We start from the raw sequence: 115,343 nt of genomic DNA, 5'->3' as shown, positions 1-115,343 counted from the left end.
CATTCACTTTGCTTGTACTTCAGAAGACATCAACAACACATCTCACGCGCTAATGCTCAAAGAAGCGCGCGATACCGTGCTTCTTCCTGAAATGCGCAACATTATTGATGCGATTCGTCACTTAGCAGAAGAGTATCGCGATATTCCGTTATTGTCTCGTACCCACGGACAGCCAGCATCACCAAGTACTATGGGTAAAGAGATGGCTAACGTAGCGTACCGTATGGAACGCCAATATAAGCAGATTGCCAATATCGAGATTCTCGCAAAAGTAAACGGCGCAGTAGGTAACTACAACGCTCACCTTTCAGCCTATCCAGAACTCGACTGGCATACCTTTAGCGAAGAGTTTATCACTGAATCGCTAGGTGTGGCGTGGAACCCTTATACCACACAAATTGAGCCACATGATTACATCGCAGAGCTATTTGATGCCGTTGCCCGCTTCAATACTATTCTGATCGACTTCGATCGTGACATTTGGGGCTATATCGCTTTGGGCCACTTCAGACAAAGAACCATTGCGGGTGAAATTGGTTCATCGACAATGCCACATAAAGTCAACCCGATCGATTTTGAAAACTCAGAAGGCAACCTAGGCCTTGCTAATGCCGTGTTCAATCACCTAGCACAAAAGCTGCCTATCTCTCGCTGGCAACGTGACTTAACAGATTCAACCGTGCTGCGTAACCTTGGTGTGGGTGTTGGTTATGCGATCATCGCCTACACTTCAACGCTAAAAGGGATCAGTAAACTGGAAGTGAACCGTGATGCGCTGCTTGCTGAGCTCGATAAAAACTGGGAAGTCCTTGCTGAACCAGTGCAAACGGTTATGCGCCGCTACGGCATCGAAAAACCGTACGAAAAATTGAAAGAACTCACGCGCGGCAAGCGAGTCGATGGTGAAGCAATGCGCCACTTTATTGATAGTCTTGCGCTACCTGAAGCTGAAAAAGCACGCTTGAAAGAGATGACACCAGCCAACTACATTGGCCAAGCAATTGAGTTAACCGACAAATTGTAATGCTCTTCAATCTAGCCGATTAATGACAAAGCCCACTTAGTGGGCTTTGTTTTTTAAGGTCGTATTTTATGTTATATCGTTTTTGATACCATAAAAAACGTTAGGCGTACTGCTGTTCAAACTCTTGCATAAAATCAACTAAGGCTTGAACGCCTTCCAGTGTCATCGCATTGTAAATCGAGGCTCGCATACCACCCGCGACTCGGTGACCTTGTAGCGAGACTAAACCACGCGCTTCAGCCAACTCTAAAAACGTACTATCCAACTCTGGTTTCACTAATTGGAAAGGCACATTCATCAGTGAACGGTTGTCTGGGTGAATGCTATTGCGATAGAAAGGTGACTCATCAATTGCGTTATAAAGCAGCGCTGCTTTCTCGCGGTTGATTTTCTCAATCGCCGCGACACCACCCTGCCCTTTTAGCCACTTGAACACGAGACCCGACAAATACCACGCAAACGTAGGTGGCGTGTTGAACATAGAATCTTGTTCAGCTTGCACTTTATAATTCAAGATAGTCGGCAGCACATCACTGGCTAAATCAAGCAAATCATCACGAACAATCGCAATACAGATCCCCGCTGGCCCAATGTTTTTCTGTGCTCCCGCATAAATGACTCCGTACTTTGAGACGTCTATTTGGCGCGACAAAATCGTAGATGACATATCAGCTACAATCGGTTTGTCTGTATCTGGCAAATCATTAATCTCAATACCATCTATCGTTTCATTCGGACAAAAATGCACGTAAGCTGACTCAGGATCGATTTTCCATTCGCTGGCTGGTAATACCGCTGTTTTGCCCTCTTTGGTCACTTTGGCGTTGAAAACATCGATTTCACAATATTTCTTCGCTTCTTTGACCGCACTTTCAGCCCAGTAACCCGCATCAATATAGGTCGCTTTAGTCGCATCGCCTAATAAGTTTAAAGGCACCGCCGCAAACTGAGCGCGCGCTCCACCCTGACAAAATAATACTTTGTAATTACTCGGGATATTAAGCAAATCTCGCAGATCTTGCTCCGCTTCTTGAGCAACGCGAATAAAAGGTTTACTGCGATGACTAATTTCCATAACGGACGTGCCAAGCTCGTTCCAGTTAATAAACTCGGCTTGCGCTTTTTCCATCACGGCTTTAGGTAAGGCTGCTGGGCCTGCGCTGAAATTATAGACTGGGCCCGCTTGATTTGATTCCATGAGTTCCTTGCTCCTGCTATCGACAATTAATGTGATTAATACCACTTTTTGATGTGGATAAAAAGCGAGAAAAGAGCTTCTATCGGCTCTTTTCTCTTACTGATTGCTAAAACTCGCGAAATCGTTTGCTTGAGCGCCGTTCGCTATCGCATCAATGCCGGAAGTAATAGTGTCAATAGCGGCATTTGATTGCCATTTTCAAATTCCAAGTTGCCCTGTTTCAGTTCAGCTTGGAGTCGATATCCTTGATCGGTTTGCTGCATAATTTCCATCACAACAAGCTCATCAATACCCTGCTGGATAAAAGGAAAATCTTCAACCAGCTGGTTAGAAATGAAGGTATCAATGTGGCCGGTTAAGGCTGGTAAAATGGTACTCGGATCTTGCACCACATTATTTGTCCCTTCAGGAACCGCTATCTTCCAGTTTGATTCAAACTCACCTTGGCCAACTTTTAGCGCCATTTTATTCATCGATAGATAAAAACCTTTCTCGAATAATGATTGCACATAAGGTAGTGCTTGCTGAATGTCCTCATCAGAAAGTTCTGGGCTGTTTTGGTAAAGCGTTGAGAGCTTCTCAAAAGCGTCACCATCTAAATCACCCAAGGTAAAATCAAGATTGAGGTCCTTCACCTCGCCTTCGCTATAAGTTAATTTATCCATCTCAATCAAGTGATTACTATCAAAACGAGAAGGCTCTCCTTTTAATACCGAATCAAAGGAATAACGCATGTTGTCCATACTCAGCGTATTTTCACCTAGGCCATCGACAAGATTAATTTTTGCTAACGCCAATGACTGTTGTCCTAGCCAGAAGCCTTTATCTTGTTTACCTATACCTTGACCAGTTAGCTGTGAAAGCATCATTTTTTCACCACTGGTAAAATCCAACTCAACAGAAGGAACATTGAGTTGATAAGTGATTTCACCTAGCACCGAAATATCACCTTTCAATGTGGCGGGCGTTGTCGAAAACGTCATCTCGCCATCTTCACTTTGGTAGTGCCAACTGTCTAGCGCCACAGTGTATTGAGTATTGCCATTCAACTGCGTGATACTGGTCATCGTCAATGGTAGATTTTCTTGATCAGCTATAACGGATGTTGCTGTTAAACTCAACAGGCCATGCTTAACCTCGCTATTGACTAAAACTTGGGTCGGTAAACCATCGGCAACAAACTGTTGTTTGAGCGTTTTATCTGCAATCTGATAGCGGGTTTGCACGGTTGATGAAAGGTAACCGCGCTTATAACTGACAATGTCCGCCTCGATTGAACCTGAAGAGATATTTGCAATACCGTTAGTGATCACCTTTTCACCGATTTGCCCGACAGCCAACGGCCAGCATGCCGCTAAGACGATAGCACCACCAACCGCACCAATAATTTTTAACTGTTTCATAGTGTTCCATTCCTGAAGATTTTATCCAGTCTACCGTAAACAATTGAAAACCAAAACATGGAGTTAGGTCAGAGTATTGCTAAGATGTGATGAGAAATTCTAAAACCTAGCTCTCAAACCCACTGCGTAATACTTGCTACAGTAGTCAAAACAGCGATGACAGTAGAGGCTTGTGTGAACCATTACGCACTACTTTGTTTAGACAATAACCCAATCAGCACAGAACAGTTGCGAGCTGAGTTAGCTCCGTTCGCCGCTAAATTTGATCTTCATACAGCGGACACCATAGATGAAGCTGAGCAAGCCCTAGAATATTTGCACGAACAGCAACAAACGATTGCATTGGTCATTGCCAGTCACCATGAGCAGTTTGATGGTGCGGATTTTTTGACTCAACTCGATAAATCAATCCACACGCGTTCAGCGCGGAAAGTGCTGATAAGCTGCGGACAAGATATTCAAGCCATTCTCACCGCCGTCAATGAGGGCCGATTAGATCACTGCCTCACTAAGCCACTACAAAATAACGTGCTCTATAAAACCGTCCAAAAAGAGCTCACCACCTACATCTTAGATCACGATAAAGACAACATTCTCAACTACAGCACCGTACTTGATCAACAGCGCATCTTACGCGCGCACATCGATAATAAAATGCGCAGTTATCGAGATGGTTTTATCTCCGATTACCACAAGCTTTCTGATACAGAACTGGCTGAACAAGTAATTGGTGCTTTACACCAATTTTTTGAAAATGAAGATGAAACTCGCGCCTGCCGTACATACTCCACTAATCACTTTCTTACCAAAGAGGGAGAAGAGAACCGCTTTCTTTGGTTCATCACTGAAGGTGAAGTGGCCCTGTATAAAAAAGATGATTTAGGGCAACAAAGAGAAGTGGTTCGCCACAAAAAAGGCAACATTGTCGGTGGTATGTCTTTTGTGACTGGTGAGAAATCTTTTTCTACTGCCGTCACCCTGACTAAAACCGATGTGATTAAACTAGACCGAGATGTGTTTGCAAAAGTCATGCATTCGGATACTCGGCTATTACCCCTATTTACTAACTTGCTGCTCCGCCATTTTAACCGCCGCTTACAACGCAGTATTAACACTAAATTGCAACTACAAAAAACGCTCGAATCACTTGAGTCAGCTCATCAGCAATTAATCGAGCGGGAAAAAATGGCCATGCTCGGTCAGCTTGTTGCAGGCGTCGCTCATGAACTAAACAATCCTGTCGCCGCAATTTTACGTGGAACCGAAACATTGTCAGACAAGATTGAGCACTTAGTCCAAGAGACTGAACATAAAAATCTGCAACATAAAGGCAGCCAACTATTAAGGAATGCACTTTCAGCCAAACCTACTTCTACATCAGAAGAGCGGGCACGCGCTAAAGCCATAGAAAATGAAATTCATCATCGTTTGATCGCAAAAAAATTGGTCAAACTCAATCTAGATGATGATCTTGCGCTCCGACAATCGGCTAAGCACGATCCCGAAAAAACGTTAGAAACACTGGAACAATTAGAAAACTATTTCCTAACTGGTAGTACACTTCGTTCTATCAATGTTTGTGCACAACGCATCGCCGATATGGTACGAAGCCTTAAAGGGTATGCTCGCCCTGATGATGAAGCGCTGCACAAGGTCAATATTCATGAAGGTATTGAAGACACTCTGGTTATTTTCGAAAATCGTCTTAAGCGCCACAAAGTCGAGAAAGAGTATGCCGACTTACCTTTGATTACCTGTCAGCCGATTGCATTACAACAAGTATGGACAAACCTCATTTCCAACGCTATTGATGCCTTCCCAGCCAATGGCGTACTGCACATTGCAACCACATTAGCAAAACAGGGTAATCAATCTTTTGTGACCATCAGTTTCACGGATAATGGTTGTGGGATCCCGTACGAGCAGAAAGAGCGTATCTTCACATTAAATTACACGACGAAAAAAGAAGGTAACTTTGGACTCGGTATTGGGCTTTCTGTCTGCCAACAAATAGTCCACCAGCATCAAGGTTGGATCGATGTTCAATCTGAACAGGATAAATACACGACAATGACGGTATGGCTGCCAGTTAGTCGATAACTTGTCGTGCTGATGATTAAGGAGAATATCATGAACAAATTTTTGATCTTATGCGTGGACGATGAACGTGAAGTATTGGACAGCGTCATACAAGACCTCGACGAATTTGAAGAGTTTTTTATCTTAGAAGCCGCAGAATCTGTTGCAGAGGCAAAAGAAGTGATTGCCGATCACCAAGCTCAAAATATCAAGCTGGCTTTAATTTTGTGCGATCACATTATGCCCGAACAAACAGGCATTAGTTTCTTAATTGAATTAAGCCACAATGAAGAGACGCAACATACACGCAAAGTACTACTAACAGGCCAAGCAGGGCTAGAAGACACCGTAGAAGCGGTGAATCATGCCAGCCTACATTTTTATGTAGCCAAACCTTGGGATGGGAACAAACTTCGCGATGTTATCAAAGATCAATTAACACAATATATGATTGAAAACGAATCAGATTTAATGCCTTGGGCTAGAGTCTTGGATGCCGAGAAAATCTTCAATGCGATCGCACAAAACCGCATCAGTTTTGGTGAATAAAATATCCTAACGAAGAAATGGCACTGTCTTTGCTTATTTTTTGCGAAGACAACAAAAGAATGACACTTTTTAATGGCGACAATGTCAATCTATGCACTATGATGTCTAAATTCTTTAATGTCACCGCGGGCATTCCGCGACTGACCATGGAAATAAACTAAAAATATAGGTTTATAGTGACTATGCGTAAAACAATCATTGCAGCCGCTTTGCTGCTAGCCTCAGGCCAAACACTGGCAGAAATAGACCGAAATAGCCCATCCGTCATGAGCAATTTTAGTTACGACTATATCGAAGCTCGTATTGGAGCAAGTCCAGTCACCTTTGGTGCTGCGATGAGCAAATCAATTCACCCAAATGCACATGTTATTGGTCGTATAGACTCTGAGTTTGAAGGTGATTTTGACGCAGCCGCAGGTTTTGGCTTTCATGCTCCTATTAACAACTGGGCTGACTTCACGGGTGAAATGCTATTACGCCTCGTAGATACCCGCGATAATAAAAGCGCCGATACAGGAATGGAATTAAACCTTGGCGTACGTCAATGGCTTGGACCACAGTTGGAAGTTGGTGGCAAAGGTGGCTTTGTTTCTATCGATGACAATGATGACTGGATTGCGTCTGTTTATGCCCGTTTTCATTCTACAGAACTTTTCTCTCTCGGTGCCGAGGCTCGCATCAATGATGCTTACGGCGATCAACTGATGTTTACGACTCGTTTTAAGTTCTAGATGTAAGCTAAATACAATAAAAAGCCGAGACGTAAGACTCGGCTTTTTATTTGATAACTATCTTTATTTATTTGATAACAGTGCTACAAAACTGTTAGCGTAATGAGCAGCTTTCTAATAATTGACGCTTGCGAGGCTCTTGCAGCAATTTCCAATGAATACCTTCGATCGCACCAGCAAACTTCCACAGTAGTTTTACATCGACGTCACTACCGTACGTTTTTCTCACTTTAGAAAATATCGTAGGAGCACCTAAGCGCATGAACGTTTCCACATCATTGATGCCCGCTTTTTTAACCATACGCTCTAACGTTAACTGCATGTTTGGTAAATCACGTAGTCGACGGCTTGCAGAGGATTTTTGAAAGCTACGTTGCTCAACAGAATAGCGAATGGAACGTTCAATGATCGAATCTAGGCTCTCATGATTGCTCACAAAAAGCTCAGTAATATCATAATAATTAACGGTTGCTGTGGTCTGCTTTTTAACGTGTTTGTATTTTTCGCAGCCTAATTTTGTAAGTGCATCATCGAGCTCTTCACCTCCACGAATAAAAACAGACTCTTCACTAATCAGTGAATACATCGCTTCTTTTTGGAAAAGCCCAACACCGCCAAACATTGAACGCTTTTGAAATGCGCCAAATTTAATAACGTAATTGAAAAATGCATGCTCAATCATATCCATTGATCCTTAATCAAGTTCCCCGATTAATAGTGATCACCAGATAGCAGCGTATTTTTGCGAATAAAAAGAGTAAGTTAGTAACAAGCTTGTAGTAGTTTAGTATTAGCTTGCTTAATATGGGTACTATCATAGTTAACGATACAAAATAAGTCTGGGCATACATCACATCAATAGACATATCTCAGCAGAGTTATGAGATAGAAATCACATCATTGTGTTTATGAATAAATTTTTTTGACACATACGCTTTCCATTAACGTATTAAGATTAATGCATCAAGAAAACAAATTAATGCGATTGATGGTGAATTGATTGCTTATTTGGGTTAGCAGACGGTAAAATGCCTTCAGTACAGATTGAGCACAAATTTATGAATCATCTATCTTTTTACTGGCTTCCAGATCATCATCAAATGCTCATCCAAGGGTTAGAAAGTGAATTTTCTCAATTGGTTGAACACTCACTCAGCACAGGAAAAATTTCACTTCCTCCTATTCCGGATGTTGTTCTAAAAATACAGCGCTTATGCACATTAGAATCTACTGAAATTTCAGATGTCGCCGATTGTCTACTTGAAGATCCCGGACTGACTGCAATTGTAGTACGCGTAGCAAACTCTGTTGTCTTTAATCGTCGAAATATTACCTGTACGGATTTAGTCACGGCTGTATCACGCTTAGGCATACTACGAGTACGCGACATTGTAACAGCTCAAGCGATTGAGCAGTTAAAGCACTCTGTAAACTTAAGCAAAGAATGCAATAAAATATTGGTTAATAGCGCCGCCATATCGCGAGAGCTTGGCGCAACCATGGTGATGGTAACTCACGCATTTAAACAGCTAGAACCAAGCCGATATCAACATTTAGAGCAAGAAAAAGCCTTACTTGTCGGTCTACTTGCGGATATTGGCTTGTTTTGTCTTGTACACGAATATCATTTATATCTTGAGAAAGGCAACTATCTCGATCAAGACATCGCCCTACAGATTTTTCAGTCGCGATGTTCAAAAACCAGTCAGCTTGTGTTAAGAAGTTGGGGGTTCGACTCAGATTTCCTTGAAGTAGCAGGAAATCAATCTTTAGTCGCATCTTCTCACGAAGTCAGTTACCTTGATGTGGCACGTATTGCTCACCATCTTTTACTGTTTCGTCGTCAAGATGAAGAGATTGAAGAGCATGACGTCGAAATTAATGCGACCGGAGCTGAGGTGCTATACAACTTAAGTAACCTTAGTGAGCTTGAATTCAAATCAAAACTCAATGATGTGATCAACGCAAGCGGCTTCTAAACCCAAAATAATCAGAGGATGAGATGTACTCAGGGATGTTATTTATTTTTGCCCCACTAATAGTGGGGTATCTATTTTCTATTGCCAATCAACAGTGGCTAGCAGCATTAAATAAAGCCACGTCTTGGTTAGTTTACGTCATTCTGTTTCTGATGGGTTTAAGCTTGGCAGCCCTCGATAACTTGGGCAGTAACCTACAGTTGATACTCAAATTTACCACCGTATTTTTCTTGATGATTGGTGCTTGCAACTTATTGGTCTTGCCTTTTATTGACAAATTTCTACCCATAAAAACCGATGCGAACCATTCAAAACTGCCACTATCTAGCATGGCGTTAGAATCCGTAAAGCTGATTGTGGTTGTCGGTGGAGGATTGGCGCTTGGGGTTGTATTAGGATTCGATTTAAGTTGGGTGAGCACCGCCAGTGAATGGATCTTGTTCGTATTACTTTTCTTTATTGGTATTCAGTTGAGAAATAGTGGTTTAACTCTACGACAAATTTTGCTCAATAAATACGGAATGGTCATCGCATTAGTCATTATATTGACCTCTTGGATTGGGGGGATCATTGCGGCCATGATTCTTGATATCCCAATTTATCGAGGACTAGCCATGGCTTCCGGTTTTGGATGGTATTCACTTGCCGGGATTTTAATGGGTGATGCTTTCGGCCCAGTCTATGGTGGTGCCTCTTTCATGATAGAGCTACTTAGAGAACTGGTTGCTTTAGTGATGATCCCCATGCTAATCCGAACCAAACCTTGCTCTGCCATCGGCTATGCTGGGGCAACCGCGATGGATTTCACCTTGCCCGTGATCCAGACAACTGGCGGGGTTCGTTGCGTACCGATCGCGATTGTCAGTGGGTTTATTCTCAGCCTACTGGTGCCTATTCTTATGCTGTTCTTTGTATCACTTGCAGGCTAGATCTCAGGAATCACTTTAGCCTTCATTTAAACTAACAATAGGGAGTAGAAAACTCCCACACAATAACAAAGCCCAAAGGAAGATTTATGAAACGTGTTATCGTTGCCCTACTGCTCTCAACTTCAGCGAATGTTGCTCTCGCTGCTAATAACCAATGCTTATCCGAAAAATATGACGCTTATGTCGACGCGTCTCTCCATTGGTATAGTGATCTCGCAGACTTAACGACCGCGCAATATCCTGAACTTACTGAAGTTAGCCAATGGTTTCTGCAAGGACGCCAGCATCACTTTGAATTAAGCCGTGCGGCAGTCCATTATTACCTAAGCAACGATCCTTCGAAAGTCGCCACCTCGCAACCTGTAGAAGCTTGGTTAAAACTAGAACAGCACGACATTAAAGTATTGGCCTCACGCAGTGATGATCTCGGCCACATTGCTAAAATCACCTATGAAGATCGCCAAGCAAAGCCTAACGAAAAAAACTATGAATTACGTTCAGCTTTAGCCGAATTGCTCAGTCATCCGAAGCAGATCGAAGCTGCGTTGAATAAATATAACGATGCCATCGCCTTGATCGAAAAGAAAGTCTGTAACTAGTCGCCGCCTCTACTCTAGCCGAATTAAGACGGGACAACTGTCCCGTTTTCGTTTAGATTGTGCCGCTCGCATTCCATAAAATCAAAATAACGAAGCTGTATGGTATCAGAACAAAAAACTGCAAATGTGAGTTTCGAGAGCTTGTTACGGATCTTCACTGTGCCCGAAGGCCCCGACTCAACACTGACAAAAATAGACCAAGAGCTATCGCGCAATTTGAACCTCTTCTTGCGTGAACATATTGTCGCTGAAGAAAAACCACTCAAAGAGATCGAAAAAGATTTCTCTAATCCGCAAATTCCAGAGTCACCGGAGTTCGTTTCAGAACATACTCAGCATTTGTTGGATAATTTAGTCGCTCATTCAGTGCATACCTCGGCTCCTAGCTTTATTGGTCATATGACATCTGCACTGCCATATTTCTTGATGCCGTTATCAAAGATCATGATTGCGCTGAATCAAAACTTAGTCAAAATTGAAACGTCAAAAGCGTTTACACCGCTAGAACGGCAGGTTTTGGGTATGTTGCATCGTTTGATCTATCAAAAAAACGACGCTTTTTACAGCCAATGGATGCATAGCGCTAATCATTCGCTCGGTGCATTTTGCTCTGGCGGAACAATTGCCAATATCACGGCATTGTGGGTGGCTCGTAATAATGCTTTGAAAGCCGATGGTGATTTCCAAGGCGTCGAAAAAGAGGGGCTGTTTAAAGCCATGCGTCATTATGGTTACCACGGGTTAGCCATTTTAGTGTCTGATCGTGGCCATTACTCTTTAAAGAAAGCCGCTGACATATTGGGTATCGGCCAAGAAGGCTTGGTTTGTGTAAAAACCGACCACAACAACCGCTTATGCCCACAAGATTTGAAAGCCCAAATGGCACACCTAAAAAGCCAGAAAATTAAACCTTTTGCGGTTGTTGGCGTCGCCGGAACGACAGAAACGGGCAATATTGATCCCTTAAGAGATATCGCCAATATTTGCCAGCAAGAAGGTTGTCATTTTCACGTAGACGCCGCTTGGGGCGGTGCAACATTAATGTCGAATAATCACCGACACTTACTCAATGGTATTGAGTTGGCTGACTCCGTCACGATTGATGCACATAAACAGCTCTACATCCCTATGGGTGCAGGCATGGTACTATTCAAAAAGCCTGATGCTATGCATTCAATTGAGCACCATGCGCAGTATATTTTGCGGAAAGGTTCAAAAGATCTAGGCAGCCATACGTTAGAAGGTTCTCGTTCAGGTATGGCCATGTTGGTGTACGCTAGCATGCACATTATTAGTCGCCCTGGCTACGAATTATTGATTGACCAAAGCCTAGCTAAAGCTCGCTATTTCGCCGATCTAATTAAAGAACAAGACGATTTTGAGCTGATTTCTGAACCCGAACTGTGTCTTTTAACCTATCGTTATATTCCTGCTTTTGTTCGCCAAGCACTGCAACAAGCCTTGCCCAATCAAAAAGCAGAACTGAACGCGTTGCTAAATGAAATCACCCAGTTTGTGCAGAAAAAACAAAGGGAAACGGGGCGTTCATTTGTCTCTCGAACCCGTTTAAACCCAGAACGCTGGGACAAGCTTGATACCATCGTATTTCGCGTGGTACTAGCCAACCCGCTAACAACACATGCTATCTTGCACTCGATCTTAGATGAGCAGCGACATATTGCCACGCTAGCGCCTAATTTGATGGCCAAAATTGAGCTGCTTGCTCAAAGAATCATCAGCTAGAATCCCTATAAGTTACAGCGAATTGAAAATTTATTTCTTTTTGCTGTAACTAATACATCATTAATGAGCTAGAAATTTCCATTAATCATCGATTTAAATCTAAATGCTGTAGTTTTCATGAAATTTTGTTTGAGGCTTGTCATGTTCTCATCAATTGTTAACTTGAATTGTTACGGAAATCTACATCCTAGGTTTATACTCATTGCATGGCGTTGGTTTAACTTACCTTTTTGGAAATGTGTTATTTCCAATCCCCCCAAAGGGCGACCGGGTAAAACCAACGAGTTGTTCTCTTCGCCCGCGTGAACACTATGAATACATTAGAAAAAATTCAAAAAAATCTGGAAAACTTTAGCAAGTCGGAACGTAAAGTCGCCGAAGTAATTATGGCTTCGCCCCAAACCGCGATTCACTCAAGTATTGCGACACTCGCCAAAATGGCCGATGTCAGTGAACCAACGGTAAACCGCTTTTGTCGACGACTCGACACCAAAGGCTTTCCCGACTTTAAGCTTCATTTAGCGCAAAGCCTTGCTAACGGAACTCCGTATGTAAACCGAAATGTTGAAGAAGATGATGGCCCAGACGCCTACACCCATAAGATTTTCGAATCGACTATGGCGTGTTTGGATGTGGCTAAAAACAGCTTGGATCCAATGCAAATTAACCGTGCCGTTGACTTACTCACACAAGCAAAACGGATCTCTTTCTTCGGTTTAGGAGCCTCTTCTGCTGTAGCAAAAGATGCCCAAAACAAATTTATTCGCTTTAACATTCCGATCACTTGCTTTGAAGATATCGTGATGCAACGCATGAGTTGTATCAACTGTACCGACAATGACGTAATTGTTTTGATTTCGCATACAGGTCGTACTAAAAGCCAAGTGGAAATCGCCAATCTTGCGCGCGAAAATGGTGCGACTGTCATTGCGATTACGGCAAAAGATTCACCGCTGGACAAAGCAAGCTCGTTGTCGATCTCTCTTGACGTACCTGAAGATACTGACGTCTATATGCCCATGGCAAGCCGTGTGGTGCAAATGACGGTAATTGATGTACTGGCTACTGGTTTCACCCTGCGCCGTGGCTCTGGTTTTCGTGAAAATCTTAAACGCGTCAAGGATGTACTAAAAGACTCGCGCTACGATAAGCTGTCACAGTTCTAAGATAATCGCGATCCTAAAATAATCGTTAGAACGGAGCTCAATTGCTCCGTTTTTTTATCAACTTTGCTTGCTACTTTCAGGCGCGACTGGATCATGCCTAACTTCTACCTGATTGGATGAATTCGGTTGCCACTCCTCACACTCACCTTGGCACTCGCAAACTTGATTTAATATATGGATTAACCTTTCTTGTGTTAAAGGCAAAGGGTTACCTTTAATCGCGACCGACTTTAAAGCATCTAACGCCACGCGCTCAAACGACGTATTGCACACACCAAACTGGTTGAGTTTAGGCAGTTGCAACTTATCTAACATCATTTTCACCCACAGCACGCCATCTTCAACGTGAACATTTGTTCTGCCAGTCACAATTTGAGCGATTTTTTTTATAACGTGTAAGTACATCATTTCGCCCTGCTTTTTGCGCTGCTCGAATGTTTTCTCGCATAACATGAGGGGCCAAACGCGCCGTGATCACGCTGTGTGGAGCATCAAGTTTCCCTCCCAATGCCGATGCCAAGCCATGTGCCGCGCCAAGTTTTGCATTGGTAATTGCCATTCCTCCAAGCATTGCTGCAAAAGAGAGATCCGCTCGCGCTTTATGATCATCTTTTCGACACGCTGGCAATATAGAACGACTGAGTTTGCGCAACCCCTCTTCACACACCATATCGGTGAGTGGATTGGGTTCACCACACACATAGGCTTCCATTAAATGCGTAAAAGCATCCATTGCGCCTCTGCCAGAGGTGTAACTGTCGGTACCATAGGTCAACGTGGGGTCAACAATCGCAACATCTGCCAGCATATCTGGGCTGCGCAAGCTTACTTTTACTTTGTCTTGTCCCGATTTCAACACAGCATTACGCGTGACTTCGGATCCCGTACTGGCGGTGGTTGGAATAGCAATAAATGGCAACGGTTTTGTCTTTAACGGCACATTTCGGCCAACCACTTCCACATAATCATAAACGTTACCTTGGTTAGGAATGATTGCCGCGAGTGCCTTGCCCATATCAATCACACTACCGCCACCAATAGCAACGACCATGTCCGGTTGAAAACGTCGGCCTAAAATGGCCGTTTCCTCCACCATGGTAATATTAGGTTCACCAACAATAGCTACATGCTGATAGCGCATATTCTGCATTTTCAGGTATTGAACAATAGGGGAAGCTCGTTGTTGTTCTTTTCCCGAAACCAGCAGTACGCTATAGCCATATTGGTTGAGAACAGAAAGTGAATTCAATAACGCTCCTTCTCCAAAAATGATCCGCGTCGCCGTCATAAATTGGAACATGAATAACTCCCTTTTCTCTCATCTAGATTAGCTCTGTTTAGAGTGCACCTATCGTTAAAAAAATTTTTTGATGCAGTGCAATGTGGAGCAAATAACCACATAAAAAACACAAGTTTATGCGGCATGTCACAGCCAAGCCATTATTGATCTATTCCCAACACCATCGAGAGGTAAGCTTGCTTTGATTAAGGAATAAGCAATAGCTTTTACCTATTGAAGTAACTGGTGAATGCCACTTTATTTCCGACCTTGAATCGGGCATAGTTGCATGCAACAAGAATGAAGGAGAAAGCTATGTTCGTTGTTATTTTTGGCCGCCCTGGTTGCCCCTACTGTGTTCGCGCAAAAGAACACGCCGAAACATTGAAATTAAAACGCGATGATTTTAACTACCGTTATGTCGATATTCACGCGGAAGGCATCAGCAAAGCTGATTTAGAAAAGACAGTGGGTAAACCCGTTGAGACTGTGCCACAAATCTTTATTGATCAAGAACACATCGGTGGCTGTACTGATTTCGAAGCTTATGCGAAAGAGCATTTAGGCTTATTCGACGAATAAAACCAAGAAACATAAAAACCCGCTGATTTTTAGCGGGTTTTTGCTATTTATAAATAAATGGCTCTTTCTCTCAAATTAGGTCAATGAAATGTCAATTGTCACAAATTTCACTTATCTTTTTGCAATATTCAGATACAATTCCCACACTTTACCTACCCCACTTGGCACACATAACGAGTTGAGCCGTGAATATCGACGTCGTACTTTTGCTTGATCAGAACCCTATTCTTCTTATTTTTGTTGTCTTAGCGATTGGCCTTGGTTTTGGCAAAATTCGTTTTGGTAGCTTACAACTGGGCAACTCTATTGGGGTGTTAATTACATCTCTCATCATGGGGCACCTTGGTTTTTCCTTCAATGCTGAAGCCTTAACCATCGGTTTCATGCTGTTCATCTATTGTGTCGGCATTGAAGCTGGCCCTAACTTTTTTGGCATATTTTTCCGTGACGGAAAACATTATCTCATCTTAAGTTTAGTGGTGCTCATTACCGCCACTTGGATTACCTATTTTGGCAGTTATTATCTCGGCCTCGATTTTGGCTTAGCTGCTGGTATGATGGCAGGTGCATTAACCTCCACCCCCGTATTAGTAGGCGCACAAGATGCGTTAAACTCCGGGCTAGCCACCATTCCAAGAAATATGGATTTATCCCTTATTTTAGATAATGTTTCGGTGGGTTATGCGATGGCTTATCTAATTGGCCTTATCAGTATGATCATGTTTGCCAAGTTACTGCCTAAGTTGCAAAAACAAAACCTCTCTGATTCTGCTCAACAGATTGCTCAAGAGCGTGGTTTGGGTGGCAGCGGTCAACGCAAAGTCTATTTACCCATCATCCGTGCCTATCGCGTTGGTCAAGAGTTGATCAACTGGATTGATGGGCGCAATTTACGTGAGCTTGGTATTTATCGTCAAACGGGTTGTTATATTGAACGCATCCGACGTAATGGCATTCTTGCCCATCCTGACGGTGACGCCATCTTGCAAGAAGGGGATGAAATTGCACTGGTTGGCTTCCCTGACAGCCATGCAAGGCTAGACCCTAGCTTTCGAAATGGCAAAGAGGTGTTTGATCGCAACCTACTTGATTTGCGCATCTCTGAAGAGGAAATTGTCGTAAAAAGTGACAGTATTGCCGGTAAACGCCTATCGGATCTGAATTTATCCGAATATGGCTGTTTCCTGAACCGAGTGATACGCGCACAAATTGAAATGCCAATGGACTTAGACATTGTGCTTGCCAAAGGTGATGTGCTGCAAGTCAGTGGTGAAAAAAGCCGTGTTCAAGGCTTGGCCGATAAAATCGGTTTCATCTCTATCCATAGTCAAATGGCCGATTTACTCGCCTTTTGTAGCTTCTTTATTCTCGGCATTTTGTTTGGTTTGATCACCATGACCTTTGGACAAGTCTCCTTCGGTTTAGGCAACGCGGTTGGGCTACTGCTTTCTGGCATTATGCTTGGTTTTTTACGAGCCAACCACCCCACTTTCGGCTATGTACCGCAAGGGGCATTAAATATGGTCAAAGACCTAGGTTTGATGTTCTTTATGGTAGGCATTGGCTTAAGTGCTGGCGGGAAAATGTTCCAGCACCTCTCAGAAGTGGGGGTACAAGTGATCGGCCTTGCATTTTTAGTCAGTGTGGTGCCAGTCGTCTTTGCCTATTTGGTCGGTGCGTACATTTTGAAAATGAACCGCGCGCTTCTATTTGGTGCGATTATCGGGGCACGAACTTGCGCACCAGCGATGGATATCGTTAACGACTACGCAAAATCGACCATTCCCGCATTGGGTTATGCTGGCACCTATGCTATCGCCAATATACTGATGACACTGACAGGAACTATTTTAATTTTACTCAGTTAAACCTAATAATCCTCAGTGCGACTCGCCAAAGTCACATATGTGGCTTTTGGCGAGCTATCGCCCCTCTATTTACTTCGCTTTTATCTCAATGTTTGCCGCTTTATCGGCTCAGAACTGCATCTTTTCTCCTGAATTCAACTCACCACTGCTTAATTTTTCAAACAAAAGGCAATCGTTTGCTTTTTATCTGGCAGCAGAAAATAGTTCTGGTATGATGCGCACAGTTTATCGATATCCTTATTAGTGTTGAGCTAAGCGATATCTTCTCTGTATGACGTTTGAAAAAGATAGGAATGTCTAAATGAGCCTTGCTGATCAAATCCTTGCCGTCAATGACGACCTCCCAATTCGCACTCACCAACCTGTTCATAGCGGCAAAGTTCGCTCTGTTTATTGGCTAACTCCAGAAGATAGCCAGCGTTTGATCAAAGAAAAAGGTTACAACGTTGCTCCTGATGCACCTTTAGCCATTATGGTAATCAGTGACCGTATTTCTGCTTTTGATTGTATCTGGCATGCCGAAGGTGGCATCAAAGGTGTACCGGGTAAGGGCGCGGCATTGAACGCGATTTCAAACCACTGGTTTAAGCTATTTCAAGAGAACGGGTTAGCCGATAGCCATATTTTAGATATTCCCCATCCTTTTGTATGGATTGTGCAAAAAGCCAAGCCAATCAAAATTGAAGCGATTTGTCGCCAGTATATTACCGGTTCAATGTGGCGTGCTTACGAAAAAGGTGAACGAGATTTTTGTGGTATTCAATTACCAGAAAGCTTGCAGAAAGATAAAAAACTGCCAGAACTGCTCATTACACCATCAACCAAAGGCATCTTAAAAGGCATTCCCGGTGTTCCAGAAGCCGATGATGTCAATATCTCACGTCATAATATTGAAGAGAATTTTGCCGCTTTTAACTTCAGTCGTGTCGAAGATATTGCCTTGTATGAAAAGCTATTAAAAGAAGGCTTTGGCGTCATTAGCCATGCACTCTGCCAAGTAGAGCAAATTTTCGTCGATACCAAGTTTGAGTTTGGTTATGTCACCGATGCCAACGGCGTTGAGAAACTCATTTATATGGATGAAGTAGGTACGCCGGACTCTTCTCGCATCTGGGACAGCGCTTCCTATCAGCAAGGACGTATTGTGGAAAATTCGAAAGAGGGTTTTCGTCAATTCTTGCTCAACTACTTCCCTGACCCAGATATTTTACTCAACAAAGAACGGATGGCTGAGCGAGAAGCGCTTGCACGTGATAATGCGCTGCCTTTGGCTGCATTAATGGATATTTCCAACACCTATCTTGCGATTGCAGAGAAAATTGTTGGCCAACCGATCGTATTAAGCCAAAATCCAAAGCAAGAGATCATTACGATCCTGCGTTCTCAATATGGCTTGATTGACTAGTACTCAACAATAACGGGGCATTAAATATGCCCCGTTATCTGTTTATACCCTTACAGGGTGATAAGAAATTCATCTGGTTTTGTATTTTTTATCAAAGATTGGCTTTTATTTTGAATCAATTGGATCTGTTCAGAATCCAACGCATACGGCATTACTAATTTTAGCTCTTCAATCCCCTCTAATTTCGCCAATCTCACCAGTGAAATTAAATTCGCTTCATCACTACGGCGTGTTGATAACGACTTCAACGCCATTTCCCATAGGCGATCCTCTGGGCTTGATAATTCTTTAATGCTGTCTTTCCATACCGTACCAAAAATCGGTGCAAATGACGTCATGGCTTCGAGGAATGTCCATTTCTTATTACATGACGCACCAAGAAATGTAGTGTAATCAAACACCACCCGTCTCCTTTCTTGTGTATTCATTTTGTCCCCCGACAAATTGGCAGCACACTGTACTCAATATCATCCATGATTGTTCATATAGCAATAGGATATAAAAAAACAGTCTTTTATGCCTTAAAACCGAATGGATTGGCTATATCAAAACCAGATTTGTAACAAGGCATAAACAGACTTACTGACATATGTGTCTGATTGATTAATATTTCAAACCGTGAACAAAAAGTGGCTTTATCACTTAAAGTGATCATCGCTCAACACTACTTTTGAAATCTCTGCTTAAGGAGACCAATAGACAAAAATGTATACATTGGTGCCCTCAGCAATTAACACGGAGAATTCTACCGTTTTTATCGGCATTCTTCAGTATTCTGTGCCATGTGTCGCCGCTCGTCTATTTACAATCTCATGAGTAAACCGTTATCATTTTTGAGTTCCCTTCTACCCTAAAATAGGCCGACAATGAATAATGATAAACGCCCTCTTTATATTCCCTATGCGGGCCCCGCTCTACTCAGCACGCCTTTGCTCAATAAAGGCAGTGCATTTTGTGCTGAAGAGCGCAGTTCCTTCAACTTAGAAGGCCTGCTTCCTGAAACGACGGAAACGATACAAGAACAAGTTGTTCGCGCATACCAACAATACTGCAGCTTTGAAAGTGATATGGATAAGCATATCTATCTGCGTAATATTCAAGATACCAACGAAACCTTATTCTATCGTTTAGTACAAAACCACATCACTGAGATGATGCCCATCATCTACACACCAACGGTGGGTGCCGCGTGTGAAAACTTTTCAAATATTTATCGTCGCGGCCGCGGTCTGTTCATTTCCTTTCCGAATCGAGATCGCATCGATGACTTACTCAATAATGCAGCGAACCATAACGTAAAAGTTATCGTAGTGACCGATGGTGAACGCATTCTCGGCTTGGGCGACCAAGGAATTGGTGGCATGGGTATTCCTATCGGCAAACTGGCACTTTATACCGCATGTGGTGGTATTAGCCCTGCTTATACTTTACCGGTCGTGCTCGATGTTGGAACCAATAACCCACAGCGCTTGGCTGACCCGATGTACATGGGCTGGCGTCACCCTCGGATTACTGGGGCTGAATATGATGCATTTGTAGAAGAGTTCATCCAAGCGGTGCAACGTCGCTGGCCTGATGCACTAATCCAATTTGAAGATTTTGCACAAAAGAACGCAATGCCACTATTAGAGCGTTATAAAAACCGTATTTGTTGTTTTAACGATGACATTCAAGGCACTGCGGCGGTAACTGTAGGTTCGCTATTGGCCGCATGCAAAGCCGCGGGCAGTCAACTCTCCGAGCAACGTATCGCTTTTCTTGGTGCGGGCTCTGCAGGCTGTGGTATTGCCGAAGCAATCATCGCGCAAATGGTGTCAGAAGGTATTTCAGATGCTCAAGCTCGTTCTCAAGTCTATATGGTTGACCGCTGGGGTCTGCTGCAAGAAGGAATGCCTAACCTACTTGATTTCCAACAGCGCCTCGTGCAAAAAAACAAAGACACGCATAATTGGAATACAGAAGGTAATGGTTTCTCATTATTGGAAGTAATGAAAAATGGCAAGCCAACGGTGTTGGTCGGTGTTTCTGGGGCTCCGGGATTATTCAGTGAAGAGATTATCACAGAGATGCATAAACACTGCCCACGCCCGATTATTTTCCCACTATCGAACCCAACCAGCCGTGTTGAAGCGACGCCCAATGACATTATCCGTTGGACCAACGGTGAAGCACTCGTCGCCACAGGCAGCCCGTTTGCTCCCGTGTTGCATAACGGTAAAACCTACCCAATTGCACAATGCAACAATAGCTATATTTTCCCTGGTATCGGCTTAGGCGTACTGGCGGTCAATGCTCGTCGAGTTACTGATGAGATGCTGATGGAATCAAGCCGCGCACTCGCCAACTGTTCACCTCTGGCGCTTAATGGGCATGGTGCGTTACTTCCACCACTGGAAGCCATTCACTCCGTTTCCAAGAAAATTGCGTTTGCGGTAGCGAAAAAAGCAATTGAGCAAGGCGTTGCACTGGAGATCCCAGATGATGTGTTAGAAACCGCCATTGAGCAGCATTTTTGGCAGCCAGTATACCGCCGCTACAAACGCACTGCTTTCTAAGCTCCTACTCTGCTGCCCCTAAGCTTCGGCTGATGTTTAGGGGCTTTTTCTGTGAGTCAATATGATGAACTTTTTAGCGCCCGCAGGGCATTACTTATCACCGTATTTAACGGAGATATCAACCGCATTGATCGCTTGTTTGCTCGTAATGCTCGGTGGGGAGATTAACGCCGCGATGCGCAAGCTAATGCGCAACCAACACTTTGTCGTTCGCACATTTACGTTTATATTGATTAACGCTTTCGGCTACGGTTTGGTGATCATCAAAGCGAGCCCTTACCTTGCTCGGACACTTTCGCAGTTAGAATCAGGCATGATGTTTAGCATTATTATGCTCTGCTTTATTGCCATCGGGATCTGGGCACAAAGGAACCGTCAAATTTAGTGTTAAAATTTTCATCTTCAAATCACTCTCGCCCTGTTTGGAAAAAGCGGGTTAACACGCTGCTTCGCCACGTGTTTGTACTGTTGTTCATTTCAAGCCTTTTTGTGCTTGGCATTGATCGCTGGGTCAGTTGGCAAGCCGAAAAACAAATCGTCACCGAGCAAAATCAAGTCGGTCAATTCCAAGTCGCTGTTGTACTTGGAACCAGTAAGTACTTGGGTAAAACGCTCAATGACTACTACACCCACCGAATTGAAGCCGCGATCGCTTTGTATGAGCAAGGCAAGGTAAAAGGGTTTTTACTCAGTGGTGATAATGCTCACCGTTCGTACAATGAACCGTGGACGATGAAACGCGATCTGCTGCGCGCAGGGATCCCGAGTGAACATATTTACTTAGATTATGCAGGGTTTCGTACTTTGGACTCCATTGTTCGCGCAAAACGTATTTTCGAAACCGACAATTTTTTGATCATCTCTCAACAATTTCATTGTGAGCGAGCACTCTTTATTGCCAACTACCATAACATTAATGCTCAGTGTTTAGCGGTTGCAGGGCCAACAACTCGTTCTGGTTTTAAAGTGAGGCTGCGTGAGGTCTTTGCTCGTACGAAAGCATTCTTAGATCTCTATATCACGAATACTCAACCTAAATTTTTAGGTCCCAAAGAGCCAATTGTGATCGAAGAGTTACCCTTAGAGCCAACCGAAGATGAAAGCTAAAAAAGGCACTGTGCTCCAGAAATCTTTCTTTCGACAGATTTCCGGGCCACTTTGGTTACGCTAGTGTGGATAAGACATCAAACAAAGCGTCAATTTCACTGCGCGTGTTGTAGTGCATAAAACCGATACGGACAACTCCACCGCTGTTTTCAAGATCTAACTGACGCACTAAACCAAGCGCATAGAAATGCCCATTCCACACACAAATATTATGCTCGCCCAATGTTTTGGCCACAAATTCTGGATGGTGATTAGCTAAGCGAATGGCAAAGGTCGGTGTACGTAGCTCACTGTTAGCCTTGGTCAGGCCATAGAGCTTAGCCGAACTCAATCCTTTAAGTTTATACAGAAAATACTCACTCAATTGGCGTTCATGCTGGTTGTATTGAATGAAACTATCGATCAAACGCTCTCTTAACGAGCCACTCTCGTCTCCCCATTGCGCCAAATATTCCACTGCAGCAATCACGCCTGCCAAACCTTCAAAACTCTGCGTACCCGTTTCAAAACGTCCCGGACCAATATTGGTTGCAGGTTCAACTTTGTAGGGTTTAAGTGCATGTAACCACTGCGAAGCGATATAAGCGATACCAACGTGTGGACCAAAAAACTTATATGCCGAACAGGTTAAAAAATCACAGCCTAATTCTTGTACATCAATCAAATGGTGCGGAGCATAGTGAACGGCATCCACATACACCATCGCGCCGACTTGATGCGCCGCATCCACAATGCGTTTAACATCGACAATAGATCCTGTGGTATTCGAAGCATAAGTGACCGCGACCAGCTTTGTTTTAGGGTTGAGCAATGACAGTAAGTGCTCAACATCCAAAGTACAATCTTGTTGGTTCACCTTTACCTGGTGCACTGTAACGTGCTTATCCTGCGCCGCTTGCTGCCAACTGGAGACATTGGAGTAATGGTCAAGCGCAGTAACAATCACTTCATCGCCCGCTTGCCAATCTCGGCTAATGGCTCGACTTAGCTGAAAAGTCAACGAGGTCATATTCGCGCCAAATACAATATTTCCTGATGACTCAGCGTTCAGAAGCGCTTGCACCGACTCACGAGCCTGCTGCATTAAATCAGTGGTGATTTGGCTTGAAAAATAGTGTCCGCCCAAATTAGAGTTAAAATGGCCCAGATATTCACTCATTTTTTCTATTACCGACTTAGGTACTTGCGAGCCACCTGGACCATCTAAGAAACTCACTGACTTACCATGATATTTTTGCGACAAAGCACTAAACTGCGTACGCACTTTTTCAGGAGTGAAGATCATTTCGGCCATCCTTAGCGGTTAACACAAAAACATCCATATGACCTTCTTGCCCATGCTCAATTGAGCGAATAGGACAAGCGTTATGCCATAACTTACTGTCCGCGAGCATCGCAATCTCACCATTTTCTAACACTTTCCGAAAGAAAGGGGCTTCATGGCAGTCTTGATACAGCATAATTTCACCGCCGACGATGTTGTGGCGATTCACCCCCACCAACGCAATATGATCAAAACCGTCTTGATGGACACCTTCTGGCGCGACTTGCGTCTCATCAAACACAGCAGCAATTCGGATCTGATGGATTTCAATCTCTTGCCCATTAGGCAGACCATTCGTACTCACAAACACCTCGCACACTTCTCTCATCCCTTCACTTTGTAACGTAGAGGGTAAAATAGGATCGAAATGACGCTTAATGTTGCCTTGAAAATGATTGATTTGATCGGTTTGCATAAAGTCATGCTTGTCCAACGCCTCGACTTTCCCTTTGCTAAATTGAACCACAGAGTAGCGCCGTAAACGATACTGACCATCAGCATGCTCCGTATGTGGTAATTGCGCAAAGGAGGGAGCAAGTTGTTGAATCGCTTTTTTACTTAATTGCGTAATCTGTAAAGTGTTTTCGTGTACAGCTAACATCACCAGCTCCTTAATTAAATGACTGGATACATTAAATTAACAATTAATTTACATTAAGGATACGCACTAATAGTGCACATTCAAGTAAAAATGAATGTTATATCTGTATGTGACTAGCAATACAAAATTTAATACTTAAATAATAACAAAAATGAGAATTAACATCCAATAGCGAGCATGACACATAGCGATTTTTAGACAAGCTCACTACTTCAAGGTTAATAAGCTTTTAAAAACAATGAATTACCAACATTAGGATGATGTGGGAATGGTATGTAGACCATGGGCGGGTTTAAAGGAAATATCAGTAACTAATTTATCAGCTCGATTCGACTAAATTTAGCATGTATTAATCCATGAGCCATATAGCATCTCATTAACTCGAAATTAGCACCATTTAAGTAGTAAGCCATGCCAAAAATTAGACTAAAGTTAATACTAGATCATCAAACTAATTGATATATTTGACTATTAAGACTTAGTTGAAACATCGCTCAACTGATAAGGAGATCCTCAACTCGTGAACTCTAGTATTAAAGTCACACTGTGGACTTTCATCGCATTAGGTTTCAGTGTAATCAATGCCTATGCGGCTATGGATCCTAAAGATAAATTTCTCCAAGCATTGGAGGGCATTGAGCAGATCACCTATTCACTACCGATCAAGGCAAAAGCACAAATTAGTGAACTAGAAGAAGACTACATCATATTGTCACAGCCTTCCGCTCTCGTTGTTCGTTACTATTTGGCCAAAGTCACTGTATATGGGCTACTAGAGGAATATGATAGGAGCTTAGAAGCGGCACAATTAGGATTAAAGCGAACAGAACACACCAACGTTGAAACGCTCACTCTCAAACTAAGAGAGATTCAAGCTTTACGGCACCAAAAAGTCGACGTGTTGCCGAAACTTGACGCACTGTTAGTTGAAGCAGGAAACGATCACAATGCACAAATCGAATCAGAAGTATTACTAGCTAAAAGCCTCTATTACCAAGAGCAAGGCGAGTTTAAAAAATCGTACGCCGCAATAATGACCTCAATTGATACAGCAAAATCCATTGATAACAAAGAGTTAATGGAGAGAATATCTCACGGTCTAGGTCAAATACTGGTTCAGCTACAAGATTTTGATCGTTCACAACTGTTACTTGAAAATTCCTACAGTTACTTCAAGCAGCGTAAAATGTCTTATAGCCAATTGGTTAGCTTACTCGACATCTCTAAGTTGCAAGAGTCACGTAATCAAATCACGGCGGCGATCGAAACCTATAAAACCGCACTCAAGCTAGCACAAATACTGGGTGACGGGCGACATCGCTTTCGTATTAACATCGAACTTGCACGGCTTTATCGAGATACCAACAACCGAGATCAAATGCGCTTTTTCTTGAAAAAAGCAGAGGAACTGCAGTACCGAGAAAGCCAACCAGGCTACCTTGCCACTTTTCAGCTATTACAAACACAAGATCTATTGGAACAAAAACGCTACGGTGAAGTGATTGAATTTGTAGAACCACTCATTGTGCATATCAAGCAAAGATCAAATCTACTTATTCAACAGATAGAGTTGTTAAAAGTGGCAGCACAGGCTTATGCTGGGCAAAATAACTACAAACAAGCCTATGAAACTTATGATTTTTATCATTTACGATCGCTCACACTTCGCAATGTTGAACAGATAGAGAACTTACAGAGACAACAAATGTTGTTTGATCTTGAGCGTCTACAATATGAAAATCAGGATCTAAACTGGAACAACGTACTTCAAAAGCTAGAGATTGAAAACCATCAGAAAACGTTTCATCTATTAGGTGAAATCGTCTTTTTCCTTGCTCTTGCATTAATCGGATTATTGGTCATATTTATCTGGGCCAACCGCTCTCGCATCAAAATGGGCATGCTTGCCAAAACGGACACCTTGACTGGCTTGTATAATCGACGCTACATGGAAGAACGATTTGCAAAACATCAATCCAAATCTTACCAAAATAGTAGCGAAGCGCTTATTAAACTCGCACAACGGATTTTGATGTGGCAACAGACTTGGTTCAAAGGTCAATCTTCACCTAAAAAAAACGCCGAACCATTCGACTCAGCGCAATTAGACGAACAGATCCAACATAATGAAGATGCAAAACCGATTAGCCTTATTTTGACCGATATTGATTATTTTAAAGTCATTAATGATACCTACGGCCACCCCTTTGGCGATCAAGTATTAGTGGAAATTGCGGCTATCTTTAAGTCATCGGTACGCTCTTCCGATGTTGTCGCTCGCTACGGTGGGGAAGAGTTTCTCATCTTACTACCCGACACTGACTTAAGCGTCGCTAGCGAAATTGCCGAAACCTTGCGCCGAAAAATTGAAGATCACCATTTTGTAACCGAATCACGAGAATCGGTATCCGTCACTTCGAGTTTTGGCGTGTTGACCGCAACGAATACGGATTTAGATCTCCAAGCATTGTGTGAAGAAGTCGACCAACTGCTTTATGCGGCTAAAGCCAGCGGCCGAAATTGCTTAAAAACACGTTGGCTGACTTATTAGCCAAGTCCCATCATTGCTTAGTTTGGCTATATAACGATTATTTCTAAGCTAGCCCATGTAATCGCTTTAATTGACTCGAGATATTCCCTACAATCGTGTTAAATTTTCGAGCATTTTCGATACTGGAGTCCCCATGAGCAACGTGAAACATTGCAAACTTCTTATTCTTGGTTCAGGCCCGGCTGGTTATACGGCAGCCGTTTACGCAGCTCGCGCTAACCTTAATCCAGTTCTCGTTACCGGTATGCAGCAAGGTGGTCAGTTAACGACCACTACAGAAGTAGAAAACTGGCCAGGAGACGCCGAAGGCCTCACGGGCCCTGCTTTAATGGAGCGAATGAAAGAGCATGCCGAGCGCTTCGAAACTGAGATTGTGTTTGATCATATTAATGAAGTTGATTTTTCACAGCGGCCATTCCGCCTTAAAGGCGATAGTGCAGAATATAGCTGCGATGCTCTGATCATTTCAACAGGTGCATCCGCACGTTACCTAGGTTTAGATTCAGAAGAAACCTTTAAAGGACGAGGAGTTTCCGCTTGTGCTACTTGCGATGGTTTTTTCTATCGTAACCAAAAAGTAGCCGTTGTAGGTGGCGGCAATACCGCTGTGGAAGAAGCGCTTTATCTATCTAATATTGCGGCACAAGTTCACCTCATCCACCGCCGTGATTCGTTCCGCGCAGAAAAAATTCTGATTAACCGTCTGATGGATAAAGTCGCAAGCGGCAATATAGTGCTGCACACTGACCGTACCTTAGAGGAAGTCTTAGGTGATGAGACTGGCGTGACGGGTGTTCGTATGAAACACACCCAATCAGAAACGACAGAAGATCTGGACGTGATGGGCGTCTTTATCGCGATTGGTCACAAACCGAATACCGACATGTTTGCTGGTAAGCTAGAGATGAAAGAGGGCTATATCGTGGTCAGATCTGGCCTTGATGGTAATGCAACTCAAACTAGTATTGAAGGTGTGTTTGCTGCTGGTGATGTGATGGATCACAACTATCGCCAAGCGATCACTTCGGCAGGAACGGGTTGTATGGCCGCCTTAGATGCGGAACGTTACCTAGATAGCTTGAACGATAAGTAGGCATGAACGACAAGTAAGCAAAAGGTTATTTTCCAGTTTTATAACAAAACCCTACAGCCCGGTGGTATATCCATCGGGCTTTATTTTGTATACTACCGCCCTTCCGTTTACATAATAATTCTCATTAAGCCTTCGAAATGGATAAGAAAAAGCAACGTAGCTTGAATAATTGGCTCAAACAGCAAAGTAAACTGGCAAAACGCTGGTTAATGATTGCTGTTGGCCTTGGCGTATTATCAAGTGTGTTTTTGCTGGCTCAGGCCGCACTCCTCGCCTCCATTCTGCATCAACTGATTATTGAACAAGTTGATAAAGCAGAGCTCATTCCCTATTTTCTTGGTTTGGTGGTGACGATTGCCGCACGTGCCGCGTGCGCATGGGGGCGTGAAATTGCGGGTTTTCGCTGCGGAGAGCAGATCCGCATTTATATCCGTCAGTTAATACTGGATAAAGTTCGCGAGTTGGGCCCTGCTTACATTAAAGGTAAGCCTGCCGGTGCATGGGCAACATTACTGCTTGAACAAGTCGAAAACATGCAGGACTTTTTTGCGCGCTATTTACCGCAGATGTCATTATCTGTGTTGATCCCGTTTATGATTTTGATTGTGGTCTTTCCCGTCAACTGGGCGGCGGGTTTGATTTTCTTAATCACCGCCCCCTTAGTGCCACTGTTTATGGCCTTAGTCGGCATGAAAGCGGCCGATGCTAATCGTAAAAATTTCAAAGCTCTGCAGCGGTTATCTGGTCACTTTTATGATCGCCTGCAGTCGATGACTACAATACGCCTATTCAACCGCACACAAGCCGAAGCCGATCAGCTTAAAGGCGCTTCTGAAGTCTTTCGCACTCGCACAATGGATGTATTGAAAATCGCCTTTCTATCATCAGCAGTGTTAGAATTTTTCACCTCGATATCGATCGCCATCACCGCCGTTTACTTTGGTTTTAGCTTTATTGGCGAGTTGAATTTCGGCTACTACGGTACAGCCGTAACTCTATTTTCCGGCCTATTTATCTTGATCCTTGCGCCTGAGTTTTATCAACCATTACGTGATTTGGGCACCTTTTATCACGCCAAACAACAAGCTGTCGGCGCGGCTGAAAGCATTGTCGAGTTTTTGGAAACAGACATCAGCAAAGTGAAATCAGGATCTATCTCGCTCGACGGTGCACAGCAGATTGACATTGTAGCGCAAGATCTCGAAGTGTTTAGCCCAGAAGGAAAACGCTTGGTCGGTCCAATTTCATTTACGTTAGATAACCATTCAACCACTGCGCTTGTCGGGCCAAGCGGCGCAGGTAAAACCAGCTTAGTAAACGCCATTTTAGGCTTCATGCCTTACCAAGGCAGTTTGAAAATTAATGGTATTGAACTGAGCGATCTTGAGCATACCAGCTGGCGTAAGCAGATCAGTTGGGTTGGGCAAAACCCACTATTGGTGCACGGAACCATCGTTGAGAATATCAGCCTCGGCAAGCATGACATGAGTGACGAAGCGCTTCATTCGGCTTTAGACAATGCCTATGCAGCTGAATTTGTCGACAAACATGGTTTGGATTACGCCATCACCGATCGATCCGGTGGATTATCTGTCGGACAAGCTCAGCGAATTGCACTTGCTCGCGCACTGCTACAAAACGGCAATTTTTGGCTACTTGATGAACCAACCGCCAGCTTAGATGCACGCAGCGAACAGTTAGTGATGCAAGGTTTGAACCGCCAAATTCAACACCACACCGCTTTAATCGTGACGCACCAATTAGCACCATTAAAATCGGTGCAACAGATTTTGGTGATGCAAAATGGGGCGATAGTTCAAACAGGCGATTACAACACACTCAGCCAGCAAAAGGGTCTGTTTTCCGATATGTTACAAGCTAATCAAGCGCTTGATGAAGCCAATAAGGGGAACCTTGATGCGTGATCTCATCCCTTACCTTAAATTGTATAAAAAGCACTGGTTTGGTTTATCTCTCGGTATGCTGCTGGCCTTTTTAACCCTGTTTGCCTCGATTGGTCTACTGACCTTATCCGGCTGGTTTTTATCCGCAGCGGCCATTGCTGGCTTAACCATTGCTCGTGAAACATTCAACTACATGCTACCGGGCGCGTTTGTACGTGGGTTTGCCATGGGACGCACTGCAGGACGTTGGGGTGAGCGTGTTGTCAGCCATAATGCTACATTCAAGCTGCTGACGGATCTGCGTATTTTCTTCTTCCAAAAACTCGCGCCACTGATCCCAGGACGTGTGTCAAACCTCAGAGACGCTGATTTACTCAACCGTCTAGTGGCAGATATCGATGCTATGGATCACGTCTATTTACGCTTAATCAGCCCAGTAACCGTGGGTGTACTGGGCATTAGTGCGTTAACGGCATTCTTATGTTGGTTCGACCCTGCCATTGGCTTAACCCTTGGTGCAATTCTTCTGACGCTACTGCTCGTGTGGCCTGTCCTCTTTTATAAACTGGGTCAGCGTAATGGTGCCGAGCTCACCCAGCACAAGGCGGATTTGCGTATTGCAACGCTTGACTGGTTGCAAGGCTACAGTGAACTGACCCTGTTTGGTGCAGAAAACCGTTACCGTGAAGCGATTCTTAGCGCGCAGCAAAAATTGCTGGTCAATCAATTGGCTAACGCTCATTTTTCTGGCCTTGCACAAGCACTGCTCATGCTCGCTAATGGCTGGACGCTTGTGTTAGTGATCTGGCTTACCGCCGATGGTGTGGCAGGTAATCAACCCGACCCGATGATTGCACTGGTGGCTTTTGCAACTATGGCAAGTTTTGAACTGCTGATGCCGATTGCTGGTGCATTTCAACATTTAGGACAAACACTCACTTCTGCTCGCCGCCTCAACGATATTATTCTGGCTGAGCCTGAAGTCCAATTTCCTACCGCTTCAACTCAGCACTCAGGTCAATTCGATATTGAATTTTCAGACGTAACCTTTCACTATCCTGACAGCAGCCAAGATGTGCTACGCAGTGTCAACCTCCATATTCCCGCAGGGCATCGCGTTGCGATAGTGGGGCAAACAGGCTCTGGCAAATCGACCTTAATGCAACTGCTGTCACGCTATTGGGATCCACAGCAAGGTAGCGTCTCCATTGCAGGTACCCACTTAACAGCATGGAATGAGAGCGAACTTCGCCAAACCATCAGTGTGGTTAGCCAACGTGTAGATGTACTCAATGGCACGCTGCGAGACAACCTCGCGATGGCCAGTCCAAGCGCAAACGATCAACAGTTAGCTCACGCCTTAACGCAAGTCGGTTTACATACTCTATTGGACGATCTAGGTTTGGACGCATGGCTGGGTGATGGCGGCCGTCAGCTCTCTGGTGGAGAGAAACGCCGCATCGGTATCGCGCGCGCACTGCTCCACAACGGTTCAATTTTATTACTCGATGAACCCACGGAAGGCTTGGATAAACAAACAGAGCAGCAAATTCTGGCTCTATTTCAACAGCATTTTGCGCATAAAACGGTCCTCTTTATTACTCACCGCTTGGTCGAGTTAGAAACAATGGATGCTATTTGCCTGATTGAACAAGGTGAAATCGTGGAATACGGTAGCCACCAAGCGTTATTGGCCAAACAAGGCCGCTATTTCCAACTACAACAAACCTTGTAGCCATAGTTTGTCATTTGCTCGTTATGAGACTTATCTTTTTTAGGAACACTATGCTGAATTAGGTAACTGAAGCTTGGTATGAAAAATCTTCGCCCTCTTGCTTTGAGAGTCAGTGCATGAGGGTGAAGAAGCTGCCTTGCAAAGAAGCGGCAGTCAACCAAACTCGCTAAATATGTACCTCATCAGCTTAATAAATACTGAGCGTACTACTCATTTTATAGGTGAGATTTTTAATTAATATTCAAGGACAAATGGTTAATGAGATCTTCCGCTGGCATTGGGTGCCCTAGGTAGTAGCCCTGCACTTGTTGACAGCCCATTGCCTGCAAAATTTTCAATTGGTTGGCCTTCTCTACGCCTTCTGCCACAATGTCGATGTCAAAACTTTGCGCCATAGCAATAATGGCATTCACTATCGTTCTTGAACGATCATCATTTTCTACTTCAGAGACGAAACTGCGGTCAATTTTGATTTCATCCACAGTAAGATCTTTGAGCATGGCAAGTGACGTATAACCAGTGCCAAAATCATCGATGGAAAAAGTAATCCCGTTAGATTGCAGATTAGAAATAATTTCAACACTCTTTTTCATATCGGTAAGCGTTGCTGTTTCCGTAATTTCAATGCGTATGTATGAGTTCAAATTCTCATGCTGCTGAATAGCGTTCTTTTGTTTCTTTGCAACATTAAGAAAGAGCCTCAGTCGCGGAAACCATCAGCTCTCTGGCGCTGATACCATCGGCTGGGTAAATGGCAACACCTATGCAGCAAGTTGTTTCAATATTGTGTTGCTTGGCCCGATGGGTATACAGACGTTGGACGCTCCGAACATGAGAATCCATATCTACAGCGTCACTCAACTTTACAAAACTGGCAAACTGATCGGCATGTAAGCGCGATACTAATGAGCTGGGCAAAGTCATTTCGTTAATATCGTGAGCTAAATCCTGCAAAAATGCATCTGCACGCTCAAACCCCAGAGTTTCGTTGATACTTTTAAAATCGTCGACATCAAGGTAACAAAGAATAAATCGCTCATTAGACTTTAATTTTTTGATCGTTATATTGAGAGTACGCACAAACATACTAAGGCTGTGCAGCCCAGTGAGGCTGTCCATATCATTGGCTTTTTCTAGTAAGCGATTCCCTCTAAGCACCAACATGAGCAAAAGTAAGGCGGTAATACTGACAAACATCAACCCCTTATAGGTTTGAGCGAGAGCGCGCAACTGGGCGTTATCTAGCAATAATTCGACTGTCATATCCGAGAATAATATCCAGAGCACGGCAAATGTTGCGTAGATAAGTGCCACTTTAACGGCTGAGATGCCTGCTCTATCCATGTTTAACTAACTCCAAATCTACCCGCCTGTGATCGTAACATTGTAGCATCACTAAAATTTAGTCAACCATACCATACATGCCACATGTAGCCTGCTTCTTCACTCTACTCACTTAATACCAGAAAATATGAACATAGGGATGTCAATCCATGCACAAGTGCTCAATACCAACTCTATTGTTTTAATTTTTATTTTATTATCAATGTCTTAAACGAAAAAATCCCGAGCTTAGCTCGGGATTTTAATATCAACTAACAGGCAACGAGAAAGTTTCGCTTATCGACGTGGCGCTTTCGCTTTACCAGTTTGAGGCCGACCAGTGCCGCGGCTACCATCGGCACCACTGTTACGGGTACTTGAAGCAGGCTTGCGACGGCCAGTAGTTGTGCCATTGGTTGTCGTACCGTTAGTTTTTTTTCCATTCGTCGTTGTACCATTGGTCGTACGACTTTTAGGCTTGCTAGTCGTCGTTACACGCTCTTCATGGCGCTTAACGGCACGGCGAATTTTTTGGCTACGCGCACGCTCACGAGTACGTGAAGTGTTGTCTTTGCTCAAATCTAGCATCGTCTCTTTTTCAGGACGCAGTTCAACCAATTCACGTAAATAGTTTACATCTTTAAGATCCAGTTCCATCCAACCGCCGCGTGGCAGTTTTTTGTCCAAATAGATCTCGCCATAACGAACGCGTTTCAAACGGCTCACTGTGGTATCTTGAGATTCCCAAAGACGACGAACTTCACGATTACGGCCTTCGTTAATCGCGACGTAGAAAGTATGGTTCATACCTTCACCACCAGCGTAAACGATATCTTCAAAGCGTGCCAAGCCATCTTCTAGCTCAACCCCTTTAACGAGGTTACGCACTTTCTGCTCGTTCACTTCGCCAAAAACACGCACTAAATATTCGCGTTCTACTTGACGGCTTGGGTGCATAAGGCGATTAGCCAATTCACCATCGGTAGTAAAGAGAAGTAAGCCTGAGGTGTTGGCATCTAAGCGGCCAACTGAAATCCAACGCGAACCACGAATTTTAGGTAGACGATCAAATACCGTCCGACGACCTTCTGGATCATGACGGGTACAAAGCTCACCTTCCGGTTTGTAGTAAGCAAGCACTCGACAAATAACCTCTTCTGGCGCTTTAACGGAAACAGCATGTCCATCAATACGCACAACTGCGTTATCATCTTCTAGACGCTCGCCCAACATAGCTACCTTGCCATTAACACTGACACGTCCTGCTCTAATCAAAGCTTCTAACTCACGACGAGAACCATGACCAGCTCGTGCTAAAACTTTTTGTAACTTTTCGCTCATTTATCTACCTATGTGTCGTCTTCACAGACGTCGAATGAAAAAATGCGACCCCAAAATCGCGGCCGCATAGTATCTCAAATTCTACGCCAAAAAGCACTCGTTTTGATGGCCTACTCAAAAGCTATTCAAAAGGTGTTGGATCACCCGCTCCCACGCGAGCAACCACCATCTCATCTTCACTGAAATCAATCACTGTCGTCGGCTGTTCACCTAAATAACCCCCGTTTAAAATGACATCCACGGCGTGTTCAAGGCGATCCCGAATCTCTTCTGGATCCGATTCTGTATGGGTGTTGCCGGGCAAAATAAGTGAGGTGGACATTAGCGGTTCACCTAACGCTTCAAGTAAATCAAGTGCAATACGGTTATTAGGCACGCGGATACCTATCGTCTTACGCTTCGCATTCATCAACCGACGTGGCACTTCTTTGGTCCCTTTGAAAATAAACGTATAAGGGCCAGGTGTATTATTCTTTAGCAAGCGAAAAGCGGTATTATCCACACGCGCATAAAAAGAGAGCTCTGACAAATCACGGCACAGCAAGGTAAAATTATGCTTATCATCAAGGCGGCGAATTTGGCAAATACGCTCTAATGCTTGTTTATTTTCTAGTTGGCAGCCTAGTGCATAACCAGAATCCGTTGGGTACACAACAACTCCGCCATTGCGGATAATAGCAACCGCTTGAGTAATCAAGCGAGTCTGCGGGTTTTCTGGATGAACGTAAAAAAACTGGCTCATTGTAATTCCTCATTATTGAGTCTATCTACGGGGCTTAAACCCCAATCTTTCCAGACAGGATCGACGCCAGAAGGCAACCAAAGATTTCGCCCCAGTTCCATCCAAGGTGAGGGGTAATGAAAGTCACTGCCTTGAGAAGCTAATAGATTGTATTGTATGGCATAATCAGCCAAATTACGTCTTTCTTGTGGCGCTTGTTGTGGCTGTGCCACTTCCATAGCGTCACCACCCGCTTCTACAAACGCCGTTATTAAGCGCTTGAGCCACTTGGTCGTCAAGTCATATCGTCCAGGATGCGCTAATACCGCTTGGCCACCAGCGGCGTGTATTGCTTCAACGGCATCGGTCATCGAGCACCAACTTGGTGGTACATACCCGGGATTATCGCGGGTGAGGAACTTTTTGAACACCTGCTGCATGTTCTTCGCAAAACCCTGTTCAACCAGCCATTTTGCGAAATGCGCACGAGTAATCGGTGCCTCTCCGGCGATGGCTTGCACCTCTTCTAACACCCCTTCACGTGTCACTTTTTGCAATCGTTGTGCAATCAATTGTGCGCGCTGCACACGATGTGCCTTTTGCTGCTCAATTAACTGCTGCAAAGCTTGAGCGTTTGAGTCGATGTTGAGCCCAACAATATGAATATCTTTATTTTGCCAAACCGTGGAAATCTCGATGCCATCGATCAAGGTGATGGGTAATTGTTGCTGATTAATATAGTCATGAGCAATAGTTAATGCATCAGTCGTATCGTGATCAGTGATCGCCAATACCTCAATATCAAAGCTTAGCGCCCTATCGATTAACGCTTGCGGCGATAACCTGCCATCTGAAGAAGTGGTGTGGCTATGTAGATCAATTCTCATAATTTTATTTTGGCCATCTTTTAGGCTTGACTTTTTACTCTCGCACTAGTTAACTAGTACGCAAATGCAAGGCACGTATTTGAGGTTGACCATGTTACAAGAATTTAACCAAAACCATAATCACAATTTAAGCGCAGCTTCATCTGAGCTCAATTGGTGGCACACTTGGACAAGTTCTTGGTGGGCAACCGTGTACTTTTAAAATAGAACACGAATTCACAAAGCCCGCCTCAATGAGCGGGCTTTTTATTTTGTCGAATAGCTCACATTACATTGCGCAATAAAACAGCGCCCCCCCCAAAGTGATGATTGGGTCTCTAAGAGGATTATGCGAGTATGGACGACAGGAACATTAAAATTCATCAAGGAGGTCTTGTGAATAAGACCATTGAAATTAAAAACTTAGGCCAAATTGACGTAATCAATATGTCCGTGCCTTATACCCAAGATCCAACACGTCTATTTCATACGCTATGTGAGTCAAAAACAGATTGTTTGCTATTAGAATCCGCCGAGATCGACTCAAAACAGGATCTCAAAAGTCTATTATTGGTTGATGCTGCCGTGCGCATCACTTGCTTTGGTCACGTTGTCACTTTTCACGCATTGACAGACAATGGTCAACAGCTCATCGAACATCTACAGCGTAATATTAAAGCGGATATTGAACATCAGTTACAACAAAATACCTTAACGCTTCAATTTCAAGCACTATGCGACACGCTAGACGAAGATTCTCGCCTACGCGAAGCCTCTTCTTTTGATGCACTACGTCTCGTGCAGCACAGTTTCGATCTTCGTCATCACGATAAACATGCCCTCTTTCTAGGCGGTTTATTTGCCTACGATTTGGTGGCCAACTTCGAACAGCTAGGAAATGCCGATACGACTAATCAGTGTCCAGACTACGTTTTTTATATCGCGGAAACCTTGTTAGTGATTGACCATAAAACTGAGCATTGTCAGTTGCAAGCAAGTGTTTTTAACCCCACGCCAACAATGCGCGAAACATTAATTACTCGTTTACAAGAGATCGCGCAGCAATGTGCCGCACCCAAATTACTACCGCAAGCCAAAACCGTAGCTAACGTAAGCGTGACAACGAATATTTCTGACCAAGAGTTTTGCAAGACCGTTCAAGCGTTAAAAGAATTTGTCGTGAAAGGCGATGTTTTTCAGGTGGTGCCTTCTCGCCGATTTACCCTGCCTTGCCCTTCACCACTTGCTGCTTATAAAAAACTAAAAGAGAGCAATCCAAGCCCTTACATGTTTTATATGCAAGACGAACGCTTTACTCTGTTTGGCGCTTCTCCTGAAAGCGCATTGAAATACGCCACCGAAACCAACCAGATTGAGATTTACCCTATCGCAGGGACTCGCCGCCGTGGTAAACGCACCGATGGTTCAATTGATTTTGATTTAGATAGCCGCATTGAACTTGAACTACGTTGCGACAAAAAAGAGAACGCTGAACACATGATGTTGGTCGACCTTGCGCGCAACGATGTCGCACGTATTGCACAAGCAGGAACGCGCCACGTCGCTGATTTATTGAAAGTGGATCGCTACAGTCACGTTATGCATTTGGTTTCTCGCGTGGTGGGTCAACTCCGAAGCGATCTCGATGCACTGCACGCTTACCAAGCCTGCATGAATATGGGCACACTCACTGGTGCGCCGAAAATTCGGGCCATGCAGCTTATCCGTAACGTGGAAAAAGCCCGCCGTGGCAGTTACGGTGGCGCGGTAGGCTACCTTACCGGGGAAGGCGATTTAGATACTTGCATCGTGATCCGCTCGGCTTATGTCGAACAGGGTATTGCGCAAGTTCAAGCGGGCGCTGGGGTCGTTTATGATTCAGACCCTCAATCGGAAGCCGACGAGACACGTGGTAAAGCACAAGCCGTGATCTCTGCAATTCAAGCCGCGCATCAGGAGTAGCAGATATGGCCAACATTATTTTTATCGATAACTTTGATTCCTTTACCTACAACCTTGTTGATCAATTCCGCTCACTCGGCCATACGGTGACAGTTTATCGCAACAACATCGCCGCACAGAGCATTGAACAAGCGGTCTTTCAATTGGATGAACCGCTGCTGCTACTCTCCCCCGGACCGGGCGCGCCCGCAGACGCGGGATGCATGCCACAATTAATCCAACGCCTTAAGGGCAAAGTGCCGATCATTGGCATCTGTTTAGGTCACCAAGCGATTGTTGAAGCTTACGGCGGCACTGTCGCGGGTGCTGGCGAAATTATCCATGGAAAAATCTCGATGATGGAACACCAACATCACCGTATTTACCAACAGCTACCGTCACCATTAGCCATTGCTCGTTATCATTCCCTAGTGGCTACTGAAGTTCCGGATAGTTTAACCATCACGGCAGAGGTTGATGGGCTCGTGATGTCCGTGGTGCAAGAGCAAGATAAAGTGTGCGGCTTTCAATTTCATCCAGAGTCCATCATGACTACTCATGGCGCAGCATTGCTTGCCAATGCGATCGATTGGGCTTTAGAAAAAAGCACCCACTAACGGATTTATAGGGATATTTTATGGAAAACATCATTAATAAACTTTACGCGCAGCAGTCGCTCTCGCAAGCAGAAAGCCAGCAACTGTTTGATCTCATCATCCGTGGTGAACTCAACTCTATTTTGATGGCAGCGGTATTGACGGCACTGAAAATCAAAGGTGAAACACCCGATGAAATTGCTGGCGCAGCCAAAGCATTACTGGCTAACGCGGCCCCGTTTCCAAGGCCAGACTATGATTTTGCAGACATAGTCGGCACTGGTGGTGATGGCTCAAATACTTTTAATATTTCAACCACCGCAGCATTTGTTGCTGCTGCCTGTGGCGTAAAAATTGCCAAACATGGTAATCGTGGAGTATCGAGCAAATCAGGCTCTTCTGATCTACTGGATTCATTTGGTATTAACCTTGCGATGAGCGCTGAAAATACTCGCCAAGCCATCGATGATTTGGGCGTCGCTTTCCTATTTGCGCCGCAATATCATGGTGGCGTGCGTCATGCGATGCCCGTGCGCCAAACCATGAAAACGCGCACTATCTTCAATATATTAGGACCGCTAATTAACCCTGCTCGCCCCAACATTGAACTGATGGGTGTTTACAGTAAAGAACTGGTTCTGCCTATTGCCCAAACCATGTTACAAATGGGATTGAAACGTGCAGCGGTCGTTCATGGCAGTGGTTTAGATGAAGTGGCGATTCATGGTGAAACCTTAGTGGCTGAAATTCGTGATGGACACATCATCGAATACACCTTAACACCTAAAGATTTTGGTGTTGAAAGCTACCCACTCGAAGCCATTCAAGGTGGTGAGCCTGCGGAGAATCGCGCCATTATCACCAACCTGCTGATAGGGAAAGGCACGCCAGCGCAATTGGCTGCCGTCGCTGTTAATGTGGCGCTGCTGCTGCGTCTTTTTGGCCAAGAAGATCTCAAAGCCAATACACAACAGGCCATTAGTGTAATGAACTCGGGCAAAGCCTATCAGCTTGTCCAACAACTGGCACAAAGAGGTTAAGCCCCATGCCTGAGCAACTTTCTGACCACATTTCAACCCAGCATACTCAAATGGCTGAAGTATTGGCCAAAATCGTCAATGACAAATATGAATGGGTCGAGCAGCGTAAAACGCAGCAACCATTGGGCAGCTTCGAACACTTATTAACCGTATCGGATCGCTCGTTTTATGATGCGTTAAACACGGGTAAAACCGCTTTTATTTTGGAGTGTAAAAAAGCGTCACCTTCCAAAGGACTCATTCGCCAAGATTTTGATTTGGATTATATCGCCTCGGTTTACCATCAATATGCAGACGCCATTTCAGTTTTGACTGATGAAAAATATTTCCAAGGCAACCTCGAATTTCTGCCACGCGTTCGCGCGCAAGTAAGCCAACCTGTGATTTGCAAAGACTTTATGGTTGATGTTTATCAGGTTTATTTGGCTCGTCATTACAGTGCAGATGCCATTTTATTGATGCTGTCCGTCCTTGATGATCAACACTATCAAACGCTAGCCAATGTGGCTCACCAACTGGGTATGGGTATTTTAACCGAAGTGAGCAATGAGGAAGAGCTGCATCGGGCAGTCGCCCTGCAAGCGAAAGTTATTGGCATTAATAACCGCAACTTGCGCGATCTCTCAACCGATCTAAATCGCACTAAACAGCTGGCACCTTTACTCCCAGAAGGAACCGTGATCATCTCTGAGTCTGGCATTTATACTCACCAACAAGTGCGTGAACTTTCGCAATACGCCAACGGATTTTTAATCGGCAGCTCGTTAATGGCCGAAGAAAATTTAGAGCTAGCGGTACGCAAAGTGACGCTCGGCGAAAACAAAGTGTGCGGCTTAACTCACGCTGACGATGCGGCCAAAGCCTATCAAGCTGGAGCCGTGTTTGGTGGCTTAATTTTTGTGCCGCAATCCAAACGCTATGTCGACTTGGACAATGCACGTTTGACGATGAGCGGCGCGCCGCTGCGCTACGTGGGCGTGTTTCAAAATCACACTATTGAAGCCATTACGCAGATTGCTACGACGTTAAAACTCTTTGCGGTGCAACTGCATGGCGAAGAAGATCAAGCCTATGTTGACCAATTGAGAGCTCACCTACCTAGCCAGATTGAAATCTGGAAAGCTTATGGCGTGAGCGACTGCCTACCGACCAAGCTTGAGCGCCACATTGACCGTCACTTACTCGATGCAAAAGTAGGAACGCAATCTGGCGGCACTGGCCAACGTTTTGACTGGCAATTACTAACCGAGGTAAACGATGTCATGTTGGCGGGTGGCTTATCCCCTGAAAATGCTCAGCAAGCAGCAAACATCGGTTGTTTAGGGCTCGATCTCAATTCAGGTGTTGAGAGCGAACCGGGGAAAAAAGACTTACACAAGCTAACCCTAGCGTTCGACGCTATTCGGCAGTACTAACACTAAATCGATTCCCATTGGCTTGAAAAGCGAGTAACTCACCCAGCCGCAAGGTCAAGTAGCAAGGGAAACAACAGATTCATTACCGCTGAATCACTCAGCAGTAACACAGAGACTAAGGATACGAATCATGGCAAAACTCGATGCCTATTTTGGCGAATACGGTGGTCAATACGTTCCACAAATTTTAGTACCAGCGCTTGACCAATTGGAACAAGCTTTTATTGATGCGCAGGAAGATCCTGAATTTCGTGCTGAATTCATGACGTTACTACAAGAGTATGCAGGTCGGCCAACGGCGCTAACTTTGACGCGAAATCTCACGAAAGGCACAAAAACCAAATTGTACTTAAAACGTGAAGACTTATTGCACGGTGGCGCACACAAAACTAACCAAGTACTTGGTCAGGCACTGCTTGCTAAGCGTATGGGTAAACATGAAATTATTGCCGAAACAGGCGCAGGGCAACATGGTGTTGCAACGGCGTTGGCCTGCGCACTACTGGGGCTAAAATGTCGCGTTTATATGGGTGCAAAAGATGTTGAACGCCAAAGCCCCAACGTGTTTCGTATGAAGCTAATGGGCGCAGAAGTGATCCCCGTTCATTCAGGATCAGCAACACTTAAAGATGCGTGCAATGAAGCGCTACGTGACTGGTCTGCCACCTATGAAACCACCCACTATTTATTAGGTACTGCAGCGGGGCCTCACCCATTTCCAACTATAGTCCGTGAATTTCAACGCATGATTGGCGAAGAAACGAAACTGCAAATTTTGGCTCGCGAAGGTCGTTTACCGGATGCAGTGCTTGCTTGTGTCGGCGGCGGTTCGAACGCGATTGGCATGTTTGCTGACTTTATTGAAGAAAAGAATGTCCGTTTGATTGGCATTGAGCCAGCAGGAAAAGGCATTCATACCCACCAGCATGGCGCGCCATTAAAGCACGGCAAGACAGGTATTTTCTTCGGTATGAAATCACCTTTGATGCAAGATGAAAACGGGCAAGTAGAAGAGTCTTACTCGGTGTCCGCTGGGCTTGATTTCCCTTCTGTTGGCCCTCAGCACGCTCATCTTTATGCGACAGGCCGCGCTGAGTACGAAAGCATTACCGATGATGAAGCACTCGATGCTTTCCAATCGATCGCACGTAACGAAGGTATTATTCCCGCGCTGGAATCATCACATGCGGTTGCTTACGCCGTGAAGATGGCGTATGCCGAGCCAGAAAAAGAGCAGTTATTGGTCGTGAATCTATCCGGTCGCGGCGATAAAGATATTTTCACCGTCCATAAACTATTAGAAGAGAAAGGAGCGCTGTAATGGATCGCTATCAAACCCTATTTCAGCGTTTAGCTGACAACAATCAAGGTGCGTTTGTTCCATTTGTGACCATCGGGGACCCAGATCCAGAGCAATCACTGCGCATCATGCAAACGCTAGTGGAAGCAGGAGCAGACGCATTAGAACTCGGTATCCCTTTCTCTGATCCGCTCGCTGATGGCCCAACCATCCAAGGGGCGAATATTCGTGCACTGGATGCAGGGACGACTCCAGATATCTGCTTTGAGTTGATCACCAAAATTCGCGCGCAATATCCCGACCTGCCTATCGGACTACTCATGTATGCCAACCTAGTTTATTCACGCGGCATCGAAAACTTCTACCAACGCTGTAAAAATGCGGGTGTAGATTCAGTATTGATCGCCGATGTTCCGACTAATGAAAGCCGTGAATTTGTCGCGGCGGCAGACAAATACGGGATTCAACCCATTTTCATCGCACCACCCACCGCCAGTGATGAGACCCTAGCCGCGGTCGCCAAACTTGGCCGTGGCTATACTTATCTACTGTCTCGATCCGGTGTGACAGGAGCAGAAACAAAAGCCAATATGCCAGTACATGCCTTGTTGGAAAGACTGAACCAATTTGATGCCCCACCCGCATTGCTTGGGTTTGGAATATCAGAACCTGAGCAAGTCAAACAGGCCATCACCGCCGGTGCCGCTGGCGCAATATCAGGATCCGCAGTGGTGAAAATTATTGAACAACGACTTAATCAGCCAGATGAAATGTTAACGACTCTCAGCCATTTCGTTTCCAGCATGAAAGCAGCGACGTTGGAATAAATTGGTTTACAGCAAAAACCAACCCGATCGATTTCTGAGTCAAACCAAGAAATCGATCTTTTTTTTAACATTTACGCCTCGCCAAATTCATTCACAAAACACAAACCAACCACTCATTAAATTGACAAAACAAATAGCAAACGTTTTCTTTTTGAAAAAACCACGTTTCATGTCAATGAACTATCAATAATCTTGTCAATTTACCTTGTTACCATATTGCTAAATGTAAAATATCCGTGTAAAAAGCTAGTCGAAATATTTATCCACCGATTGATATTTATGTAGTGGGTAACACTAGGAATTTACAATTAATTAGCACAGAGGTTATGGAAGTGTTAAACAAAAAGAGTTTGTTAAGCAACATTGGCGTGCAAGTCGTCATTGCAATGATCATTGGTACTGCCGTTGGTGCCATGATGGGACACGATGCGGCCGTCTTTTCGCCACTGGGTGTCATTTTTATCAACCTAATTAAGATGCTGGTGATCCCACTGGTGGCCGTTGCGCTTATTTCCGGTGCTGCGGGCCTTGGTAATAGCCACGCGGCGGGTAAAGTCGGTTTTGTCACACTCAGCTTTTTTGCGGTCACTTCCGCACTCGCCGTAACGCTAGCACTGGTAATGGGCGAAGTCTTCCAACCGGGTATCGGCGTCGATATTTCGGGCGTTGAAGGTATGTTTTCTGCCGAATACGCAGCAAAAGGTGAACTACCTACTTTTTGGGCAACCATTACGGGTATGATCCCAACCAACGTTTTCCAGTCACTGAATAATGCCAACATTCTACAAATCCTTGTTTTTTGCTTGTTCTTTGGCATTGCCATTTCTAAACAGAGCAAAGAAAAACGTGACCCGATCATCAATGGCGTAAACACCATTGTTGATGCCATGGTGTGGATGATCAACAAAGTGATGATCATCGCGCCTATCGGTGTATTCGGTTTGATGGCTGAAGCCGTCGGCACGTTTGGTTTTGGTGCACTGATGGTGGTATTTAAGCTGTTTGTCGTTTATGTCGCGGCCATTTTAATTTTCGGCTTTATTGCTTACCCGCTGATGATTCAGGTCTTAACCAAGACGTCGGCTAAGAAATTTATCCTTGCGATGAAAAAGCCTCAAGCCGTAGCCCTTTCAACCGCGTCATCAATGGCGACACTCCCTGTCACTATGGATACCGTAGAACACGACCTTGGCGTACGCAACTCAACTGCCGCCTTTGTTCTGCCGTTAGGTGCCACCATCAACATGTCTGGCAACGCCATCTATTACGGTTTAGTTGCGATTTTCTTCGCCCAGCTATTCAATATTGATCTCTCGATGGGCGCTTACATTGCCATCATCGTAACAGCGACACTGGGCGCCGTCGGTCAGGCTGGTGTTCCTGGTCCTTCTTTCCTTGTAGTAGCCGTTTTGCTAGCGGCTGGAATTCCAATTGAAGGTTTGCCACTACTGTTCGCCCTAGACCGTATCTTCGACATGATCCGCACCGCGCTCAACATCACAGGGGATGCCGCGTGTGCCGTTATTGTTGATGCTTTGATTGAAGAAGAAGCCACTGAGGCCTCATTGAAGCAGCAAAAAGCCTAACTCATCACAGAGCATCATTGATCCAATACAAGCCGCATCCTATGCGGCTTTCTTTTTGCATCGCAATTTGCAAAAAAAACAGTTCTCATACTAAAGTTAATCATTAAAGCGCCCTATGACTGACGATAAAGTTGGCATTGCGATTGCTATAATAAACGACACCTCTTTCGTGCCACATAGCAGCGGCAAACTTTTGGCGTTAGCACGAATCGACTTGGAGTATGAGTAATGGATATTCATCGTGATACTTATTATGGTTTGATTCACCACGGGATCCGAGAATTGGTTATCGATCGGATTGGCCATTTCAGTGAATTTGAATACCACCAATATCTAGGCTTAATTACTGGCAAAGATTCCTGTTTTTCAATGACAGATGAAGAATTGCAGATAGCTGTCGCCAATTTAAAAAGTGAAGGCTATTTAGAAGATATGAAACGAGCAATACCACAACTTGAAACCAGCGGCTGGGAACGCTGATCCATTTCTAGTTAATTTGTTTCGAATTGTCTCTTTCTATTTAGCTCTGACACGGTTTTGGTTAGACTGTGCGCAACGTTTAAATCGGAAGCATAAATACGAATGAAGCAACTTATTGATTTTATACCACTTATCATCTTTTTTGCCCTTTTCAAGATGTACGACATCTATGTCGCCACAGGGGCACTTATCGTGGCCAGTGCGGTACAGATTGCCCTGACCTACGCACTGTATAAGAAAGTTGAAAAAATGCAGATCATCACGTTTTTGATGGTGACTATCTTCGGTGGTATGACGATTTTCTTTCATGATGACAATTTCATTAAATGGAAAGTCACCATTGTTTACGTTGTGTTTGCCTTGGGCTTGACCATCAGCCACATCATGGGCAAATCAGCCATTAAAGGAATGCTTGGCAAAGAGCTAACCTTACCTGAACACGTATGGGCAAAAATCAACTGGGCGTGGGTTTTCTTTTTCAGCGTTTGCGCTGTACTAAACATCTACATTGCATATCAACTGCCATTGGATGTTTGGGTCAACTTCAAAGTATTTGGCTTATTAGCCGCAACTTTTGTTTATACCTTATTAACGGGCGTTTTTATCTACAAACACCTGCCAAAAGAGAAGCAAGTTTCCGAGAGCAAACCCTCCTCGCACGAGCACTGATTGCACTAACCTTCTCGCTAGGATTCATTCAGAGGACTCTTTGAGTGCAAAACAGGCTGTCTTTGGTATAATCCGTCCCTATTTTTCAGCGACCACTTTGGTCGCTGTTTTGTTGTTGTGGATGTCGAAAAATGAATCAGGAAAATAGCGCCCCAAGAGGCCAATTATTGCTACGCACCTTAGCCATGCCAGCAGATACTAACGCCAACGGTGACATTTTCGGCGGTTGGATCATGTCTCAACTCGACTTGGCTGGCGCAATTTTAGCCAAAGAGATCTCATTTGGCCGCGTTGTCACTGTGTCTGTTTCTAGCATTACGTTTAAAAAACCCGTCAAGGTAGGTGATGTGGTGTGTTGTTATGGTGAATGCACCAAAATTGGCCGCACTTCAATGTCAGTCAATCTTGAAGTATGGGTAAAACCCATCAAATACGACAGCGTGGGAGATCGTTTCCAAGTATGTGAAGCAACCTTCAATTATGTCGCCATTGATACTGATGGCCGCCCTCGACCGATTAAGCCTAGCAACTGATCACAGAAATTCAGTTTGGTTGCTTTCAATACGCGCCAGTTTCAGTACAGTAAGGCCTCGACTTCATTATCAAACAATAAGGATATCAATATGTGGTACGTTATTTTCTCTCAAGACGTAGAAAACTCGTTGGAAAAACGCATGAGTGTCCGGCCACAACATTTAGAGCGCTTACAAACCTTGCAAGATGAAGGTCGTCTATTAACCGCAGGGCCAATGCCAGCAATTGATTCGGAGAATCCAGCAGAAGCTGGGTTTACGGGGTCAACAGTCATCGCTGAGTTTGATTCTTTAAGACAAGCTCAAGCATGGGCGGATGCCGATCCTTATGTTGCTGCCGGTGTGTATCAACATGTTATCGTTAAACCATTCAAGAAAGTGTTTTAAGATGAAAGTCATTCTCTGTGCTCTGTTGACAACTCTGGTACTGGTGGGTTGTAGCTCGAATGGTGATCAGCAAAAATATTTGGAAGCCGTAGCCAGTAATCGCGCGAATGTGATTAGTGCTGAGTTACCCTTAGAGTTTGGGCCTTTGTCCGTGATGCGTGCCAGTGCTAAAGGCAGTACGGTGGAAATTATGATGATTTACAATGAGGATCAAAAAGGAGCAAAGCCGATTGATCAAGTGTTGAAAACCAGCATCAATACCTACTGCTCGGATTCAACCACACGCGCTAACCTCGACCTCGGCTTAACTTATCGAATTAAAATGCGCAATACGCGGGGCCAACTTGTTGTGGACCAATTCATTAGTAAAGCAACTTGTTCGGCACAATAGTCCTCCCCTTATTAGTGATGACCACCACTTTATTCGTAAAAAACAGAGGCTTCATTTGAGGCCTCTGTCAAGATTAATGTGGCTTAACTTTGCTGGGGTTTAAGCTCTTTGCGCAGCGCTTTAGCTGCTGACACTAAGTTGGTCAGTGCTGCCTCCACTTCATTCCAATTGCGCGTTTTTAAGCCGCAATCAGGGTTAACCCATAATCTCTCTGCTGGAATTTTTTCCGCCGCTTTACGCAACAAACCTTCAATCCACTCTTGAGAGGGAATGTTTGGCGAGTGAATATCGTACACACCTGGGCCAATTTCATTCGGGTAGTTAAACTCTTCAAACGCTTTGATCAGTTCCATATTCGAGCGAGAAGTTTCAATCGTAATCACATCGGCATCCAGTGCCGCTACTGAGTCAATGATTTCATTAAATTCGCTGTAACACATGTGAGTGTGGATCTGCGTTTCGGGTTTCGCACTCGCCGCCGCAATTTTAAATGCCTCAACCGCCCACGCCAGATATGTTTGATGGTCACGCTTCTTCAATGGCAACCCTTCACGAATCGCAGGTTCATCAATTTGGATGATGTTAATGCCCGCTTGCTGCAGGTCTGCCACTTCATCACGCAAAGCAAAAGCCAACTGCTGAGTGATGGTTTGACGAGAAACATCTTCACGAGGAAACGTCCAGCATAAAATCGTTACAGGCCCAGTCAACATTCCTTTCATTTGCTTCGCAGTCAATGATTGAGCATAAGTAGACCACTCCACCGTAATCGGTTTTTCACGTTCAATATCGGCCACCACGATAGCCGGTTTTACGCAGCGTGAGCCGTAACTTTGCACCCAGCCAAATTGCGTAGTCTGGAAACCGGCTAAGTTTTCAGCAAAGTACTCCACCATGTCGTTACGCTCAGCTTCACCGTGCACTAACACATCGAGATCAAGTGCCTCTTGACGTTTTACTGCATCGGCAATGTGCCCTTTCAATGCATTGATATAATCAGCGTGTGCCAGTTTACCTTGACGGTAAGCACTGCGCTGATGACGGATCTCACTCGTTTGAGGGAATGAGCCTATGGTTGTCGTTGGCAAAAATGGCAACCCTAACACTTCAGCTTGGTGATGAGCGCGCTCTGAATAAGGTGCACTGCGCTCAGAGAGTGCCGCCGTTATGCTGTTGACTCTCGCCTGTACATGCGGTTTATTAACGTGAGTTGCCGTTTTACGTGCAAGTATCGGTTGGCTATAAGTTTCACAGGCCAGAATCGCCGCGTCATCACCGTCCAGTGCCTTACCAAGTAAAGCAACTTCTGTCACTTTTTGTTTGGCAAATGCAAACCAACTTTGTACTTCATCACTGAGCTGCTGCTCAAGATCTAAATCGACCGGGCTATGCAAGAGTGAACACGAGCTCGCAATCCACAGACGATCCCCCAGCTGCTGCTTCACTGGCTGTAAACGAACCAATAACGTCGCAAGATCGGCGCGCCACACATTGCGCCCATTGACCACACCTGCCGAAAGTACCCAATTTTTTGGCAATTTCTCTAGTACCGCGTTCAATTGATCGGCAGAAGCGGAGAGATCGATGTGCAATCCATTCACTGGTAGCTCAATAATTTTATCGAGCGTATCAAGCACCGAATCAAAATAAGTAGTCAGTAACAGTTTTACATCACCAGCGATCACTTGATAAGCCAACTTAAATGCATCTTGCCACTTTGTTTCTAGCTCTAACGCTAAAATAGGTTCATCGATTTGTACCCATTCCACTCCTTGTTTAGCAAGCTTAGCTAAAATTGCTTGATAAGCAGTCAATAAACGAGGCAGTAAGGTCAAGCGATCAAATCCCTCTTCGACCTCTTTACCCAAGTAGAGGTAGCTCAGCGGGCCAAGCAGTACAGGCTTAACTTGGTGGCCTGCTTTCGACGCTTCATTGACTTCCTCAAACAGTTGAGGCCAGCTGACTTCGAACGTATCGTCTTGGCTGAACTCCGGCACAAGGTAGTGATAATTGGTATTAAACCATTTAGTCATATCAGAAGCTGCGCTTCCGCTACAGCCGCAACCCGCTTGTGATTGCCCACGTCCAACGCGAAAGAGTGTATCTAAATCAGGAAAGCCGTTTTTATGACGTTTAGGAACGTGTCCAAGGAGCAATGTGGTTGTGAGTACGTGATCATACCAAGCAAAATCGCCTACGGTTGAAAAACTCAGACCCGCTTGTTGCTGCTCAGCCCAGTTTTTCTGACGAATGTCATGCCCTACTTGCAGTAACTGCGCTTGATCGCTTTCGCCACGCCAATATTTTTCTAACGCAAATTTCAGTTCGCGTTTTTCACCAATGCGTGGATAACCTAAGATGTGAGTCGTCGTTGTCATGTCCCTAGTCCTTTTGCTGTTGATCGTGTCTGATTCTTTATCGCATGAGGTAAAGATGTCTGGATGGCTAGACTATCCATCTAAACTGACCCACAGACAAGGTGCAATTATTCAACTTGTTTATTAAAAAAATTCATGTTGATTGCAGAGAGCTTTAATTGACATCAAGATAAATAGACGTCTAGATGTTTACAGCTCCATATTAAAAGCGTAACTTAGCTCAGAACAGCAGAATGGTCACCGTGTTGATGCGACCCACGATATTGGTATCAACCACCGTTCTCTCAAAGGAATGAAGGAAAATAATGGCAATGATTGAACTTAAGCATCTGAAGACTTTAGTTTCTTTAAGGGACAGCGGCTCACTCACCTCAACAGCTACCGCGCTCCATTTGACGCAATCGGCCCTTTCACATCAGATTAAAGATCTCGAAACACGCATTGGCGGGCCACTGTTTCTACGTAAAACTCGCCCAGTGAAATTTACCTCAGAAGGAGAGATCCTACTGAAACTGGCTGACGAGATCCTGCCAAAGCTGGCCAGAGCTGAAAATGATTTAGCCAGTTTGAAAGAAGACGTCAATGGGCGCTTACACATGGCGATTGAATGTCACTCTTGCTTTCAATGGTTGATGCCAGCGCTGCGCGAATATCAGCTTGCTTGGCCAAGTGTGACGTTAGATTTTTCGTCCGGCTTTGGCTTTGAACCTTTACCCGCATTGCTGGCCGGCGAACTTGATTTGGTCATCACTTCCGATATTTTGCCTCGCTCAGAGGTACATTACGAACCACTCTTTGATTTTGAAATGCGCCTTATCACCTCTACAACTCACCCACTTGCAGGAAAATCGGTGATTGAACCAGAGGATCTCGCCTCACAAACGATGCTCACTTACCCCGTACAAAAACAGCGTTTGGATGTGGTGAAACACTTTCTACAACCTGCTAGTGTTGAACCCGCGAAGTGGAAACAAGCCGACAACACTTTGATGCTAGTACAAATGGTCTCTGCTGGATTAGGTGTGGCAGCACTGCCAAATTGGGCCATCAGCGAGTTCTCTAGGCAGGGGCTTATCACCAGCAAGCCACTAGGGAAAGGTTTATGGCGTCGACTATTTGCCGCAACACGCCACAGCGAAAAAGATCGCCACTATTTACAAGCTTTTTTTGCCACCGCGCGCCAACAATGCAAAAGCCACCTTGACGGGATCAAGATGGCTTAAACTATTCGTCGTGTCGACATGGCTATTTGAATGACAGTGCGGTTGGTTAACTGTCACTGCACGCTGCTTAGCACTAGCGTTGGTTCGCTTTAAATTGGTTGGTCAGTGGGTCGTATTGGTAACCTAAAACATCCAGCTTACCGACTACATTTTCTCTATCCATTTCATACATACTGGCAAGCTCTTCGAAGCTGTCACACTCTAAGCGTAGCTTCTCATTGACGATGCCAAGTAATATATTGCTATCAAAACGGCTGACGTTACTCAAATCCATGGCTCACTCCTATAGCAAAGAGACCACTAAAGACTAGCGGTAAAATTCGCACTAAAGAGTGACCCAGGTCTAGAGATTAAACAAACCTTGAAAACAAATATTGGCTGCCAGCATCAATAACAAGGCTGCCGTTAATTGAGTTTTCTCAGCGCTTTTGGCAAACAGGATATGCCAGCACCACACGATAATACCTGCAATCATGAAACCGAATGCCGTTAGTAACAGCAATGTTGCTTGAGCCAACGTTTCATCATCTAACCCGTACGCGTGCGGCACAACGCATAAAGCGATGCCCATCGAGCAGAGAATGCCCACAACGGGTAGAACTCGATGGAAAGCTTGTAAACGCGAGCGCGCTATCGTTAGTAGAAGGTGCGAGAAACTCGCGCCCAACAAACCAACCAACAGCAACATAGCGATAGAAGCTGACCAATGACCCTGCTCTGATATCTGAATTGCGACATAAGCCAAGGCAAGGCCATTCGCCAAATACAGTGCCCATAACGGGCCTTCATCTCGAGTTTTCTTGGTTTGAACTTGTGAATAGAAATAGAAAATGGAAAAGACGACCAAAAAGGCTTCAATTTTTAGTGAAGCCACTGCCAACCAAAGCACACCAATGGCTGGCAAGACGCGATGAATACGGCCACGTTGTCCAGGACAAATATCCCCTTTGACCAGCACTAACGTCAGTAAGATTTGCGCACCGAGCAGCATGGGTGAAAAAACAGAAAGTAAGGTTTGAATCATAATCTAAACATCATCTGGAAACATCTGGGCGCGATAATAGCAAAGAGTAAGCGCGGATGCCCAGAGAAGGTTACTGACTTTCGGCCAAATACCTCAGCACGTCCGCTTGAGTCAATAAGCCTTTGTAACGAGTGTTATCGACCAGTACCCATGGAAAATCATGTCCTTTTTCGATCAAATTCACCACTTGATTTAGCTCGGTGTACGCGTCAAGCTGAGTGAAATGAAATTTCATGATCTGATTCACGGGCTTACGCCATACGGCCGCTTCACGCGTGGTTTCAAGATCGGTCCCCATGTTCGGCGTCAGATATAAATTGAGTGAGGCTACATCGACGATGCCGACACACTCTCCTTGATTGACGACTGGCAGCACATCAACTTTAGTCGCTTTAATATACTGATAAGCAAGAGAGATTGGCTCACTGGGATCCAAATGTGGTTTCCCCTCTTTGAACAGATTGAGCAAACAGTTGGGCTTTCGCTCTTGTTCCACTTTAGCGCCTGAATACGCAAAACGGTTACGATACTCCTTGGCCCGAACCAGTTCCTTAAGCGGTAGTGGTTTTGAAAAAATATAGCCTTGTATGTAGTCAATACCCAATGATTTAAGCACCCAAACCTCATGCTCTGTTTCCACCCCTTCAGCAACCACTTTCACGCCGAGTGTGTGCGACAGCTCAGTGATCATTTTAACAATGCTGTACTTATTGCTGTTGACCTGAATGTCTGTGACAAACTCGCGATCTATTTTTAAATAATCAAAATTGCAATCACTGAGGTAGGTAAAAGAGGAATAACCCGTACCAAAATCATCAATCGCAACCGTTACGCCGCGCGATCGAAGAGCATTGAGGGCATCAACCTGATGAGATTGACTATCAAAATAGGCGCTTTCGGTTAGCTCAATGGTGACTGATTGAGGCGTATCCGTGTAGCGATCAATGATCTCCATGGTATTGGTTAAAATCTGCGTCGCATCCATTTTGGTATTGAAAGAGCGGTTGATCGTTACCCCAACACCTTGGCCAAACAAGGTTTTTATCTTTGGTAAATCTTGCAAAGACAAGATACTGACACAACGATCAAGCTCGGCAATCAAATCCAGATCTTCCGCGATACCAATCATTTCTTGCGTGGTAAAAGGTAAATCGGGCACAGGCCTAAAACGGCATAACGCTTCGAATTTCGCAATGTTCCATGTTTTAGTATCGACAATCGGTTGGTAGTGTATCTCCAAGTCTTTCTGCGCAATCGCTTTAGCGACTCTGTCTTCCAAGTTTTTTCTACGTTTCACTTGTTGATGTATTTCACTGTGATAGAAACTGATGTTACGAGCTTCCCCTGCATGTTGTTCAAGCATTGCTTGCATCGCATGCGTCACCATTCGAGCTGGCGTTTTTGCATCGAACCCTAAAACAGACACACCGATTCGGCCATTAATAATCGCGGTATGTGAGCTGGATTCGTTCTTTAACTCTTTCATAAAGCGGCGGATCGCATGCTGGATGAGACGAAAATCTGTGTTTTTTTGGCACTCTGAACAACTCAAACTCACTAAATAAATATCTTTTCCCACATAGCCCACCAACTTAGCTTCTTTACAGCGCGCCAAAAAACTGGAAAGCATTAAAGTTTCTACATGGTGTCGATCTGATTCAAACGCAGGTTGAAAAGCCAAAACAATTTGTGTTTGACCTTTGGGGTACTCCATGCAATATGTTTCGAGCAAGGCTTTAAACTTTTGTTCGGTAGGCAGTTGCGTCAAAAGATCGATATCCCCAAGTGCCGTATCGGCTACGCGGTGAAGATTATCGGCTAAATCAAGCGTCATCCCTACAAAGAACACTCGACCATCTTGCAGTACGATTTTTTGAATAGTTAATTCTTGTGGTGCAACCAGCCCAGATGCCCGACGATTGAGAATGACACCGCTCCAATGATCTTTGGTGTTGATGTCATGCCACATCGATTGGTAAAACTCTTTGGAATGCTTGCCTGCATTAAATAGGTTGGCTTTTAATCCAAGTAGCTCATTTTGTTTGAAACCTGAATGCTGCTCAAAATAGTGGTTACAAGCCAAAACCCGCGTTTGATCGTCGGTTAGGATCAAACCATGATGTGTATTATCAAACACTCCTTCAAAAAGCTTGGCCACCTCTTGCAATGATTCCAGTTTGAGCAGCGGTCGAATCGTACCTTGCAACTGCGTGAGAGAAGTACGCTCGATAAAAATCTCCACATAAGTTAACGCCTGATCCGAAATAACAAGGTTGCAATTTAAAGCATGGCTTTTGCCACTTTCAATCACATACTTGAAGCAGCGCTTCATCTCTGCAGCTTTGCTCGGCGTCATATAACGCAAGAGTTCTTGGATATTGGCTATCGAAACACTGGAATGAAATAACGCATTCGCCGCTTTCAGATCACAAATAAACTCGGAAGTCGTCAGGTTAAACGACCAATCAATCGCATCATATCGAGCCACTGGCCGTTCTCGAAGCACTGCCTTTTCTCGTAGCTCTTGAGACTTCACCTGTGTCATATAGACTCCAACTCATTCAAATGATTTACCATTAATGGCACAGCATAGAGCAAAACTTAATCACAAGCCGTGAGTTAGCACTAATGATGTAAATGCAGTTGCTTATTTATTATTTTAGGCCAGACAAGCCATATAAAAAACGCCGAACATCAATACACCTCAAAAGGAGTAGCCTAGAATTGTCATCATCGAAATAAAATTACGAACACAAATTAGCCGACCTGTTCATTAAATAAGCTAACAAAATACATTAACTTGCCTTATCTGATTAATATATCTTGTCGATATGATAATTATTACTGATTGACGAGATTCATCAGCCTCTATATGGTACCGTTCCCACGCCTAAGAGGTGCTGGAAAAACTAATCCGAGGTACTCATGAACAAACCCCTTTTTTCAGTCGCGCTAGGAGCGCTTCTGTTTACATCTTTTCAGTTCAGTGCTTCTGGAACGGAATCCGGAATATCAACTAGAATCATCAATGGAACTCCTGCTGACGCGGGTAGCTTTCCCTTTATGGTTGCCTTACACTATTCAACTCTTCAAAGCTCTTTTTGTGGTGGCAGCTACTTGGGTGATAAGTATGTACTTACCGCCGCTCACTGCGTAGCAGGAAAAAACCCGCTCAATGCAGAGGATATTGAAGTGACGGTTGGAGCGTATGACTTACGTACTAATGCTGGTCGCCGGGTAAAAGTCAAACAAATCTATTATCATGAAGCTTATGATGATGAAACTCATGCTGACTATAACGAAAGATCCAACGACATCGCCATTCTTGAATTAGAAAACTCATTACCAATACAAGCAGTCACTCGCCCTAATACTGGTGCACTTGATACGCTAGCCGCTGGCACGGCTTTAGAGATAATTGGCTTTGGGGCAACGAGTTACAGCCAACTGTTGAATAAATCGAGCAATCCTTCTCAAATCTTGCGTAAAGCCGAAATATCGTTAATTGGTACTGCACAGTGCAGAACTTTGGGTGGCGGCTATTTAGATATACAAAATGATGCTTTTTGTGCGAGCAGTTACCCGCAAGATACCTGCCAAGGTGATAGCGGTGGCCCCGTTTTTATCAATGACGGCGGTAATTTTATTCAATATGGTGTCGTTAGTTGGGGGCGTGGTTGCGGCTTACAAGACGCGGCTGGCGTTTATGCCAAAGTCGACCATTTTAATGATTGGCTGACTCAAAGAACATCAAAGGTTTCTTTCCGACAATCTCAACACAAAAACGAGATTAAGTATGGGCTTCATACCCATCGCTTTAATTTTGTAAACGGCTCTGATGAGATTATTACCGCAAACAACGTCATACTGTCTCCAGCTTCTGCAAATATCACAGCCGAAAACTGTTCACAAGGCTTGGCTCCGAGTAGCCAATGTTATGTTGATGTTTCTTATACCATTGATTCAATGATACCTGCTGATGTGCGCTTAGAGATTGACACTAACAGCCCACTAAATTTAGGAACCGTCACCTCGTCACTAAAGCTCAATACGGTTCTACAACCTGCTTCAAAATCACTAGAGGGGTTAATTACCGTACCCAATAGCAGTCTTAGTGTGAATGTAAACCCTTGGCTAGAAGAAGATGGTTGGCTACGTTCTGCCATTATGAACGATAAAGCGAGATCGGTTTTGTTTCTTGAAAACGTCCCTAAAGGAAAAGTAAGTTTTGATTTCCAAGTCTCCTCTACTTTTATTTATGATTCCTTAATTGTGAAAGTGAACGGTAGCACTTACATAATCGAAGATGGTGAACGTAGTGGCAGCAGAACGTTATATTTGAATGAAGAAGTCAACGATATCCGCTTTGAATACGTAAAGACATCAAGCACACCAACCGGCAGTGATGCGGCTTACATCAAAAATTTGAAATATGAAAAGCCTTACTCCTTTACCTTACCCCCACTTTCAGGAGGTTCAGGCGGCGGTAGTACTGGTGGAATGACTTTATTGTCAATGCTGGCCGCCTTATTGATTCGACGTCGTTACTTGAGCCACTAACTCTTGTCTAAAGGTCAACCCGTTTTATTACTGGTTGACCTTTTTACTATTGGTGCATCCTTTTTATCACATATCACTTAGTATCTCTCCGACACACTTACCGCTCACTTTATTAATAATTTTCTTTATAAATAGAACGCAAAGCCAATGTTCCGCTAGATACTACCAGTGCAAGTCGTTATAATGCGCGGCTCATTAATCAGAGGTCAAAATATGCACAGCAACGTCACTCCTATTCATCAATATAAAAAATACTGGGCAGAGTGCTTTGGAACCGCACCTTTCCTGCCAACCAGTAAAAAGGAGATGGATGCCCTAGGATGGGACAGCTGTGACATCGTGATCGTCACGGGTGACGCTTATGTGGATCACCCCAGTTTTGGTATGGCGATCATTGGCCGTTTACTCGAAGCGCAAGGCTTTCGCGTTGGGATCATTGCCCAGCCGCAATGGCAAAATAAAGACGCTTTCATGGCGCTGGGAAAACCTAACCTGTTTTTTGGCATCACGGCCGGCAACATGGATTCGATGATCAACCGCTACACCTCTGACAAAAAATTACGTCATGATGATGCGTACACACCCAATAATGAAGGTGGCAAACGTCCAGATCGCGCCACACTTGTCTATTCGCAGCGTTGTCGTGAGGCTTATAAAGATGTGCCACTGGTACTCGGTGGTATTGAAGCAAGTTTGCGCCGCGTTGCCCATTATGATTATTGGTCAGACAAAGTGCGCCGTTCTGTGCTGTTTGATGCCAAAGCTGACATACTGCTGTTTGGTAACGCAGAGCGCGCATTGGTTGAAGTAGCGCACCGCTTAGCCAATGGCGATAACATCGCTGATATGACCAATATTCGCGGCACGGCCGTGAACCTGGCCGCTGAGCCTGAGCATTACACCATCATTGACTCATCACGCATTGAGAAACCGGGTAAAGCGTTTGTTCCTGTGAACCCTTACTCGGTGGAAACGCAGTGTGAAACTAATCAAGAAAAAGAAGCCGAAGCAAAGCCAATCACCATTCGTCCTTCTCGCCATGATGCCGCCACAACAGCGGTTCGTTTGCCTGCTTTTGAAAAGCTCAATAATGACCGGATTTTATACGCGCATGCAAGCCGTGTACTGCATTTAGAAACCAACCCCTACTCTGGCCGGGCGCTGATCCAGCGTCATGGCGACCGTGAGTTGTGGGTCAACCAAGCCCCGATCCCACTCACCACAGAAGAGATGGATTACGTGTTTGGCCTGAGCTACGCACGCGTGCCTCACCCTATGTATGGCAAAAGTAAAATTCCTGCTTATGACATGATCAAAACCTCGGTTAATATCATGCGCGGCTGCTTTGGTGGTTGTTCATTCTGCTCGATTACCGAACATGAAGGGCGCATTATCCAAAACCGTTCAAAAGAGTCGATTTTGAATGAGATGGAAGAGATCCGCGATAAAGTTCCCGGCTTTACTGGAACCATTTCGGATTTGGGTGGGCCAACGGCGAACATGTACCGTTTAGGTTGTAGTGATCCTAAAGCTGAGATGAACTGCCGCCGCCCATCGTGTGTTTTCCCCGGAATTTGCCATAAGCTCAATACCGACCACAAACATACGATTGATCTCTATCGTGAAGCGCGCAAAGTCAAAGGCATTAAAAAAGTGATGATCGCCTCTGGTGTGCGTTATGACTTGGCGATTGAATCTCCTGAATATGTGCGTGAATTGGTCACGCATCACGTAGGAGGCTATCTCAAGATCGCCCCAGAACATACCGAGAAGAATCCGCTCGATCTGATGATGAAACCGGGTATGGGCACCTATAATCGCTTCAAAGAGATGTTTGAGAAGTACAGTGCTGAAGCAGGTAAGAAACAGTACCTCATCCCGTACTTTATTTCCGCGCATCCCGGTACAGAAGATGAAGATATGCTCAATTTGGCACTGTGGCTAAAATCAAACAATTTTGAGTGTGATCAGGTGCAGAACTTCTATCCATCGCCAATGTGTAATGCAACCGCGATGTATTACTCAGAGACTAACCCGCTCAAACGGGTGAAATACAAAAAACGTGAAGAAGTGACTGTCGCGAAGGGAGAGCGTCAACGCAGGCTGCACAAAGCGCTGTTACGCTACCATGACCCATTAAACTGGCCGATTATCCGTGAAGCCTTGATCAACATGGGTAAAAAGCATTTGATTGGTGATAAACCTAACTGCTTAGTGCCTGCGAATGATGTGGATGCACTCACGCCTGCGCAGCGTCGTAAATCTGGCCGTCACGGAGCGAACCGTTTTGCGACCAAACACACCAAAACTCAGCCGGGTTTTGATGCTCTTAACCCGCGTAAAGAGAACGCTACTTCACCAAGTAAGTCGCCAAACAAACCACGCGCTAGCAGCGCGACAGACAACGGTAAGAAAAACCAAGGCGGCGCATCTAAACCTGCGCACTCTCGCCCGACAAGTAAAGGCAAACCGTTTGCTCAAGCCTCTAAGCCAAGAGCGCCACGCGCAGAACAGAGATAATTCCAAAGCCATATGATCAGCACAATAAGGCTCCTTACGGAGCCTTATTGTTTTTCAAAGAACAGCGTTAGTTTACCGACCTCGATACCAAATTTTTTAATTTTAGTCAGGTTAAACACCCGCTTTTCATCTTGCCGATAAAGCCAGTCGTCAAATGTAACGGTTAGCGTAGAATCACCATAAGGTAAGGAAAAATCATATTGCCAAAGCAAAGCGTTACCCACTTCTTCCCCTTGGGCTTGGCCTAATACATCATCCGCTTGACCGATATATTTTCCATCAGCAAAACGTTCAATCACCCATACTCTTTGGCTTTTTTCACCATCATCAAAATTGAAGTCTTCAACCAAAGTGAGTTTATTCCCCTCAACTGTTCCGTCGATGGCAACCTCGAAACGACGCGTTTGCATCCCTGTATAATCTTGCACCATCCCCCATGCTAACGTTCGACCAGAGAAGTACTCAAATAGATCAAACTTAGGTTGCGTGGATTGGTATTGAGTGAGATCAGCGCTGCACCCCACTAACCAAAGTAGAAGTAACAGATAACTGCGTCTGGCTATCGCTTTCATGGTTGCATTCCTATCAATTGCTTGCGTAAGTGTGGGTATTGCGTCTGTGGCGACAACCATATCGCGAGAAAGGCGTCATTTAACGCTTCGTCGACTACTGTACCAACCTGGGCTTGAACACCATTCTTAGGATGAAAAATAAAAGCGCCCTGCTGCCCATCGGAGGTGTAAATCAAACGATCGCCCTCAGTAACGCTGGGAAAAATGGACGATAGGTGCACCAGCCACGGTGCAATTTGTTGCTCGGTTAATTTGAGTTTTTGCCACTGCTCTGCGGTCGATTCCACCAGCTGTTTACTACTGATGTCGCGCTGATATTCAATTTCAAGCGCCAAGGGATGGGGTGATAAATCGCTTCCTTGCTCGTACTGCCCTGATGGGGTACGAAGCTGCGAGGAATAAATATCTAGCCATAACCAGCTTAAATTCGCTTGGCCAATCACTGGCCAAGTTTGCCACTCGGTCAGTTTATCGTCTGCCACCGCCGCAAAAGCATTATTCACCAAGCTGTGAAAGGCAATCACTATCAGTAACAGATTGAATTTTCTTAGACTATTTCTCTTTGCTAACATCATCGCTAAATATCCTAAGTATCAATGTACCGATCATCACCCACTGCAGCCACAAGATGGCCATAGTCAAACTCAATGGCCAATCAAAATGTACAGCTCCTAAACGTTCTGCCGCCCAATAACTTAAACTACCTAACACGCCGACCACCAAACAAATGAGTTTGGATGGATAACGTTTCAGCAGCACCACTAAATGGGAGGCATACCAAGAAAAAGCACCCCACAACACCATTAACCAAATGGGAAAGTCATTAGTAGCAAAGCGTAATAATCCGAAATACTGATTAAGGGTATCGATAACAATACCCAACATGGTTAACGCAATCACCCTTTCCAAAGGATAAGAGAAGTGCCGCAAGGAAAACATCAATGCGGCTAACATCATGGTCAATGCCAACCACTGCAAACGTTCTGTCCCCAATACAGCAACAAACCAGATCGCTTGAAACCAAAGAGAGACCGCAAACAGCGTCTTCATTACATCGGTCTTTGCAAAGTCATATGTACAGTGCTGATGGATTTTGCTAAAAATCCCCCCTCGCAGTAGCAGAAATAGTAACGCCACATACGCGTGAATCGCTCATCATACCCAAGTTGTGAAACCTGATGTTTTACAAGCTCAAAACGGTGACGCCAATGAGCGAGCGTATGCGCATAGTCAGGACCAAGATCAAACAGGTTGCGAACCACTAAATCACTGTGCTGTGTCGCCGCCGTTGTCAATGCGGTAATTGAGGGTAAAAAACCGCCGGGGAAAATGTATTTCTGAATGAAATCGACATTATTGCTGTAATAATCATAACGTTGATCAGCGATGGTGATGGCTTGAATCGCCATCAAACCATTGGGTTTTAGCAGTGACTGGCACTTTTCAATATAAGAGGCGAGGTACTCTTTACCGACCGCTTCGATCATCTCTATCGAGACTAATTTATCGTACTGACCTTGTAGCAGGCGGTAATCTTGCTTGAGCAAGGTGATTTGACTCTCCAGCCCCTGCCGCTCTATCTGCTGCGCGGTGTAGTAATGCTGCTCTTCAGAAATGGTCGTCGTCGTGACCTGACAGCCGTAAGTTTTGGCCATGTAAATCGCCATCGCACCCCAACCGGTGCCAATCTCAATCACGTGGTCGCTTGCTTTGAGTTGCAACTGCTGGCACAAACGTTCCATTTTATTGATTTGCGCCTGCTCTAACGTTTCATCCGGATGCAAAAACAACGCGCTGGAATAGAGCATATTACTGTCTAAAAAGGTGTGGTAGAGATCATTGCCTAGATCGTAGTGGGCATGAATATTCTCTTTGGCTTTATCGATTGAATTTCGGTTGAGCCAATGGCTGACTTTATAAAAAAGTTTGGTCAACACACTACTGCGAGCTTCAATGCCATCTAATGCACTGACATTACGAGCCATCAGTTCCATTAGGCTGGTCAAATTCGGGCTATCCCACCAACCATCCATGTAAGCTTCACCCGCTGCAATACTACCCCCTTTTAATAAACGAGCATAAAAATGAGGATGATGTATTTCAATAGTTGCATGGGGTTGATGCTCTTTAAGTACACCAAAAGTCTCCTGACTGGACGCGCCTTCATTGGAAAAGGTTTCAATGATGGTTAAAGTGCCGACGTCTAAACGCTGTAGACAGCGAAAAATGAAGCTTCTTGCACTCTTTTGCAACCCTGTCAGTTGCTTGGGCAACGCGAGAGTTTGTGAATTAAGCATTGAGCGTTCTCCTTGTTATTGTTATTTAGACACTGTCTCTGTGTAGATCTTGCGTATTTATGAATGTGGATTGGAGTAGAAAGGTGCTCCTTTAAGCCACAGCTTTAAAGCATGCCAGTAAATACCTATTGTCACTTTTACGGCCATCACGGGTGTTTTGATCAATAACTTGAGTAAATTTTTTGAATTAAATGGTTGTGCCTTCATCGATAAAGTCGCATCGAAAACTTTACCTTCTTTATGGCATTCCAAATGTACACTCAATGACGAACCAAGCGGCTTCAACTTCCAATGATATTGCTGATCAATAGGATTGAAGGGAGAAACATGAAACGCCTTTTGATGACGCCACTGTTGCTGCTCTTCTCCCGCTTGTGCTTTCACCGCGTAGTAGTGCCGTTGATTCCAAGGTGTATTACTCACTTCGGCCAGCAAGTATTGCCATTCACCTTGTTGATCATAAAGATAGTAGAAATTAACCGGGCTAAAATAGATTCCTAAATAACGAAGGTGACATACTGCCATCACCTTTCCAGAGCAGCGGTCACCCGTCAGCTCATGAACTTTATCTTGTATGCACTGTTTTAAATCCCCTTCACCAAGATAATCGGCTCTCTGAAAACGCGCCCAGTGCCACCATTTTTCGCCAAACCCCCAAACTGAATCACTCAGTTGCTCCAGTTCATCGAGATCAATACACGGCATAAACAATGGATAATTGAGCGCATGTTCAATCGGTGTAAAGCGTCGATGACGTACCATGCCAACCATCAAACAACTGTTGGGCTCAGTCTCCATCACGCCGCACCTTGTAACTGCTGCGCTTGCGCGTCAAGCTGTGTCACAACATCCAGCGCACTGGTCACGCCATCTTCATGAAAACCATTGCGCCAATAAGCGCCACAGTACCAAGTGTTATTCACACCGTTGACTTCAGGCTTGCGTTGCTGAGCCGCGATAGATTGCGTGGTAAATACCGGGTGGTGATAAGTAAACTGTCGTAAAACTTTCTCATCAGCAATGCGGTCACCGCTGTTGAGCGATACACAAAAAGTATGAGCGCCTTTAATATGCTGCAAGATATTCATATTGTAGGTCAGTGCTGGTAAACGCGACTCTTGATCTGGACTGCCATCAAGCCAATAGTTCCAAGCTGCCCAAGCGGCTTTTCGCTTAGGCAGCAGTGATGTGTCGGTATGTAGAGTGACTTCATTAGCTTGATAGTGCATTACACCGAGCACTTCTTGCTCAGCCTCTGTCGGTTGCTCTAACATACCTAATGCCTGATCGCTGTGACATGCAAAAATCACATGATCAAAGTGGTGTGATTGCCCATTAACAATGAGCTCGACACCTGCCGAGCCGCGTTTGACTTGTGTAACTGGGCTATCAAGATGAATCTTATCTTTAAAACCTTGCGTCAAGGGTTCGATGTACGCGCGCGATCCGCCTTCAACCACATACCATTGTGGTCGGTTAGTGATCTCTAGCAGGCCATGGTTGAGGAAGAAACGCAAAAAGAAACTTAACGGAAAAACCCGCATATCAGCCAAGGAAGATGACCAAATTGCCGCTCCCATCGGTAAAATATAATTTTCACAAAAATAGTCAGAAAATTGGTGCTCAAATAAGAAACCACCTAAGGTTTGCATTGATTGATGCGCTTGTTCTGCTTGCTGTTTCGCTAACCGATTGAAGCGAATGATTTCAAAAATAAAGCGATAAAAGACAGGGTTTAACCAGTTCCGCTTTTGTGCAAACAACGTAGTTGCGGTATGACCGTTATATTCCAGCCCATTCGCATCATTACGCACACTGAAGCTCATTTGAGTCGGAATGCCTTTTACGCCAATTTCATTCATCATTGCGATGAAATTTGGGTAGGTCCGGTCGTTGTACACGATAAAACCAGTATCAACTGCATGATTTTGACCATCGAGCTCAATATCGACGGTGGCGGTATGCCCACCAATGTAATGATTGGCTTCAAACACGGTAACATCATGATGTTTATGCAAATAATAACCGCATGTTAACCCGGAAATACCGCTACCAATAATGGCGATTTTCATACTCAATTCCTTTAATTACAAAACAGCTCGTTATTTAAGTAATGCCGCAACTAATTTGCCTTGCCATGAGTAAGGTAAGCTGCCAATCAAACGTAATAGGCTCGTAAAACGGGCCGGAAAATAGAGGGTGGTTTTGCCTTTTTCCAACCCACGGCGAATCGCCTGCGATGCATACTCGGCACTGACCATCATTGGCATCGAAAAACTATTTTTATCAGTCAAAGGCGTGGCAACAAACCCAGGATAGATCATCGTCACAGCAACACCTTGCGCTCGCCAATCTTGCATGAGCGAGCGTGCTAGGTAACTAACCGCCGCTTTAGAAGCGCCATAGGCTTCTGCTCTTGGCAGCGCGATTTCACTGGCGATGGAACCAACGATCGCCACACGGTGGTTAGCAACAAAGTGATGCTGTATCGCCTCAATGCAATGAGCTAAACCCAAAACGTTTACGTCAAACACACGCTTAAACCGAAGTGAATCCATTTGACCATGATCGATGTATTCGCAATCGCCAGCGTTGAGGATCCACAGTGAAGGAGTAAAAGGCAGTTGCGATAAAGCCGATTTCGTTTGCTCAAAATCGGTAATATCAAACGCAATACCTTGGATCTGCGGATACTCTTGATGCATTTGATTAAGCTTGGCTTGGTTACGCCCACAAGCAATAACTTGCCAACCCGTTTTTGCATAATCAACAGCTAGCTGATAACCAATACCAGAAGTGGCTCCCGTGATAAGTACACTCTTCATTGCCCTAACCTCTGTTTAATCGAACGAATAACACTTCCCAGCAGCGGAATGTGCTCATAGAGCATTTCTCCCAAGTCGAAGTAATCACGGTGATAAATAACTTGGTTGTCTTGAAACTTGAGATGGCTCATCCCTTGCACTTGTATAAGTTTTCCACGAGCTAGCCGAGGATGCTGCAAAGACATAGTCCATGTGAGAAAGCCGCAGTCACCGACTTGCTGGTGATCATGGATGGTAAAATCACAACGCTCTACGTTCTGATACAAACGAGCAAAATAATCCGATAGCGCACGCCAACCTTCTATTCGATGAGCGGCATCCTCAAAAAGGACATTGTCGTGATAAACCTGACGTAATAAAGGCAAGTTCTCTTTGTTGAGTTGACGATAAACTTGAGCAACCGATTCGACATCCATTGTACGTTTCCATAAGTTATACAAAAACTTCACATGTACAAAATAGTACAAGTCGCTTAGTTATACAAAATATTTCTTGTATAACTTTGTATCTTTTCAATGCATACGTGGTTGCAAGGAATTAAGATCAAAAAAGAAAATAAAGACCCAAATTCCAATAGTTACGACGATCAAAAAGGCCAGCGTAATTCGCTGGCCTTCTCTTTTTAGTTAGCTTAGATTAGATTAACTATTGCGCAAAGCGGCGATGCGTTTATCAAGCGGCGGGTGACTCATCAATAATTCCGTCATTGAACGTTTACCGTTGATACCAAAAGCCATCATGGAACCTTCTAATTGAGATTCTTGCCCCATTTTTAAACGCTCTAACGCCGCAATCATCTTGTGTTTACCCACAAGCTTTGCTGCACCTGCGTCGGCGTGGAATTCGCGATGACGGCTATACCACATCGTAATAAAGCTCGCGAGGAAGCCAAATACCAATTCCAGCACCATAGAGATGCCAAAATAAACCATCATATTGCTACCGCCACCCTCTTCTGAATCACGAGACGAGACGATGTTTGCGATAAAGCGCGATAAGAAAATAACGAAGGTGTTAACCACTCCTTGCATTAAAGTCATCGTAACCATATCGCCATTGGCAATGTGGCTCACTTCATGCGCCAATACCGCTTCGGCCTCGTCACGCGTCATGCTGTGCAATAGCCCCGTTGAAACAGCGACGAGAGAATCATCACGTTTAGCGCCGGTTGCAAAAGCGTTGATGTCTGGTGAATCATAAATTGCTACCGTTGGCATACCAATACCCGCTTGCTGAGCTTGACGACTTACAGTTTGCAATAACCAGTGCTCAGTTTCGTTACGTGGACTTTCAATCACCATTCCACCTACCGAGCGCAGAGCCATGCTCTTTGACATCAATAATGAAATAAATGAGCCGCCAAAACCAAACAACGCGGCCATGACGAGCAAGCCAGATAAACTGCCCGGCTGCATCCCCGTCACAGCATAAACAATATTTAATACAAGGCTAAGAACCAGAACCACCGCAAGGTTGGTTGCTAGAAATAACATGACTCGCTTCATTACTTATCTCCGAATGAAAATCTTATTATGAGTGTAGGCTGCAAGCGACGCTAGCATGAACCTACACAATTTTTCATATACATATAGTCTAAGATTTGAAAAACAAGGTTAAGCGATAAATTGAAACATTTAATGTCTGACGCCGAGTTTTCTAAAATCTGTTATTGAATAGCAAGATGGTTAACCTGCCCTTACAGCACGTGATGAGCAATTGAACGCATAAGACTTTGGTCGTATTGAGAGTCCCAGCTAAAGTGACTACATTGCATGGGAAACAGACATTTTCGACGGACAAAGGACAGCATCATGGCTGAAACGAGCAACTATCAAATGGCGATTGATTTACTGTGTTGCCACTTAGGTCTCTCTGAAGATGAAGCTAAACAACAATTGGGAATTGGCAGTACACCATCCGCGCAGCAGCAAATATCTGACACGCAACAAGCACTGATGGGGCTGATGCAAGAAAAATAGCCGTTAGCAAGGCTGGCGAGAGTTTATGCTAGCTAAATTGAAACAGCGCCGCTCATGGCATGATGGGTGGCGCTGTTTTGTTTGTGTTGCCTACAATGACCGTGATTAATCTCGCGGCGGCGCTGGCGATAGTACTTCGCGATTACCATTATGGCCGGGAGCGCTCACAATACCTTGTGCTTCCAGCTGCTCTACAATTCTTGCAGCGCGGTTGTAACCGATTTTAAATCGGCGTTGCACTCCTGAAACTGAACCTCGACGCGTTTCCACTACATGTTCAACCACTTGATCAAATAGCGGATCCACTTCTTCATCACTTTCCATCTTCTCACCGGGTAGCAAGGCTTCTGGTCCTTGGTCACCATAAGTGATCTCTTCTATGTAGTTCGGCTTACCGCGTGCTTTCCAGTTGTTTACCACCGCATGCACATCTTCATCCGAGGCAAACGCACCGTGAACCCGGATCGTGTGGCTAGAACCCGGTGGTAGATAGAGCATATCGCCCATACCGAGCAGTGATTCCGCACCACTTTGGTCCAAAATAGTTCTTGAGTCGGTTTTAGTCGAAACGGTAAACGCAACGCGCGTCGGAATATTCGCTTTGATTAAACCGGTGATCACATCAACCGATGGGCGCTGAGTGGCCAAAATAAGGTGAATACCCGCAGCACGAGCCTTTTGTGCCAAACGCGCGATCAACTCTTCTACTTTTTTACCCACCACCATCATCAGATCAGCAAATTCATCAACAACAACGACAATGTAAGGCAGTTTTTCCAGCAGTGGCGGTTCACTCTCCATACTGTCACCTTCTCTCCACAAGGGATCGTGGATAGGATGACCAGCAGCAGCGGCCATTTTTAGCTTATCATTGAAGCCTTTAATGTTACGCACACCAAGCACAGACATTAATTTATAACGACGTTCCATTTCACCCACACACCAACGTAAAGCATTTGATGCGTCTTTCATGTCAGTCACGACTTCAGCTAGCAGGTGAGGAATACCCTCGTAGATCGATAGCTCTAACATTTTCGGGTCAATCATAATAAAGCGAACGTCTTCTGGGCTCGCTTTATAAAGCATGCTGAGGATCATCACGTTGACCCCAACCGACTTACCTGAGCCTGTTGTACCAGCCACCAACACGTGCGGCATTTTGGCTAAATCCGCGACCAATGCTTCGCCTGCAATGTCTTGCCCTAAAACGATGGTCGTGGGTGATTTCGCTTCTTGGAATTGACGGCTTTTTATAACATCTGACAAATAGACGGTTTGACGACTCATGTTTGGCAGTTCAAGACCAACATAAGGTTTACCGGGGATCACTTCAACCACCCTCACCGCCATTGCCGATAAGGAACGCGCCAAATCCATCGATAGGCTAGAAATACGGCTCACTTTTACGCCTGGAGCTAAATCTAATTCAAAACGAGTGATAACCGGCCCCGGAAAGATATCAACCACTTGCGCTTGGATTTTGTAATCCGCGAGTTTAGATTCAACCAAACGAGCAACCTCCTCTAATGCCTCTCGGTCAATAAAGTGTTCACGCTTTTCTGGGTGATACAGAAGCTCTAACGTCGGTAGTGGCTCCGTCGGTTTAGGCAGGTTAGTTTCTTTTTGCATTAAAAATGGATTTTGCTTGGCCGCCATATTGGCCTGAGCCGAAGACACCATGTTCTGAAAAGCCGTCACATCGCTATCTTGCTGGCCTAACGGTGGCTCGTCATCTTCTGACATCACATCAAGATCAGCAGCCAACGCTTGATCTGATTCATCTTCATCCAGCACATCCAAATTGGAAATAACCGGTTCAACACGCGACACATCAAGATCAACTTCTGTCATCGTAAGCGACGGATCGCTCACCTCTTCGTCCTCTGCCCATGCATATTGCTGAGCTTCTTGACTGGCATCGAGGTCGGCACTGGCTAATGCTTGATGCTCATTAGCTCTTTCATCTACCCAGTCTGCCGATGAAAGAGCAAGGTCATCCTCTTCCAACGCAACAGATTCTAACTCTTCAATCGTTGCACTAAGCTGCTTGCTGCGATCAAATGGCGCTTCATCTGAGTGAGTTTCACTGAATTCAGGAGAAGTGTTAGCCTGAGTTTTGGCCGCTGGCATGTGAATATTAAAACGTCTTGGCGAGTGAGTCTGTTCCAGCTCTTCTTCAACCTCTACCGCAGGCGTGTATTGCTCGGCCCCAAACGCATCGAGGGCTGATTTGACATATTCTTCATTTGGCGAACTAGACTCAACAACGGCTAAGTCTGCGGATGATGATTCAAGCGGCGACAATTCCATTGGCGACAAAACGGGCGCAATATCTTCATCTTTCTCACCACGTAATCGATTGATCAACGCAACGCCAAGAGAAATACTCATCGTGCCTAACCATTCCACGATGCTTAGCCAGGAGATACCCGTTAGCAGCGTAAAACCAGCGCCCCATAAAAAGAGCAATACTAGGGTTGAGCCTAGTAAATTAAGCGTTGGCAGCGCCAAACTGGTTAAGACATCCCCAATCACACCACCAGATGAAAAATACCAAATATCGTCAAAGTTGATATCCGCAAGACCACAACTGGTCAAAATCAAGATGGTTAAGCCGAGTAAACGCGTTCCCCACAGCACAAAATCAAGGGGTTCATTCTCTTCTCTTTTACGCAGAAAAACCCATGCTAGCACAGTAATCATGAGCGGTATTGGGTAGGCCAGCGATCCAAAAATAAAGAACAAGGTATCGGCAATCCATGCGCCAATAATACCGCCTGCATTTTCAATATCGCCTCCCCACGCGGTTTGCGACCATGAAGGATCGGCGGGACTAAATGTTAATAAAGCGATGGAAAGAAGCACAGAGGCAAGCACAGCGACAATAAGCCCGCACTCTTTCAGACGTTGCGATCCATTGAGGCGTGAAGACTGAGGCTCTTCGCTGGTCTTAATAATGGTCTCAACTTTATTTTGGTTCTCTTTGAACATAAACCTAGATTCTGATTAACGCCAACACTCAAGGTTTATTGCGGCTTGATGCGTTGGTTTGGGTGAAAACAGTCCGAGCGGCAAAAGCCGCTCGGTTTGTTGTGTGATTTAACCACATCAAGGTTAAAAACCCAATTGGCGAACGTCAGAATGTGGAAAGAAGTACCACTATTCAGACAATCTGGCGTTATCGAGTTTTGATAACCAACTGGTTACTTTGCTTCACTTCTTCCATCACAACATAAGTGCGAGTGTCATTGACTCCGGGCAAACGCAATAGCGTATCACCCAACAATTTACGATACGCCCCCATGTCAGAGACTCGAGTTTTGAGAAGATAGTCAAAATCACCCGAAACAAGATGGCATTCTTGAATGTCATCCAGTTTTTGAACCGCAGTATTAAACTGTTCAAATACATCAGGTGCACCGCGATTCAATGTAATTTCCACAAATACCAACAGCGAAGCATCAAGATATTGTGGATTCAACAACGCGGTATAACCGGTAATGAAACCTTGACGCTCTAAACGACGTACACGCTCTAAACAGGGGGTTGGAGATAAACCCACTCGTTTTGATAATTCTACATTCGAAATACGACCATCTTTCTGCAATTCATTCAAAATATTGCGATCGATACGGTCTAAATCCTTGGACGGCCTTTTATAGTTGTCTGCCATTTTTTATTCCACCTTATTACTTCCTTGCAAAAATATATACTACAACTTTTTAATATTCAGTATCAAATTTTACACATTCACATCTATACTAGTCACAAATTCGAAACAACAACCCTACATATAGTTATAACAACCAAAAAAACCTAAGGAGTCAGGATGATCATTGGAGTTCCTAAAGAAATCAAAAACCACGAATATCGTGTGGGCATGATTCCCGCAAGCGTGCGCGAACTTGTCTCACACGGTCACCAAGTTTATGTTGAAACAAATGCCGGTTCCGGCATCGGCTTTTCAGACGATGATTACATCGCTGTAGGCGCATCCATTCTTCCTACTGCTTCTAACATTTTTGCGAAAGCAGAAATGATTGTTAAGGTCAAAGAACCTCAGGCTGCTGAACGAGCAATGCTCCGCGAAGGCCAAATTTTATTTACCTATTTACATCTAGCTCCAGATTTTCCACAAACTGAGGAGCTAATCAAGAGCAAAGCTGTCTGTATAGCCTACGAGACTGTAACAGATAATATGGGTCGCTTGCCACTATTAGCACCAATGTCTGAAGTCGCTGGTCGAATGTCTATTCAATCAGGTGCGCAGTGTTTAGAAAAATCACACGCGGGCTGTGGTTTGTTACTGGGTGGTGTACCCGGAGTCGCACCAGCAAAAGTGGTGGTGATTGGTGGCGGTGTCGTCGGTGCCAACGCAGCCAGAATTGCCGTCGGAATGCGTGCTGATGTGACGATTCTCGACCGAAGTGTTGATATGCTGCGTAAACTCGATGAAGAATTCCAAGGTCACGCTAAAGTCGTGTATTCAACAAAGGATGCGATTGAAAAATACGTCCTCGAAGCCGATTTAGTAATAGGCGCAGTACTGATCCCCGGAGCAGCAGCTCCTAAACTCGTAACTAAAGATCTGATTTCTAGAATGAAACCTGGCTCTGCGGTCGTTGATGTGGCAATTGACCAAGGCGGCTGCTTTGAAACCTCACATGCTACCACTCATGATGACCCGACCTATATCGTTGATGACGTCGTTCATTACTGCGTCGCAAACATGCCAGGCGCTGTGGCTCGCACATCAACTTTCGCCTTGAATAACGCTACGTTGCCTTATATTGTTAAACTGGCCAATAAAGGTTATCAACGTGCATTATTAGAGGATAAAGGATTCCTAGAAGGTTTAAACGTGATACACGGCAAAGTCACCTGTAAAGAGGTCGCCGAGAGTTTCAACCTTGAATATCTTGAGCCATCTGAAGCTATCGCTCTGTTTAACTAACGATAACAATTTGCGGTAAAGCTCTCAATTCTTAGCCAAGTGCATCATGCGCTTGGCTTTCATTTTTTAAAAGCGTGAACCAATATATTGCGTGGCGTTACTTTCCTAGCGCAAAACTGCTCAATCTGCACCTCATAGCCTTGCTCTTGAAGATAAAGTGCCTTATCCAATACCAACCAAAGCTCAATCATGCGGCGAAATGCCTGTTGCACTAAGCCTATCCTTTCCATCTGCCAAAAACGCTGCTCGCCTTTACGTTCATAAGCAGGCCAATCCACTTCTGGTAATGCGATGCCTTTTTGTGCCGCCGCCCAATAACAAAAAGCTAAAAATCCTTCGGCTAGTTGTGATTTTTTGAGGCTCGGAATTGGGCAATATTGATGGTGCCCAAGCTCAGATCTTAGCAACAAATCAAAACCCAAACGAAACGTCATTTCTTGCAAACGATGACGGCGAACCCGCTCTCCCCCCGTAACGGTTTCTTGCAGCGGAATACGCAGCTCTTCTTTGGACAAGGCAAGAGAAGAAGTACGACCGTAGCTGGACATGGGTTGGTAGCTATCGGCTTTGATTAAATGGTAGCAACATGGTGAAAACGTAATCGCAGGCAAGCGATGAGCAACAGAATATTCGAGTAGGCGAACATGGAGATCACCACAGGCATGTAAAGCGACGGCATGCTGATTGGTATTGAAAACGCCAAACGCTTGCGGCTCAAAAGCGTCCCCTTGAATAAATTGCATCGGAAGATCATGTTCATCGGCGCAAGCTTGTCCTGCATGACAGAGCTGCAACTGATATTCAAAACTAGTGACTTTTTGTTTTGACTGTGCTGCGATAATTCGACCTAAAAAGCCTTTACCCGCGCACCACTCTAGCCATTCCGTTCCTGAATGCCTAGAGAGGAGTGATTCGCTCATTAAACGAATTTGTTCTAGCTTTCTGCCAGGGATCCCCTGCTCTAAGTAAGGGCTGAGTGCTTGCTGAGTATTACGAGGGGCATCTTGAAGCCTAATCATGATATCCGCTTCTTTTAACCCCTCGATATACGGATGAAGTTGCTCAATGAGCGCTTGCGGCGATGACTTTAAGCTATCGATACTGTCCAAAGATAGCGTTTGCAACCACTGATCCAGCCTATGGTCTGAATGTTTCCAAGGTGAACTGTCTAAGCCACTATGATGAAAGGGCTCAAATCGCCAAAAACGTTGATTTTCAATTAAAAAAGCATCGATATGTTTGAAAAGCGCGCGCATACATCCCCCCTAGAAAGGCCAATTCTAGGAGGTGATGGTTTAATTAGGAAGTGTTTCGTTTTAAATGATCAAAATTTGCTTAACGAACTGGCAATTCAATGTCTTTAAACATCTCTTCTATTTCGATATTCGATTTTAACGAGGTAGCCCGTTCGACGACAGGGCGAGTAAGATGAGGCGCGAAACGTTCCATAAAGTCAAACATATAAGAGCGCAGGAATGTACCTCGGCGAAACCCAATGCTAGTCGTGCTCGCACCAAAAAGATGGCTGGCATCAATCGCGATAAGATCGGTGTCGCGTGATTTATCTATCGCCATACTTGCGATAACACCCACCCCAATTCCCATTCGGACATAAGTTTTTATCACATCCGCATCGGTGGCGGTGAAGACAACTCGCGGCGTTAACCCTACGCGATTAAATGCAGTGTCTAACTCTGAACGACCAGTAAAACCAAACACGTAAGTGACCAATGGATACGCGGCTAAATCCTCAATCGTTACCCGTTCTTTTTTTGCAAGAGCATGATCTTTAGGCACAACAATAGAACGGTTCCAATGATAACAAGGTAGCATGATGGCATCTTGGTACAGATGAAGCGCTTCTGTTGCTATCGCAAAATTAGCGGTGCCTTTTGCAACCGCTTCCGACATCTGACTTGGAGTGCCTTGGTGCATGTGTAGCGACACTTTCGGATAACGCGCAGTGAATCCTTTGATTACATCAGGTAACGCGTAGCGAGCTTGTGTATGAGTCGTTGAAATATTCAGCGTACCCATCTCAGGGTGCGTATGCTCCCCTGCCACGGCCTTAATGCTTTCCACACGTGAAAGGATCTCTTGTGAGATACGAATAATATCTTCACCTGCACCCGTGACTTGTGTCAGGTGCTTACCGCTACGCTCAAAAATTTGAATACCCAATTCATCTTCGAGTAAACGAACCTGTTTACTAATGCCTGGCTGAGAGGTATAAAGGCTTTCCGCAGTTGCTGAGACATTCAGGTTGTGATTAACCACTTCAACAATATATTTTAACTGCTGTAACTTCATTATTGGCCCCGTAATCCATTATCAAAGATCCAGATCTTTCAATCATAGTTTATAATTATTAGTTATAACGCTTAACACTCTCAATTCAAAGCTTGATGATTCAAGAGCGAAGAAAAAAGTAAGTATTTTGCGTAGCTGACTAAATTTTTGCCAACTATCGCCCAATCTAAGCAATAAAAGGCAGTTTTTAGGGGTCAAAACAGGAATAATAAAAATAGTCAATTTGAAGGTGTAGTGATAACTAAGGATCGTGTATTCTTAATTGCTAGCCACTGAATTCTAATAAAGATACGGATTATATGAATATAGGTTTAATCATTGCTCTTGTAGCAGTTTTGCTGGTGTTAGTCCTTGGCTATAACATCATGCTTCAATACAAAGTAAAGGTCGAGTCAGCTAAAAAGCAGGAGTCGACTCGATATATCGCCATTATTGATGCGACAGAAGACCTTATCGGCAACGCACACCACATGCCGTTTAGTAAAGAACTCTTAGTGTGTTTAAATACCCGTATCCTTGATGCCCTACTTAGTATGTATGAGCTTGACCCGAAAAATAAGCAGTTGGCACAACGCATTGAGCATATGAAAGGGCAAATTAAGCATTTACAAGAAAACCACCCAGGTGGTGATAGTACAACGTTTAAAGTACCCACCAGCGATAAACAAGCTTTGATTATGCTTAAACTAGTGAAACGTTTAAGAGACACGATTCGTAGTGAGCACAATAAAGGACGTTTTGAAACACAATCTTACGTCGCTGAAAATGCGCGTCTAGAAACAATACAAATTCGAATCAACATTGAAAATGTTGTTAAGCGGGCAAATGATTCGATCGTTCGTGGGCAACCCGGAACTGCGATTCAGCTATTGCGTAAAGGGATCGATGTTCTGAGCTCAAAAAATGATGCTTATTCCAATCAAGCTCGTGAAAAACTTCAGTCAATGTATGATGACTTAGAAAAACGACGCCAAACAAAAAGTGCAACGGATCTTCAACAAATTGAAGATAACGAGAGAAATAGTGATATGGAAGCACTGTTTGGTGAAAAGAAAAAATGGTAGCCCATTATTTTTGATTAGGAAGTATTTTTAAGGTCGCATAAGCGACCTTTTTCATACAACAACGTAAAGAAAACATTAATTTAAATTAACGTATCATTTATCGCTTTTAGGACTTCATCCGGTCTTGTTGCCTGAGTAATTGGGCGACCGATGACTAGATAATCTGAACCAGCTTTTATGGCCTCACTCGGAGTCATAATACGTCTTTGGTCTCCTGTTTCAGAACCAATAGGACGAATCCCTGGCGTAACTAATTTAAACTCTTGACCAAGATGGCTCTTAAGCATGTGCGCTTCTTGAGCTGAGCATACCACTCCATCTAACCCTGCATTTTGAGTTAGGCTAGCCAGACGCATTACATGCTCTTTAGGCGCAACATCGATGCCAATACCACGAAGATCAGGTTGTTCCATACTGGTTAGTACTGTGACAGCAATAAGTAGTGGTCTATCGTTACCATAAGGTTCAAGAATCTGGCGAGACGCCGACATCATTCTCTCCCCACCACTGGCATGAACATTCACCATCCATACGCCAAGCTCAGCCGCCGCACGTACGGCTTTAGAGCACGTGTTGGGAATATCATGAAACTTTAGGTCTAAGAATACCGAAAAACCTCTTTTGTGTAGCTCACGCACAAAATCGGGACCAAACAGGGTAAACATCTCCTTACCCACTTTTAATCGACAGCTGTTGGGGTCAATTTTATCAACAAAAGCTAACGCTTCCGCTTGTTGCTCATAATCCAACGCGACAATTACTCTCTGGTCTTTCATTTTCACTCCTAAAATAATTAAGCTAAAAAAATGCAGCTTTCATAAGCTGCAGTTTTCGAGTCGATCAGTAACTCCAGTACATGAACTCTATTCACCATCCAAACCACGGATAGGTTTAATTGAACCCCAATTCTTACATGATGGGCAGTGCCAGTAGAGAGAATGGGTTGAGAAACCACACTTTCTGCATCGGTAGTGAGGTTTTACTTTTAGTTGCTCACCTACCAATTTTTGCAAGGTCGACAAGCTCTCTTTCGCTCGACCTTCCTCTGCTTCGATGAGATGGTAGTCAATTAAACGGTAGAAGCCCTTCATGGTCGGATTTTTAACCAATTGCCGTGTCAAAAGTTCCTGTGCAGCTCCAGCACCATCATGTTGTGCCACCAACTGTGCGAGCATCAGTTCAGCTGACACTCCAGCTTCATTGATAATGCACTCGCGTAAAAACTCAACAAGTTCACCCTCTTTCCCAATATGGTGATAGCATTCAGCAAGCGTAGGCAATACCTCGCCGATAAAATCAATGTCCTGCTCCAAGACCATTTGCATATACTGGATTGTATGACGGTAGTCATCATTTTCAAGATACAGCTTACCTAAAGAGATCGTTGCGCGTACACACTTCGAATCTTCAGACAGCGCTTTTTTAAGATATTGAATCGCTTTGCTATCGCGTCCTTCAGCCTTCTCTTGCATTGCAAGTTCACACCAAAAATGGGCTATAACACTGTGCATCCTTTTTCTGCCTAATTTTACCAACGCATAAGCGTAATCGATAGCTTTATGCCACTCTCGAGTCTGTTGGTAAATAGAAACCAATTGTTGCAACGCCGCTTCTTTGTGTTCGGGCTCTTCAATCAGTTGTTCAAATATTTTTTCAGCGCGGTCGAGAAAGCCTGCCACCATATAATCTTTTGCTAATTGTTGTAAGGCGAGATTTTTTTGGTCAATAGTAAGACTTGAACGAGATATGAGATTTTGATGGATGCGGATAGCACGATCAACCTCTCCTCTTGAACGGAATAAGTTGCCCAGCGCTAAGTGGGTATCAATCGTTTCATTGTCTACTTGGAGTAGCTCGATAAAATGGTCAACGGCCTTATCTGATTGATCAGAAAGCAGTAAGTTAAGACCCGTCACATACTGACGAGAAATTTGGTGAGAGTGTTTCTGCTTATCTTGCTGAGCACTGCGATTTCCCATATACCAGCCGTAGGCGGCGGCAATAGGTAATAGCAAGAAGAGAATTTCTAACATCAAGTCAGCCTTTATTTCACTACGCTTTACTTGTTACAGAGCTATTCTCTGCTGTTTGCTTTTTCAGTTGCTTATTCAACTTTCTAACTTGCAACTGAGACTTGAAGTAGAAGCTACTGCCAAGCAAACAAGCAAGTAAAAAACCAGAGACAAAGACAGTGCCAAGTAAAGTAGACAGGTGAAATTCGCCTTGAGCGATCAAATAGTTAAATGTCACAACTGCTTGATTTTGAGCCCCTAATGCTAAAGCAATCAAAAAAAGTGCAAGAATTAGAACGATTTTTATAATTTTCATATGCCACTACCTATCCAGTATTGATCTGGTCTGATTATGCAGGAAAATGGCCTTACAAACCACGTCTATTATGGATTCCTTTCTTAAAAAAACGGCATACTTAAACTGTATGCCGTTTTTTAGAATACTCTCTAAATCGCTTTAGATATTCTCATTAACTCGCTCACGTAACTCTTTACCTGGCTTGAAATGAGGGACGAATTTGCCATCCAACACCACTTTATCACCGGTTTTAGGATTACGACCTACTCTAGGCTCACGATAGTGCAAAGAGAAACTACCAAATCCGCGAATTTCGATTCGCTCTCCGCTTTCTAAAGTTGATGCCATATGTTCAAGAATATCTTTCACAGCGTCTTCAATTTCTTTAGCAGATAGGTGCGTTTTCTCAGCACAGAGTCTTTCTATCAATTCAGACTTAGTCATAGTTTCCCTCATTACTTATCAAAGTAGGCACTAACTGAAAAAAAAGGAGCCTTACGGCCCCTTTTAGCGAGTTAGATTATTCGCCTTTAGCAGCCTTGAATGCATCAGCCATAGCATTACCAAACGCACCTTCATCAGCTTTGTTCAGTGTAGCCATTGCTTCTTGCTCATCAGCTTCATCTTTAGCTTTGATAGATAGGTTGATTACGCGGTTTTTACGGTCTACACCAGTAAATTTCGCTTCAACGCTGTCACCAACGCTTAGGACTAGAGACGCATCTTCAATACGGTCACGAGATGCTTCAGAAGCACGGATGTAACCTTCAACGCCGTCTACAAGTTCAATTGTAGCACCTTTCGCGTCAACTGCAGTAACAGTACCGTTAACTAGAGTACCTTTTTTGTTATCAGCAACATATGCGTTGAACGGGTCGTTTTCCATTTGCTTAACGCCAAGAGAAATACGCTCACGCTCTGCATCTACTGCTAGAACAACTGCAGAGATTTCATCGCCTTTCTTGTAATCACGTACCGCTTCTTCTCCAGGAACGTTCCAAGAGATGTCAGATAGGTGAACTAGACCGTCGATGCCGCCGTCTAGACCGATGAAGATACCGAAGTCAGTGATAGACTTGATCTTACCAGTAACTTTGTCGCCTTTAGCTTGCGCTTCAGCGAATGACTGCCATGGGTTAGCTTTACACTGTTTAAGACCTAGAGAGATACGACGACGCTCTTCGTCGATATCAAGAACCATAACCTCAACTTCGTCGCCAACATTAACAACTTTAGATGGGTGGATGTTCTTGTTAGTCCAATCCATTTCAGAAACGTGTACTAGACCTTCAACGCCTTCTTCGATTTCAACGAAGCAGCCGTAGTCAGTTAGATTTGTTACACGGCCAGATAGTTTATGACCTTCAGGGTAACGCTTAGCGATAGCTACCCATGGATCTTCGCCAAGTTGCTTAAGACCTAGTGATACGCGAGTACGATCACGATCAAACTTAAGAACTTTAACTAGGATTTCGTCACCAACGTTAACGATTTCTGATGGGTGTTTAACGCGTTTCCAAGCCATATCTGTGATATGTAGAAGACCATCAACACCACCAAGGTCAACGAATGCGCCGTAGTCAGTAAGGTTCTTAACGATACCTTTAACTTCAGTGCCTTCTTGTAGAGTTTCAAGAAGTTCGTCACGTTCAACGCTGCTTTCTGATTCGATAACAGCACGACGAGAAACAACAACGTTGTTACGTTTCTGGTCTAGTTTGATAACTTTGAACTCTAGCTCTTTGTTTTCTAGGTGAGTAGTGTCACGGATAGGACGCACGTCAACAAGAGAGCCTGGAAGGAAAGCACGGATACCGTTTAGTTCAACAGTGAAGCCACCTTTAACTTTACCATTGATAATACCAATAACAGTTTCAGCTTCTTCGTAAGCTTTCTCAAGAACGATCCAAGCTTCATGACGCTTAGCTTTCTCACGAGAAAGTTGAGTTTCACCGAAACCATCTTCAACAGCGTCTAGAGCAACGTCTACTTCAGAACCAACTTCAACTTCAAGTTCGCCAGCAGCGTTCTTGAACTGTTCAGCAGGGATAGCAGACTCAGACTTAAGACCAGCGTCAACAAGAACGAAACCATTCTCGATAGCGACTACAGTACCTTTAACGATTGTACCTTGTTGAAATTGTGTTTCGTTTAAAAACTCTTCAAAGAGTTGAGCAAAAGATTCAGTCATTTATTTAATCTTCAATAATTAAACTTCCATGGGTATCCTACCGCATGGGGTTATTAAATTCGCCAGTCATCATCCTTGCGACCGACGCTCTTACCTAGCAGAACTATTCTGCCAGCTTAGATTCTACGTATTGTAATGCTTCTTCTACAACTTCGTCGATAGACATTGAGGTTGAGTCAAGCAATAGCGCATCCTCTGCAGGGCGTAATGGGGCCACTGGGCGGTTACGATCTCGGTCGTCACGCTCTTGGATCTCGCTTAAAAGGGCGTCAAATTTAACATCTAGCCCTTTGAGTTGCAACTGCTTAAAGCGACGTTGGGCTCGCTCTTGCGCACTGGCATCGAGGAATATTTTCACTTCTGCTTGAGGAAACACAACTGTGCCCATATCACGTCCATCAGCAACCAGTCCCTGCCCTTTCGCAAAGGCTCGTTGGCGACGTAATAATGCCTCACGAACTCTAGGCAATGCCGCTACTTTTGATGCCGCCATTCCTGTCTCTTCTTTGCGCAATTCTTTCGATACGTCCTCACCTTCAAGAATCACTCTAACCAAGTCGCCTTCTGCGATAAATTGGACATCTAAATGTGTCGCCAGAGGAACAAGCGCTTCTTCCGACTCCGTATCCACACCGTGGTGAATCGCCGCCAATGCAAGAACGCGGTAAATAGCTCCAGAATCGAGCAAATGAAAGCCTAATTTCTTAGCCAACAACATACAAAGAGTGCCTTTACCTGCACCACTTGGTCCATCTACGGTAATTACCGGAGTGTGAGAGGACATGATTTACTCCACTTAGTTTTTATGCGGCTTGCTTGCTCGCTTTTGTCGGCGACAAATTATAGTGCTTATCCGTTACAGGCGCTAGGAAGGAATGGTGATATGACTGAAATTTCACAGTGATACAAGCGTCGCTTTGAGGGCGACGCTTTTGATAGAGACTTTTATAAAATGATACGCTCAGCGTTTTGCCTGACAGTAGCGGCACCAATGCCTTTCACCAAGCTCAGATCTTCTTTGGTTTTAAAATCGCCATTTTGTTGACGATATTCAACAATCGCTTGTGCTTTTTTAAGTCCAATACCTTTCAACAAAGTAGCAATTTCCTCAGCGGAAGCCTGATTTATATTAACCGTAATTTCAATGCCTTGGTGCGTTTCTACCACCTTTTCTTCTGCTAATGTCGGTGAAAGAGGCAATACGATACTTAGAAGTAACAACCCGAGTTTTGTTTTCAATTTCATATGAACATTTCCTTGTTTATTAATGGGTACCAATATTAATTGAGCTTGGAAATGAGAGGGAATCAAAAAGGTAGAAATTGAAATGGGCTGCATAAGCAGCCCATTTTGAGTTTCATATCAATTACATTACTAGCCTTTATTGGCTCACAACATAATATTCAATGTCTGTATTTTTACGCAAAGTTGTAAGTATCGCAGCCAAATCACGTTGGCTACCGATGCGCTCTAACTGAGCCGTAATTTGATCGTTGTACTGAGGTGTGACTTTAGCCTCAACCTTATGTAGTTCAACAAGAACAATATCACCGTTCATTGCTTTCGCTTGACCGTAAACCACACTATCTGTAGCGGGTTTAGGGAGAGAAAACACCGTACTCGCCAATGGAGAGCTACGATCAATCATTTCCAACTCAGCAAATTTTAACCCACGCTGTTCCAATAAGGATTGGTCACCTTTCTTTAGGGTATCAATCAATTTTGTGGCTAACTCAATCGCTTGTTGTTCGCCTTTAACTTTAGAAAGCTGAGCAACCACTTGCTCTTTCACTTCAGCCAAAGGAAGAACCATTTGTTCCCGAGCATCATCAACACGAACAACGATAACGTGTTCTGGGGCAACTTCTAATACCTCAGAATTGAGCCTATCTTCTTTTACCTCTGGGCTTAGAATAGCTTGAAGAACAGCTGGGTTTTTAAGAATTTCAGGCGCATCTTGCTGAGCAATAAAATCGGTTTTCTGAATCTTAGCTGAGATAGCGTTTGCTGCTTCATCCAGAGAGTCAGGTGATTCAAATGCCACTTTTTCTAGCTTGGTCTGCAACTCATAAAACTGATCAGCGGCCTTTTGGTCTACCATTTCAGCTTTGATTTCAGAGGCAACCTGTGCGTAGGGCTGTGCGATAGGGGCTTTAACATCATCAAGACGGATAATGTGATAGCCAAATTCAGATTTGACCAACCCTGTGATATCCCCTATCTGTTCGATAGCAAAGGCTGCTTGTTCAAAAGCTGGGTCCATCACATCATGTTCAATCCAACCTAGCGAACCACCCTCTTCTGCGCTTCCTACGTCTTCTGATTTTTCTTTCGCTAAAGTCGCGAAATCAGCGCCAGCATTCAGTTCATCGAGAATCGCCTGCGCTTTAGTTTTATCATCACCTTGAACCAAAATATGGCTTACTTTACGCTGTGCTTGAGTGGAGTATTTGTCTAAATGCTCTTGGTAGTACTGCTCGGCCTGTTCATCAGACACTACAATTTGGTCTTTCAATTGTTGGGCAGAAAGCTCGATATAAGCCACTTTAACCTGCTCTGGACGGGTATAGCGCTCTGCATTTTGTTGATAATATTGAGTAATTTCTTCATCACTCAACTCAACATTTTTAGCAAAGTCGCTGAGTGACAATGTGAGCGCACGGATATCACGGGTTTGAGAGATCAGTTTACTTTGCTGATTAACCTCACCCTGCAACGTAAATTCACTACCTTGGATAGCACTAAGTAACTGGTTACGGATAAGATCACGACGTAGATATTCTGCAAAGCTTTCAGCAGAGAAACCTGCACGGCGAAGAGCCGCTTGATAGATTTCTTGGTCAAACTTACCGCCAGTCTGGAATTGAGGCATGTCTAAAATCATTTTACGAACCTGATCATCGCTCACTCGTAAACCTAGTGATTGTGCATGCTGCTCCAACAATAAATCGTTAACCATACGATCAAGCACTGACTTACGAAATGACTCGACATACTGAGGATCAGCGAGCAAGTTAGCAAAATAATCCCCTAATTGGGATTGCATGCGATTGCGCTCGTTCTGGTACGCTTGTTCAAATTCACCACGGCCAATCTCACTATTGCCAACTTTAGCCGCAGCATTACTGCCACCGCTGACCAAGTAGCTACCGACACCTGCGAATACGAATGATAAGATAATCATTCCTAGAATAATTTTCACCGCGATGCTGTTCACGCCTTCGCGTAATCGATCCATCATAATCTAACTGCTCTCCGGATAAGAAGCTTCACACTTCAGCCTAAAAATTGAATAGCGCGATAATATCAGAAAAAGAAATGCGCATCAGTAGGATGCGCATAATTTCAAAAGGTTCGAATTAATTTTGCGCTTAAGCCGCAAAAAATAACGATTTTGATTAGTTGCAAGCGTCTTTAAGCGCTTTGCCTGCTTTGAAAGCAGGTACTTTTGCTTCTGCGATTTGGATCTCTTCACCCGTTTTAGGGTTACGACCCGTGCGCGCTGCACGAGTGCGAACGCTAAATGTACCAAAGCCAACAAGCGCTACTTGATCGCCAGATTGAAGAGTGCCACTAACGGCTTCGATGAATGCATCAAGAGCACGGCCTGCCGATGCTTTAGAGATGTCAGCGTTTTCTGCGATTTTTTCTACTAATTGTGTTTTATTCACTGTGATTCCCCTTTGCGTCACCCATTATTATTTTTTAACGGTGACTTTTCGTTCCATTAAGTTCCCAAACTAGCTTGAAGCCTTATTACATCTGGGCTGCAAGCTATAGGGGCTTACGTTAGCGCCCAAAAAAAACGCTGACAAGCCTTTTTAAGCCTATCAGCGTGATCTTTTACTTATTTTTGCTGCACATCACTATTTTTTAGCTTCAAATTCAACCCCAGAAGGGTCTCGTTCAAGTGCGATCTTCAAAACTTCATCAATCCATTGAACGGGAATGACTTTTAGATCAGCAATCACATTTGCAGGGATCTCTTCCAAATCACGCTCATTCTCTTTTGGGATCAATACGGTGGTGATACCACCACGATGTGCTGCGAGCAGTTTTTCTTTCAAACCGCCGATAGGTAATACTTCACCACGCAACGTTATCTCACCCGTCATCGCGACTTCCGCTTTCACGGGATTACCCGTCAAGCTAGAGACAAGCGCCGTACACATAGCAATACCCGCGCTTGGGCCATCTTTTGGTGTTGCGCCTTCTGGCACGTGAACGTGAATGTCACGCTTTTCATAGAAATCAGCGTTAATCCCTAATTTCTCGGCGCGTGCGCGAACCACAGTCATCGCAGCTTGAATGGATTCTTGCATCACCTCGCCCAGAGAACCAGTTTGCGTCAACTTGCCTTTGCCAGGCATTGATTCGGTTTCAATAGTCAGCAAATCACCGCCTACTTCTGTCCATGCTAAACCCGTAACTTGGCCAATTTGGTTACTGTCGTCGGCTTTGCCAAAATCACAACGTTGCACACCTAGAAACTCTTTTAAATTCTCTTGGTTGGCTACCACGGTTTTTATGTCTTTATTCAACAAGATTTTCTTCACCGCTTTACGGCAAATTTTTGAAATCTCTCGCTCTAAGCTTCGTACGCCCGCCTCACGTGTGTAATAACGGATAATACCAATAATGGCTGAATCTTCGATAACAATTTCATGAGGCTTCAAACCATTCCGCTCAACTTGCTTAGTCACTAGATGGCGTTTAGCAATATTCAGCTTTTCGTCTTCTGTATATCCGGAAAGGCGGATAACTTCCATACGGTCAAGCAGCGGACCTGGGATGTTCATTGAGTTTGATGTCGCAACAAACATGACATCAGACAAGTCATAGTCCACTTCTAAATAGTGATCGTTAAAGGTGCTATTTTGTTCAGGGTCAAGCACCTCCAACAATGCGGAAGATGGGTCACCACGCATATCTGAAGACATTTTGTCGATTTCATCAAGCAGGAACAGTGGGTTTTTCACACCAACTTTCGCCATTTTTTGAATCAACTTACCCGGAAGAGAACCGATGTAAGTACGGCGGTGACCACGAATTTCTGCTTCATCACGCACTCCACCTAACGCCATACGGGTATATTGTCGACCTGTTGCCGCCGCTATCGAGCGGCCAAGAGACGTTTTACCAACGCCCGGGGGACCAACAAGACACAAAATTGGCCCTTTCAGCTTGTTGATACGACTTTGTACCGCGAGATATTCTAAAATACGCTCTTTGACACGATCTAAACCGTAGTGATCGGCATTTAAAATCTCTTCAGCTTTTGCCAAATCTTTCTTAACTTTTGAACGTTTTGCCCAAGGAACATTGACCATCCAATCAATATAGCTACGCACAACGGTTGCTTCTGCAGACATTGGAGACATCATCTTCAATTTCTGCAGCTCTTGTTCCGTTTTTTGGCGCGCTTCCTGCGGCATTTTGGAATCGTCAATCTTCTTCTTCAGCATTTCAAATTCATCAGGTGCGTCATCCATCTCACCTAATTCTTTCTGAATCGCTTTCATCTGCTCGTTGAGGTAATACTCACGCTGAGATTTTTCCATCTGCTTTTTAACACGACCACGAATGCGTTTTTCAACCTGTAATAGGTCGATCTCCGCTTCCATTTGTCCCATTAAAAATTCCAAACGTTCACTGACATCAACAATTTCGAGAACTTTTTGTTTTTCAATCAATTTCAATGGCATGTGAGCGGCGATGGTATCAGCCAAACGCGCTGCTTCATCAATCCCATTTAACGACGTTAATACTTCAGGCGGGATTTTCTTATTGAGTTTGATAAAACCATCAAATTGGTTGATTGCGCTGCGAACGACGACTTCCTGCTCTTTATCATCCAACTCAGGAGTGACAAGATACTGCGCTTCTGCGGAGAAAAATTCACGCTCGATGAAGCGATCAATTTTCGCTCGCTGTTGGCCTTCAACCAACACTTTCACGGTACCGTCAGGTAATTTCAGAAGTTGTAAAATCGTTGCAACTGTCCCGACTTCAAAAAGATCTTCAATTTTCGGTTCGTCGGTTTCCGCTTGCTTTTGTGCCACAAGTAACACTTGCTTGTTGTTATCCATCGCCGCTTCAAGGCATTGGATGGATTTTTCTCTGCCAACAAACAAAGGAATGACCATGTGAGGATAAACCACCACGTCACGTAGAGGTAGTACGGGGATCTCGATACGCTCGGAACGTTCCAAGTTCATATTATTCTCTCTTCCGCTTCAACTGATTACCGAGTATATGGGGGCTAACTCACTGGATTCAATAACAGAATAAAAAAAAGGAGGTATTTGCTACCTCCTTTAAATATTTCTGATTGAGATTTACTCTGCGCCAGCCGCTTGGCTCTCATTTCCGCTGTAAATTAGTAGCGGTTGTGATTCACCATTAATGACTGATTCATCGATAACCACTTTGCTGACATCGTTTACCGATGGCAGTTCATACATGGTTTCGAGTAGTACGCCTTCCAATATAGAGCGTAAACCACGTGCGCCCGTTTTGCGGTTCATTGCTTTTTTTGCAATGGCGCGCAATGCGTCTTCACGAAACTCTAGGTCAACGTTCTCTAACTCAAACAAGGCTGCGTACTGTTTCGTCAGCGCGTTTTTCGGCTCACACAGGATTTGAATCAGTGCTTCTTCATCCAGCTCTGTCAAGGTAGCCGTTACGGGAAGACGACCGATAAATTCAGGGATCAACCCATATTTTACCAAATCTTCAGGCTCTACTTGATTGAACAACTCACCGATAGTTTTGGTTTCATCTTTAGAGCGAACTTCCGCACCAAAGCCAATACCTGAACCTGTCGCAACACGTTGTTCAATCACTTTATCTAGGCCCGCAAATGCACCACCACAGATAAAGAGGATTTTGGATGTGTCTACCTGTAAAAACTCTTGTTGTGGATGCTTACGGCCACCTTGCGGTGGAACCGAAGCGATAGTGCCTTCCACCAATTTCAACAGCGCTTGCTGAACCCCTTCACCTGAGACATCTCGGGTAATTGAAGGATTTTCTGCTTTACGAGAAATCTTATCAATTTCATCGATGTAGACGATACCACGTTCCGCTTTTGCAACGTCATAATCACATTTTTGCAGCAGCTTTTGGATGATATTTTCAACATCTTCGCCGACATAACCTGCTTCAGTTAATGTGGTGGCGTCTGCCATTGTGAAAGGTACGTCTAGGAAACGAGCTAATGTTTCTGCAAGCAGTGTTTTACCACTACCTGTTGGGCCAATAAGAAGAATATTACTCTTACCTAACTCAACCCCATCGCTCGTTTTATCACCGTTTCGTAAACGCTTGTAGTGATTATATACGGCCACTGCGAGCACTTTTTTTGCATGTTCCTGGCCAATCACATAGTCATCAAGATGTTCACGGATCTTATGCGGCGTAGGTAACGCCTCAGATTCCTTTTTTGGCAGAACATCCTTAATCTCTTCACGAATGATGTCGTTACATAAATCAACGCATTCATCACAGATGTAAACAGAAGGACCGGCGATCAGCTTGCGAACTTCGTGCTGGCTTTTGCCACAGAAAGAGCAATACAACAGTTTACTACTACCGCTCTCTTTGCTTTTGTCTGTCATTCGCTAACCTCTTAGCCTTTACTTTTAATCGTCTGAGTGTAACTCAAATTACGCCAAAATGCGTTAAACAATTCTGAGAACTGTTATTCGCCACGGTGACGCAAGACTGCATCGACTAAACCGTATTCCACAGCTTGGTCAGCAGACATAAAGTTATCACGGTCGGTATCACGCTCGATAACTTCAAGCGGTTGGCCTGTATGCTCAGCAAGCAATTTGTTGAGTTTTTGCTTGATGGTAAGGATCTCTTGAGCATGGATCTGGATATCCGAAGCTTGGCCTTGGAAACCACCTAACGGCTGATGAATCATCACGCGTGAGTTAGGTAACACATAACGTTTCCCCGGAGCGCCACCAGCCAATAGGAATGCTCCCATTGAACAAGCTTGGCCCATACAAACAGTGCTAACATTCGGCTTGATGAACTGCATGGTGTCATAAATTGACATACCAGCAGTCACACTGCCTCCTGGCGAGTTGATGTAGAGGAAAATATCTTTATCAGGGTTTTCCGATTCTAAAAACAACAGCTGCGCTACAACAAGGTTAGCCATGTGATCTTCAACTTGACCCGTTAAGAAAATCACTCGTTCTTTGAGTAGGCGAGAATAAATATCGTATGAGCGCTCACCGCGGGAAGTCTGCTCAACCACCATGGGTACTAGCGCGTCAAAAATTGGCGACATTGCGTTTTTTTCTTGGTAGCTCATATTGTTATGTCCCTAAAATAAATGGCCCGAATGATGGGTATCACACGGACCATTGTTAGCAGAATAGTTAACCTGTAGTCAACCACCTACGCTACATATTGCTTATTAAGCAGGTTGCTGGTTCATTAGCTCATTGAAGCTAACAGCCTTTTCAGAAACCTGTGCTTTAGCAATGATCGCGTCGATTGCTTGCTCTTCTAGAGCAAGGTTACGCATGTTGTTCATCATTTGCTGATTTTGAGAATAGTATGCCATTACTTCAGCTGGATCTTCGTACGCTGTTGCCATCTCTTCGATCAATGCTTTCACTTTATCTTCGTCAGCTTTTAGCTCTTCAGACTTGATCACTTCACCAAGAAGTAGGCCAACCACTACGCGACGTTTTGCTTGTTCTTCGAACAATTCACGTGGTAGTTGAGCGGCCGCTTCTGGGTTACCGCCAAAGCGTTGCGCAGCTTGTTGACGCAGTACGTCGATCTCTTGATCGATCAGTGCAGAAGGAACATTGATATCGTTCTCTTTTACTAGACCTTCAATCGCTTGCTCTTTAATGCGGTTTTTTACTGCTTGCTTAAGTTCACGTTCCATATTTTTGCGAACTTCAGCTTTCAGCGCTTCAACACCGCCTTCAGCCACACCAAATTTGGCAACGAACTCGTCGTTTAACTCTGGTAATTCACGCACTTCAACTTTGTTGATTTTAATTGCGAATTTCGCCGCTTTACCTTTTAGATTTTCCGCGTGGTAATCTTCAGGGAAGTTAACGTCGATTTCAAATTCCATACCTTTGGTTTTGCCAACGATACCGTCTTCAAAACCAGGGATCATGCGACCTGCACCCATTTCTAGAGGGAAGTTTTCAGCTTTACCGCCTTCAAACTCAACGCCATCAATAGAACCAACGAAATCGATCGTCGCGCGCGAACCCGCTTCCGCAGCTGCGTCTACTTCTTTCCACGTTGCTTGTTGCTTGCGTAACGTTTCTAGCATCTCAGCAACGTCTTCTTCCTTCACTTCAACCGCTGGTTTTTCAACAGTGATGTTTTCTAGACCTTTTAACTCAACTTCTGGATATACTTCAAAAGTTGCATTGAAAACAAGGTCTTGGCCTTCTTCGATAGAAACTGGTGCGAATGTTGGTGCGCCTGCTGGGTTGATTTTCTCTTTTACGATAGCTTCAATGAAGTGGCGTTGCATCACTTCGCCCATGACGTCTTGACGTACCGCTTTACCGTACATTTGCGCAACCATTTTCAAAGGCACTTTGCCTTTGCGGAAACCATCGAAACGACGATTCTTAGCGATATTGCGTAGCTCTTTTGTAACTGCATCTTCGATGTTAGCAGCAGGAACAGTAATATTCAGACGGCGCTCTAGGCCTTCTAGCGTTTCAACAGTAACTTGCATTATTTATAAACCTCAAAACTGGCCCAGTATTTCTGAGCAATATGAGCCGCAACTTAGGCGATGCCTTGTGCTTGGCTGCATCCTTGTGTTGTGCTCTATCCGAACACTTATATTAAAACCAGCATCAACATTGGCCAAAAGACCCAATATTGGACTAATAAGCGATATCTTTAGAGACTCTAATGCATCACAAAAGGTATCTCTGATTAGTCTCAGGACAGAAAATTTAGACGCGACATTCTACCGACCAGAATCAGTGCTGTCGAGCCAATCACCGCAGAGAGATGATTCCGTACCCTAAATTGCTTTCTAAGTGCTAAAAATTCCACCAACGTGAAAAAGCACAGTTTTGAAATGGGGACAATAAAGGCTTTTTCAAGGGAATCGAGGCTTTTTTTACCCCAAAAGCGTAAAAAGAGATCTTGCTCCTGTTTTGCACCCCACAATTGCGCTCTTTTTAAACATCACCCAAAGGAAAACCAGTAGAATTATGAGTCAATGCTGGGAGCATTATCACTTGCAAAAATGGATATCTCTCGCAAAAGAACTGCCCTTGTCGCGCCGCTGAACATGGAGAAAGGATGCTACATATTCGCCGAGTAAACCTTATTTTTGTAACGTTATTCCTTTTGTCTACCGCGGCTGGGGCGCATTTTGTTTGGCGGCACAACTACCAAAGTTTATTGATTGAACATCAAGCTCAGCTAGAGCGATTCTCTAGCCACATCACCACAAAACTTGATAAATATGCACATATCCCAAGATTGCTAGCCAAAGATAAAGAACTCATTGACGCTTTACACAGCCCCAGCAATAGCGCCCAAATTGAAATCACTAATCGCTATTTAGAACAGGTCAATGAAGTGATTCAAGCCGCTGACACCTACCTCATCGACCAATATGGCAACACGATCGCAGCAAGTAACTGGCACCTCACTCATTCATTTATTGGCCGAAACTTCGCTTGGCGGCCTTACTTTAAAACGGCCATAACTGGACAAGAGAGCCAATATTTTGCGTTAGGATCAACATCGGGGCAACGAGGATATTACTACTCCTACCCTATCGTTTATGCCGCGGATGTCATTGGCGTAGTGGTAGTGAAAATGGATCTTTCCGCGATTGAGGAAAACTGGCAGAGCAAACAAAGCTATTTTGTCGCCACCGACAGCAACAACATTATTTTCATGTCCAGCCAACCGGAGTGGCTGTTTAAAAGTGTTGCCATGCTGAGCGAGAGCGATCGAATTGCGGTTCAAAATAGCCGCCAATATCTTGATACCTCCATTCGCTCACTCGGATTGATCGGCGATTTCAGCGCATCCGTTGCCGAATGGGAAAATCCTTATCAAACTTGGATTAAAGGCGATTTCATCGTTTCAACCAAACCGCTGCCCAGTATCGGGCTAAACATTCGGGTTTTATCGCCCAAAATAAACATTTTCTGGGATAGCTTTGGATTTACTCTGATCAACAGCATGCTGTTTGCCATCGTCTACTTAGGGCTATTACTGGTTCATCACCGCCAACTTAAACAGCGCCAAATCGAACAGTTACAGTCTGAAGCAAAACAAAAATTAGAGTTTCTGGTGATGGAGCGAACCTCTGCACTGCACGCGGAAATTGCGGAGCGAAGTAAAACAGAGAGCATGTTACGCCAAACTCAAGATGAATTGATTCAAGCAGCGAAACTGGCTGTGCTTGGGCAAATGTCCGCCAGTATTAGTCACGAGCTGAATAATCCACTGGCCGCTATCCGCAGTTTTGCCGACAATGGGCGGCGTTTTTTAGCCAATGGTAAGCCGGAACGGACCGATGACAACTTGACTCGCATTTCAGCGCTCACCGAACGCATGGCTAAAATCAGTGAACAGCTCAAATCGTTTGCGCGAAAAAGTAACACCGATGAGAAAGTGAACGCGCAATTATTACCGATTATTTTGTCGACAAAAGAGTTGATGCAACCGCAATTTAAATCGAATTTGATTCAGTTTGAAATGGAATTACCCGCGATGGATCTTTGGGTGCGTGTCAATCCAATCCAACTAGAACAAGTCTTGATTAACTTGCTAACCAACGCGATGCAGGCCCTTGAGGAACAACATCAAAAATGTGTTCGTTTGAGCACTGAGTGCAAGGCCTCTCAAGTGTTGATCCATATTGATGATAACGGCCCGGGAATTACACAAGAAAAAATAGCCCATCTTTTCGAACCGTTTTTCACCACGAAAAAAAATGGCTTAGGCTTAGGCTTGTCGATTTCACAGCAGATAATACAAAGCATGGACGGTGAGTTAACGATGGCCAGTTCACCGCAGTGTGGGGCGCGATTTTCAGTCTCTCTACCGATCGTTACGCCAAGCGCGTGATTTACAGACAAAGTATGGTTTAAAGATAAAAAGCAGTTAAGGACAACCAATGTGTGATGTATTTTTTATCGATGATGAGGCGGATATCCGTATCGCCATTGCGCAAAGTTTCGAGCTCGCCGACCTCACAGCGCGGTTATTTTCCAGTGCGGAAGAAGCCTTACTGGCGGCCAAAGCCGACGGGCTGCCTCTTGTGGTGGTGAGCGATATTTGCTTACCTGGCCTCAGTGGCCAGAGCTTACTCAACTCGATTCATCATCAAGATGCTGAGGTCCCTGTTATTTTGATCACAGGACATGGCGATATTTCGATGGCCGTACAAGCGATGCACGATGGCGCATACGATTTTATCGAAAAACCTTTTGCTACTGAACGCTTGATAGAAACCATCCACCGCGCGATAGAAAAACGCCACTTAACGTTAGAAAATCAGCAGCTAAAACGCAGCTTAAAAGCGAGCCAAACTCTTGGACCACGCATTATCGGTAATACTGGCAACATCCAAGCGTTAAGGGACACCATCACTCATGTCGCCGACACTCAGGCTGATATTCTACTGTTTGGCGAAACTGGTACAGGAAAAGAGCTGGTTGCTCGATCGTTACATGAGCAGAGTTCTCGCCGCGAGCTCAATTTCGTCGCACTGAACTGCGGCGCAGTGCCTGAAAATTTGATAGAAAGTGAACTTTACGGCCATGAAAAAGGCGCCTTTACTGGCGCTGAAACCAAACGCATTGGTAAATTTGAACACGCACAAGGCGGCACCTTATTTCTGGACGAGATTGAATCAATGCCGATGCAGGCACAAATTCGTTTATTACGCGTATTGCAAGAAAGAGTCATTGAACGAGTTGGGTCCAATACCTTGATTCCTCTGGATATTCGAGTCATCGCCGCAACAAAAGTCGATTTAAAGCAAGCAGCTCAAGCAGGAACCTTTCGTCAAGATCTCTACTATCGCTTAAACATTGTCACATTAGATATTCCACCACTTCGCCAACGTAAAGAGGATATTCCGGCCCTTTTCCATCACTTTTTGTTAGTGGCCGCGGCTCGTTACGGTAAAGCGGCAACCGCACTCTCTCAACCTGAAATGCAGCGCTTAATCAGCCATGACTGGCCGGGAAACGTGCGCGAACTACGCAACGCCGCAGAGCGCTATGTGCTATTGGGGAAACTGGCTCAGTTAGGCGACAGCGAGCCATCACAAAAGTTACCCACCCATTTAGTCGAACAAGTGGCCGAATTTGAAAAATCAGTGATTGAACAAGCATTGATTGAGTGTGGTGGGCGTATCAATGAAACAATGGAAAGGCTCAACGTACCGCGTAAAACGTTGTACGACAAAATGCAGCGTTACGGATTAGACAAAGAGCTCTATAAAATATAGAGCTCTAATAACATGCCGCAGCCATAGAAATTTCAGGTCAGCATTTTGGTTACTTAGTGATGATTTCCGGCCCCATTAAGGTGGTTGGTAACCAAGTGGAAATCCAAGGCACGTAGGTCACAATCATCAAAAATAGGAACATAATCGCCACCCACGGTAGCGCCGCTTTCACCACATTCATCATCGACATTTTGGCAACCCCTGCGGTGACAAACAAGTTTAACCCGACGGGCGGTGTGATCATCCCTATTTCCATGTTCACCACCATCATGATCCCAAGGTGAATGGGGTCAATACCGAGTGCGATGGCGATGGGGAAGACCAATGGAGCAACAATGATCAGCAGCCCTGATGGCTCCATAAACTGACCACCAAGTAGCAGTAATATGTTGACTACAATCAAAAATGTTATAGGCCCGAGACCGGCGGAAAGCATCGATTCAGCAATAATTTGCGGAATGCGCTCTTCGGTCAGAACATGTTTCAATATCAATGCATTGGCGATGATAAACAGCAGCATGATGGTCAGTTTACCAGCGTCAAACAAAGTCGCTTGCGTATCTTTATGGAAAAAGGCTTGCACGATTTTGACCAAGGCAGGTTTGGTATTTTCTTTGTCGGCGAACGGCCCCATATCTTTGTAAACAAAATTGGCAATCAAGAAAGAGTATACCGCTGCCACCGCAGCCGCTTCGGTTGGCGTAAAGATACCACCGTAAATCCCGCCGAGAATGATCACCACCAGCAACAAACCCCAGCTGGCATCTTTGGCGGCGAAGATCGCTTCTTTCCAACCCACAAAAGGTTGTTTCGGCAGGTTTTTAATTCGTGCAAAAATGTAGATAGCAACAATCAGCATCAAACCCGCTAATAAACCGGGGATCACACCGCCTAAAAACATGCGCCCTACCGATACATCAGTGGCAGCGGCGTACACGACCATTACAATCGAAGGTGGGATCAAGATGCCCAATGTACCAGCATTACAAATAACCCCCGCAGCAAACTCTTTGCTGTAGCCATTTTTGACCATTCCAGCAATAACAATACTGCCGATCGCCACCACTGTCGCCGGTGAAGAACCTGACAGCGCTGCAAACATCATACAGGCCACTACCGAAGCAATCGCCAGCCCTCCCCGAAACCAACCCACCATAGCGATAGCGAAACGGATAATGCGTTTTGCCACACCTCCGGTTGACATAAAGCTGGAAGCCAAAATAAAAAATGGAATCGCAAGCAAAGTGTAATGGCCTTCAAAAGCGTTAAACAAGGTTTGAGCCACTGACGCTAAAGAAGTATCGGAGTGCCAAAGTAGGAACAGAACGCTGGATAATCCGAGCGAGATAGCAATGGGTACACCGACTAGCATAAAGCCGATGACCATAACAAACAGCAGTAAAATATCCATGAATTAACGCTCCTTGCGAGAATCAATAGGCGGGGTCGCTCCGCGGTTCGGCTCTAACATGGTCTCGCTCACTTGTGCCATTTCCGCTTTCAGCGCTTCAAGATCTTCCTCGGCTTCATGGCCAGAAATCATTCTGTCTAACTTACCGCTGAGAATTTGATAGGCGATTTGTAAAAAGCGAAAAGTGAGTAATCCCATTCCGATAGGCAATGCCATGTATGGAATAAAGCGCGGCATTTTTTCATAGCGCTCCCCTTCATTGAGCCAATCGGAGAGAAATTGCAGCATTTCCGGCATAGGAATATCGTCGGTTTCATACCAAGCACGCTCAGTCGCAAACGGATACCAGTAATTCCACGAACCGATGAGCAGTAAAATAGAAAAGGTTAAACAACAAGCCACCGCGACCAGTGCAGACACTTTTCGCATGGTTGCAGGCACCATGTTAATAACCACATCAACTCCGATGTGAAAGTGTTTCTTTACCCCATAGGACGCACCAACCAGTACCATCCATGCAAACATGAACACGGTTAATTCCAATGCCCATAAAATGTTGCCGTTAAAAACATAGCGATAAACAACGTTAACGAACGTTAATAAGGTCATCGAGCCCAAGAAGAATGCAATCAGCATTTCTTCAATCGCATCGGTAAATCGGCCGACTTTAGAGAAAAAAGAGTGTTCCATGTGATACATCGCTCTCATAGTAATTATCGGAATTGACTCAAGGTCACCGCACGGCTTCAGGTTAGTTATCAATGAGACGAGCAATAAACGCGTTGAGTCCAACCCCACCACGCAAGGTGGGGTTGGAGGCTGATTATTTGTTTGAAGCCAGCGCTGCCTCAATCAAATCTGAACCGATGTCTTTTTCAAATTTCTGCCACACAGGCTTCAGCGTTGTAACCCATTGCTGGCGCTGTTCAGGTGTGAGAGTGCGGATCACGCCTCCGGCTTCCAATACATATTGTCTATTTTGGAGCTCGACTTTATTTGATTCCGCATTACGCGCTTCAGTGACTTCTTTTAAAATGGTCGCGAACTGGTCACGCACGTCGGCTGGTAGGCTGTCCCACCACTTGCTTGATGTCACCACTAGGTAGTCCAAAATGCCGTGATCGGTTTCGGTAATGCCATCTTGCACTTCAAAGAATTTCTTACCGTAAATGTTGGACCATGTATTTTCTTGACCATCAATAACTTTGGTTTGCAAACCGCCATACACTTCTGCAAAAGACATTTTTTGCGGGTTTGCACCAAGCTGCTCAAACTGAGCCACCAGTACATCAGATGCTTGCACACGGAACTTTAATCCTTTTGCATCCGCTGGAACGAATAGAGGTTTATTGGCTGACATCTGTTTCATACCGTTATGCCAAAATTCCAACCCTTTCACACCACGACGTGTCATTGAATTCTTTAGTTTTTCACCGTCAGCTGAGTTTTGGAAACGGTCAACTGCGTCCACATCCTCAAATAGGAATGGCAGGTCAAAAATACGGAATTTTTTGGTGAATTTTTCAAATTTTGATAATGAAGGCGCCGCTAGCTGCACATCGCCGTTGAGCATGGCTTCCAATACTTTGTCGTCATCGTATAAGGTTGAATTAGGGAAAACTTGTAGGCAAGCCTTACCATTCATCTCCTTATTAACACGCTCTTCAAGCAGCGAAGCCGCAATGCCTTTAGGGTGCTTATCTGTATTCGTGACGTGGCTAAATTTAATGACGATTTCGCCGGGGTCGCAATTTGCGGCCGCATTAAAACTGGTTACAGCAAGAATGGAAGCGGTCAGCAAAGTCAGTGGCTTTAACATTATTATTCTCCTTGATTGAACATATCAGCCCCATCAATGGGTGCTGGTTGTTTTCTATAAGGCAATTAACAAGCCAACATGACACATTCCATTAACAAGCCAGTAACCATAAGGTGTCACCAGCTATTCAGTTAACAACAACCCATAGAATCTTATGATAGAAAGCAAAAATGGGTAGAAAATGACCCAAGGAATATGAATTTTGGGTGGGAAATGACACCCAGCTAAATCCATCAGAGGGTGGCGATGAGAATGACGAAAAAATGTGAAACAGGAAGGAAGCGCACCCTCCGCCCAAACAGCAAGCCTAGTTTGGGCACTCCCCCCGAGCTCTTTATCGGAGAGCGCGCTAATTGGTTAGAACCGACAGATTATGTTAGTAGCACACTGAAAGTGGTGTGCTACAAAAAAGAAGAGGGTGAGCAGGCAGGCTAAAAAACCTACCCACTCTGGGGGTTAGGGCTACATCGCAGCTTTCACCGCTTTCGCTAGTTTTTGTGCTGCTTGTTTTGGATCCGCTTTCGGATCATTGAAAAAGTTCGTTACGACATCAAAAATCGCGCCTTGGGCATAGCTGGTTGTCGACATACCATGGGCAATACTGGGCACAAGGTTGTTGGACTTAGCCGTCGCTTTAAAGGCCGCCATTGAGTCCAACGCGCACTGGTCAAATTTTGACATATTCATATCTGTGCGTACCGGGATCGAGCCTTTGTTGAGGTTAAATACCTCTTGGAATTTAGGATCTAGGATCGTGGCGGATAGCGCTTTTTGCGCCTGCTTATTGTCTGCATCAGTTAGCTCAAAAAAGACAAAACTATCGACATTATGGATAAATTGATCGGCCGTACCTGGCGCGGCCACGCACAGGTAATCTTTACCCGCAACTTTGCCCGCTGCGGTAAACTCCCCTTTTGCCCAGTCGCCCATGATCTGCATCGCCGCTTCACCATTTATCACCATTGAAGTCGCAACGTTCCAATCACGGCCTGGAGAGTTAACATCAATGTAGTCATGAACTTTTTTAAACTGGCTGAACACGTCAACCATTTTGTCGCCCGCGAGCACAGCCATATCGAGCTCAACAAACGCTTTCACGTAATCTTGTGAGCCAAGAACGCTCAACGCCACCGTTTCAAAAACCGTCGCGTCTTGCCAAGGTTGGCCACCGTGCGCCAGTGGCACATAACCCGCGGCTTTGATCTTATCGCCCGCAACAAAAAACTCGTCTAACGTAGTTGGCACTTTAGCACCCACTTTAGCCAGTACCGCAGGGTTAACCCACAACCAGTTGACGCGATGCACGTTAACTGGCACGGCCACATACTGGCCATTCCACTTCATGACATTGGTGATCATCGGTGGTACGACTTCATCCCAACCACCCTGTTTGGCTACATCATTAAGATTCGTGAGAAAACCAAGCCCCGCCCATTCTTGAATATCGTGTCCTTTAATTTGAGCCGCCGACGGTGGGTTACCCGACACCGCGCGCGTTTTCAATACCGTCATGGCACTTTCACCACCACCACCTGCGACAGCGAAATCTTTCCAACTATGGCCTTGCTGCTCCAACATTTCGGTGAGCACAGCTATCGACTTGGCTTCACCACCGGAAGTCCACCAATGGAGTACTTCCACTTCACCAGCGTGAGTCGAAGGGATGAAAGAGACAGAGAGGAAAGATAAAGCAAGCAGAGTGTTATGAAATTTCATCATCATCTTCCTTGGTTTTGATTCGGCAACCTGATTCGCAAACTTTTATTAACCATTAAAGTGCTGATCGTTTACCTACTAGTCTAATCAAAGAAAATTTTTTTCGTTGAAACAAACCGTAATTTTAACGTAACGAAAGCGTTACACTACACCGCTAACGTAGGTGGGATAAAGACTTGTGCTTCCAGACCACCATGAGCTGGATTGCGTAAAATGAGATCTCCGCCGTGTCCATGTAAAATACTTCGGCATATTCCAAGACCAAGACCGTGGCCTTGGTCATCATCGGCAAGGCGAAAATAGGGCTCAAAGACCGCTTCTAATTTATCTATCGGGATCCCCGGGCCTTGGTCTTGAATGGTGATAACCACCCACTCTGGATTTTCTTCCAACTTCACCCACACTTGCTGACCATACTTCACGCCATTGCCAATCAAGTTTGTCAATACTCGTTGAATAGCTAGAGGCTTAGCGATTATCGGTTCAAGCTGTGTAGGCGTAAAATGGACCACTTGGCGAGTTAAGTTGTACCCTTCAGCAATCGTCTGAATTATCTCATTGAGATCAATACTGCTGTTATTTTCGTGTAAATCGGTATCTCGCACGCACTGCAATGCCCCTTTAACCATCATCTCTAGCTCATCGAGATCGCGGTTAAATTTTTCGCGCTTAACATCGCTTTCGAGCAATTCAGCCCTTAGGCGTAAGCGGGTGATGGGTGTTTTTAAATCATGAGAGATGGCCGAAAACAGATGCTCTCTATCGGCCACGTAACGTCGAATTCGTTGCTGCATACGATTGAATGCGCGGGTCGCCGTGATCAATTCTGTCGCACCCTCTTCACGCAAGGGACGCTGTGCAATATCCATACTCATCTCATTCGCCGCTTTGGCTAAATTTCTCAGTGGTCGAACTTGGCGGCGCATAAGCAAGTAGGTCAACGCTAACAAAATGGTGGTGGAAAAAAAGAGAAATAAGATCTGCTCTTTTCTTAATAGAGTGTCATCCAGTTTCACGTATGGGGCGGGAAGTAGCGCCGCCACGTAAACCCATTCATGGCTTGATAGTTCGATTTGCACCACCAGCACTGGCGGGTTTAGCGGTTCAAGTGTGAGTGTATGATAGGCCCACGACTTGGGTAAGTCGCTGAGAAAAATATCGTTTTTTAGTAACCGCAAATGTTCTGGTTTGGTAAATTCAACTTGAATACTCTCAACGTTATTGAGCTTTTGTTGCAACACTTCCCTCACTGCATCGACTGAAGCTCGCTTGAGCGGCGTATCGATAATCGGCTCCACAGTCAATGGCTCTTTATTGAATGAGACAAAAAAACGGGTTCCCCCCATATTGCGAATTTGATCCAGCACGATATGCCGATACTTGACGGGTAGTGATTGAAAAAAGGTCACGGTGGAAGCAAACATACCTGCCATGCTAGAAGAAACGGAACTGATCCCTTCCAACTCTTTTTGTTTAGATTGGCTGTACCAAATCGCCGTTGCAATGCCCTGCGCTATCACCACCGCCAACAAAGTCAGCAGCAGTGTTCGTGAGACAAGAGAGTTGGGTTTTAAGCGTGAAAAGAGACGTCTTAGCGTCATTTTTAATGGCCGTAACTGACCGGAACGGCCAGAATATAACCGTTGCCACGCATGGTTTTAATATAGTGAGGGTATTTTGCACTATCACCCAATCGCTGACGTAAACGGCTAAGTTGCACGTCGATACCTCGCTCAAAAGGGAGCGCTTCACGTCCACGAGTAGCAAATGAGATGGTATCGCGATCAAGCACTTCCTTAGGCCGGGTTAAAAACAGCATCAGTAGTGCAAAATCACTGCCCGACAAGTCATGCTCATCGGCACGCTCTAGATGTGTAATTCGGTGTGACAAGGTATCGAGTTGCCAATCACCAAACGTAATTTGTTTGGGCAACGCATCGGTTGTTTTTTCATCATTGACTTGTACCCGGCGCAGCAAAGCCTTGATGCGCGCCATTAACTGACGCGGGTTAAAAGGTTTCGCCACATAATCATCCGCGCCAATTTCTAAACCAATGATTTGGTCAGTTTCATCAGAAACCGCGGTCAACATAATGATAGGAACGTTCGAATGACGACGGATTTTTTGGCATAAAGTAAAACCATCGTCTCCGGGCATCATCACATCCAACAAAATAAGATCGGGATAACTGTTGCGTTCCAAATAGGCTAATAGCTCGATGCCATCCGCGGTGGTGACGATATCAAAACCAGACTTCGTCAAGTACTCATCTAATAATTGCCGAATCTCTTCGTCATCATCCACGACTAGAATGCGCGTTCTTGCCTGCATGTCCACTATCCATATTTTCAACTGATCGGCCTAGTGTAGCTATAGGTCATTTTTTTGATTATTGATATTTATGTAAAGTTTGAATTCTGTCTAGATAGAGATCACAAAATGCGTTACTTATGAGGAACAACTGATTTCCATTTTTTTCCCCCATTCAGGAGGAAGCTGGGCAAAATGACTCTTTTCCGGCTGCTCGGCATAAGGGTTGGCTAACAATTGTGCTAATTGGTGCACTTGTTGGTAATCACCTTGTTCTGCCTTATCGATCGCTTGTTGAGCCAAATAATTACGCAAAATATATTTCGGATTCACTTTTCTCATCTCTGCGCAGCGCTGCTCAATCGAAATCGCGTTCCCCGAACTGTCGATTTCTCGCTCACAACGAGCCAGATACTGTTCAAGCCAAGACTGAGCGGCAGCGCGGTCAATGAAGAGATCCAATACAGGTTGCTCCCCTTCTCGATCCAAGTTGGATAGTTGCCGGAAAAAGCGAGTGTAGTCGGTGTGATTTTTGGTTAATAACTCAAACATTTGCTCAAACAACACAGAATCACCGGACAGAGAGGTCAACAACCCCAATTTACGACGCATTTGCTGGCTAAAATAACGGCCGAGCTGCGCTTCAAACTGAGCGAGTGCCGCTTCCAGATCGCTTCTTTCCACTAACGGTGACAATGCATGTGCTAAAGCGGACAGGTTCCACAACGCCACACGCGGCTGCTGATCAAACGCGTAGCGGCCTTGATAATCGGAGTGATTGCCAATATAAGTCGGTTCATAATCGTCGAGAAAAGCAAAAGGACCGTAGTCAAAGGTTTGACCGAGGATAGACATGTTGTCGGTATTCATCACACCATGGGCAAATCCAACCGCTTGCCAATCGGCAATCATCTTAGCAGTACGCTCAACAATGTGACTAAACATGGCCGCATAAGGTTTTTCTTGTGTGAGGCAATCAGGGTAATGCCACTCAATCACTTTATCAGCCAGTTGCTTTTGCTCTGCTAATTGGTTGGTATAGAAAAAATGTTCAAAATGGCCAAAGCGAATATGGCTCTGCGCTACACGTACCAGCAGCGCACCTCGCTCTTGTTTTTCTCGATAAACAGGCGTGTCACTGCTCATCATCGCTAATGCTCTTGTGGTCGCAATCCCAAGACCCGCCATCGCCTCACTACACAAGTATTCACGAATAGTGGAGCGCAGTACGGCGCGGCCATCCCCCATACGCGAATAAGGCGTAAGCCCTGCACCTTTCAAATGCAGATCATACACTTCCCCCGTTTTACTCTCGATTTCAGCCAACAGTAACCCACGGCCATCACCTAAATCAGGGTTATAAATACCAAATTGATGGCCCGCGTATTTCATCGCTAATGGCTTAAATTGCGCGGGAATAACTTGGCCAGACAGGCTGTGCAGTAGCTCATCATTAGGTTGTGTTGGTAAAGACAAATCGCCAGCCAGTGAGGCATTCCAAGCAACCCAACGCACGCTGTCTAAAGGCGCTGGGTTCACTTGAGAATAAAAAACCGAGGGTAATTCACCATAGCGAGTGTGCAGTGTTACTTGATCCCAAATCGACATGCGAAGTCCTCATAATATGGTTTTTGGTTAGACTTTTGCACGTTAGCAAATACTTGAGCTCTAGACTAGGGTATTATTAGGCAAAGTTGTCACCTATTACAGGTCACATTCAAGGTGAAGTCGATGTTATCCATTTTTGATATTTTTAAAATTGGTGTGGGCCCTTCTAGCTCACACACCAATGGGCCAATGATTGCAGGCTATCAATTTAGCCAAATCATTGCTGATTTAACGCAAGTGGCAAGAGTGCAGATTGACCTTTACGGTTCATTATCACTTACAGGACGTGGCCACCACACTGATCGCGCCGTGATATTAGGTCTGCTGGGCAATAAGCCTGACACCATCAAAATCACCAGCGCCAATCAAGCGCTAGCGCATGCTATTGAACACGGTGAGCTTAATTTAGCGGGAAAAAAGCTCATTCCATTCCAGCTAAAAACTGACCTCCTCTTCCAAAATACTAATCTTCCCTTACATGAAAATGGTATGACGATTACCGCTTTTGGAGCGCAAGGAGAAACGTTAGCCTTTGAAACTTACTACTCGGTGGGAGGCGGTTTTGTTGCTACCGCCAAAGAGTTGGAACACGGTAGTGCAAATGCACCCGTGGAGGTCGAATTTCCTTTTACTTCTGCTGATGAATTACTCTTTAAAGCCGAAAAACATGGCTTAAGTTTAGGCAGTCTCGTTTTGCGCAATGAAATAGCGTTTCATGATCTTGAAACGATTAACCACAAAGCCGATCAAATTTGGAAAGTGATGTCACTCTGCATGCAGCGCGGCTTTGAAACGGAAGGCATTCTCGAAGGTGGATTGCATGTCACGCGCCGCGCACCAGCACTGCTCAAAAAGCTGGAAGCTAACGCGGCGATTGAAAGTGACCCAATGGAGATCATGGACTGGATTAACCTGTTTGCTTTCGCGGTCAGTGAAGAAAATGCAGCGGGAGGGCAAGTGGTTACCTCGCCAACCAATGGCGCGGCAGGAGTGATACCCGCCGTATTAATGTATTACCACCGCTTTATCCGAGAGCTTGACACTAAGCAGTTGAAAGATTTTCTCGCCGTGGCTGGCGCTATTGGTATTTTGTACAAAACCAACGCTTCTATTTCGGGGGCCGAAGTAGGCTGTCAAGGGGAGATTGGAGTCTCTTCCTCAATGGCAGCGGCAGGGTTGACCGCGCTAAGAGGTGGCAGCAACGAACAAATTTGCATGGCGGCTGAAATTGCCATGGAGCATTCATTGGGTATGACATGCGACCCAATGGGTGGCTTAGTTCAAGTCCCTTGCATCGAACGCAATGCAATGGGGGCAGTGAAAGCGATTAACGCTTCACGCATGGCCCTAAAACGGACCAGCAAATGCTTAATTTCTCTAGATAAAGTGATTGAGACCATGTACCAGACGGGGAAAGATATGAATCGGAAATATCGTGAAACCTCGTTAGGCGGCTTAGCGTTAATCCACCTATCACCACCTTGTGAATAGTAATACCGTTCAATCCTCATCAAGCCCTGTGTGAATACAGGGCTTGTTTAAGCGGTAAATTCAGGAATGCGTAACTCTTGGTTCTGGGTAATCGCTTCTCGCTGCACAATCCACTGAAAGCTGAGCGACAACACACAAATCTCAACCGCACAAACCACTAACCAGACGAGTGACAATAGTAATGTCAATGGCAGAAAATGCAGATTAAACAAGGGCTGTAGTAGTGCGTTGATAAGCATGGGGATCACACCTATCAGCACAAATAGTGCTTTGGCGTGGGGCTTTGACATTTGCCACGCGACACTCAAACCTCTAGGTTGATGATCTAGTGCTGTTGCTGGCAAAACTAATGACCAGCGGGAGATAAACCAGCCAATAGGCAGCATTGCGGCATAGGTACAAATCTGGATTAACCACATTGGCATAGTCACTATATTTGCCAGCGAGCCAATGATAAACATGGGTATGATTAGAATGGCAAACAGCATAGCGCCTAACGCAGCCCACCATCCAATAAAGCGTAATTCACACGAACTTAAGTAAAAAATCGTGCTCAAACGGCAAGATTTTTCACCCAACAGAACCAAACGATGCAAGCGCACTGTCGCCATCGCCGCCGTTACCGTATAAAGCACATAAACAATGACATTCGTTAATGTGAACAACTGTTGTGTATCATCAAAGTCAACAACACCAATCGTGAAATAGAGATTCACCACCAAAAAAGGTGAAGATTGCAGCATGAGAGTCAGCCAATTTTTTTGGACTAATTTTAACGCACTCACCACAGTATACTGAATCGGTAGCTGCTGATATTCCATGAATCTATTCCCTGACAAATAAGTAAGGTTAATATATCGAAAATAGATCCCACTTGTTCTAAAAGCTCTGTGATGCCAATCCAACTCCCTGCACTCATTGATAACAATCTTATTGGTATCTCATATTAGTGACTCGGCAACGAGGCGCTATTCTGAATAAGGAGACAATCGCTGACACTGAGGTATCTCACCGCATTTGAAAAGTTCATGCTAGAATGCGCCGAATTTGCGATGAGTTGCACTCAAAGTATTAGGGCGTAGCGCCTTACGATGAGAAAGCCATCGCTTGCTAACTGTTTTGACTTTTTAACTCTGAGAGCCCGCATGCCATTTTCCAACCTAGGATTGAGCGATCCAATCTTAAAAGCCGTTCACGAACTCGGCTATTCTGCCCCAACACCGATTCAAGAACAGGCAATCCCTGCCATTTTGACGGGTAAAAATGTCATTGCGGCAGCGCAAACCGGCACGGGTAAAACCGCTAGCTTTGTACTGCCCATTTTGCAGATGCTTAGTCAAGGAACAACTCAGCGCGCCAAACGTGTTCGCGCATTAATTTTAGCGCCCACTCGCGAATTGGCTCTGCAAGTGGAAGAGAACGTCACTCAATACGCAAAGTATCTGTCCTTAACCTGCCTTGCGATGTACGGCGGTGTCGATTCGCAAAAACAAAAACAACGCTTGATTGAAGGGGTGGATATTTTGATCGCCACGCCGGGGCGCTTGCTTGATATGTATGGCCAACGCGCCGTTCATTTTGATGAGCTTGAAGTGTTGGTGATGGATGAAGCTGACCGCATGCTCGACATGGGGTTCATTGAAGACATCAATAAAATTGTTGATCGCCTGCCACTAAACCGTCAGAACTTGCTGTTTTCGGCGACCCTTTCTCGCCCAGTGCGCGAGTTGGCTAAATCAGCCATTAATGATCCGATTGAAATTGATGTCGCTGGTTACAACCGCACGCCAAATCAAATTGAGCAGTGGATTATCACTGTCGATAAAGATCAAAAATCTGCACTACTGAGCCATTTGATTACTGAAAACCAATGGCAACAAGCGATGATTTTCATCGAAACCAAACACGGTGCGGCAAAGCTGGCGAGCCAACTGGAAAAGCGTGGCATTGCGGCAGAGGCGTTTCACAGTGGCCGTAGCCAAGAAGTTCGTGAAAAATTATTAGCCGATTTCAAAGCAGGTAAACTGCAATTTTTGATTGCAACGGGCGTTGCCGCGCGCGGTATTGATATTGATAACTTAGAAAGAGTGGTGAATTACGACTTGCCTTATCCTGCGGAGAACTACATTCACCGTATTGGACGAACCGGTCGTGCTGGTGCAACCGGTGAAGCAATTTCTCTCGTATCACGCGATGATTTTAAAAACTTGTGCATGATTGAAAGCCGCTTAGGACATTTGCTTGTGCGTAAAGAAATTGAAGGTTTCACACCGAAAAAAGACGTGCCTATTTCCATTTTAAATTACCACTTGAAAAAGCGTGATAACGAGCACTCAAGTGCACCGCGTCGTAGCCCTCGCCCTAAACAAGAAAAACGCTCATAAGCATAATGCTTTTTTACAAATCCCACCGCCCGGTGGGATTTTGTTGACTAAACCATTCCCGCATCACACTTTTACGCCTTCTTTCTCTCTACGCCCCAAAATCACTACTCAAGGATGATTCTGTCTTCATCAACTTCTATTAGCCTGCAACTCATCTCCTATTTCTCGCATCCCATCATCGCTTAGGTTGACACGTTATGGCTTACAACAAATACACTATCTATCAAGTTTTCACGCGCTTATTCGGTAATACAAACTGTTGCAACACACCTTGGGCAACGAAAGAACAAAATGGCGTCGGTAAATTAAGTGACTTCACTGACGATGCACTCAATGCAATTCATCAACTTGGGATCACTCATATTTGGTATACTGGTGTTTTACATCACGCACTGGTGGGTGATTACCGTGCATGGGGAATAGAGAATGATCACCCAAGTGTTGTCAAAGGTAGAGCGGGCTCGCCTTACGCCATTAAAGACTACTATTCGATAAACCCTGATTTAGCCGACGACCCAGCTCAGCGTAATCACGAATTTGAAGCCTTGATTAAGCGTACACACCAAGCGGGCATGAAAGTCATCATCGACATTGTCCCTAACCACGTGGCGCGCCAATATCAAGGGCTCAATAACCCTGTCGGAGTCAATGATTTTGGTGAAAATGATGATACCAGTGTGCAATACGCCAGGGACAATAACTTCTATTACCTACCCGACACCTCCTTTAAACTGCCAGATATGCCCACCTCATTGCTACCGTTGGGCGGTGAATGCCACCCAGATTTAGCCACCCCGTTTTACGAACACCCCGCAAAATGGACAGGCAATGGATCTCGTTTAGCCAAGCCGAACATCGATGATTGGTATGAAACCGTCAAAATAAACTACGGCATCAAACCTGATGGAGGCAAAGATTTTGCCGAGCTTCCGCAGCAATACCGTTTCCTATCTCACCTTGAACACGCCATTTTCTGGCAAGACAAAAGTGTCCCGGATTCATGGCGTAAATTTAGGGATATCGCTCTTTATTGGCTCGATAAAGGCGTGGATGGCTTTCGTTATGATATGGCCGAAATGGTACCGATTGAATTTTGGAGCTATCTCAACTCGGCAATTAGGCTACACACCCCCGATGCTTTTTTAATGGCAGAGGTGTATCAGCCAGATTTATACCGCGATTACATCCAGATCGGGAAAATGGACTATCTGTACGACAAAGTCGACCTTTACGATAGTCTCAAAGCCATCATGCAAGGACACGGCTCTACCAAAGAGATTGGTCGTATTGAATATCAACTGCGCGACATTGAGCATCACATGCTGCATTTCTTGGAAAACCATGACGAGCAGAGAATTGCCTCGCCTGAATTTGCAGGGGAAGCACATAAAGCACGCCCAGCCATGTTGATTTCAGCCTGTTTATCCAGCTCACCAACCTTGCTTTATTTTGGGCAAGAAGTGGGCGAACCGGGAGCGGAACATGCCGGCTTTGGCCAGCCTTCTCGCACCTCTATTTTTGACTATATCGGTGTTCCACAACACCAAAAATGGATGAATAACGGCGCATTTGATGGCGGCCAATTAAACGAGAGCGAGAAGCAGCTGCGCCATTTCTACTCAACATTACTGAATTTAGTCAAACAGAGCCCCGCACTGACCGGTGAATATCATGATCTGTACGCCGCCAATGTTGAACACTTCTCCGACCAACAAGATTACTTATTTGCCTTTGCTCGCTCTAACCCGTCACAAAAGCTGATCATCGCAGCGAACTTCAGTGCCACAAGTGGCAAAACCGTAAAACTGCATTTACCTAAAGCATTGACCACTTATTGGCAGTTAACCTGTGGTGAGCACACTTTATTCGATCCGCTAAATCAACAAACGCTGACGCTCTTCGTCAACGAACAAGAGAGCTATGTGATGATCGACTTCACCCCACTTTCGACCCATTCCATGGTTCTCAATAATATTTAAACCTCAAAGAGAGTCATTGGTCTTCTTTCAATACAACAAGCCAGCATCTTCATCGTGCTGGCTTGTTTTGCTAAACGCTATAAGGTTAAGGCTTGCTTTAAGTGACTTTCATTAACACGGGCTCTTGATCAGATTCCCGCTTATGCTGATTGGGCAAAATGCCTAAAGTATGTAAAAAGGTTTTGAGCATGATGGCGTAAATGAACATCATAGGAAGGCCTGCGACCACACAAAGCGACTTAATGGTTTCAATCCCTCCCCCAGCCAAAAATACACTTAAACTGATCAGCCCAATCGCACAGGCCCAAAGCAATTTTACTCGATTATCGGGATCACCATTCAAAGCCAATTCATTGGTGGTGAGCATCGCCGTCGCAACACTCGCACTGGACATAGTGGTCAGCATCAATAAAAACTGAATGAGCAGAAATAGCCCAAGCACCCCATTTCCCCCAGGCAAGGTTTTTATCAATAAAACCACTGCGTAGGTTAAGCCACCTTCTGCCATCCAGCCCTGAACGGGTAAACCGCCCAGCATTTGAGCCCACACCGCATAGCCACCAAAAATGGAGATAAAAAATGCACAACCCAAAGCGCCCATCGAGATGGTGTACAAAACCACTTCACGAATCGTTCGTCCACGAGAAATTCGCGTGATGAATAGGCCCATCATAATCAAGTACGCGTAATACCAAAACCAATAGTACTGAGTCCAGCCTTGTGCAAAACCACTTTGCTGAACAGGGTCTGTCCACAATGACATTCTAAAGAAATTATCCAACATCACGCCCAGCGAGTCAGTGAAACTATTAAGAATGAAAGAAGGTTGAGTCGCCAATAATACAAACAGGGCAAACAACACTGCCATGCTGACTGTCCAGTTAGAAATCATGTTGATACCTTGATTAAAACCAACCCCCATCACAACCACTAACGCAGCCACAAAAAGCACAATAATTGTGCCTTGTAAGCCAAGGCTATTCTCAATCTGTAACAGCTCTGCCACACCGGCGCTGACCAAGGTCACAGTTAAGGCCAGCGAGCTAGCAAACGCGGCCAACGTACCAAAAATCGACAATAGATCGATACTTTTTGCCACCAAAGGATGGTCACCCACTACCGAAGAACACAAACTGGAAACTTTTAACGTGCGTTTTTTTTGTACATAAAATGCGTAAGCAAACGGAATCGCTGGAAAGCAGTAAATCGCCCAGCCTGTAATGCCCCAATGAAAAATAGAGTAGGTAACGGCCCATGCCGCAGCAGGATAACTATTAGGCTCAGCAAATAACGGCGGTGATTGTAAGTAATACATCGGTTCACCTATCGCCCAGTAAATGAGTGACGCCCCGACGCCAGCGGTAAAAATCATCCCGCCGTAAGAAAAATTACTGTATTCGGTTTTTTCTTCACCTAAACGAATGCGGCCGTATTTCGAACACGCCAGCCACAGTAAAAAAACTACTAACGCCAAACTTGCCATCTGTACTAACCAGCCAAACCAGTGGCTCACCCAGCCCATAGCTTGCGCCGCCATCGCTTGAGAGGTGGCTGGATAAAGCGCAGATACCGTTAACAAAACAAGCACTAACGCAATCGCAGGAAAAGCCAACCCATAATTAAGATTTTTCAAAACTGCGCCTCCATTCATAAAGTGCTTGAATATGGCGAGAGGTGATGCCACAACATCCGCCGATCACGGTTGCACCGAGGGCATACCACTGCTTGGCAAATGCGAGATAATCTTCTGCACTAAACTCACGCATGGCTTGTACGGTTTCGTTAGCGGCGTGATCCGATTTAATCGGAGTGAAACTGTTTGCATAAACGCCGATTTCAATCTTTTGCGCTCGGCCTTCCAACACCGTTTTCGCCTGTTGAATGGCATCAGCCATCACCTCGGGTATTGAGCAGTTAAAGAAAATACCCGCCCCACCCGCAGAACAGATTTGTTCTGCGGCTTCAGACACTGACTGCCCAGAGCGCAATTGTGCGATATTAGTGTCATCTTTCAGAGTCAGTGCGTAATAGCAAGGCTTGGTTGATGAGGCAAACACCGATTGGATCATGCTCAACTCTTCTAAACTGGCAATCGTCTCCGCTAACCAGACGTCCACATAAGGATCTTGTGCTTGATACAAAGTAAGTGAAATCGCTCGTGCGACTTCGGCTTGAAAGAGATCAGGCCGATAGCTTCCCATAGCCGGTGGCATAGAACCCGCCACTAAAATCGGACGTTCTGACTGTTGTGCTACTTCCGCAGCAATCTGCGCGGCTAAGTTCGCTAACCTTGCACCATCGGTTTGATATAGTGACTCGCCCAAGTGAAAAGGGACACACGCATAGCTATTCACCGTGATAATGTCGGCACCGCTATCAATAAATCCTTGGTGAGCTAAACGAACATGTTGTGGAGATTCAATCAGCGCTTGCGCGCTCCAAAGTGGCTGAGAAAAAGGAGCGCCAATTCTTTTTAATTCACGCCCCATACCACCATCAAGAAGGGTTAATTTGCTCATAATATCGTATCCATAATGCTTTATTGGTCAGTGCCATTGAAGCATACTGTGAGCAAGATCATAGTGAATAACATTGAACTGCAATATGAATTTTATTCAAGTAAGTGACTTGATTTATCTATTCTTTTTCGCAAGGTCACTATCTGTTGTTCATGCTGTCATTCGTGCTGTAATTCTTAGAAAACATGGGGCTTGGTCATTTCACAACAAATGCTCAACGCATCATAAACAACTCTTCATGGAACTGAGTTTCAACGTCTACATGGTAAGGCTTCAACGCCTGTTTTAAAGTCCGTGAAAACGCAACAGGACCACAAAAGAAAAACTCAAAACCGCGTAAATCACCACACTGGCGAGCAATAGTCTCGGCAGACAAATGCGGCGCAATGCTTGAATCAATCACTGTGAGGGAGACACCTGCACGCAATGCTTTCTGCTTAAGCTCATCACACAGGGCTTGCTCTGCATGATGGCAGCAGAAGAACAGATAAGTAGCCGGATGCGCTTTTACCGTGTGTAAATAATCTAACCCAGCCATAAATGGAGCGATGCCGACACCGCCACCAATCCAGACTTGTGGCCTATCACTATAAAACTCAAATCGTCCATATGGACCTTCGACCTCAATCGGCTCACCCACGGTAATTCTCTTATAAAGGCCTGTGGTAAAATCGCCGAGCTCTTTGATCAAAAATCGCAGCTCATTAGCCTCATTGTACGAAGCAATAGTAAACGGATGTGGCTCTTCGCCAACAAAACTCAAATAGGCAAACTGCCCTGCTTTATGCCCGGGCCAAGGTTTCTCCATCTTAATTCTTAAATCTAACGTTTGGCTCGCTGCGCAGTAGTGGCATGCGCTAATCTTCGCTGAATAACGTGCATTTCGGCCCACAAATCCAAACAAACTGTAGATTGCTGCCGCGGAGCCAAGCGCAATAAACATCAACACTAACCAATAAATCGGCCAGTCCCAATACGCCTTTTTCAACAATAATACCGAATGCCCAGCCAGCAAAAGGTACACCACCGCCATCAAACGGTGCGATAAGCGAAACGGTTTGTATTTAATGGTTAGCCACAGTGATACACCCACCAACAGCAATAATGAGTAGAACCCCCATTCGCCAATGGCTAACCCCATCGGGCGCATCTCTTTTACCCAAAGCACAAAACTCGACAAGTTCCCCTGTGGACCAAAGCCATTGAGCCGATTAGGTTTAGTCAGGAGCTCAAGTGCAATCATCCATTTCGGTATCTGGTAACAAAGCCAGTGAAATAAACCAAGCAACGTGGCCGAAATGCCCAGCCATTTGTGTATCCGATAACCTTTATCGATTCCTTGTGTCCACTGCTCAACAAGGGGCAAACGAAGCGCCAGCACCATAGCCAATGACATCGCCACAATGGCCAAAATGCCTGACCACTGGATAAAAGCCGATCGCCACTTGAAGAGGTTTTCAGACACCAAAAGCATTGGCTCGGCTTGCATCCATAATACCGAGACAACCACCATCACAATCAATACCGTTTTGCTTACTCTGCTCATCACAATAACCACTTAAATAGAAAGGTTATCTAAGAGTAACAATCACAACGTAAAGTAGATGAAGTAACAAGTAAATCTGTGTAAAGACGACAATCCAAGCTCTTTAAGCGCTATGTCCTTTTTATTGAACGCAGAAAAATCTGACCAATCAAACAACGCTGATCTTCCGCACGATAATCTTAGGGAGGGTCACTGAATTCTGTTAGAATGCGGCCCCTTCAACTAGCGTGTTAAGAGATGATCATTCGTGATGCCACGTTGTTTGAATAAAAAACCAACGAAAACCATACACCCCTGCTGGCCTCGGTTAGTGAACTACTTAGGAACTCGTTATGATGACTGAAGAAGAAAGAATTGAATTACAAAGAAATAACCCATTACACGGTCTTAAGTTAGAAACATTACTGCAAGAACTAGTGGATTTTTACGGTTGGGATATTCTCGATACGGCAATGCGTTTTAACTGCTTCCATACCAACCCATCGGTTGCCAGCAGCGTGAAATATCTCAATAAAACCGATTGGGCGAGAGAGAAAGTAGAAAACTTCTACCTATATCGCTTTAAACGTATGCCACGCGCTTCAGCTGAAGAATATGATCTGCCACCGCGCGCGCGCACTTTCCCACATGGCCTCAAACCTAAAGAGCCAATGGAGCTGACGGTTGATTCCATTTTAAACTCACAGGCTAAAGCGGCTTCTGCCCATAAAGAGCGTTCCGCACGTAACCGTTCGTTTCGTCGTTAAAGAACGATAAGTCAGTGATCGGCTCACGACACAACAAATCGGTTGAGCACAAAATGAATGTTGGTGTAAGAGAGAACCTTGCACCAACATTTTCCATCACAACATTTCAGCGTGAACCTTAATTATAAATAGGTTGCCATAAGCAGACTTTCTGCTGCTTACGTTGGTCATACAGCCATGTATATTGGCAATGATTATCGTAACTATATCGCCCAGTCTGAACCTTATATGGCCCAAAACTCACACCTTGTAAAGATTGAAAACGCCCTTGATAAAGCAATGAGAAGTGCAAGTGAGGGCCGGTGGACGATCCACCTTCACACAAAGCAATGGAACGCTGATTAGCATAAACACCCAACTTACTGTCTTTCGTCACCCACTGATTATTCGCGACTTGGATTCCGTCCATATGGTAATAGTTCGTCGCCCAACCGTTTGGATGCGTCACGCGCAGTTGGCACCGAGACATCACCGACACGTAGCCATCATGCGCGGCCGTTACACTGTAAGTTGGCGCGCCCCAAGCTGGCCAATCGTAAGAAACGTCGATTGAAGAAAGCGGAAAACCTGAGCCACTGTGCGCATGCGTACCGTTAGGTATCCATTGATACCCTTTGCGCCATGGCCACTGCATAAACCCCTCACTAGGCGAAGCAATGAGGTTTCCCATACGCATAGGAGCTGGTGTGTTTTGTGGCTCGCTGAAAGCACCAAACCAAAGCTCATATTGCGATTTCCATAACGCCCAATCATCCACCCGATTCAATTGCTGCATGACCGCTAATGTCGCAGCATTGTAGTGAAGAGCCGATGAACTTTCTTGATAGTGATAAAAACGCTGAGACAGTTGATTCGCAATATCTTTGATCTGCCGCTGTCTATCGTCCAAGCTTTGATCCAAAGCACTCTCTTGTTCTAATAACGCTAAAGTGGTCAATAACACTCGAGGATCAACTCCCGTTGCCCCAGCCCAATGGCTAACTGACTCGACAAGCTCAAGCCAATTTGGCTGATGGGTGCCAATAAAATCTTCAATATTGAAAGGACGTTGATGAGGTCGAAAAACAAACTCATCATCGCTAATCAGAGAAAATGGCAGTTGACTCTCTGCAAGCTGCGCTTCGTTAAGCCGTGGAGTATCGACATCAGGATACAACTGATGGCTTACCACCATTGGGCTAAAACAGATAAACCATGTCACTAAAGAAGATTTGGTTAGATTCATTACACACCCTCCATATGAGTTAAATTTCACATAGAGTGTGGCACAAAATATTCGTGGGATAGCTAAGAAGGTGCGTTTTGCGAAGCCAGTAGGAGCAAGATGTAATAAGATGAAAGCGATGAAATTATCAACACTCTGCACAAAAGTACCATCGGAGTAAAAAACCGAACGGATGAACATGAAAAACAAAAGCCCCGACAACTTTTTGAGTTATCGGGGCTTTCTTGAATAAATGGCGCGCCCTGTAGGATTCGAACCTACGACCACATCCTTAGAAGGGACGTGCTCTATCCAGCTGAGCTAAGGGCGCGCTACAGGGACAGGATTATACGAGTTGAACTCCGTAAATCAATCGCTTTCTCTAACATTCTGTTTCAAATGCCTAAAAAACTGCCATTCGCTAACCATGTGACGAAAAACAGAACAAAGCAAACGTTTGCTTATAGATGTTACTTTAAATATCTGCGACAATGCGCCCAAAAATATTTGCGACCAATGTGTAAGGAAAGCCATGACTGCTCAAAATATTGATGGGACACTCATCTCCCAGACGGTTCGCTCTGAAGTAGCGGCGCGGGTAAAAGCTCGCACTCAAGTGGGTCTTCGAGCTCCGGGGCTAGCGGTGGTGCTGGTGGGAGAAGATCCTGCGTCACAAGTGTATGTCGGCAGCAAACGTCGTGCTTGTGAAGAAGTGGGTTTTGTTTCTAAATCCTATGATCTTCCGGCCACTGCAGGTGAAGAGGAGCTACTGGCGTTAATCGATAAGCTCAATGCCGACCCTGAAATTGACGGCATTTTAGTGCAACTGCCCTTACCTGCTGGGATTGACACAACCCATGTGCTTGAACGCATTGTTCCTGAAAAAGATGTCGATGGTTTTCATCCTTACAATGTGGGCCGTTTAGCCCAACGCATTCCTAAACTGCGCTCTTGCACGCCCAAAGGGATCATCACTTTGCTTGAGCGCTATAACGTTCAACTGCGTGGTAAGCATGCGGTGATTGTGGGCGCATCCAATATTGTCGGCCGACCAATGACGTTAGAGCTGCTACTGGCTGGTTGCACCACAACCACATGCCATCGCTTCACTAAAGATTTAGAGCACCATGTTCGCCAAGCTGATTTGTTGGTGGTGGCCGTTGGTAAACCCAATTTTATTCCCGGTGCATGGATTAAAGAAGGTGCCGTGGTGATTGATGTGGGCATCAACCGCTTGGAGTCAGGCAAACTGATTGGCGATGTCGAGTACGATGTAGCGCGCACCAAAGCAAGCTTGATCACCCCTGTTCCGGGTGGTGTCGGGCCAATGACGGTGGCCAGTTTGATTGAAAACACCCTGTTGGCGTGCGAGCAATTTCACCCCAATAACTGATCTTGCTATTGATTATTGCTAGTGGTTATTGATAGCTATGATCAGCGAGCCAAAAAGAACCCCAGCACTGCGCTGGGGTTCTTGCGTTATAAACCAACTTAGCCTTTATTGGGCATTATTCATTTGCGTTAGTTTGTTGCCTATTGGCGTAGAGAAATTGTAGCCGTCGTGTTCGTCCCAGTTAATAGACCATGTCATCACACCACCGTAGTTAGGGTAGTTGAAACTCGGTTTCACCGTCGCGCAAGAGGTTCCCTTGGTTAAGCAGTCCAACGCATCAAGAATGTTTTGCGTGGGCGCTTGCCCAGAGTTGGCAGAGCTCGGGCCAGAAGGCAAACCGATTGCAACTTGATCGTCACGCAGTGGTTCAAAGCGTGAACCATCGGCCAAATCAAACCCTTCTAACAGCATTTTTGATTGAGCGACCATCATATCCACCGAACCTTCAGGTGCTGCACCCGGTAGATAAGGGTTTGGTAACCCACCGTTGTTATAGAGCTGGACATGAAGTAGATCGAGTGTGTCACGAACCTCATTGATGATAGGAATATACGCACCCCAAATGCCGCTATAAGCCACCATTCCGCCTTGAACATAAGGGTGTTCTGGTGCCATGGTCAGGTACATATCACCGCCGATGTTGGCTTCAATTTGCTTTAATGCCCGGCCCAAGCGCGCTTGAATTTGCGAGCCA

At 44.8% G+C, this 115,343-nt stretch carries 99 protein-coding genes, 1 tRNA gene, 1 pseudogene and 1 other annotated feature (2 of these 102 only partly in view); of the genes and pseudogenes, 45 read left to right on the top strand and 56 right to left on the bottom strand.

What is annotated here, in order from left to right; translation table 11 throughout:
* Positions 1–1,024 carry the 3' portion of an adenylosuccinate lyase gene (purB, locus tag AACR75_RS15325; RefSeq protein ID WP_019281972.1) on the top strand. The gene continues 347 nt to the left of window position 1, outside the view, so the window shows 1,024 of its 1,371 coding nt (coding positions 348–1,371); its start codon lies beyond the left edge, outside the window; its stop codon occupies positions 1,022–1,024.
* A gap of 100 nt (positions 1,025–1,124) precedes the next feature.
* Here purB and serC read toward each other — a convergent pair whose 3' ends face one another.
* Both serC and AACR75_RS15315 read right to left on the bottom strand, forming a co-directional pair.
* On the bottom strand, positions 1,125–2,222 hold the full coding sequence (gene serC, locus AACR75_RS15320; protein ID WP_047690862.1) for a 3-phosphoserine/phosphohydroxythreonine transaminase: 1,098 nt from the start codon (positions 2,220–2,222) through the stop codon (positions 1,125–1,127).
* 143 nt (positions 2,223–2,365) lie between these two features.
* Complete coding sequence (locus AACR75_RS15315; RefSeq protein WP_017047739.1) at positions 2,366–3,625, bottom strand: DUF945 family protein; 1,260 nt, start codon at positions 3,623–3,625, stop codon at positions 2,366–2,368.
* Positions 3,626–3,799: 174 nt separating this feature from the next.
* Here AACR75_RS15315 and AACR75_RS15310 point away from each other — a divergent pair, with 174 nt between their 5' ends.
* The 3 genes from AACR75_RS15310 to AACR75_RS15300 all read left to right on the top strand — a co-directional run bounded on the left by AACR75_RS15310 (position 3,800) and on the right by AACR75_RS15300 (position 6,984).
* Positions 3,800–5,725, top strand: a complete 1,926-nt coding sequence (locus AACR75_RS15310) for an ATP-binding protein (protein WP_026027605.1) — start codon at positions 3,800–3,802, stop codon at positions 5,723–5,725.
* Positions 5,726–5,755: 30 nt separating this feature from the next.
* The gene (locus tag AACR75_RS15305) at positions 5,756–6,253 is read left to right on the top strand and encodes a response regulator (protein WP_026027604.1); all 498 of its coding nucleotides are present in this window, start codon (positions 5,756–5,758) and stop codon (positions 6,251–6,253) included.
* A gap of 182 nt (positions 6,254–6,435) precedes the next feature.
* Positions 6,436–6,984 carry a hypothetical protein gene (locus AACR75_RS15300; RefSeq protein WP_026028575.1) on the top strand — a complete coding sequence of 183 codons (549 nt, stop codon included), beginning with the start codon at positions 6,436–6,438 and terminating at the stop codon, positions 6,982–6,984.
* Between the two features lie 94 nt (positions 6,985–7,078).
* On the opposite strand, the gene AACR75_RS15295 is transcribed toward AACR75_RS15300, so the two are convergent.
* The gene (locus AACR75_RS15295; protein WP_017049891.1) at positions 7,079–7,672 is read right to left on the bottom strand and encodes a TfoX/Sxy family DNA transformation protein; all 594 of its coding nucleotides are present in this window, start codon (positions 7,670–7,672) and stop codon (positions 7,079–7,081) included.
* Between the two features lie 370 nt (positions 7,673–8,042).
* Here AACR75_RS15295 and AACR75_RS15290 point away from each other — a divergent pair, with 370 nt between their 5' ends.
* From AACR75_RS15290 to AACR75_RS15270, 5 genes are all read left to right on the top strand, one after another.
* Entirely contained in the window at positions 8,043–8,963 is a 921-nt protein-coding gene (locus tag AACR75_RS15290) for an HDOD domain-containing protein (protein WP_026028826.1), read from the top strand.
* 23 nt (positions 8,964–8,986) lie between these two features.
* Complete coding sequence (locus AACR75_RS15285) at positions 8,987–9,892, top strand: lysine exporter LysO family protein (protein WP_047690860.1); 906 nt, start codon at positions 8,987–8,989, stop codon at positions 9,890–9,892.
* Positions 9,893–9,978: 86 nt separating this feature from the next.
* Entirely contained in the window at positions 9,979–10,491 is a 513-nt protein-coding gene (locus AACR75_RS15280) for a hypothetical protein (protein ID WP_047690858.1), read from the top strand.
* Positions 10,492–10,590: 99 nt separating this feature from the next.
* A complete protein-coding gene (gene panP / locus AACR75_RS15275) occupies positions 10,591–12,234 on the top strand; it encodes a pyridoxal-dependent aspartate 1-decarboxylase PanP (protein ID WP_047690856.1) in 1,644 nt (547 codons plus the stop codon).
* A gap of 311 nt (positions 12,235–12,545) precedes the next feature.
* Positions 12,546–13,400: a MurR/RpiR family transcriptional regulator gene (locus tag AACR75_RS15270; RefSeq protein WP_010320194.1), complete on the top strand. Its 855-nt coding sequence runs from the start codon at positions 12,546–12,548 to the stop codon at positions 13,398–13,400.
* Positions 13,401–13,457: 57 nt separating this feature from the next.
* Here the strand turns inward: AACR75_RS15270 and AACR75_RS15265 are convergent.
* Positions 13,458–14,700: pseudogene (locus AACR75_RS15265) on the bottom strand (iron-containing alcohol dehydrogenase).
* Positions 14,701–14,994: 294 nt separating this feature from the next.
* On the opposite strand from AACR75_RS15265, the gene AACR75_RS15260 reads away from it, so the two are divergent.
* The 3 genes from AACR75_RS15260 (at position 14,995) to AACR75_RS15250 (ending at position 18,534) form a co-directional block, all read left to right on the top strand.
* Entirely contained in the window at positions 14,995–15,261 is a 267-nt protein-coding gene (locus AACR75_RS15260; protein ID WP_010320195.1) for a GrxA family glutaredoxin, read from the top strand.
* Between the two features lie 185 nt (positions 15,262–15,446).
* Positions 15,447–17,129: an aspartate:alanine antiporter gene (locus tag AACR75_RS15255; RefSeq protein ID WP_013857120.1), complete on the top strand. Its 1,683-nt coding sequence runs from the start codon at positions 15,447–15,449 to the stop codon at positions 17,127–17,129.
* A gap of 301 nt (positions 17,130–17,430) precedes the next feature.
* Positions 17,431–18,534 carry a phosphoribosylaminoimidazolesuccinocarboxamide synthase gene (locus tag AACR75_RS15250; protein WP_047690854.1) on the top strand — a complete coding sequence of 368 codons (1,104 nt, stop codon included), beginning with the start codon at positions 17,431–17,433 and terminating at the stop codon, positions 18,532–18,534.
* A 50-nt stretch (positions 18,535–18,584) separates the two neighbouring features.
* On the opposite strand, the gene AACR75_RS15245 is transcribed toward AACR75_RS15250, so the two are convergent.
* Positions 18,585–18,962, bottom strand: a complete 378-nt coding sequence (locus tag AACR75_RS15245; protein WP_026028036.1) for a hypothetical protein — start codon at positions 18,960–18,962, stop codon at positions 18,585–18,587.
* A gap of 438 nt (positions 18,963–19,400) precedes the next feature.
* Between AACR75_RS15245 and AACR75_RS15240 the strand changes: the two genes are divergently transcribed.
* The 3 genes from AACR75_RS15240 to AACR75_RS15230 all read left to right on the top strand — a co-directional run bounded on the left by AACR75_RS15240 (position 19,401) and on the right by AACR75_RS15230 (position 22,196).
* Positions 19,401–21,089, top strand: a complete 1,689-nt coding sequence (locus tag AACR75_RS15240) for an NAD-dependent malic enzyme (RefSeq protein WP_047690852.1) — start codon at positions 19,401–19,403, stop codon at positions 21,087–21,089.
* A gap of 61 nt (positions 21,090–21,150) precedes the next feature.
* Positions 21,151–21,474, top strand: a complete 324-nt coding sequence (locus AACR75_RS15235) for a DUF3392 domain-containing protein (RefSeq protein WP_017042030.1) — start codon at positions 21,151–21,153, stop codon at positions 21,472–21,474.
* On the top strand, positions 21,447–22,196 hold the full coding sequence (locus AACR75_RS15230) for a SanA/YdcF family protein (protein ID WP_194662995.1): 750 nt from the start codon (positions 21,447–21,449) through the stop codon (positions 22,194–22,196). The genes AACR75_RS15235 and AACR75_RS15230 overlap by 28 nt, the downstream gene beginning before the upstream one ends.
* A 55-nt stretch (positions 22,197–22,251) precedes the next feature.
* Here AACR75_RS15230 and AACR75_RS15225 read toward each other — a convergent pair whose 3' ends face one another.
* Positions 22,252–23,490, bottom strand: a complete 1,239-nt coding sequence (locus tag AACR75_RS15225; protein WP_081989825.1) for a cysteine desulfurase-like protein — start codon at positions 23,488–23,490, stop codon at positions 22,252–22,254.
* Positions 23,465–24,121: a 2OG-Fe dioxygenase family protein gene (locus tag AACR75_RS15220; RefSeq protein ID WP_047690846.1), complete on the bottom strand. Its 657-nt coding sequence runs from the start codon at positions 24,119–24,121 to the stop codon at positions 23,465–23,467. The genes AACR75_RS15225 and AACR75_RS15220 overlap by 26 nt, the downstream gene beginning before the upstream one ends.
* A gap of 520 nt (positions 24,122–24,641) precedes the next feature.
* Between AACR75_RS15220 and AACR75_RS15215 the strand changes: the two genes are divergently transcribed.
* The 4 genes from AACR75_RS15215 to cydC all read left to right on the top strand — a co-directional run bounded on the left by AACR75_RS15215 (position 24,642) and on the right by cydC (position 31,404).
* Positions 24,642–26,672: a GGDEF domain-containing protein gene (locus AACR75_RS15215; RefSeq protein WP_047690844.1), complete on the top strand. Its 2,031-nt coding sequence runs from the start codon at positions 24,642–24,644 to the stop codon at positions 26,670–26,672.
* Between the two features lie 133 nt (positions 26,673–26,805).
* Complete coding sequence (gene trxB, locus AACR75_RS15210; protein ID WP_029189734.1) at positions 26,806–27,765, top strand: thioredoxin-disulfide reductase; 960 nt, start codon at positions 26,806–26,808, stop codon at positions 27,763–27,765.
* Between the two features lie 137 nt (positions 27,766–27,902).
* Positions 27,903–29,690, top strand: coding sequence for a heme ABC transporter permease/ATP-binding protein CydD (gene cydD / locus AACR75_RS15205; protein WP_013857131.1), 1,788 nt, complete (start codon positions 27,903–27,905; stop codon positions 29,688–29,690).
* Positions 29,683–31,404 carry a heme ABC transporter ATP-binding protein/permease CydC gene (gene cydC / locus AACR75_RS15200; protein WP_047690841.1) on the top strand — a complete coding sequence of 574 codons (1,722 nt, stop codon included), beginning with the start codon at positions 29,683–29,685 and terminating at the stop codon, positions 31,402–31,404. Before cydD ends, cydC begins: the two co-directional genes overlap by 8 nt.
* A 230-nt stretch (positions 31,405–31,634) precedes the next feature.
* Here cydC and AACR75_RS15195 read toward each other — a convergent pair whose 3' ends face one another.
* The 5 genes from AACR75_RS15195 to rnm all read right to left on the bottom strand — a co-directional run bounded on the left by AACR75_RS15195 (position 31,635) and on the right by rnm (position 35,676).
* Positions 31,635–32,048: an EAL domain-containing protein gene (locus tag AACR75_RS15195; protein WP_231564206.1), complete on the bottom strand. Its 414-nt coding sequence runs from the start codon at positions 32,046–32,048 to the stop codon at positions 31,635–31,637.
* A 43-nt stretch (positions 32,049–32,091) separates the two neighbouring features.
* A complete protein-coding gene (locus tag AACR75_RS15190) occupies positions 32,092–32,748 on the bottom strand; it encodes a GGDEF domain-containing protein (protein WP_231564205.1) in 657 nt (218 codons plus the stop codon).
* 276 nt (positions 32,749–33,024) lie between these two features.
* Positions 33,025–34,068, bottom strand: coding sequence for a 23S rRNA pseudouridine(2605) synthase RluB (rluB, locus tag AACR75_RS15185; protein WP_047690838.1), 1,044 nt, complete (start codon positions 34,066–34,068; stop codon positions 33,025–33,027).
* Between the two features lie 121 nt (positions 34,069–34,189).
* Positions 34,190–34,810: an L-threonylcarbamoyladenylate synthase gene (locus tag AACR75_RS15180; protein ID WP_013857139.1), complete on the bottom strand. Its 621-nt coding sequence runs from the start codon at positions 34,808–34,810 to the stop codon at positions 34,190–34,192.
* The gene (gene rnm / locus AACR75_RS15175; protein WP_017042022.1) at positions 34,807–35,676 is read right to left on the bottom strand and encodes an RNase RNM; all 870 of its coding nucleotides are present in this window, start codon (positions 35,674–35,676) and stop codon (positions 34,807–34,809) included. Before rnm ends, AACR75_RS15180 begins: the two co-directional genes overlap by 4 nt.
* Before the next feature lie 64 nt (positions 35,677–35,740).
* Between rnm and AACR75_RS15170 the strand changes: the two genes are divergently transcribed.
* The 13 genes from AACR75_RS15170 to AACR75_RS15110 all read left to right on the top strand — a co-directional run bounded on the left by AACR75_RS15170 (position 35,741) and on the right by AACR75_RS15110 (position 46,820).
* Positions 35,741–35,878: a hypothetical protein gene (locus AACR75_RS15170; RefSeq protein ID WP_010318233.1), complete on the top strand. Its 138-nt coding sequence runs from the start codon at positions 35,741–35,743 to the stop codon at positions 35,876–35,878.
* Positions 35,825–35,927: a sequence feature (Trp leader region), on the top strand. Its footprint overlaps the gene before it by 54 nt.
* A 124-nt stretch (positions 35,928–36,051) precedes the next feature.
* Positions 36,052–37,617, top strand: a complete 1,566-nt coding sequence (locus tag AACR75_RS15165) for an anthranilate synthase component 1 (RefSeq protein ID WP_156117127.1) — start codon at positions 36,052–36,054, stop codon at positions 37,615–37,617.
* Positions 37,618–37,622: 5 nt separating this feature from the next.
* Positions 37,623–38,213: an aminodeoxychorismate/anthranilate synthase component II gene (locus tag AACR75_RS15160; protein WP_013857142.1), complete on the top strand. Its 591-nt coding sequence runs from the start codon at positions 37,623–37,625 to the stop codon at positions 38,211–38,213.
* Between the two features lie 20 nt (positions 38,214–38,233).
* On the top strand, positions 38,234–39,232 hold the full coding sequence (trpD, locus tag AACR75_RS15155; protein ID WP_047690831.1) for an anthranilate phosphoribosyltransferase: 999 nt from the start codon (positions 38,234–38,236) through the stop codon (positions 39,230–39,232).
* 5 nt (positions 39,233–39,237) lie between these two features.
* Positions 39,238–40,647, top strand: a complete 1,410-nt coding sequence (gene trpCF / locus AACR75_RS15150; protein ID WP_047690828.1) for a bifunctional indole-3-glycerol-phosphate synthase TrpC/phosphoribosylanthranilate isomerase TrpF — start codon at positions 39,238–39,240, stop codon at positions 40,645–40,647.
* Positions 40,648–40,777: 130 nt separating this feature from the next.
* Positions 40,778–41,968 (top strand): tryptophan synthase subunit beta, encoded by a 1,191-nt coding sequence (gene trpB / locus AACR75_RS15145; RefSeq protein WP_013857145.1) that lies wholly within the window; start codon positions 40,778–40,780, stop codon positions 41,966–41,968.
* Positions 41,968–42,774, top strand: a complete 807-nt coding sequence (trpA, locus tag AACR75_RS15140) for a tryptophan synthase subunit alpha (RefSeq protein ID WP_017044619.1) — start codon at positions 41,968–41,970, stop codon at positions 42,772–42,774. The genes trpB and trpA overlap by 1 nt, the downstream gene beginning before the upstream one ends.
* 326 nt (positions 42,775–43,100) lie before the next feature.
* Entirely contained in the window at positions 43,101–44,360 is a 1,260-nt protein-coding gene (locus AACR75_RS15135) for a dicarboxylate/amino acid:cation symporter (RefSeq protein WP_038171785.1), read from the top strand.
* A 228-nt stretch (positions 44,361–44,588) separates the two neighbouring features.
* Entirely contained in the window at positions 44,589–44,840 is a 252-nt protein-coding gene (locus tag AACR75_RS15130; RefSeq protein WP_017044617.1) for a hypothetical protein, read from the top strand.
* Between the two features lie 102 nt (positions 44,841–44,942).
* Positions 44,943–45,509, top strand: a complete 567-nt coding sequence (locus tag AACR75_RS15125; protein WP_017042013.1) for a septation protein A — start codon at positions 44,943–44,945, stop codon at positions 45,507–45,509.
* 131 nt (positions 45,510–45,640) lie between these two features.
* Positions 45,641–46,042, top strand: a complete 402-nt coding sequence (yciA, locus tag AACR75_RS15120) for an acyl-CoA thioester hydrolase YciA (RefSeq protein ID WP_013857152.1) — start codon at positions 45,641–45,643, stop codon at positions 46,040–46,042.
* A gap of 90 nt (positions 46,043–46,132) precedes the next feature.
* Positions 46,133–46,429: a YciI family protein gene (locus tag AACR75_RS15115; protein WP_013857153.1), complete on the top strand. Its 297-nt coding sequence runs from the start codon at positions 46,133–46,135 to the stop codon at positions 46,427–46,429.
* Between the two features lies 1 nt (position 46,430).
* Positions 46,431–46,820 (top strand): GspS/AspS pilotin family protein, encoded by a 390-nt coding sequence (locus AACR75_RS15110; protein ID WP_017049902.1) that lies wholly within the window; start codon positions 46,431–46,433, stop codon positions 46,818–46,820.
* Positions 46,821–46,903: 83 nt separating this feature from the next.
* Here the strand turns inward: AACR75_RS15110 and metE are convergent, their stop codons facing one another.
* A complete protein-coding gene (gene metE, locus AACR75_RS15105) occupies positions 46,904–49,198 on the bottom strand; it encodes a 5-methyltetrahydropteroyltriglutamate--homocysteine S-methyltransferase (RefSeq protein ID WP_047690824.1) in 2,295 nt (764 codons plus the stop codon).
* 311 nt (positions 49,199–49,509) lie between these two features.
* On the opposite strand from metE, the gene metR reads away from it, so the two are divergent.
* Complete coding sequence (metR, locus tag AACR75_RS15100; RefSeq protein WP_038148387.1) at positions 49,510–50,421, top strand: HTH-type transcriptional regulator MetR; 912 nt, start codon at positions 49,510–49,512, stop codon at positions 50,419–50,421.
* A 73-nt stretch (positions 50,422–50,494) separates the two neighbouring features.
* Here metR and AACR75_RS15095 read toward each other — a convergent pair whose 3' ends face one another.
* The 3 genes from AACR75_RS15095 to AACR75_RS15085 all read right to left on the bottom strand — a co-directional run bounded on the left by AACR75_RS15095 (position 50,495) and on the right by AACR75_RS15085 (position 53,990).
* Positions 50,495–50,695, bottom strand: a complete 201-nt coding sequence (locus tag AACR75_RS15095) for a DUF4250 domain-containing protein (RefSeq protein WP_010316942.1) — start codon at positions 50,693–50,695, stop codon at positions 50,495–50,497.
* Between the two features lie 69 nt (positions 50,696–50,764).
* Positions 50,765–51,445 (bottom strand): hypothetical protein, encoded by a 681-nt coding sequence (locus AACR75_RS15090; RefSeq protein WP_047690822.1) that lies wholly within the window; start codon positions 51,443–51,445, stop codon positions 50,765–50,767.
* 70 nt (positions 51,446–51,515) lie between these two features.
* Positions 51,516–53,990, bottom strand: a complete 2,475-nt coding sequence (locus AACR75_RS15085; protein WP_047690819.1) for a sensor domain-containing phosphodiesterase — start codon at positions 53,988–53,990, stop codon at positions 51,516–51,518.
* Positions 53,991–54,370: 380 nt separating this feature from the next.
* Between AACR75_RS15085 and AACR75_RS15080 the strand changes: the two genes are divergently transcribed.
* Both AACR75_RS15080 and AACR75_RS15075 read left to right on the top strand, forming a co-directional pair.
* Complete coding sequence (locus AACR75_RS15080) at positions 54,371–56,005, top strand: S1 family peptidase (RefSeq protein ID WP_231564204.1); 1,635 nt, start codon at positions 54,371–54,373, stop codon at positions 56,003–56,005.
* Between the two features lie 213 nt (positions 56,006–56,218).
* On the top strand, positions 56,219–58,525 hold the full coding sequence (locus tag AACR75_RS15075; protein ID WP_047690963.1) for a YgiQ family radical SAM protein: 2,307 nt from the start codon (positions 56,219–56,221) through the stop codon (positions 58,523–58,525).
* A gap of 44 nt (positions 58,526–58,569) precedes the next feature.
* Here the strand turns inward: AACR75_RS15075 and AACR75_RS15070 are convergent, their stop codons facing one another.
* From AACR75_RS15070 to htpX, 9 genes are all read right to left on the bottom strand, one after another.
* A complete protein-coding gene (locus tag AACR75_RS15070; protein WP_047690814.1) occupies positions 58,570–59,097 on the bottom strand; it encodes a DUF3833 domain-containing protein in 528 nt (175 codons plus the stop codon).
* Positions 59,094–59,672, bottom strand: a complete 579-nt coding sequence (locus AACR75_RS15065; RefSeq protein ID WP_047690811.1) for a chalcone isomerase family protein — start codon at positions 59,670–59,672, stop codon at positions 59,094–59,096. The genes AACR75_RS15070 and AACR75_RS15065 overlap by 4 nt, the downstream gene beginning before the upstream one ends.
* On the bottom strand, positions 59,650–60,147 hold the full coding sequence (locus tag AACR75_RS15060) for a DUF2878 domain-containing protein (protein WP_017049910.1): 498 nt from the start codon (positions 60,145–60,147) through the stop codon (positions 59,650–59,652). Before AACR75_RS15060 ends, AACR75_RS15065 begins: the two co-directional genes overlap by 23 nt.
* On the bottom strand, positions 60,147–61,394 hold the full coding sequence (locus tag AACR75_RS15055; RefSeq protein ID WP_047690808.1) for an SAM-dependent methyltransferase: 1,248 nt from the start codon (positions 61,392–61,394) through the stop codon (positions 60,147–60,149). The genes AACR75_RS15060 and AACR75_RS15055 overlap by 1 nt, the downstream gene beginning before the upstream one ends.
* Positions 61,395–61,451: 57 nt before the next feature.
* Complete coding sequence (locus tag AACR75_RS15050; protein WP_047690805.1) at positions 61,452–62,192, bottom strand: DUF1365 domain-containing protein; 741 nt, start codon at positions 62,190–62,192, stop codon at positions 61,452–61,454.
* Positions 62,192–63,466: an NAD(P)/FAD-dependent oxidoreductase gene (locus AACR75_RS15045; protein ID WP_047690803.1), complete on the bottom strand. Its 1,275-nt coding sequence runs from the start codon at positions 63,464–63,466 to the stop codon at positions 62,192–62,194. Before AACR75_RS15045 ends, AACR75_RS15050 begins: the two co-directional genes overlap by 1 nt.
* Before the next feature lie 30 nt (positions 63,467–63,496).
* Positions 63,497–64,219: an SDR family NAD(P)-dependent oxidoreductase gene (locus AACR75_RS15040; protein WP_017044604.1), complete on the bottom strand. Its 723-nt coding sequence runs from the start codon at positions 64,217–64,219 to the stop codon at positions 63,497–63,499.
* Positions 64,216–64,635: a nuclear transport factor 2 family protein gene (locus tag AACR75_RS15035; RefSeq protein ID WP_026028585.1), complete on the bottom strand. Its 420-nt coding sequence runs from the start codon at positions 64,633–64,635 to the stop codon at positions 64,216–64,218. The genes AACR75_RS15040 and AACR75_RS15035 overlap by 4 nt, the downstream gene beginning before the upstream one ends.
* A gap of 225 nt (positions 64,636–64,860) precedes the next feature.
* Positions 64,861–65,724: a protease HtpX gene (gene htpX / locus AACR75_RS15030; RefSeq protein WP_017044602.1), complete on the bottom strand. Its 864-nt coding sequence runs from the start codon at positions 65,722–65,724 to the stop codon at positions 64,861–64,863.
* A 306-nt stretch (positions 65,725–66,030) separates the two neighbouring features.
* On the opposite strand from htpX, the gene AACR75_RS15025 reads away from it, so the two are divergent.
* The gene (locus AACR75_RS15025) at positions 66,031–66,198 is read left to right on the top strand and encodes a hypothetical protein (protein WP_017041998.1); all 168 of its coding nucleotides are present in this window, start codon (positions 66,031–66,033) and stop codon (positions 66,196–66,198) included.
* 105 nt (positions 66,199–66,303) lie between these two features.
* Here the strand turns inward: AACR75_RS15025 and AACR75_RS15020 are convergent, their stop codons facing one another.
* Both AACR75_RS15020 and lrp read right to left on the bottom strand, forming a co-directional pair.
* Positions 66,304–69,189, bottom strand: coding sequence for a DNA translocase FtsK (locus AACR75_RS15020; protein WP_017049915.1), 2,886 nt, complete (start codon positions 69,187–69,189; stop codon positions 66,304–66,306).
* Between the two features lie 187 nt (positions 69,190–69,376).
* Positions 69,377–69,871 (bottom strand): leucine-responsive transcriptional regulator Lrp, encoded by a 495-nt coding sequence (gene lrp, locus AACR75_RS15015; RefSeq protein WP_010317439.1) that lies wholly within the window; start codon positions 69,869–69,871, stop codon positions 69,377–69,379.
* 156 nt (positions 69,872–70,027) lie between these two features.
* Between lrp and ald the strand changes: the two genes are divergently transcribed.
* Positions 70,028–71,152: an alanine dehydrogenase gene (gene ald, locus AACR75_RS15010; protein ID WP_013857172.1), complete on the top strand. Its 1,125-nt coding sequence runs from the start codon at positions 70,028–70,030 to the stop codon at positions 71,150–71,152.
* Positions 71,153–71,211: 59 nt separating this feature from the next.
* Here the strand turns inward: ald and AACR75_RS15005 are convergent, their stop codons facing one another.
* Positions 71,212–72,408, bottom strand: a complete 1,197-nt coding sequence (locus AACR75_RS15005) for a methyltransferase (protein ID WP_047690800.1) — start codon at positions 72,406–72,408, stop codon at positions 71,212–71,214.
* Positions 72,409–72,487: 79 nt separating this feature from the next.
* Positions 72,488–73,462 carry an HTH-type transcriptional regulator CysB gene (gene cysB, locus AACR75_RS15000; RefSeq protein WP_010317444.1) on the bottom strand — a complete coding sequence of 325 codons (975 nt, stop codon included), beginning with the start codon at positions 73,460–73,462 and terminating at the stop codon, positions 72,488–72,490.
* Positions 73,463–73,761: 299 nt separating this feature from the next.
* Between cysB and AACR75_RS14995 the strand changes: the two genes are divergently transcribed.
* Positions 73,762–74,526, top strand: a complete 765-nt coding sequence (locus tag AACR75_RS14995; protein WP_013857174.1) for a hypothetical protein — start codon at positions 73,762–73,764, stop codon at positions 74,524–74,526.
* A gap of 80 nt (positions 74,527–74,606) precedes the next feature.
* Here the strand turns inward: AACR75_RS14995 and pyrF are convergent, their stop codons facing one another.
* From pyrF to tig, 13 genes are all read right to left on the bottom strand, one after another.
* On the bottom strand, positions 74,607–75,302 hold the full coding sequence (gene pyrF / locus AACR75_RS14990; RefSeq protein ID WP_038148378.1) for an orotidine-5'-phosphate decarboxylase: 696 nt from the start codon (positions 75,300–75,302) through the stop codon (positions 74,607–74,609).
* Between the two features lie 87 nt (positions 75,303–75,389).
* Positions 75,390–76,559 carry a lipopolysaccharide assembly protein LapB gene (gene lapB / locus AACR75_RS14985; protein ID WP_047690798.1) on the bottom strand — a complete coding sequence of 390 codons (1,170 nt, stop codon included), beginning with the start codon at positions 76,557–76,559 and terminating at the stop codon, positions 75,390–75,392.
* Between the two features lie 19 nt (positions 76,560–76,578).
* The gene (locus AACR75_RS14980; RefSeq protein WP_017044598.1) at positions 76,579–76,854 is read right to left on the bottom strand and encodes a LapA family protein; all 276 of its coding nucleotides are present in this window, start codon (positions 76,852–76,854) and stop codon (positions 76,579–76,581) included.
* A 141-nt stretch (positions 76,855–76,995) separates the two neighbouring features.
* A complete protein-coding gene (gene ihfB / locus AACR75_RS14975; RefSeq protein ID WP_010317449.1) occupies positions 76,996–77,280 on the bottom strand; it encodes an integration host factor subunit beta in 285 nt (94 codons plus the stop codon).
* Positions 77,281–77,356: 76 nt separating this feature from the next.
* Complete coding sequence (gene rpsA / locus AACR75_RS14970) at positions 77,357–79,027, bottom strand: 30S ribosomal protein S1 (RefSeq protein ID WP_013857179.1); 1,671 nt, start codon at positions 79,025–79,027, stop codon at positions 77,357–77,359.
* 103 nt (positions 79,028–79,130) lie between these two features.
* Positions 79,131–79,811: a (d)CMP kinase gene (gene cmk / locus AACR75_RS14965; RefSeq protein ID WP_013857180.1), complete on the bottom strand. Its 681-nt coding sequence runs from the start codon at positions 79,809–79,811 to the stop codon at positions 79,131–79,133.
* A 161-nt stretch (positions 79,812–79,972) separates the two neighbouring features.
* Positions 79,973–80,272, bottom strand: a complete 300-nt coding sequence (locus AACR75_RS14960) for a ComEA family DNA-binding protein (protein ID WP_017044597.1) — start codon at positions 80,270–80,272, stop codon at positions 79,973–79,975.
* Between the two features lie 136 nt (positions 80,273–80,408).
* Complete coding sequence (gene ppiD, locus AACR75_RS14955; protein WP_047690796.1) at positions 80,409–82,268, bottom strand: peptidylprolyl isomerase; 1,860 nt, start codon at positions 82,266–82,268, stop codon at positions 80,409–80,411.
* Between the two features lie 157 nt (positions 82,269–82,425).
* Positions 82,426–82,698: an HU family DNA-binding protein gene (locus AACR75_RS14950; protein ID WP_026027116.1), complete on the bottom strand. Its 273-nt coding sequence runs from the start codon at positions 82,696–82,698 to the stop codon at positions 82,426–82,428.
* A 195-nt stretch (positions 82,699–82,893) separates the two neighbouring features.
* A complete protein-coding gene (lon, locus tag AACR75_RS14945) occupies positions 82,894–85,245 on the bottom strand; it encodes an endopeptidase La (protein ID WP_013857184.1) in 2,352 nt (783 codons plus the stop codon).
* Positions 85,246–85,365: 120 nt separating this feature from the next.
* Positions 85,366–86,646 (bottom strand): ATP-dependent protease ATP-binding subunit ClpX, encoded by a 1,281-nt coding sequence (gene clpX, locus AACR75_RS14940; RefSeq protein WP_013857185.1) that lies wholly within the window; start codon positions 86,644–86,646, stop codon positions 85,366–85,368.
* 83 nt (positions 86,647–86,729) lie between these two features.
* Positions 86,730–87,356 carry an ATP-dependent Clp endopeptidase proteolytic subunit ClpP gene (gene clpP / locus AACR75_RS14935; protein ID WP_010317461.1) on the bottom strand — a complete coding sequence of 209 codons (627 nt, stop codon included), beginning with the start codon at positions 87,354–87,356 and terminating at the stop codon, positions 86,730–86,732.
* A gap of 105 nt (positions 87,357–87,461) precedes the next feature.
* Positions 87,462–88,763: a trigger factor gene (tig, locus tag AACR75_RS14930; RefSeq protein WP_013857186.1), complete on the bottom strand. Its 1,302-nt coding sequence runs from the start codon at positions 88,761–88,763 to the stop codon at positions 87,462–87,464.
* A 581-nt stretch (positions 88,764–89,344) separates the two neighbouring features.
* Between tig and AACR75_RS14925 the strand changes: the two genes are divergently transcribed.
* Complete coding sequence (locus AACR75_RS14925) at positions 89,345–91,132, top strand: sensor histidine kinase (RefSeq protein ID WP_019280840.1); 1,788 nt, start codon at positions 89,345–89,347, stop codon at positions 91,130–91,132.
* 49 nt (positions 91,133–91,181) lie between these two features.
* On the top strand, positions 91,182–92,522 hold the full coding sequence (locus tag AACR75_RS14920) for a sigma-54-dependent transcriptional regulator (protein WP_047690794.1): 1,341 nt from the start codon (positions 91,182–91,184) through the stop codon (positions 92,520–92,522).
* Positions 92,523–92,571: 49 nt separating this feature from the next.
* Here AACR75_RS14920 and AACR75_RS14915 read toward each other — a convergent pair whose 3' ends face one another.
* From AACR75_RS14915 to AACR75_RS14885, 7 genes are all read right to left on the bottom strand, one after another.
* Entirely contained in the window at positions 92,572–93,933 is a 1,362-nt protein-coding gene (locus AACR75_RS14915; RefSeq protein WP_047690791.1) for a TRAP transporter large permease, read from the bottom strand.
* Positions 93,934–93,936: 3 nt separating this feature from the next.
* Positions 93,937–94,623: a TRAP transporter small permease gene (locus tag AACR75_RS14910; RefSeq protein WP_047690960.1), complete on the bottom strand. Its 687-nt coding sequence runs from the start codon at positions 94,621–94,623 to the stop codon at positions 93,937–93,939.
* A gap of 133 nt (positions 94,624–94,756) precedes the next feature.
* Positions 94,757–95,752 (bottom strand): TRAP transporter substrate-binding protein, encoded by a 996-nt coding sequence (locus tag AACR75_RS14905; protein WP_047690789.1) that lies wholly within the window; start codon positions 95,750–95,752, stop codon positions 94,757–94,759.
* Between the two features lie 462 nt (positions 95,753–96,214).
* On the bottom strand, positions 96,215–97,468 hold the full coding sequence (locus AACR75_RS14900; protein WP_047690786.1) for an ABC transporter substrate-binding protein: 1,254 nt from the start codon (positions 97,466–97,468) through the stop codon (positions 96,215–96,217).
* A gap of 146 nt (positions 97,469–97,614) precedes the next feature.
* A complete protein-coding gene (locus AACR75_RS14895) occupies positions 97,615–99,069 on the bottom strand; it encodes an ATP-binding protein (protein ID WP_047690783.1) in 1,455 nt (484 codons plus the stop codon).
* A gap of 2 nt (positions 99,070–99,071) precedes the next feature.
* Positions 99,072–99,800 carry a response regulator gene (locus AACR75_RS14890; RefSeq protein ID WP_026028047.1) on the bottom strand — a complete coding sequence of 243 codons (729 nt, stop codon included), beginning with the start codon at positions 99,798–99,800 and terminating at the stop codon, positions 99,072–99,074.
* Positions 99,801–99,917: 117 nt separating this feature from the next.
* The gene (locus AACR75_RS14885; RefSeq protein WP_047690780.1) at positions 99,918–101,387 is read right to left on the bottom strand and encodes a protein adenylyltransferase SelO; all 1,470 of its coding nucleotides are present in this window, start codon (positions 101,385–101,387) and stop codon (positions 99,918–99,920) included.
* Between the two features lie 123 nt (positions 101,388–101,510).
* On the opposite strand from AACR75_RS14885, the gene AACR75_RS14880 reads away from it, so the two are divergent.
* Positions 101,511–102,878, top strand: coding sequence for an L-serine ammonia-lyase (locus AACR75_RS14880; protein ID WP_029189727.1), 1,368 nt, complete (start codon positions 101,511–101,513; stop codon positions 102,876–102,878).
* A gap of 47 nt (positions 102,879–102,925) precedes the next feature.
* Here the strand turns inward: AACR75_RS14880 and AACR75_RS14875 are convergent, their stop codons facing one another.
* Positions 102,926–103,699 carry a hypothetical protein gene (locus AACR75_RS14875; RefSeq protein ID WP_047690777.1) on the bottom strand — a complete coding sequence of 258 codons (774 nt, stop codon included), beginning with the start codon at positions 103,697–103,699 and terminating at the stop codon, positions 102,926–102,928.
* 324 nt (positions 103,700–104,023) lie between these two features.
* On the opposite strand from AACR75_RS14875, the gene AACR75_RS14870 reads away from it, so the two are divergent.
* Together AACR75_RS14870 and AACR75_RS14865 are read left to right on the top strand one after the other, a co-directional pair.
* Positions 104,024–105,262 (top strand): DEAD/DEAH box helicase, encoded by a 1,239-nt coding sequence (locus AACR75_RS14870; protein ID WP_047690775.1) that lies wholly within the window; start codon positions 104,024–104,026, stop codon positions 105,260–105,262.
* Between the two features lie 197 nt (positions 105,263–105,459).
* A complete protein-coding gene (locus AACR75_RS14865; RefSeq protein ID WP_047690772.1) occupies positions 105,460–107,241 on the top strand; it encodes an alpha-amylase family protein in 1,782 nt (593 codons plus the stop codon).
* Positions 107,242–107,338: 97 nt separating this feature from the next.
* Here the strand turns inward: AACR75_RS14865 and AACR75_RS14860 are convergent, their stop codons facing one another.
* From AACR75_RS14860 to AACR75_RS14850, 3 genes are all read right to left on the bottom strand, one after another.
* Positions 107,339–108,874, bottom strand: a complete 1,536-nt coding sequence (locus tag AACR75_RS14860) for a BCCT family transporter (protein ID WP_047690770.1) — start codon at positions 108,872–108,874, stop codon at positions 107,339–107,341.
* Positions 108,861–109,760, bottom strand: a complete 900-nt coding sequence (locus tag AACR75_RS14855; RefSeq protein ID WP_047690768.1) for a homocysteine S-methyltransferase family protein — start codon at positions 109,758–109,760, stop codon at positions 108,861–108,863. Before AACR75_RS14855 ends, AACR75_RS14860 begins: the two co-directional genes overlap by 14 nt.
* A gap of 214 nt (positions 109,761–109,974) precedes the next feature.
* On the bottom strand, positions 109,975–111,306 hold the full coding sequence (locus tag AACR75_RS14850) for a ferredoxin reductase family protein (protein ID WP_197056811.1): 1,332 nt from the start codon (positions 111,304–111,306) through the stop codon (positions 109,975–109,977).
* 332 nt (positions 111,307–111,638) lie between these two features.
* Between AACR75_RS14850 and AACR75_RS14845 the strand changes: the two genes are divergently transcribed.
* The gene (locus AACR75_RS14845; RefSeq protein ID WP_013857204.1) at positions 111,639–112,052 is read left to right on the top strand and encodes a VF530 family protein; all 414 of its coding nucleotides are present in this window, start codon (positions 111,639–111,641) and stop codon (positions 112,050–112,052) included.
* Between the two features lie 118 nt (positions 112,053–112,170).
* On the opposite strand, the gene AACR75_RS14840 is transcribed toward AACR75_RS14845, so the two are convergent.
* Both AACR75_RS14840 and AACR75_RS14835 read right to left on the bottom strand, forming a co-directional pair.
* Positions 112,171–113,277 carry a M23 family metallopeptidase gene (locus AACR75_RS14840; RefSeq protein ID WP_047690764.1) on the bottom strand — a complete coding sequence of 369 codons (1,107 nt, stop codon included), beginning with the start codon at positions 113,275–113,277 and terminating at the stop codon, positions 112,171–112,173.
* A gap of 233 nt (positions 113,278–113,510) precedes the next feature.
* Positions 113,511–113,587: transfer RNA gene (locus AACR75_RS14835), tRNA-Arg, on the bottom strand.
* Between the two features lie 201 nt (positions 113,588–113,788).
* On the opposite strand from AACR75_RS14835, the gene folD reads away from it, so the two are divergent.
* The gene (gene folD / locus AACR75_RS14830; RefSeq protein WP_010317168.1) at positions 113,789–114,649 is read left to right on the top strand and encodes a bifunctional methylenetetrahydrofolate dehydrogenase/methenyltetrahydrofolate cyclohydrolase FolD; all 861 of its coding nucleotides are present in this window, start codon (positions 113,789–113,791) and stop codon (positions 114,647–114,649) included.
* 105 nt (positions 114,650–114,754) lie between these two features.
* Here folD and AACR75_RS14825 read toward each other — a convergent pair whose 3' ends face one another.
* Positions 114,755–115,343, bottom strand: partial view of an Ig-like domain-containing protein gene (locus AACR75_RS14825; RefSeq protein ID WP_047690762.1) — the end only. It continues 1,949 nt past the right edge of the window; only the last 589 of its 2,538 coding nucleotides appear in the window; its start codon lies off the right edge, out of view; the stop codon is at positions 114,755–114,757.

This window comes from Vibrio sp. ZOR0018 (assembly GCF_963865925.1).
Classification (GTDB): Bacteria; Pseudomonadota; Gammaproteobacteria; order Enterobacterales; family Vibrionaceae; genus Vibrio; species Vibrio anguillarum.
The sequence above is the reverse complement of the archived record's forward strand: the minus strand, read 5'-3'. Positions and strand labels throughout refer to the sequence as shown.

Bases quoted from the DNA above. Each gene is read 5' to 3' on its own strand.
- serC (WP_047690862.1), bottom strand. From the start codon at position 2,222: ATGGAATCAAATCAAGCGGGCCCAGTCTATAATTTCAGCGCAGGCCCA.
- AACR75_RS15315 (WP_017047739.1), bottom strand. From the start codon at position 3,625: ATGAAACAGTTAAAAATTATTGGTGCGGTTGGTGGTGCTATCGTCTTA.
- AACR75_RS15305 (WP_026027604.1), top strand. From the start codon at position 5,756: ATGAACAAATTTTTGATCTTATGCGTGGACGATGAACGTGAAGTATTG.
- AACR75_RS15300 (WP_026028575.1), top strand. From the start codon at position 6,436: ATGCGTAAAACAATCATTGCAGCCGCTTTGCTGCTAGCCTCAGGCCAA.
- AACR75_RS15295 (WP_017049891.1), bottom strand. From the start codon at position 7,672: ATGGATATGATTGAGCATGCATTTTTCAATTACGTTATTAAATTTGGC.
- AACR75_RS15290 (WP_026028826.1), top strand. From the start codon at position 8,043: ATGAATCATCTATCTTTTTACTGGCTTCCAGATCATCATCAAATGCTC.
- AACR75_RS15285 (WP_047690860.1), top strand. From the start codon at position 8,987: ATGTACTCAGGGATGTTATTTATTTTTGCCCCACTAATAGTGGGGTAT.
- AACR75_RS15280 (WP_047690858.1), top strand. From the start codon at position 9,979: ATGAAACGTGTTATCGTTGCCCTACTGCTCTCAACTTCAGCGAATGTT.
- panP (WP_047690856.1), top strand. From the start codon at position 10,591: ATGGTATCAGAACAAAAAACTGCAAATGTGAGTTTCGAGAGCTTGTTA.
- AACR75_RS15270 (WP_010320194.1), top strand. From the start codon at position 12,546: ATGAATACATTAGAAAAAATTCAAAAAAATCTGGAAAACTTTAGCAAG.
- AACR75_RS15260 (WP_010320195.1), top strand. From the start codon at position 14,995: ATGTTCGTTGTTATTTTTGGCCGCCCTGGTTGCCCCTACTGTGTTCGC.
- AACR75_RS15250 (WP_047690854.1), top strand. From the start codon at position 17,431: ATGAGCCTTGCTGATCAAATCCTTGCCGTCAATGACGACCTCCCAATT.
- AACR75_RS15245 (WP_026028036.1), bottom strand. From the start codon at position 18,962: ATGAATACACAAGAAAGGAGACGGGTGGTGTTTGATTACACTACATTT.
- AACR75_RS15240 (WP_047690852.1), top strand. From the start codon at position 19,401: ATGAATAATGATAAACGCCCTCTTTATATTCCCTATGCGGGCCCCGCT.
- AACR75_RS15235 (WP_017042030.1), top strand. From the start codon at position 21,151: ATGATGAACTTTTTAGCGCCCGCAGGGCATTACTTATCACCGTATTTA.
- AACR75_RS15225 (WP_081989825.1), bottom strand. From the start codon at position 23,490: ATGGCCGAAATGATCTTCACTCCTGAAAAAGTGCGTACGCAGTTTAGT.
- AACR75_RS15220 (WP_047690846.1), bottom strand. From the start codon at position 24,121: ATGTTAGCTGTACACGAAAACACTTTACAGATTACGCAATTAAGTAAA.
- trxB (WP_029189734.1), top strand. From the start codon at position 26,806: ATGAGCAACGTGAAACATTGCAAACTTCTTATTCTTGGTTCAGGCCCG.
- cydD (WP_013857131.1), top strand. From the start codon at position 27,903: ATGGATAAGAAAAAGCAACGTAGCTTGAATAATTGGCTCAAACAGCAA.
- cydC (WP_047690841.1), top strand. From the start codon at position 29,683: ATGCGTGATCTCATCCCTTACCTTAAATTGTATAAAAAGCACTGGTTT.
- AACR75_RS15190 (WP_231564205.1), bottom strand. From the start codon at position 32,748: ATGGATAGAGCAGGCATCTCAGCCGTTAAAGTGGCACTTATCTACGCA.
- rluB (WP_047690838.1), bottom strand. From the start codon at position 34,068: ATGAGCGAAAAGTTACAAAAAGTTTTAGCACGAGCTGGTCATGGTTCT.
- AACR75_RS15180 (WP_013857139.1), bottom strand. From the start codon at position 34,810: ATGAGCCAGTTTTTTTACGTTCATCCAGAAAACCCGCAGACTCGCTTG.
- rnm (WP_017042022.1), bottom strand. From the start codon at position 35,676: ATGAGAATTGATCTACATAGCCACACCACTTCTTCAGATGGCAGGTTA.
- AACR75_RS15170 (WP_010318233.1), top strand. From the start codon at position 35,741: ATGCAAGGCACGTATTTGAGGTTGACCATGTTACAAGAATTTAACCAA.
- AACR75_RS15160 (WP_013857142.1), top strand. From the start codon at position 37,623: ATGGCCAACATTATTTTTATCGATAACTTTGATTCCTTTACCTACAAC.
- trpD (WP_047690831.1), top strand. From the start codon at position 38,234: ATGGAAAACATCATTAATAAACTTTACGCGCAGCAGTCGCTCTCGCAA.
- trpCF (WP_047690828.1), top strand. From the start codon at position 39,238: ATGCCTGAGCAACTTTCTGACCACATTTCAACCCAGCATACTCAAATG.
- trpB (WP_013857145.1), top strand. From the start codon at position 40,778: ATGGCAAAACTCGATGCCTATTTTGGCGAATACGGTGGTCAATACGTT.
- trpA (WP_017044619.1), top strand. From the start codon at position 41,968: ATGGATCGCTATCAAACCCTATTTCAGCGTTTAGCTGACAACAATCAA.
- AACR75_RS15135 (WP_038171785.1), top strand. From the start codon at position 43,101: ATGGAAGTGTTAAACAAAAAGAGTTTGTTAAGCAACATTGGCGTGCAA.
- AACR75_RS15130 (WP_017044617.1), top strand. From the start codon at position 44,589: ATGGATATTCATCGTGATACTTATTATGGTTTGATTCACCACGGGATC.
- AACR75_RS15125 (WP_017042013.1), top strand. From the start codon at position 44,943: ATGAAGCAACTTATTGATTTTATACCACTTATCATCTTTTTTGCCCTT.
- yciA (WP_013857152.1), top strand. From the start codon at position 45,641: ATGAATCAGGAAAATAGCGCCCCAAGAGGCCAATTATTGCTACGCACC.
- AACR75_RS15115 (WP_013857153.1), top strand. From the start codon at position 46,133: ATGTGGTACGTTATTTTCTCTCAAGACGTAGAAAACTCGTTGGAAAAA.
- AACR75_RS15110 (WP_017049902.1), top strand. From the start codon at position 46,431: ATGAAAGTCATTCTCTGTGCTCTGTTGACAACTCTGGTACTGGTGGGT.
- metE (WP_047690824.1), bottom strand. From the start codon at position 49,198: ATGACAACGACGACTCACATCTTAGGTTATCCACGCATTGGTGAAAAA.
- metR (WP_038148387.1), top strand. From the start codon at position 49,510: ATGATTGAACTTAAGCATCTGAAGACTTTAGTTTCTTTAAGGGACAGC.
- AACR75_RS15095 (WP_010316942.1), bottom strand. From the start codon at position 50,695: ATGGATTTGAGTAACGTCAGCCGTTTTGATAGCAATATATTACTTGGC.
- AACR75_RS15090 (WP_047690822.1), bottom strand. From the start codon at position 51,445: ATGATTCAAACCTTACTTTCTGTTTTTTCACCCATGCTGCTCGGTGCG.
- AACR75_RS15085 (WP_047690819.1), bottom strand. From the start codon at position 53,990: ATGACACAGGTGAAGTCTCAAGAGCTACGAGAAAAGGCAGTGCTTCGA.
- AACR75_RS15080 (WP_231564204.1), top strand. From the start codon at position 54,371: ATGAACAAACCCCTTTTTTCAGTCGCGCTAGGAGCGCTTCTGTTTACA.
- AACR75_RS15075 (WP_047690963.1), top strand. From the start codon at position 56,219: ATGCACAGCAACGTCACTCCTATTCATCAATATAAAAAATACTGGGCA.
- AACR75_RS15070 (WP_047690814.1), bottom strand. From the start codon at position 59,097: ATGAAAGCGATAGCCAGACGCAGTTATCTGTTACTTCTACTTTGGTTA.
- AACR75_RS15065 (WP_047690811.1), bottom strand. From the start codon at position 59,672: ATGATGTTAGCAAAGAGAAATAGTCTAAGAAAATTCAATCTGTTACTG.
- AACR75_RS15060 (WP_017049910.1), bottom strand. From the start codon at position 60,147: ATGAAGACGCTGTTTGCGGTCTCTCTTTGGTTTCAAGCGATCTGGTTT.
- AACR75_RS15055 (WP_047690808.1), bottom strand. From the start codon at position 61,394: ATGCTTAATTCACAAACTCTCGCGTTGCCCAAGCAACTGACAGGGTTG.
- AACR75_RS15050 (WP_047690805.1), bottom strand. From the start codon at position 62,192: ATGGAGACTGAGCCCAACAGTTGTTTGATGGTTGGCATGGTACGTCAT.
- AACR75_RS15045 (WP_047690803.1), bottom strand. From the start codon at position 63,466: ATGAAAATCGCCATTATTGGTAGCGGTATTTCCGGGTTAACATGCGGT.
- AACR75_RS15040 (WP_017044604.1), bottom strand. From the start codon at position 64,219: ATGAAGAGTGTACTTATCACGGGAGCCACTTCTGGTATTGGTTATCAG.
- AACR75_RS15035 (WP_026028585.1), bottom strand. From the start codon at position 64,635: ATGGATGTCGAATCGGTTGCTCAAGTTTATCGTCAACTCAACAAAGAG.
- htpX (WP_017044602.1), bottom strand. From the start codon at position 65,724: ATGAAGCGAGTCATGTTATTTCTAGCAACCAACCTTGCGGTGGTTCTG.
- AACR75_RS15025 (WP_017041998.1), top strand. From the start codon at position 66,031: ATGGCTGAAACGAGCAACTATCAAATGGCGATTGATTTACTGTGTTGC.
- AACR75_RS15020 (WP_017049915.1), bottom strand. From the start codon at position 69,189: ATGTTCAAAGAGAACCAAAATAAAGTTGAGACCATTATTAAGACCAGC.
- lrp (WP_010317439.1), bottom strand. From the start codon at position 69,871: ATGGCAGACAACTATAAAAGGCCGTCCAAGGATTTAGACCGTATCGAT.
- ald (WP_013857172.1), top strand. From the start codon at position 70,028: ATGATCATTGGAGTTCCTAAAGAAATCAAAAACCACGAATATCGTGTG.
- AACR75_RS15005 (WP_047690800.1), bottom strand. From the start codon at position 72,408: ATGCGCGCGCTTTTCAAACATATCGATGCTTTTTTAATTGAAAATCAA.
- cysB (WP_010317444.1), bottom strand. From the start codon at position 73,462: ATGAAGTTACAGCAGTTAAAATATATTGTTGAAGTGGTTAATCACAAC.
- AACR75_RS14995 (WP_013857174.1), top strand. From the start codon at position 73,762: ATGAATATAGGTTTAATCATTGCTCTTGTAGCAGTTTTGCTGGTGTTA.
- pyrF (WP_038148378.1), bottom strand. From the start codon at position 75,302: ATGAAAGACCAGAGAGTAATTGTCGCGTTGGATTATGAGCAACAAGCG.
- lapB (WP_047690798.1), bottom strand. From the start codon at position 76,559: ATGTTAGAAATTCTCTTCTTGCTATTACCTATTGCCGCCGCCTACGGC.
- AACR75_RS14980 (WP_017044598.1), bottom strand. From the start codon at position 76,854: ATGAAAATTATAAAAATCGTTCTAATTCTTGCACTTTTTTTGATTGCT.
- ihfB (WP_010317449.1), bottom strand. From the start codon at position 77,280: ATGACTAAGTCTGAATTGATAGAAAGACTCTGTGCTGAGAAAACGCAC.
- rpsA (WP_013857179.1), bottom strand. From the start codon at position 79,027: ATGACTGAATCTTTTGCTCAACTCTTTGAAGAGTTTTTAAACGAAACA.
- cmk (WP_013857180.1), bottom strand. From the start codon at position 79,811: ATGTCCTCTCACACTCCGGTAATTACCGTAGATGGACCAAGTGGTGCA.
- AACR75_RS14960 (WP_017044597.1), bottom strand. From the start codon at position 80,272: ATGAAATTGAAAACAAAACTCGGGTTGTTACTTCTAAGTATCGTATTG.
- ppiD (WP_047690796.1), bottom strand. From the start codon at position 82,268: ATGATGGATCGATTACGCGAAGGCGTGAACAGCATCGCGGTGAAAATT.
- lon (WP_013857184.1), bottom strand. From the start codon at position 85,245: ATGAACTTGGAACGTTCCGAGCGTATCGAGATCCCCGTACTACCTCTA.
- clpX (WP_013857185.1), bottom strand. From the start codon at position 86,646: ATGACAGACAAAAGCAAAGAGAGCGGTAGTAGTAAACTGTTGTATTGC.
- clpP (WP_010317461.1), bottom strand. From the start codon at position 87,356: ATGAGCTACCAAGAAAAAAACGCAATGTCGCCAATTTTTGACGCGCTA.
- tig (WP_013857186.1), bottom strand. From the start codon at position 88,763: ATGCAAGTTACTGTTGAAACGCTAGAAGGCCTAGAGCGCCGTCTGAAT.
- AACR75_RS14925 (WP_019280840.1), top strand. From the start codon at position 89,345: ATGCTACATATTCGCCGAGTAAACCTTATTTTTGTAACGTTATTCCTT.
- AACR75_RS14920 (WP_047690794.1), top strand. From the start codon at position 91,182: ATGTGTGATGTATTTTTTATCGATGATGAGGCGGATATCCGTATCGCC.
- AACR75_RS14915 (WP_047690791.1), bottom strand. From the start codon at position 93,933: ATGGATATTTTACTGCTGTTTGTTATGGTCATCGGCTTTATGCTAGTC.
- AACR75_RS14910 (WP_047690960.1), bottom strand. From the start codon at position 94,623: ATGGAACACTCTTTTTTCTCTAAAGTCGGCCGATTTACCGATGCGATT.
- AACR75_RS14905 (WP_047690789.1), bottom strand. From the start codon at position 95,752: ATGTTAAAGCCACTGACTTTGCTGACCGCTTCCATTCTTGCTGTAACC.
- AACR75_RS14900 (WP_047690786.1), bottom strand. From the start codon at position 97,468: ATGAAATTTCATAACACTCTGCTTGCTTTATCTTTCCTCTCTGTCTCT.
- AACR75_RS14895 (WP_047690783.1), bottom strand. From the start codon at position 99,069: ATGACGCTAAGACGTCTCTTTTCACGCTTAAAACCCAACTCTCTTGTC.
- AACR75_RS14890 (WP_026028047.1), bottom strand. From the start codon at position 99,800: ATGCAGGCAAGAACGCGCATTCTAGTCGTGGATGATGACGAAGAGATT.
- AACR75_RS14885 (WP_047690780.1), bottom strand. From the start codon at position 101,387: ATGTCGATTTGGGATCAAGTAACACTGCACACTCGCTATGGTGAATTA.
- AACR75_RS14880 (WP_029189727.1), top strand. From the start codon at position 101,511: ATGTTATCCATTTTTGATATTTTTAAAATTGGTGTGGGCCCTTCTAGC.
- AACR75_RS14875 (WP_047690777.1), bottom strand. From the start codon at position 103,699: ATGGAATATCAGCAGCTACCGATTCAGTATACTGTGGTGAGTGCGTTA.
- AACR75_RS14870 (WP_047690775.1), top strand. From the start codon at position 104,024: ATGCCATTTTCCAACCTAGGATTGAGCGATCCAATCTTAAAAGCCGTT.
- AACR75_RS14865 (WP_047690772.1), top strand. From the start codon at position 105,460: ATGGCTTACAACAAATACACTATCTATCAAGTTTTCACGCGCTTATTC.
- AACR75_RS14855 (WP_047690768.1), bottom strand. From the start codon at position 109,760: ATGAGCAAATTAACCCTTCTTGATGGTGGTATGGGGCGTGAATTAAAA.
- AACR75_RS14850 (WP_197056811.1), bottom strand. From the start codon at position 111,306: ATGAGCAGAGTAAGCAAAACGGTATTGATTGTGATGGTGGTTGTCTCG.
- AACR75_RS14845 (WP_013857204.1), top strand. From the start codon at position 111,639: ATGATGACTGAAGAAGAAAGAATTGAATTACAAAGAAATAACCCATTA.
- AACR75_RS14840 (WP_047690764.1), bottom strand. From the start codon at position 113,277: ATGAATCTAACCAAATCTTCTTTAGTGACATGGTTTATCTGTTTTAGC.
- folD (WP_010317168.1), top strand. From the start codon at position 113,789: ATGACTGCTCAAAATATTGATGGGACACTCATCTCCCAGACGGTTCGC.